Genomic DNA, 115,343 nt, shown 5'->3' with positions numbered 1-115,343 from the left:
CCAGGTAGCGCCACACGTCGTAGGCCAACGGGACGGCCCCGGGCGCCGGCCAGTGCTCGCCGTTCCGCGGGTGCGACGGCACCAGGACCAGCTCGGCGGTGACGGCGGGCAGTCCCGGTCCGGCCACCACGAGGGTCCGGGCCGGCGTACCCGGTGGCAGCAGTGTCAAGATCGAGCGGCGGAAGACGTCGGCGACCGGGCCTTCGGGCACCGCCACCGGCGTACCGTCGGATTTTGCGAGCAGGTGGGCCAGCGCGGCCGCGACCGCGGCCGCCCAGATCGGGTTCCACCAGCCGGCCAGGTCGATCGGCGGCAGCACCGGCCGCTGCGCGGGCAGCGCCTCCCAGCTGGTCACCGGACGCGGGTCGTCGTCGCCGGCGATGCTGCGCACGGCCGGCGGGTGCAGCCACACCGCCTGCCAGTACGAGCAGTCGTCGATCCGCGTCGCCACCTCCCGCCCGCACCGCTCACAGGCCAGGTTGGGCCCGTCCCGGCCGTCGAGCCCGTAGCAGTAACCCTCGCTGCGCCCCGGGATGAAGACGGTCCCGCGCACGTCACCGGGCGCGATGACCACAGCCCCGCGGGGACTGCCGGGCAGCAGCCCGGAGGGCTCGGGATTCACCGCGTAGGTGCCGGGCTCCATGAGCGGGCCCAGCAGGTCGTGGCCGTACTGCTGCTCGGCGTGCACCGGCAGCGCCACCCGCGACACCGGCACGGTCAGCACGGCACCGCAGCCTGCACACGCGAACACCGTCACAACCTAGCGGTCGGGCAGCTCGACGGTGATGGCCAGGCCGCCGCCGGGGCGCGGCTCGGCGGTGATCGTGCCGCCGTGGGCGGTCACGATCGACCGCACGATGGACAGGCCCAGGCCGCTGCCCTCGGTCGAGCCGATCCGGTCCGTCAGCCGGCGGAACGGTTCGAACAGGCCCGGGATCTCGTACGCGGCGATGACCGGCCCCGGATTGGTGACGGTGAGCCGCTGACCGGCGCAGGTGACGCGTACCTCGCCGTCGGGCTCGTTGTAGGTCATCGCGTTGCGCAGCAGGTTCTGCACCAGGCGTTCCAGCAGGATCGGATCGCCGTGCACCGGTGCCGGTGCCAGCGACGCGTGCAGGGTGATGCCGGCGGCCGCCGCTTCGGGCCGGGCCACGCTCACCAGCCGCTCGGTGACCGCGGCCAGGTCGACCGGTTCGCGGGTCGTCAGGTGCTGTTCGGAGCCCGCCAGCACCAGCAGACCCTCGATGAGCCGCTCGTGGCGGGCGTTGACGCTGAGCAGGGTCTCGCCCAGCCGGCGGGTCTCGGCGGGCGCGCCGGGCCGGCTCATGGCCACCTCGATGAGCGTCCGGTTGATGGTCAGCGGGGTGCGCAGCTCATGCGAGGCGTTGGCGACGAAGCGGCGCTGCGAGCCGAAAGCCGCGTCCAGGCGGGCCAGCATGTCGTCGAAGGTGTCGGCCAGCTGCCGCAGCTCGTCCTTGGGGCCGCTCAGGCCGATGCGTTCGTGCAGGTTGCGGTCCGCGACCCGGCGGGCGGTCGCGGTGATCTGCTGCAGCGGGCGCAGGGTCCGCCCGGCCATCAGCCAGCCCAGCCAGATGCCGATGACCGCCACCCCGGCCAGCGCGATGGCGCCGCGCTGCAGCAGCGAGGTCAGCGTCTGCCGGCGGAACTGCGTCTGCAGCTCCCCGGCGAGCTTCACCAGCTGCACGCTCTCCAGCTCCTGCGCCGGGGTCGTCTTCCGCGGGTAGGTCTCGGCCGGCACAGAAGGTGCGGCGGCGATCCGCATCCCCGGTACGGCGAGCACGGCGTCCTGGCTGAAGGAGCTGTTGTTCAGCGCCTGCGCGAGCAGCAGGTAGGTGATGGCCAGCAGCGCGGTGCCGGCCAGCAGGAACACCCCGCCGTAGAGGGCGGTCAGCCGGGCCCGGACGGTCAGTCGGTGGGTCGTCACGGGATCTGGTACCCCACTCCGGTCACGGTGGTGACCACTTGCGGCGGTCCGAGTTTGCGGCGCAGGTTCAGGATCGTCACCCGGACCACGCCGGTGAACGGGTCGGTGTGCTCGTCCCAGGCCTTCTCCAGCAGCTGCTCACTGCTGACCACCGCCCCGTCGGCGCGCAGCAGCTCCTCCAGCACGGCGAACTCCTTGCGGGACAGGGCGACGTGGTGCCCGTCGCGGTAGACCTGGCGGCGGGAGGTGTCCAGGCGTACGCCCGCGCGTTCCAGCACCGGTGGTGCCGCCGGGCGGGCCCGCCGGCCCAGGGCCCGGACCCGGGCGATCAGCTCGACGAAGGCGAACGGTTTGGGCAGGTAGTCGTCGGCGCCCAGGCCCAGACCGGCCACCCGGTCGGCCAGACCGCCCGAGGCGGTGAGCATCAGCACCCGTACGGGTGAGCCCGAGCTGACCACCGCCCGGCACACGTCGTCGCCGTGCACCACCGGCAGGTCCCGGTCCAGCACGAGCACGTCGTAGCTGTTCACCGCGAGCCGTTGCAGTGCGGCATCCCCGTCGTACGCGGTGTCCACGGCCAGCGACTGCAACCGCAGACCCTCCGTGATCGCGTCGGCCAGCACGACCTCGTCCTCTGCCACCAGTATCCGCACCGGCACATGGTGCCTGGCCAACCCGTTAGAACCCTGTTAGCGCCGGCGCTAATGACCGGTTAACCGGCGTTCTGGTGTCGTGGCTCCGACCCGAGAAGGAGCTGTGATGACACACCGATACCGGATGCGGCTGATCGCCGTACCCCTGCTGCTCGTGGCCGCGCTGAGCGGATGCGCCGCCGACAAGAAGGAGCAGCAGGTGGCCTCGGCCGGCGGCAAGCCGAGCGCGGGCGCGTCGGCCCCGGCCGACGACGCGGCCCTGGGCCGCAAGTTCGCCCAGTGCATGCGCACGGCGGGGATCGAGATGCCCGACCCCGGCCCCGACGGGATGGTCGGGATGCCCGCCACCGCCGTCGGCGACGAGGCCTCGGGCAAGAAGATGGATGCCGCGATGGAGAAGTGCCGGGAGTTCCTGCCCAACGGCGGCGAGCCGCCGAAAGCCACGGCCGAGGACCTGGCCAAGGCCCGCGACTACGCCAAGTGCGTGCGGGAGAACGGCGTGCCCAGCTTCCCGGACCCGGACCCGGAGACCGGCGGCTTCAAGATGGATGCGGACAACAACGCCGACCTGGAGAAGTTGTCGAAGATCGGCGACAAGTGCCCGCAGTTCGGCACCGGAGTGATGCCGGGCATCGAGGTGCGCCGGTGACCCGCCGCACCGCGCTGGTCGTGATCGCCGCGGTGGCCACCCTGGGCGCGACGGGCGCGGCCGCGGTCGTCCTCGACGACGAGCCGGACACTGCGCCGGCGGCTGCGGGACCGGCGGCCACCACCACGGTACGGCGTCAGACGCTGGCCAAATCGGTCACCGTCGACGGCGAGCTCGGCTACGGCGAACCGGTCCCGATGAAGTCCGCGGCCGGCGGCACCGTGACGTGGCTGCCGAAGCAGGGCCGCACGATCGAACGCGGCGGCACCGTGCTGCGCGCCGACAACCGCCGAGTGGTGCTGCTCACCGGCGTCCTGCCGCTCTACCGGCCGCTGTCGCCGGGCGTCGAGGGCCCCGACGTCCTGCAGTTCGAGCGCAACCTGCGCGACCTGGGCTACGGCGGCTTCACCGTCGACGACGAGTACAGCGCCGCGACCGCACGCGCGGTCCGCACCTGGCAGAAGAAGCTCGCGCTGCCGCGCACCGGCACCGTCACCTCGGCGTGGGTGGTCGTGGCCACCGGCACGATCCGCGTCGCCGAGCACAAGGTCCGCGTCGGTGATCCCGCCTCGGGCGAGGTGCTCACCTACACCGGCGCCGCCGCGGTCGTCACGGTCGACGCCGAGGCCGACGCCGCCGACTGGGCCCGGCCCGGCGCCAAGGTGTCGGTCACCCTGCCCGACGGCAGCAAGACCCCCGGCACGGTGACCCACGTGGGCGCCAAGGCAACCGCCGAGCAGGGCAAGGACCCGACGGTCCCGGTCACGATCAAGCTGCGCGACCCGACGGCCGGCGGCGGGCTGCGCGAGGCCCCGGTCGAGGTCACCTACACCGGCGACCAGCGCAAGAACGTGCTGAGCGTGCCGGTCGCGGCGCTGGTCGCATTGGCCGAGGGCGGGTACGGCCTGCAGGTCGTCGAGGGCGGCGCCACCCGCTACCTGCCGGTCCGGGTCGGCATGTTCGCCGACGGCCGCGCCGAGGTCAGCGGGGACGGGCTCGCCGACGGCATGACCGTGGGGATGCCGGCATGATCCGGATGAGCGAGGTCGGCAAGACCTACCCCGGCGGCGTCGCGGCCCTGAACGCGGTGTCGATGCACGTGGACGCCGGCGAGCTGGTCGGCATCGTCGGCCCGTCGGGCTCCGGCAAGTCGACGATGCTGCACCTGCTCGGCGCCCTCGACCGCCCGTCGACCGGCACCGTGAGCATCGACGGCCACGACGTGGCGAGCCTGCCCGACCGGGTCCTGTCGGCGTTGCGCGCCCGCACGATCGGCTTCGTCTTCCAGCAGTTCCACCTGGCGCCGGGCGTGTCCGCCCTCGACAACGTCGCCGACGGCCTGCTCTACACCGGCGTACGCCGCCGCGAGCGCCGCCGCCGGGCCGCGAGCACTCTGCAACGCGTGGGCCTGGAGCACCGGGCCCACCACCGCCCGCACGAACTCTCCGGCGGGGAACGCCAGCGCGTGGCGATCGCCCGGGCGGTCGTCGGTGACCCGGCGGTGCTGCTGGCCGACGAGCCGACCGGCAACCTCGACTCCGTGGCCAGCGCGGGCGTGCTGGAGCTGCTGAGGTCGCTGCACGCCACCGGCACCACGGTCGTGCTGATCACCCACGACCGGGAGATCGCCGGGGGACTGCCGCGATGCCTGCACATGCGCGACGGCCGGCTGGCGGAGTCATGACCGCCCGCCTGCGTCCCGCCCGTCTCGCCCCCGGCGACGTGCTGCGGGTCGGGGCGGCCGGGCTGCGGACCCGGCCGCTGCGGATCGTGCTGTCCGCGCTGGGGATCGCCATCGGCATCGCCGCGATGCTGGCCGTGGTCGGCATCTCGGCGTCCAGCCGCGCCGACCTCAACCGCACCCTGGACCAGCTCGGCACCAACCTGCTGACGGTCGCGCCGGGGCAGACGATGGCCGGCGAGGACGCGAAGCTGCCCGCCGAGTCACCGGCGATGGTCCGGCGCATCGCCCCGGTCGAGTCGGCCACCGCCACCGGCCGGCTGGCGGCGAAGGTCTACCGCAACGAGTACATCCCGGTGGGGGAGAGCGGCAGCATCGCCGTCCTCGCGGCCCGGCCGGACCTGCTCGGCACGGTCGGCGCCCGGCTGTCCGCGGGCCGCTGGCTCAGCGACGCCGCCGACGGCCCGGCGGTCGTGCTCGGCGCGGCGGCCGCCCGGCGCCTCGGCATCCAAGCGCCCGGCCCGCGGGTGTGGCTGGGCGGGCTGTGGTTCAGCGTGGTCGGCGTCCTGGCGCCGGTGCCGCTGGCCCCCGAACTGGACTCGGGCGCCCTGGTCGGTTGGGCAGCCGCCCAGAAGTTGCTCGCCTTCGACGGCTCACCGACCACGGTCTACACCCGCTCGGCGGAGGAGTCGGTGGAACAGGTCCGCCGGGTGCTGGCGGCGACGGCCAACCCCGAGGCCCCGAACGAGGTGAAGGTGTCGCGGCCCTCTGACGCGCTCGCGGCGGCCCGGGCGGCCGACAGCGCCCTCAACGGCCTGTTGCTGGGCCTGGGCGCGGTGGCCCTGACCGTGGGCGGGGTGGGGGTGGCGAACACCATGGTCATCTCGGTGCTGGAGCGGCGGGCGGAGATCGGCCTGCGCCGGGCGCTCGGGGCGACCCGGGGGCAGATCCGGCTGCAGTTCCTGTGCGAGTCGCTGCTGCTGGCCACGCTCGGTGGTGTCGCGGGGGTGCTGATCGGTGCCGCGGTCACCGCGGGCTACGCCGGGTACCGGTCGTGGTCGCCGGTCGTGCCCGGTTGGGCCCTCGCCGGTGGGGTCGCGGCGACGATGCTGGTCGGGATGGTGGCCGGTCTGTATCCGGCGGCCCGCGCGGCGCGGCTGCCCCCGAGCCAGGCGCTGTCGCACTGAACCGGCCACCCGCTGCCGGTGCGGCGGGTGGCCGTGCGGTCAGCTGCGGCCGGTCCAGGCCTCGAGCTCGGTGAACGCGCTGGTGAACGACGGCAGCATGGGCCGCAGGACGCCCGGGGCGATCGGCACCAGGCCGTCGGTGTGGGTGCCACCGGGCACGAGGCTGTAGCGGTGCAGGCCGCCGCGGCCGGCCTCGGTGACCATCCGGTGGTAGGCGTCGCCGTAGGTCGCGGGCGGCGTCAGGACGTCCAGGGTGCCCTGGATGCTGACCAGCGGCCGGTTGATCCGCCCGGTGAGCGCGACCCGGGCGACGGCCCGGTGCACCGCGCCGGGCCGGGCGGCGAGGTCGTAGTCGGTGTCGCATCCGGCCCCGGTGCCCTCGGCGCAGAACGGGGTGCCGGCCTCGGTGGCACCGTCGTAGTCCGGGTCGAGCTCTTCGCGGACCAGTCGCTGCAGGAGGTCCCACTGGTTCTTGTGGTGGTAACCCCACAGCGCCTCGGACCCCGCGGGATAGCCGGCCGCGATCATCTCGGCGTGGGCCGTGGCGTCACCGGCGGCGTAGCGGGGATAGGCGCGCAGGGCCGGCGGCAGCGTCGTGAGCAGGCTGGTGTCCCGGGTGAAGATCAGGGCGTTCCAGTCCAGGCCGCCGGTGTAGAGCTCCGGGCGGTTCTCCAGCTGCCAGCGCACCAGGTAGCCGCCGGCGGACAGCCCGGCCGCGTACGTGGTGCGCGGGGCCCGGCCGTAGTGCCGCGCGGCGACCTTCTGGGCGGCCACGGTGAGCTGCGTGAAGCGTCGGTGCCATTCCAGGATCGCGTCGCCGGGGCGGCGGCCGTCGCGGTAGATCTGGGCGCCGGTGTTGCCCTTGTCCGTGGCGGCGTAGGCGTAGCCCCGGGCCAGGACCTGATCACCGATGATCCGGTCGTTGGCGAACTGTTCACGGGTCGAGGGTGGTCCGGCCACCACGAGCCCGCCGTTCCAGCGGGCCGGCAGCCGCAGGACGAACTGGCTGTCGTGGTGCCAGCCGTGGTTGGTGTTGGTCGCGGAGGTGTCGGGGAAGTAGCCGTCCACCTGGACGCCCGGCACCCCGGAGGGCGTGACCGTGCCGGGTGCTTCCAGGCCGGCCCAGTCCGCCGGATCGGTGTGCCCGGACGGGACCGTGCCGGCGGTGGTCAGATCGGCCAGGCAGGAGGTGACGGCGTGCTCGGCGCCCGGCACCCGTACGCCCGGGCAGTGCGCCGGATGCGCGGCGGCGGGCACCGGTATCAGGACGGCCGATATCGCGGCGGTCAGAAGGAGTGGTGCGACGGCGAGGCAGCGGCGCATGCGGACCTGCTTTCCGAGACGGAGACGACGCCGGGAAATCTAGGAGCCGCAGGTCACCCGGGATAAGTGCGAAACGACCCGCACCGCCGCCGCCATCGGGCACATGACCTTCGGCCAGACCTTGCTCGCGGTCCGCCGCAGCCGGCGGTGCGCGCATATGCTGCGCCGGTGAGGCAGCCGGTTTCCTGGATCCCGCCCGTGCTCTACAGCGCGGTGCTGGCCGGCGGCGTCTACTACAGCGCGGTCGGCCCGGGCGTCACCGGGCGGACCGCCGGCTTCGCGGGCCTGCTCGCCGTGCTCATCGTCCTGGACGCCCGGGACCGGCCGATCCCGCCGGTTCTCCTGTTGGCGGTGCGGATCCTGCTGCTGGCCGGGGTGACAGCGCTGGACACGTCCGGGCTGTCGCGGGTGCTGTTCGTCCTGGTGCCGTTCCTGGCCTACTTCGCCTTCGGCCGCACCGCCGCCCTCGTGCTCGGCGCCGGCTGTGTCGCGGCGGTGACGGGCGCTTTCACGCTGTGGGTGCCCGACTGGTATGTCTCCGCCGAATACATCTCGGACCTGCTGATGTTCACCCTGGGCATCGTGCTGGCGATCGCGATGGCCGCGGTCGCCACCGGCGAACAACGCGCCCGCCGGCAGCTGGCGGGCACCCTCGAGCAGGTCGCCGACCTGTCGGCGGCCCGCGAACGCAACCGGCTCGCCCGCGAGATCCACGACAGCCTCGGGCACCACCTGACCGCCATCGGGATCCAGCTGGAGAAGGCCGAGGCGTTCGCGGCGCTCGACCCCGCGACGTCGGCCCAGGCCGTGTCGAGCGCGCGCTGGTCGGCCGACCGGGCGCTGACGGAAGTCCGAGCCTCGGTACGCACCCTGGGCTCGCAGACCGGCCCGGTCGAGCTGTCGCACGCGCTGCCCGAGCTCGTCCGGCACCTCGACGGCGCGGCCGGCCGGGTGACATTGACCGTCACCGGCCAGGAACGGCGGCCGCTGCTGGTGCTCTACCGGGCAGCCCAGGAGGGACTGACCAACGCCTGCCGGCACTCCGGCGCCGCCAGGATCGGCCTCACCGTCGCCTACGAGGAGCGGGGCGCCCGCCTGACCGTCAGCGACGACGGCCGGGGATTCGACCCGGGCGACGAGGGTTTCGGGTTGTCCGGGCTGCGCGAACGGGTCCGGCTGGCCGGCGGCACCGTGGCCGTGGCCAGCTCCCCGGCGGGCACCGAGCTCACCGTGGAGGTCCCCTGGTGACCGTCAGCGTCTTCGTCGTCGACGACCAGGAGCTCGTCCGCGAGGGCATCACGGCCCTGCTGGGCCTGCAGCCCGGCATCGAGGTGGCCGGCAGCGCCAGAGACGGCGCGGAGGCCGTCGCGGCGGTGCCCGCCTGCCGGCCCGACGTGGTGCTGATGGACGTCCGGATGCCCGAGCTGGACGGCGTCGCGGCCACCGCCGCCCTGCGCCGGCTGCTGCCCACCTGCAAGATTGTGATGCTGACGACCTTCGACGACGACGAGTACGTGACCCGGGCGCTGCGGGCCGGCGCGATCGGATACCTGCTCAAGAACCTGCCCGCGGCGGAACTCGCTCAGGCCGTCCGCCTGGCGCACGCGGGCGTCGCCCCGTTCGACGCCTCGGTCGTCGGCCGGCTGGCTGCGGCCCCACCGGCCGCCGAGGTCCTCACCCCGCGCGAGGTCGAGGTGCTGCGGCTGATCTCGGCCGGCGCCAGCAACAAGGAGATCGCGTCCCGGCTGTATCTGAGCGAGGGCACCGTCAAGAATCACATCTCGCGCATCCTGAGCCGGCTGAACCTGCGCGACCGGACCCAGGCGGCTCTGTACGCCAAGGACAACGACCTGCTCTGAGGGACTCTCCGTGGCCGGGGCCTTCCCATGAGCAACAGCCCCATGACCTGCCGAACCCGGTCAGCTACGGGCCGTGCCGCCGCGGCCCGGGAGTCGCACATCCCGGTAAATCCGGTTTGAACCGGAGTGGTCATCGCCGGCCGGGGGTACTCACGCGGCTCGCATCCGAGCCCCATCCGGTCCACCCCGGACCGGTTCCCCGAAACAGGAACGAGACGCGATGACCGAGCCGTCCCCGGAGAGACAGGCTCCGCAGGAGCCGCAGTTGTCTCCGGAGCAGATCGAAGCCGGCGACAAGTACGCCGGCCTGCACGATCCAGGACCTGGCGAACAGTACGCGGGCGAATCCGTCCCCGACCCGTGGGAGGAGGCGTCGAATGGCGAGCTGGACCCTGGTGCCGTGCCTGGTGACACTCAGGACTGAGTTCAACACGCTGTCACCCGGCCGGGACAAGTCGAGCGACGGGTCCATCGGCGACACCGCGCACTCGCAGAGTTCGTCGGATCACAACCCGGACGAGACGGGCAGCACCCCGTACGAGGACGCCGACTCGATCAACGAGGTCCACGCCATCGACGTGGACAAGGACCTGCGCAAAGCCGGCTGGAGCATGCAGAAGGCGGTGGAGATCATCGTCATGCGGCACCGCGATGGTCGCGACAACCGCCTGCAGAACGTGATCTACAACCGCCGGATCTGGTCCCGCTCGTGGGGATGGACGACCCGCACCTACACCGGGGCCAACGCCCACACCCAGCACGCGCACTTCTCCGCCCGCTACACGACAGCCCAGGAACGCGACACCCGGCCCTGGGGCCTACTGGAAGCCGAGGACGACGACATGGCCACGATCACCCAGTCCGACTTCAACGCCCGCATGGACGCGTGGTGGACCGCCCGGATGAGCCCGAACGCCCGCGACAACCCGCAGCGTGCCGCCCTGCGGGTGGCGCCGTGGCAGCAGAACGTGGGCCGCACCGGGCGCAGCGCGCACGAGGTGGTGTTCACCGACATGCTGCAGTTGCTGCAGCAGGCCGCCGGGCAGGACCCGCAGCAGGTGGGGGAGCTGATGGTGGCCGGGATGGAGGACGAGGCCGTCGCGGACGCGGTGATCGGCGCGCTGGCCGATCCGAAGCGCTCCGACGAGGAGATCGCGGCCTCGCTGCGCACGGCTCTGGGCGACCGCGCCGGGGAGGTCGGCCGGCTGCTCTCAGCCTGAGCCGGCGCGGGTCGCGGCGCTCGGCCGGCTGCTTTTTGCTCAAGCAGGCGCGTCGCGGGTCTCGGCGGGCTGCTCGCCGCGTGAGCGGTCCAGGTCGCGGGGCACGGCCGGCTGTTCGCTGCCCGAGCAGGCGCAGGTCACGACCCCGACCGGCCCTTCGCTGCCCGGGCCGGCACGGTCATGGGGCTCGGCGTGCCGAGATGCCCGCCAGCACCGTCCCCACGCAGAGGGCGGCGGCGCTGAGCCCCAGCGACCAATGAATCCCGACGACCGCGCCGAACAATCCGACCGTGACCCCGCTGCCGAACCGCAGCCCGTTGGCCGACATCCCGTAGACGCCGATGACCCGCCCGCGGTCGGCGGGCGGCGCGAGCAGCTGCACGAGGGTCTGCCCGATCGACATCGAGGCCAGATTGGCCACCCCGCCCACGACCAGCAGAAGAACCGAAAGCGGATAGCTGGTCGAGACGGCGAACAGCACGGTGCTCAGCCCGTAGACGCCCGTACTGAAAACGGCCGCGGCCACGGTCGGGCGCAGCCGCCCGGTGGCCTCGAGCAGAATGCCGCCGATCACCCCACCGGCGCCATTGGCAAAAAGCAGGATCCCGTACGCCGTCCCGGCGCTGCCCGCCCCCAGATCCTGCGCGAAGATCGGCATCGACGACTGCATCGAGGCCCCGACGAAGAACGACCCCAGCCCACCCAGAATGATCATGCTGACCAACGTCCGGTTGGCGCTGACCGCCCGCAGCACCCGCACCGAATCGACGATCCCCATCCGTCGGCGCGGCGCCCCGTCGTCGCGCGTGTGCCCGGTGAACTTCGTCCGGAAGAGAAACAACGTCAGCGGCAGATAGAACGCCACATTGACGAAGATCCCGGCCGTCGGCCCGAGCCCGAGCAGCAACGCCGACCCGATGACCGGCCCGAACAGCACACCCAGGCTCTTGAAGGTGGCATTGAGCCGTACGGCGCTGGGCACCTCGTCGTCGCCGACGAAATCATGCAGCATCAACTGCTCGGCCGGGCCCCACAACGATCCGGCCAGCCCGTGCAGCACCAACAGCACACACGCCGACCACACCTGCAGCGAATCGGTCAGGAACAGCACACCCCAGGCCACCGAGACCAGCGCGAACAGCGTCTGCGCGACCTGGATCACCTTGCGGCAGTCGAACCGGTCGGCCAGCCCGCCGAAGTACACGGAGAAGAACAGAAAAGGCAGCCAATGGCTGATGACCTGAAAGCCGGCCAGGGCGGGGGAGTGGAACTTCTCCCAGAGCACCCAGTACGTGATGACGTGCTCGATGTTGTCGGCCATCATCGCGAGCGCCGCCCCGAAAAGATAAGGACGACAGTCCTTGTTCCGAAGAGCAGCAAACTTCCGGGGTACGACGGCAGCCGCCGGCGCGTGCGCGGGTACTCCGCAGGCGGCACACATGACAGTCAGACCTCCCAGCGGGCAGCCTCCCCGACCGCGTCGGCGACCGCACCGCCGGTACCTCACCAGGTGACGTGAATTACCCGTTGGTGCTGCGTCGCGCCGCTGTCTAGGGTCTGGTGATGCACCTGCTCGCCGTGACCATGGAAGCACCCGACCCGGCCCGGGCGGCCCACTTCTGGGCTGGTCTGTTGCGCCGAGACGTCATCGAGGACGCCGGCGGTCTGCTGCTACCCGGCGAGGACGCCCAGCTCGGCCTCCGCTTCGTCCCGGGCCGCGCGGGCCTGCTCGGAGCGAGCCGCATGCACCTGCACCTGACCAGCGCCGACCTCGAGGAGCAGCACACGGTGGCGACGGCGCTGAAGCTCGGCGGCCGGCACCTCGACGTCGGGCAGCAGCCGGAGGAGGAACACGTCGTCCTGGCCGACCCCGCGGGCCACCCGTTCTGCGTGATCGAGCCCGGCAACGCTTACCTGGAGGGGTGCGGCCCGCTCGGCGAGCTCACGTGTGAGGGCAGCCGCGAGGTGGGCCTGTTCTGGAGCGAAGCGCTGGGCTGGCCGCTGGTGTGGGACCAGAACGAGGAGACCGCGATCCAGTCCCCACAAGGCGGCACCAAGATCGCCTGGGCCGGCCCGCCCGTGTCGCCAAAAACCGAACCGAACCGCCAACGCTTCGAACTCACCGCCGCGGCACCCGACGAGCTGATTGCCCTCGGCGCCACTCGCCTGGAGACCGGTGCACTGGCCGATCCGGACGGCAACGAATTCCACCTCAGGTAGGCCTCCGATAGTGCGGGGGGAGGTCTTGCTGGTGTTGCCATCAGTAGTGTCCGACGCATGCTCGTGCACCAGTACGTCTACTTCGCGCTCTCTTCGAACGAGGTGTCGGCGGCTGAGATCACCGCGCGGTTGCTGGTTGATCCTGATGAGGTCGTGATCCGAGGTAGCCGTCATGTGAAACCAGCGCGACCCGCTTCCCACAGCTGGAAGATCGTTTGCCGTAAGCCAGGGCTGACGGTGGAGGAGCAGATCACCAGCATCGTTGATCGGCTGTTCGCATACGCTCAGACGATCGGCGACTTGGCGGCCGAGCTCGACCGGATTGATGGCATGCCGGGCGCAGCGGTCATGCAGGTCGTTCGCGTATTTGAACATCCGGCAGAGAAGGCGGAGGAACTCGGCCACCCTGTTGAAGCCGCTGCAGAGCCGCTGGAACAGCCCTCCGTGCTGGGCTGGCATCTGAATGCCCGCGCCTTGACGTTCCTCCAGCTGACCCACGCTGAGCTGGACGTCGACGAGTACGCCTATTGACCTCGACGTCCCGCAGAAGTGCAGCGACCGACAGCTGTTCAGCCTCGATCGCGGCGGGGGCCGAGCAGCCGTTCCAGCAGTCGTGGTTCGCCGGGCCAGGCGGCCATCAGCACCTCCCGGGGCACCTGCCGCCCCGCGTACCGCAAGGCCAGCGCCACCACGACGATGTCATCCAGCGGCCCGATCACCGGAATGAACTCGGGAATCAGATCGATCGGACTGGCAACCCAGATCCCGGCAACAAGGATGGCGATCCGAGCCCGCCGCGGAACCCGAGGATCCTTCCGCAGCCGCCGCACAGTGGTGACACAGTCCGGAATGAACGCAGCGAGATCCCGCAGAATCCCCGGCGGCAACCGCCGAGCAAGGACCAGCAGCAACGCCCAGCTGAACACCAGACAGGCCACGGCGACACCGAGCCCGATAAGCCAGTCCCGCAGGTTTGTCACCCACCGAACCCTACGGCTCCGCAGCCGCCCCCGAACCCCAGTCCGGCCGCGTCAGTCGCGGTGCCAGCGCAACGGACCCGGGTGCAGGCTCCACCAGAGCCGCCGCCACCACGACCTCTTGGCCCGCAGCGCCTCGGCATACGCGACCGCCTGCTGCCCCGCCCGCTCAGCCTGCTGCCCATCAGCCGCCCCGGGTGCGAACCCCACCGTGTTGACCGCGGCCACAAGCTCATCCAACGGCGGCATCTCATAGCCCGCAGGTGGCGCAGCCGCCCGCACAGCACCGAGCCCGTCACGATCCGGCGCATCCTCCGGTCGCCACCCAGCAGACGCGGCATCGACCGCGACAGTGCCGCCCGCTGTCTCCGACGCGGACCCCGCAGCGGCGCCTCGCTCTCGACCGGCATCGTTGCCCGGTCCGGACCCATCGGTCACGCCGCCCTGCCCCGTTTCGCTCCCGCCCCGACCGGCGACGGCGTCCCGCCGAGCTGACCCGCTCAGGCCCAACCCGCTCAGACCCGTATCCGATTCGCTCCAGCCCGTGCCTGACGTGCGCGAATCCGCGCCCGATCCATCCAAGTCCACCCCGGACCCACTCAGACCCGTGCCCGGCCTGCCCGAACCCGACCCGCTCGAACCCGACCCGCTCGAACCCGACCCGCCCGGCCCTGAGCCGCCCGACTCCGCCGCGGCGCGCGACCGGCCCAACCGCCGAGCCTTCCGTTCTCGCGGCACCGGCGGCAACGCCGCAAAAGCCGCCGCCTCAGTAGCCGCCAAATGCCCCGGAACCGGCCGCCCCGCCAACCGCAAAGCGTCCGTGAACTCCAACCAGGCCCCAGTGATCCGCTCATCCGGCGCCCCCACCCCGAGCCGCCGCTGCCGCAACCCCCGCCGCATCACCACGACAGTCGCCGCCGCCGCGATCAACACCAGCAACACCGACCCCGAAGCCCCGGTAGCCACCAGCACCCGGGACGCCCCACCACCCCGAACCGCCGGAGCCTGAGCAACCACCGGCGGCGCCGAAGCACTCGGCGCCTCCGAAGCCGGCGGCGGGTCAGAAGTAGGCGGCGGCGACGGCTTCGGCGTGAAGTCCTCCTCAACCGGCCGCGGCTGATCACTCTTGGGCGACGGATCAAACGCCACCCACCCGAGCTCGTCGAACAACACCTCCGGCCACGCCACAGCATCACCACCGGTGACCGTGCCCCCGCCCGCGGGCACGTCGAAGCCGACCACCACCCGCGCCGGCAACCCGGTCAGCCGCGCCAGCAACGCGAACGACGCCGCGAACTGCTCCGACGTACCGCGCTGCCCGCCCTGGTTCCGCGGCCCGAACAGGAAGAACTGCAGATTCGGGTACGCATGCCCGCTCGGCGAGTCCGCCACCTTGCGGTAGTGCTCGGCCAGGAACTCCTCGATGGCCGCCGCCCGGTCGAACGATCCGGCGTTGCCGTCGGACAGCTGCTCGGCCAGCCGCGTGATCGAATCGGGCACTCCCGCACCGACGGTCAGGAAACGCGCCACCGCATCACCGGTGGGGGAGTCCGCCGCGGGCAGCAGGTTGAAATCAGGTTCCTGCGCCTGGGACGTCACCGTGTACCGCAGCCCCGGCTTCAGTCCCTCCGGGCTGATCAAGGTGCCACTCGCCGGGTCGTACGCGACGCGTACCCCGTCCACGCCGGTCGGCGTCGGGACCACCGGCAGGAGCCGCCCGGTCAGCTCATCCACCGTGATGTCCTGCGTGACCTGCCGCGACGGCACGTCGGGCAGCACGGTCGCGGCCGGCAGCACCCGCCCGGCGTTGCGGTAGGTGGCGCCGACCCGCCACGTCACCCCGTCGTAGTCGGGCAGCACCGCGAGCCGCAACCGCGTCCGCCCCTTGTCCGCAACGCCCGGGGCGACTTCGAGCAGCTTCTGTTCCGGGGTCAGCGCCCAGCCGGAGATCCGGTTCAACGGACTCTCGTCCAGGCTGTCCACCTGCGGCGGTTCGACGTACCGCCGGGGGTCGACCGGGGTCGCGGAGACCCGGCCGCCGACCCACGGCCCGACCACGACGATCAGCCCGATGAGGACCACCAGCCCGGCGGCCGCTCCGGCCAGCGCCCGGCCGCGCACGGCCGCGCGGGTGTTCGCCGGTACGTCGGACAGCGCCGGCCCGCTCGCCGGCCGGGCACTGACCGCCAGCGCGACGGCGACCAGCCCGGCGAACAGCACCGTCGGCCACCCGGCCGTCCCCGCATTGGGCCCGACGACGTAAAGCGCGCCCCCGTAGAGCGCGGCCGCCGGCACACACCCGAGCAGCACCCGCCCGGACCGCACCGCCACCTCGGCCCCGGCCAGCCCGGCCAGCCAGGCCGCCACCACCGGCACGACCACGGTGTCCGGCGTCGACTCCACCGGAATCATGGCGGTGAGCAGCCGCGGAATCCCGTTGACCAGCGCATCGGTGACAATGCCGCCGAGCGCCCCGGTCATCTCGGCCCGGTTCGCGGCCACCCGCAACGCCCCGAGCGTGTACCCGGCGAGCAGCAGCACCGACATCGGCGCGATAGTCCACGACGGCAGCCGCCGCGCCGCCACACTGACCCCGACGGACCCGAGCGCCGCGCCCGCGACGAGCTGCACCAGCAACGCGTCGGCATAGATCCGCCCGAGCACCACCCCGGAAAGCCCGATCAAAATCACCAAGGCCACGGGTACGACCGCAGCCCGCAACAACCGCACCATTAACGCCCCCGGCCCGAGTGGTCGGCGGCCGTTCGCGGCCTCGTGCGCAGCGCGCGAGAATCGCGCCATCCGCGCGCTCCGCCCGAGTGGTCCGCGGTCGATCGGAGCCTCATCGCGTGTCGCGCAGCGGCATCTTCCGCCGCCGTCACCATCCCCGCACCCCGTCCCAGGCGCCGGCGAACTGGACCCCGTCCTCGGCCTCGATGACGATGAGCCCACCACCGGCCGACACCGGCGCAGCGTCCCGGTCACCGAACAGCCCGGCGATGACGACGGGATAGGCCCCTCGCAACGCGGTCACCGCGCCCAGATCGACCCGCCCGCCCGGCCCGGTCAGGTAGACAAGCGTGTCCCCGAGCCGGTTCTGCCGCAGACTGCGCAAGGTCTGGCTGAGATCGCCGGCCCGCAGCTCAGCCTCGGTGAGCACATCCAGGAACGGCCCCTCGGCGATCCCCGACACCAGATGCAACGCAACCGGAAGGTCCTCCCGCACGGCAGCCGCCACAATCGAGGCCGCAGCCTCGCAGCAGGACTCGAACGAGTCAGCAGTCCCGTCACGAACGTCCGGATGCGCCCCGGCCCGATCGTCAAGCAACACAATGATCGTCGGCTCACTGGTGTCGAGCTGCTCACGAACCATGAGCTCACCGACCTTGGCCGAACTCCGCCAGTGCACCCGCCGCAGTTCGTCGCCGATGACGTACTCCCGCAACGAGTCGAACGTGATGCTGCCCTGCGGCACCTTGTCGATCCGCCCGTCCAAACTGCGTGCCATCCCGGCCGGAACGGCCCGCAGCAGATGAATCCGCGGATGCACCCACACGCTGGTGACCCCGCCGTAGGTCCGCGACAACGTCATGAGCCCGAGCGGATCGGTCCGGGTCACCCGCAGAGGCCCCACCGGAACCACACCTCGCCGCTGCGTAGGAACGGGATACTGCACGGTGGTGTCGCGCCCGGGCCGCAACCGCAGCAGGGGAACGGGCACACTCGCAGAACCGCACCGATCCGCGGCCACTAGATTCGCGGCGCGCAGCTTGCTGGTGTTGTGCACGGTCAGGGTCATGGTGGCCGGCTCGCCCCGAGCCACCCGGTCGGGGCTGGCAATCCGATCGACTCCGAGCCCCGGGCGCCACACAGCGAAGACAACCCCGCAGAGCACCGCGACGGCAGCAGCGGTTCCCAGCAGCGCCAGGTCCGGATACCCGAACCTGAACCCGGCACCAAGCAGAGCCAGTGCGGCAACAAGAACACCGGCCCCGCGCGCGGTGACACCGCCGAGCCGCCTCACGCCGACACCGCCACTACCGCCGGGCCCCGATGTCCCGAAATCGCCGGCTCCTGAATCGCCGAAGCCTCCATCCACCCAGGCGTGCCAAAGCCGGCTAGGTCCCGGTAGCCGTCACGCTGCCGGTTGCGGTCTGCTGGCCGCCGGTGGACGTCGCCGCTCCGCCGGCCCAGGCCCTCCGCGCACCGGCAGACGCCACCGCCACGCCGACATGACCTGCGCGCAGTGCAGACGCTCATGCACCCACGCGCTGGTTGTCCGGCAGCGGCACCGGCACCGACCGCACCGCGTCCTCCAACACCTCAACCGCCGTCACCCCGCGCAACTGAGCATCCGGCGACAACAGCACCCGGTGCGCGAACACCGGCCCGATCAACGCCTTGAAATCCTCCGGCAGCACATACCCCCGCCCGTTGATCAGCGCGTAAGCCGACGCCGCCCGGGTCAGCGCGATAACCCCACGCGGACTCACCCCCACCCGAACCTGCGGATGATCACGGGTCGCGGCGGCCAGACGCACCGCGTACGTATACAGCGGGTCAGCGATGTGCACCCGCAACGCCATCCGCACCATCTCCCCGACGGTGGCCGTGTCGGTGACCGGCTCCAACGCGTCGGGGGAGCGCATCGCGGCCCCGCGCAGCACCTCCACCTCGACGTCCTCAGCGGGATACCCGACCGACAGCTTCACCAGGAACCGGTCGAGCTGAGCCTCCGGCAGCCGGTAGGTGCCGTCCATCTCGACCGGGTTCTGCGTGGCCACCACCAGGAACGGCTGCGGCACCGGGTGCGGCACGCCGTCAACGGTGACCCGGCGCTCCTCCATGACCTCCAGCAGCGCCGACTGGGTCTTCGGCGACGCACGGTTGATCTCGTCGGCGATGACGATGTTGGCGAACACCGGACCGGGGTGGAACTCGAACCCGCGGCTGGCCTGGTTGAAGATCGTCACGCCGGAGACGTCGGAGGGCAGCAGGTCAGGCGTGAACTGGATGCGCCGCCACTGACCGCGTACGGCCGCCGCGATCGCCCGGGCCAGCGTGGTCTTGCCGACGCCGGGGACATCCTCGAGCAGCACGTGCCCCTGGGCGAAGAACGCCGTGAGTGCGAGCCGGACGACCTCGGGCTTGCCCAGCACCACCGTGCCGATGCGGTCGGCGAGCTGCGCCGCGACGGCGGCGAAGCCCTGGATGTGCTGGGGCGGCAGGGGTACGTTGCTCACAGGGGTTCCTCAGCAGGTGGGCAGGTCGTTGATGTCGTCGCCGCCGTCGAGGTTGAGCCAGGCGAACGGGATGTAGTTCTTACCCTCGTACTTGACCTGGACCCACCAGTTCGACTCCTTGTGGTTGTTGTAGATGTAGGAGTCGATGCTGGTGCCCTTCTTCTTGCAGTACGCCTCCAGCCGGGTGCCGGGCTTGGCCCAGCCGACCTGCGTGCTCTGCTGGGACGTGCTGGCGAAGATCTCGTTGCCGTTCCGGCCGTCGCGGTCCTTGTCGCAGTAGGTCGCGGTGTCGCCGTTCTCGCCGTTGTTGCAGGTGGCGGTGCCGAACAAGGCGTCGGTCGCCTGGTTGCGGGTGCGGGCGTCGCTGGTGCCGGCAGCGGTCTTGGCGGTCACCGTGAGCGTGTAGCTCGTGCTCGGCTTCAGGCCGGTGACCTTGAGGCTCGAGCAGCCGCCGGAGGCTGAGCCGCCGCCGTTGGACGACTTGACCGTGCAGGTCGCCTGCGCGCCGCCGGCGTTCACGCTGAACGTGACAGTCGCCGTGTTGAACGTCGCCGACGAGCCGGTGATCGTGACAACAGGCTTGGGCAGCGTCTTCGCGGTGGCGGTCGCCGCTTCGCTCTCGCCGGCCTCGTTCACCGCGCGGACCTCGACCGAGACGTTCTCACCCGTGCCGAAGCCGTTGAGCGTCACGCCGGTGCCGTCGGTGACCTCGGTGGTCTTCCCGCCGGCGGCGACCACGTACTTGGTGATCGGGCGGCCGTTCTCGGCTGGTGCGGTCCAGGTGACCTGAATGGTGCCGGCCTTGTCGCTGACGGTGGCCGCGTCGATGTTCTCCGGCCGGTTCGGCTTGCCGAACGGCACGACACTGTTGCTGATCGGTGACGCCTTGGACCCGGCGCCGCGCTCGTTGATGGCGACGACCGTGAACGCGTACTGCTTGCCGTACTCCAGCTCGCCGTCCTTGATGGTCATGGACGTCTCGCCCTTGACCTCGCCGAGCGGGGCGGAGGTGCCGTCGCTGACGGCGGTCACCGCGTACCGCTCGATCTCCAGGCCCTGGCCGTTGGCGGCCGGCCAGCTGACCGCGACCGTGCCGTCGGGTTTGGCCTCGGCGGTCGCGGCCGTGGGCGCGTCGGGAACCTCGGCGGTCGGGCGCACCGGGTTGCTGGTGCGGGCCGGGCCGTCGCCCTTCTTGTTGACCGCGTGCACGGCAAACCGGTAGGTCTCGCCGTTGGTCAGGCCGGTGACGTCGATCGAGCGCTGGTTGGCCCCGACCTGGAAGGTCTTGTCGGCGCCCTCGACGACGTACTTGGTGATCTCGGCGCCGTTGGCCGGTGCGGCCTGCCAGGACACGCGGGCCTCGGCGTTGCCGGCGGCGGCGCGCACGTTACGGGGCGCGCCCGGCTTGGCGACCGGGGGCTTCTTCGGCTTCTGCGGGGGCGGCGGCGGGTCCGGCGGGGTGGGCGGCGGGTCGCCACCGAGGACGTCGTCGGCGTACTTGTCGACGACGCGGACCTGGTGGGCGTTGTCGACGACGCGCGCGGTGGAGGAACCGGGAGCGTTGATGAACAGGTAGTTCTCGCGGACCTCGAGCTCCAGTGGGCCACCGGCCTGCTTGAACGCGATGCTCTTCTGCTCACGGCCGGCGGTGTCGAACACGTGCACGGTGCCGGTGGACTCGTCGGCGACGTAGAAGAAGCCCTCCCAGGCGACGGCCGGCTGGAGCTCACCGCCGTCACCGGGCACCACGAAGTCGGCGACGCCACCGGTCGACGGCACCGCGTACACGTGGCGGGCGTCGGGGACGGTGACCGGCACGACCAGGCCGTCGGTGTGCTCGGGCAGCGTGCCCGGGCCGCTGAGCGGTAGGACCTGCTGGGTGCGGGTGTCGCCGCGGAAGGTCGTGAGGGTGTTGGTGGTGCGGTCGAGGACCGCGACGCCGGTCTCCAGGGTGGAGAGGGCAAGGTCGTGGCTGGGCGTGGCGACGTTCTCGGTGCGGATCTGCACCGGGCCGGCCTGGCCGCCCGCGCCGCCGGTGGCGCCGCCGTCGGGCAGGGGAGCGGCGGTGATGGCGGACACGGTGCCCTCGCTGGGCACGGCGATCCACAGGCGGCCCTCGCCGTCGAAGACGCCGCCGGTGATGCCGGGCGGGTAGCGCAGGGACTCGCCGATGGGGGTGAGCGAGCGCGGGTCGAGCTGGCGCACCTCACCCTGGACGGCGTCGATCACGAACGCGGAGTCCTCGTGCAGGGCGACGCTGACGCCGATGCCGGCGGTCATGGCCGGCCCGACGAAGATCTGCAGGGAGGTGAGATCCATCGAGCTGATGACACCGGTCTGCATGTCGCGCAGCAGGACGAAGCGGTCGTTCTGCGAGATCTGCACCTGGTGGCCGCGGGCCTTGGGCACGTTGACGCGGGTGTCGACCCGGGCGGTGACACCGTTGATCCGGGCGGCCTCGCTCTTGGTCTTGCTCCACACCCAGGAAGCGGCGTCGTAGCTGGCGACGGCCTGATCGGCGGCGCCCAGGCCGAGGACGGTGAGTCCCAGGCCGGCGACAAGGCTCAGGACAGTGCCCATGGTGACGAGCCCACCACGACTGCGCCACCGGCGCTTACGCTGGCCGATCACGACATCTGCACTGGCCACAGCCTGCCTACCTCCCCGTTTGCCGGCGGCGCCCGTTCAGGACGCAGGCCATCATAGGGGGATGGCGGGTGGTGTGGACACCCGGCGAGTCACGGTTGTGGATAGTGATGATCGCCGAGAGTGATCATCATTTGCCGGGCGAGGGTTTGGCCGAGCGAGGGGTGCGGCTGGTGCAGACCTGCGGCGAGGTCGAGAACTGGCTGGTGGTGTAAACAGCCACGACAGCGAAGCAATAGTCCAGGTCAGCGTTCAGTCCATTGAGATCGAACGTGGTCGTGGTCGGGCCGACCTGACCCATCGGCCGAAGCTGTTCCCCGGGCTTGCCCCCGGTGACAACGAACGAGGCCCGCCCGTTGGCCGGGTCAGCCCAGAACAGCTTGACCGACGATCCGTAGTCACGCATGCGCACATCGCTAGGAGCGGGGCCGAAGAGAGTTGGCACATCAGAGGCCGGATCGTCACCCCGGTTGGCCAGAACGACAACTAGCGCGACCACCGCGATGATCACCCCGAAGACCGCGGCAATCGCCGCGAAAAGGGCCGGGGCCTTCCGGGAGTACGACGAATCGCCGCTGCTCGCCGCTGGGGCGGCTGAGGTGATCGGTGGCGCGGAGACGATGTGCGGCATGGGCTGCTGGTCGTAGCGGCTCTGCTGAAAGTAGCCGGGCTCGGGCTGATAACCCGGGAATTCTGTCGCGGCCGGCGGTGGTCCAGGCGGCGCAAAAGCCGGGGGTACGCCGTGAGCGCGGCTCGGCGGGACGGGAGGCGGCACCGGCTGCCCGTAGACGGGCGGAGCCGACGATGATGCGGCAGGCTGGCCGTAGCTGAGCGGCGCCGACTGTGACGTGGCTGTCTGGTCGTAGCCCGGCGGAGCCGGGTCATAGCTGTGCGGGTGGAGGCCGGTGGTCGCTGAATCGCCGGCGGGAGGCTGCTCGTAGCTGGGCAGTGCGGGCTGCCCGTAGGTGTGAGCCATCGGTGGCGGGCTTGGCTCGGGTTCGGGGAAGTAGCGGGTCTGGGGCTCCACCACGGGCTGCTGTGCCACGGCGCTCTGCTGGGGGCGTACCAGTGCCTGCTGGTCCTGGGGTGCCTGCCGCTGCGGCGGGACCTGGAAGCGTTGCAGCTGGTCGGCCGGAAGTTCCATGCGTACCGTCGGCGGGTCTTCCCCCAGGTAGGAGCGTGCGCGGATGACGGCCCAGTGGTCCGCGCCGAGCACGGCGGGGCCGTGCGCGGCCACCCGGCCGAACGCGCGCCTGGCCTCGTGCCGGTTCTCCATCTCCTCAGCAACGACGCCCAGATCGAAGGAGATCCCCAGCATGACCGGGTCGGTGTCCCCGAGCCGCCACTGCCCGGCCGCGTACGCCTCCTCCAGCACCCGCCGCGCACCGGAGGGATCATCGGCCCGCTGATGCACGGTGGCGAGCTGCTGAGCGGTCAGCAGGACGTCAGGGTCGTCCTCACCGAGATTGGCCCGCCCCAGATCAACGGCATGCTCGAGCACAGCGCGCGCCTGGCCAAGATCGCCGGAATCGGCGAGGGCCTGCGCACGCTGCCGGGCGGCGAAGAGCGGGGACGGCTGAGACACGCAGGCCATGCTGCCCTTTGCCGTCCGGCGACGCCAGTACGAGCGGGCCCGCTGTCCCGATATGTCCGGTCCGGGGGTGGCCTGTGAGGGTGCCGGAGGGGCGTGTATATTTCTCTCCTGTGCAGCCCGCCGGGCGGCCACTTGCGGATGCGAATCGCAGGTCGAACCGGTTACGCTGTGCTCACCTTGTCCGGGTGGCGGAATGGCAGACGCGCTAGCTTGAGGTGCTAGTGTCCTTTATCGGACGTGGGGGTTCAAGTCCCCCCTCGGACACAGAAATCTCTCTTTGCATTGGGCCGCTGACCAGCGATTATACGGTCGGCGGCCTCAATCGTTTCCGGAGCTGTGTCCCTGTGGGAACGCGGTCGGAACGCCGCCTTCCATTGGGCACTCTTCCGCCAGCGGCATGGGGTTGCCGCGTCGGGTGGGAGACAGCGCAATGGCCTCCATCGAGGCCCGGAAGACCAAAGGCAAGATCACTGGCTGCCGGGTGAAGTGGCGCACCGGCGGCAACCCGTGACGGCGCCTGGGATGGACCAATTAGGCTCGGCGCCGAGGCGGGTGACGGCCCAATCGGGGGCGACCATGCCTTCGTCGAGCCTGCCGGTCACCTCGCACAGGATCGTGCCTTCGGCGGCCGGATACAGGTCGACGCTGGCGCGGCTGATCTGGGCGGTCTGGTCGGAGTTGACTGGCATCGGTGACTCCTCCGGCGGCTCGGCGTCGTCCTCGTCGTCGGGTGGCGGGTTGTTGCCGGTCAGGCCGCCCACCGTGATGGCCGGATCGGCGGTGGCGCCGTTGCTGAGGTCGGCCTTGATCCGTGCGCCCTCCTCCTTGACCTGGATGTCGTCCCAGTCGGGGGTGGACCATCCGGCGCAGCACGCCGGACTGCAAGGCCGGCGCAACCTTCGCAGCCGGGGCCCGCACCCAGGTCAACCTGGCCATGAGCTGGCTGCACCGCGACCCCATGCCGCCGCTGCGCCGTCGTCGGCCTGCTCGGTCGCGCCCGGGGCTACCCAACCTCAGAGGGCCGGGTCAACTTCGGACTCACACCGCTGACGCGTTCGGTCAGCTCGCACGGGACTTTGCGAGCTGGATTGGGATGCGTCTGCCGCCACGCCGGCCGGCGTGGCGGCAGACGTCGGACCGTGACGATTTCCAGCGGCGGCTGCGCCGCGGCGACGGTCCCATGTCCGCACGAGAGCCAGACGATGGCTAACTTTGGCGAAGAGCACCTCGCCATGACCAGACTGCTCTAGCAGCGCGGGCCCGGCGCAATGCGCCAGCAACAGCAACAATGCGCCGTCCCGACGCACTGTCATGGCACCCCTCTATGTCAAGCGTTGATCATGGGGGTTGTTCTAGGCTGGGATGTGGCGGGTCCGGGAAGTGACTTTTCCGAAGTGTCGACCTCGGGGTATTGGTCGTCCGCGCTGGATTGCAGAGTCGCCCCCGTTTGTCCTCCCGAGCCCGTCGCTGCCGTTTTGGCGTCGGCGACCATGCGCTTGTAGACGATGTCGGACAGGCGTCGTTTCAGCGCGCGCAGCGCTTCCATGGGTGTCTTTGCCGGCGGCGAGTTTGCGCCGGTAGTAGGCGCGGCCTTCGGTGTCGCGGCGGAGCTGGACGATGGCCATGATGTGCAGCGCCCGGTTAATGCGCCGGTTCCCGGCCCGCGATAGGCGGTGCCGGTTCTGGTCGCCGGATGAGGCGTCGATGGGTGCGGTGCCGTTCCAGGACGCGAAGTGCGCTCGGCTGGCGAAGCGGTTGATGTCACCGATGTCGCCGAGCAGCCGGGCGGCGCCGGACGGTCCGATGCCGGTGAGGTCCCGCAGCCGGCTGCCGGTCGTGTCGACCAGTTCGGTCAGTTCCGCGTTGGCGATCTTGATCTTCTTGTCGATCACGACGAGTTCGTGGATCAGCTCGGAGGCCAACCAGCGACGGGTCTTGCCGACGACGTCACGCGGGCGGACGGTGTTGAGCAGAGTGCGGGCCTGGGTCGCGGACAGGAACTTCTTCGCCCCGCCCGGCACCAGCTCGAGCAGCAGGTGATGCAGACGGCTGACCACTTCGGTGCGGGTCCGGCCGAGTTGGTCACGGCGGTCGACCAGCAGCCGCAACGCCACCGTGGTGTCATCCACGACAACCTGGCGCAGGCCGGTGGTGCGCAGGGCGACCACGGCGACGCTGCGGGCGTCAACCGGGTCCGTCTTGCGGCCCTGGCCGGTGGCGAAGACCCGGGCGCGGGCGGACAGCTTCGCCGGGACGTCCAGCACGGTCTCGCCGTCGGCGACCAGGCGTTGGGCGACGTGCCAGCCGATGCCGTTGCAGCCCTCGACTGCCCATACCCGGTCGTTGTGTTTGCGGCCGGCGGCGAACATGGCCTGGTAGCCGTCGCGGTCGGTGCCGAAGCGGCCTTGCCCGACGGCTTGCTCTCGCTCGTTGATGATCTCGATGGTGGCGGAACGCTTGTGCGGATCCACTCCGATGATGACCTGAGCCATCCTGACTCCTGTTCCTCGCTGCGACAGTGGTTGTCGGCGGGGAGGGCATCGCTACTTTGAGCTGGGCATACCCCTCTGGAGCCTGTCCGCACCGCGGTGACCGGCAGGCCGCACGCCAAATGAGAGCCACACCAACGGGTGGGCAGCCGAAATGAGAGCGAGTCCGCCGGTCACCTCGGCCATGCCTGGCCGGGCGCGGCCGTGCCACCAGTCAACAAGTAGCCGATGTGAGTGCGCCAGCAAGCGGGCTCAGGTAGAGGACACGCGTTTCGCCGGCTGACCAATTGATCCCGAGGCGTATGTCAATCAATTGAACCCCTGGAATCGGCAGCCCCCCTGCAACTATCCGCACGCGCGGAGCTGACGCCTCTGCTCAGAGCCTGGACTCGCGGCGAGCTTTTGGTTTGCATCAGGCGACTATCATGGACGCTACCCGCATCGGAGGTTAATCGTGCCCACTGACTGGGGTAATGTCCCTGACTGGGTTGCAGCTATAGGGACTTCGGCTGCATTCGCGGCTGCGGTGGCTGTGCTAGCGCGGGAGAAGAATCAAAAAGTCCACGCCCGAGCATCGCAGATCGAGTGTGAGCTTGAAACTGATGGCGCTGAGGCGAGAGTCTTGGTCATCAACCGCTCCAGTCAAGCTATACGCAATGTGCGTATAGCTGTGCAGGATCCGGCGAGATCCAAGAGGCAGTCTTTGATGCTGTACGAGTCGCCAACCACCTCCAGATTACGTCCCCGACATAAGCTCGTCGCACCAGTTCCGAGTGTGCCTCTGGACTACGAGCTTCCGACCTATGCTGTTCGATTCGTTGACGCGGAAAGCCGCGAATGGCTGACTCATGTAGAGACCGGCGAAGTCTTTCGGGTTTTCAGTGGATGGCATGTTTTGAGCATTTTACGCAAAGGCCAGAGAGGCGTTCGACTGGCTTGGCGCTGGGTATGCAAGAGGCTTGGCTTGCCGCCGAGGTTTTACGGTGAACGTTTGCGGTGGCAAAAATTACACCACACCGAACTTGGAAATGGCCCTTGGCATGACTTGAGGGACAGAGGAGAGTGGGGGCGTCCGAGAGTGGAACGTGATGCTGATCGTTTGCATGGATCTTAAGCACAAGCGGCCGCGTACTCATCTGCCGCCGATAAGGCGCGGTGTTTCGGCGGCGGCCGACACGACGGCCAGCGGCGATCGGCTCGACCCGCACTTCGGCGCGGCTCGGGCCGAGGATCATTACAACACCGGCCTGGTCTATGCCGCCGGACGACGATCCACCTTTGCCAGCGCGCCCTACCGTTTAGGGTCGCCCAACTGGTTCGCCGTGTGCGCGTCCCTCTGACGAGGGAGCCCGAACCGCCAGCGAATCCGGGCGAACAGCGCGGGAGACCGGAATACGTCTGAGAAGTTGGTAACCGGGCGTAGGTGCTGGAAGGGCTGTAAACATCCATAGCCTGCAGAGAACCCATTCTCTGGAGTGATCCCTCGATGAAGAAACTGTTCCTTCTCCTGCTCGGCTCGGTGTTACTCTCTCCCATCACACCGGCACGGGCCGTCGCCGACGTCACCGAGCTGGTGGTGATGGGCGACTCCTTCTCCGCCGGCAACGGCGCCGCCGACTACTACGGCGCGAAAGACTGCTGGCGTAGCCGCAAGAACTGGGCCGAGAAGTACGCGATCTGGTTACGGGAGAAAGGCCACCCGACGACGGTGACCAACACCGCCTGCAACGGCGCGACCACGCGACACATCACCGAATCCAAAGGCGCCGGTCTCCCGCCTCAGCAGGACGCCCTCACCAAGAGCACCGACCTGGTCGTCCTCACGCTCGGCGGCAACGATATCGGCTTCGGGACGATCGTCCACAAATGTTTCGTCCCGGTCGAGCGCAAGGCGACCCTCTGCCGGGAGGCGGCCGACCGCGCCGACGCCAGCGTGCGAAACCTCGGCACGGACGGCATGTTCAACCGGCTGCGGGAAGCTCTGGTCACCATCCGCCGGGCCGCACCCAACGCCAGGATCGCCCTGGTGAGTTACCCGCATCTGGTCGGTGACGAATACAGCTACGTCCTCACCGACAGCAAGCCACACTTCAACGCCCGTGACGCCATCCGGAAGCTCAACGAGGACGGCACCAAGGTGCAGCAGGCCGCGGTCGACGCCGCGAACCTCGACCCGGGCGGCGGTGGCCGAATCACCTTCATCTCTACCATCGCCGAACGGTTCGACGGCCACGAGCCGGACCCGCGGGGGCTCAAGAGCAACAAACAGCGGTGGCTTCTCGAGGTCGGCGACGCCAAGGCGGCCGTTCCGACGACCTATCACCCCAACCCTAAGGGCCATGATGCGTACGCCGCCGAAGTCGAACGCTATCTCGGTCGCCCCGGCGACGCGGTGCCCACACCGCGTCCCATCCCCAATGCCAAGCCTGTCGCCGCCTTCACGTTCAGCCGCCCACCGCAGACCGCCGACATGGTCGCGCTCGACGGCAGCCGCTCCTCCGACCCGGACGGCCGCATTACCACCTGGACGTGGACGGACGCCGGAAAGATGATTGCCACCGGCGCCAAACTCAAGGTCAAACTTGCCGCCGGCGCGACTCGGCAGATCACCCTCACCGTGACCGACGAGTTCGGCGCTACCGGCACCGTCACTCGCGCGGTCGGTCTGCCCAACCGGGCGCCGTCGATCACTCGCGCCGACCCCGACCGTATGATCGTGGGCTCCAATACGCCGACCTTGACCGCCGCCGCCACCGATCCCGACGGTGACGTTGTGACCTTCACGCACCGGGTCACCGGCCCGGCCGTCGATGTTTCCTCCGGCCTGGTCGGCGCCCGATGGCAGGTGCCTGCCCACCGGCTCGACCCTGGAGTCTCCTACAAGTGGGAGATCATCGCGAAGGACCCGCACGGTGCCACCGACCGGCGGGAGTCGACGTTCACCGTGGCGATGCTGCCCACCGCCGCCGATGTGATCCCGACCTCGACTGGCAAGGGGTACTGGCAAGCCGACACGCACGGTGGTGTCTTCTCCTACGGCGACGCCCCGTTCCACGGCGCCCTGCCGGGCAAGGTGAAGGTCGACAATGTGATCGGGATGGCCCGCACCCCCGACGACGGCGGATATTGGCTGGTGGGCCGGGACGGCGGGGTGTTTGCCTTCGGCAACGCGCCGTTCGCCGGATCCTTGCCCGGCCTCAACATCCGGGTCGGCAACATCGTCGGTATGGCCCCCACTCGGACGGGCAAGGGCTACTGGCTGGTCGGCAGCGACGGTGGCGTGTTCGCCTTCGGGGACGCGCCGTTCCACGGCTCGATGGGAGGCAAGCCGCTGAATGCGCCCGTAGTCGACATGGACGCCACCCCGGACGGCAAGGGCTACTGGATGACCGCGGAGGACGGCGGGGTGTTCGCGTTCGGTAACGCCACCTTCTACGGATCGATGGCCGGGCGCCCCGTCAACGGCCACATCACCGGAATGGCCGCCACCCCACCGGGCGACGGCTACTGGCTTACCGGCTGCGACGGCGGCGTCTTCGCCTTCGGCGCGGCGGTCTTCCACGGCTCCCACCCCGACTACCAGTGCCGGGGCAACTCCTAGGGTAGGCATGCGCCCGCCCGGATATCGCCTCTGACGAGGCCCGTCCGGGCGGGCCGCCCGGTACGCGGTGGCCTGCGCTCGCTGGTCGGCCAGCATCGTTCAGAGCACCCGCATGCACGCGGTCGTCGCCGATACACACCCCGGCGGCGACGGCGGCCCGCCGGGGGTACTGGATCTATCTTTCCCCCGACGTGGACCACGCCACCACCGGCAGCGACCACAACCTGTTCTGGCATCCGGACGCCAGCGCCACCGGGCAGCATTTCCTGCGCGGGTACCGCAACCCGAACGGCACCCCGGCGACCGAGTCGCTGGACCTGGCCACCTGGCGGCTGCGCACCGGCGTCCGGCGGCGCCGGTGGCTGCACGGATCGACGCCTCGTGGTCCCGACGGAGCCCGGCCATTGTGTACGTTCGGAGTTCCACCAAGTCTCCATTACGGTTCGGCGTCAGGCGTCTTCCAACCGCGTGCGCGCCCCGGATCATCAACCAGAATCCATCAGACGATCTTGTAGGAACTGGTGTCGGAACTGGTACGTCGCGCCGTTCTGTCGCAGGATGCCCCGGCGGTGCGCCGTGTCGAGGAATGTCATCAACCGCCACGGCAGCTGCCGGCGTGTCGCATAGATCAAGCGCCATAACAGGAAAGTGCCGTAGCGTGCCTGAGCCGTGGCGATCAACAACCCCGCGGTCAGCCCGTACGTCAGAAACGTGCTTACTGCCGCAAGAACGCCGATCGATGCGCTACTGCCGGCCGCTACTGCCCGGGTACTGGTTGCCAGGCTGTGTGCCACGGCGACGATGGCGAGGACAACGACGAATGTCACGCGATCCAGCCGCAGCAACCGCGCCGGCGACATCACCACGTCGTCGGGCACAGTGATGCCCTGGGCGCCGAAGGTAATCGCCGTGGCGGCTCCGGTGGTCAGCCCAATCGGTACCAGCCAAGCGACGGTGATGCCGCTGAACCCGGCCGCCACCGCGGCCAAGGTGCCCAGTACAGCGCCGCCGATCGCGCCCGGCCAGGACACGCGAGGACCGCGGGATGGGAAATGACGGCCTGAGACGTCCCGTGCCACCTGGACGGCCAGTCCGAAGATGATGCCGACCAGAAGCCCGTAGGCAAATCCTGCGGCAAGCCCATAGACGGCGGTCACCAGAACGCCGGCGTCGAGTGGTCTGGTGAGCCAGTTGCGCATCGCAGCGTCCGGGTCGCCGGCTTGAATCTTGAGCCGCGCGTACAGCAGGATGAGTCCGATACTGAGACCGGTAATGACGCCGCGGCTCCAGCCCGCCGACATGGCGTCGAGGTATCCACTGGCACCTCCAACGACCACGGCCGAGACTACGAGGCTGATTCGGCCGGTTGTGCGGCTGCCCATTGCTGCAGATCGGTTGCGATGGGCTACGAACCAGGCGATGACACCGACGCCGAGCGCTTCTGCTGCGGCTCGGTGCCAAGGGTGATGCCAGTCTGTTCGTGCGGTATAGCTCACCCCGTGTAGCACGAGTGCGGCAGCTCCAAGAAGCACCGCCGTATGCAGGGCGTTCGGTCGCCAGCGACGAGGGCGGCCCGGATACGCCGTAGAGACAGGATGACCAGGTTGCGCCCGGGAAAGCAACGTGGCCAGACACCACACGGAGACGCCGACCGCGAATCCGTCGGCCGGACCGGTCATCCAGCCGTGGGTGACGTCGGGACGAACGCCATTGGTCAAGCTGTCGATAGCCGCAACGACAACGCCCACGACCAGCCCGTATCCGGCCGGCCTGAACCTGCGGATACGTGACGTCGCGGGCCCACGATCATCAGCTGCCCGCGGAGCCGAGAAGGCCGCACCCCACAGCAGCGCGCCTGCCAGAATCGCCGACAGCAGCCAACCATTGACGACCTCGTCCGCCCTGGTGGCCCAGCCGTCGGAGAACCCGGACCCGAATCCCTGGGTCCAGGATGGTGATCCAGGCGGGTGGTTGGACGGTGGGTCGTTACCCTGGATCAGGGCGCTGGCCGTGGCGACCACACCGCCGAATACCAGGCAGTGCCACCTTCGAAGCCGTTTTACGACGAGTGGGCGCCACGCGAACCCGCCGGCGATCGCTGCGGCAATGGCCAGGTCGTAGCTGGCGGTGACCGTGCCAGCGATGTACGCGCCAAGAGCGGCGAGCAGGCCTGCCAGGTTACTCCTCGTCAGGATCAGCACGATCACGTAGCAGATCGCCGCGGCTGCCGCGACCCGGGCGCCTGCGACGGCACCATATCCAAGGTCCTGATAGAACCAGCCATTGAAGATGGTCCCGGACACCGCCGTCCAGGCGATGATCGCAGCGAACATCGCGGGGCCGGCCCAGGCGCGGCGGCTGCCCGGCTTGCTGGTGATCGCGGGTCGCAGGTTCCACCAGATGAGGTCGATCGGGTTCGCCCGGGAGTTGAGCGTCGACGCAAGAAAGCCCAGCCAGCGTTTGACGTCGGCGAGGTCCCAACGGCGTTCGTCATGGAAGCGTGCCTCGACGAAGTTGTCGAGCAAGTGCTGCTCCACCTTCTTGGCGTCGAACGACAGCAGCTGGGTAGGGGCCGGCTTGGGGTCTGCGGCCGAGTTGTACACCGTGTCAGCCAGCATGGCCATCAACGGGGTCTCCAGCACTCCAGCGAGCAGGCCCCCCTTTTCCACGGAAGCCGCGACCTCGTTCCACCGGCCTTCGGTCACTGACCGGCGCTTCAGGTACTCGATGACATGGTCAGCACGCTGCGGGAGCAGCTTGACTCCAGTAGCACAGCCAAGGCGGGGTACGTCGCTGGCAAAAGCGACCGCGGAGTACTCCACCGGCCGGCTCGTCAGTAGCACCGCCCACTCCGGATGTACCTCAAGCTCCAGGCTCAGCTTTGAGACGAACGCCTCGCGCCGGCTTGGCGGCAGTTCGTCGAGGCCGTCGAGCATCAAAGCGATCTTGTTGGCATGCAACAGTTCACGGGCGTAGGAGTAGTCATTTTGCCTGTGGGCGGAGGCGAGAAACCGATAGTTTGTCACCAGCCAGTCCACCAGCCAGGCACCCACCGAGCCGGAGTTCCAGGACGCTGCCGGGATCAGCACCGGGACCAAGCCGTCGAACTCCTCACGGCGCGCGACCAGCGCGATGAGCGTTCGAATCATCAGCTCCGATTTGCCTGAGCCGCCCTCGCCCAGCACTACCAGTCGGCGCGTGGGCGACCTGGTCATCCACACGTCGACCAAGTCAAGATCGACACCGGCGAGATCGGCGTCGGACGTGGCCCACCGCGCTTCGCGCGCCTCAAACAGGATGGGGACTCGCTGCGCCATCCACTGTCGCGCCTCAACGACGCCAGCGCACAGACTGGCTCGTGCCGGTGCCCATCGGACCGGAAGCCGATGTTCGCCGCTCACCTGAAGGTGGATGGCTTCGTCTGACCACTGCTTGTGAACCTCGGCCTCGAGGTGTCTGGCTGCCTCGTCCAGCGATGGACGGACGCGGCGGCCGAACAGCGGGAACTGCCGGACTTCTTGCGTGACGTTAGTGGTGATGGGGGCCTCATTGGCGCCGCCGATCACGACCGAGCCGGGGCCCTGGGCGATGTGCGAGCCGCTCGATGGCGGCAGTCGAGCCTTGGCCGATTCCGTGTCGTCGTCGAGGGTCACGGACGCTCGTCCGGGTTCGTTCGAGTGACTTCGGTACGGATGTCGGCGTGGTTGTCCCTGCCTACCGCCACAGCGCCATCGCCATTTGCCGCGACTTCGCCAGGCGCGGGCGCCGACGAGGCCTGGTGTGGATGGGGACCAGACACCTGAGTGACGATCCTGCCGCGATTGTTCCCGCCGATCGCGGCCGACCCCGCTCCTGACGCGCGAACCCTGACGGACTGCCCGGCCGGCCGGGACTGACGCCAAGTCAGCCAGCCGAGGGATAGTCCTGCGACGCCGAGGGCGGTTGAGATACAAACACCCGAGACCGATACCCACTTCTCCGCGTGGTCGAGACCCTGCCCGGTGAGGAACCAGATGAAGCCAGCAAGGCCCGCGACGGCCAGAGCCACCGCGAAGATCACGTTCCGTCGATTACCCATGTACGCATAATGACCCCCGTCCGCCATCCGTTCACCCGTTGGAGGGGCCGAGAGATCGACAGATTCGACCTGCGCCACCTGTACATAGTGCACGGGTATACGACCCAGCACGGAGACGAACTTGCGTTTAGGCCCCACGGTCTGAGTCCCGCCTAGACGCTCCGTACCCGTGTCGGCTGCACCCGGTATTGCCATTGCGCACAGATCGAATCTGCAGACCTTGCGACGCCACCCGTGAGCCTCGGTTGTATGGGATTGTCCGATTTCTTGTTCTCGCGGGACTTCTCGCCGTAGCGGCGTGCTCCTCGCTGACATCGGACGCACCCTCGTTGTCGTGCAGCTCGATACGTCATACGCCGAGCGGTGCCGAGAGGATGAAGGTCAACTACAACAAGTGCACATTGGCACGCTAGCGGTGATCTTGTTGTTCGGGTGCGGCAGTGGGCTCGCTGGGAAAGTGAGGTGCCGACGGCGTATGAAGCGAGCAGCCAGCGACGAGCCGTCGCCCCCGCCAGTCTGCCTGCTTGGCCGCCAGCGCCCTGAACTGGCACCCTTCTGAAATACGGGGCACTCACGCCGCGATAAATTTCGTACCGAGTGTTCCGTCCAGATGCTTTGCTGCCGAACGCATGCGGATTTCCGCTTCACCTTGATCCCGGGATGCCACGATAAGAATCATCCCGTTCGACTCGCTTACCACCGCGAACGACTCAAGCCCGCCTCCGCTTGTACGGAAAACCGCGGATTTACTCCCGTAGTTGACCGAGGAAAGGAGCGCCTCCACGCGCAGCTTCACCGAAGCCTCACCGGGACTATAGTGAAGCGAGAAGGTATAGCCATCCCCTAGCTCGGTCGACGGCCAAGAGGGCACGCCGCCGTAATAGCGATAGAGCAATACGGAAGTGCCGGCGATGTCGACAGTTGCCCCTAGCGCGACATTCATTGCTGGATCAAGAGTCAAATCGTTCGGGGCGCCGCAGCGGCGTGGGTAAGACTGGATCAGCCGTCTGACCTCTAGTGCGACCCGGGCGAGCTCAGAAGTGAGCAAGCCGCCACTGAGGACTTTGGATACAGCGGCTCGGTACGGCGGAGAACGCCTTCGAGTCGGTTTGGGGGCACCGCGCCAGGCGCGGCGCCCCCAAACCGAAGATTCTGCCGGGCCGGGCGTTCTGTCGTCCTGTCGGGTGAGTACGCGGTAGGTGGGAGGTGGTTAAGCTATAAGCAGTTCAAGGTCGACGATCTGCCCCAATGGGGTATTGGTTTGTGTCGATCCCGACACACACCACATTCCCATACCGAGGTCAGAGGCAGGTAGAGGCCTCGACTCGGTCTTCGATTTGAACCCCCATGCGCGGTGCTGCGTCTTCTCTTACAGCGCACGAACGGTGCGAACGAGATCCATGGGTCGCACCTTCCCGATTGTCTGGGGAACGCCGTGAGGGGCAGATGCGGTCCGGCCCAAGGTGGCCAACCGGTCGCGGTGATGTCGGCTGATGGTGGTCGTGGTGTTGGTGATGCGGACGCAGAGGCGTACAACGTCGTTGACGTATGCCACTTACCGGCCGTCGGCGGAGACTAGGGGCGATGGGGAGGCGGTGGCTCTCAAGGCACCGTCGGCGGTGCGGCTAATCAGGTTGACGGCACTGGTGGTCATGCCGCGAACAAAGATGTCGGCTGCGGTTGCGTGTCGTCCGAGACCAGGTTGGTGGCGTCCGCATGAAGGCTACGTAGCGGCCGTCGCCAGAGATGCTGGGCTGGCGGCCGCTGGCGGTGAAAGAGCCGTCCGGTCACATAGCATCCAGCAGATCTAAGCGAAGACTGCCGACGTCACCGACCGTGCGGCCAGCGTCGCCTGCCGCGTGGCAGGCTGGCCCAAGGGTCCGCATCCCCTTTCGGGTGATTTGCCTCGGACGGAGCGGCCGGGTCGCACGGGGATCGTCCGCTCGGCGGCTAGGAAGGTCCGGTGACGCGATCCGATCGGGCCGATGTCGACGAGGCCGGCAAAGCCCGGATGCGGGCGGCGGTGGCAGAAGCTGTCAGCACCTGCGCTGCCCGTTTGCGTACGGCGTCAGCTCCGGCACTGATCGGAATTCTGGCCGTCTCGGCGCTCGCGCCGCTGGCCGTCGCACCGGGCGGTGCGATGTTCGCGGCAGGTCTCGCCGTCCTCGGGTCCGTCGGCGCGAACGTGCTGACCGATGTCGTCACCGCCGCGGTCGCCAAGCTGCGTCCCGATGAGATCGGCGCCCCGCAGGCTGTGGCCGCGGTTCGGCAGGCGTTCCTCGACCGTGTTGCAGCGGCTTTCGCATCCTCCAGCTCCACCGACCAGCAGGTACGCGACGAGGTCATCGCCCTATTCGCGACCTATGACATCGCCGGTACCGCGCTGGAGGCCGCGGCCGGGCTCGACGACGCCGAGCTGTTGCCGCGCATGGTCGGCGCGTTCGCCGATCTGACGGCGACCGTCAGGGGCTTCGGGTCCGTCCTGGTGAACACGCGGCTCGACGTGCACGCTCTGCACGAGGAACTGCGGCGTGAGATCGCCCGGCAGAGCGCGGACCGGGAACGCTCCCGCCAGGCCGGGGCGGACCTGCGGCGGCTGCTGGACGCGGTCCGAGCGCTGCGCATCCCGCAGCCCCGAACAGCGGATGTCCCCGCTCGGTGGGACGGCTCGCCGTTCCTCGGGCTGATGCCGTTCGAGGAGGAGCACTTCGCCGTCTTCTACGGCCGGCACCGGCTGACCCAGGAGCTGACGAATCGGCTCGGCGAGCGGCTCAGCACCGGCGAGATCCTGCTGGTCATCGGAGCTTCGGGCGCCGGTAAGTCGTCGCTGTTGCGGGCTGGGCTGCTCGCTGCCGTCGCCGACGACCGCCTCGTACCGGGAAGCAGTCGATGGCCTCGGTGGGCACTGAGCCCATCGGGCTCGCCCGTTCAGCACTTGGCGGCTAATCTCGCCAACCTCGGTGCCGGGGACGCCGCGAGTGTCTACGAGGCCCTGCTCATCCATCCGGAACGGGCGCACCTGCTGGCCGCTCAGATTGTGGCCTCGGCTTCGCCTAACTCCGATCCGCCGCGGCTGGTGCTGGTCGTCGACCAGCTCGAGGAACTGTTCACGCTGGGTATCGAGCCCGCCGAGCAGCAGGCGTTCCTCATCGCCCTGCATGCCATGGCCACCACCCCGACCGGCCCGGCCGGAGTCCCGGCCGCCCTGGTCGTGGTCGGGATCCGGGGTGACTTCCTCGATCAGGCGACCGCCGTGCCGGCACTGGAAAGGGCGGCGCAGAACGGGGTGTTCACGGTCGGTCCGATGACCGAGGCGGAGTTGACCCAGGCCATCACCGGCCCCGCAGCAGAGGCGGGTGTGGCGGTACCGGCGGAGCTGACCGCCGCCATCCTGAACGACCTGCGCGACCGGACTCCGGTTGTGGGTTTCGACTGCGGCGCTCTGCCGTTGTTGTCGCAGGTCATGTTCGTCATGTGGCAGGCCGGCGACGCCGAGCGCCTGACGGTGGCGGGCTATCACCGGACCGGCGGGATCGCGGGCATCGTGCAGACCAGTGCGGAGAGCGCCTACCTTGACCTGACCGAGAGTCACCGCGATCTGGCCCGGCGGGTGCTTGTCCACCTCACCCGCGTCACCGACGGGCGGCTTACCCGCAACCTCTCGACGTACGGCGCACTGCGCATGGCGACCGGCTGCACGGACAGTGACCTCGACGCTGTTCTCGACGCCTTCATCGCCCAACGCCTGATCACGCGCGCGGAAGGTGACAGTGTCTCGATCGCGCACGAGGAACTGCTGCGGTCGTGGACCCGCCTGCACGGCTGGCTTCAGCCCGGCATCGCTGACCAGGCGCTGCACCGAGCGCTGATCGATGACGTGCAAGGTTGGCGTGCCCACGGTGATGACGCCTCGTACCTGTACCGCGGCGGGCAACTGCACGCCGTCCAGGAGGCCGTCAACCGGTGGACCGCCGACCCGGCCAGGTCACTGATCGTAGACGCCGACGTTCGCGAGTTCCTCGCGGTGAGCACCCGTCGCAACCGGCGCCGGCGACGCGTCTACCAGAGCATCGCCGCGGCGATGGCCGTCCTGATCGTCGCCACCACCGGCGCCGCGGTACTCGCGAATCGCAACGCCACGCTGGCCGCCCGCAACGCCCAGCAAGTTGAGCAGCAGCACGCGGTCGCACTGTCCCGCCAGCTCGCCGCGCAGAGCCAGGCCGTAAGCCCGACACAGTGGGGCCTGGGGCAACGTCTCGCCGCGGCGGCGCTGCACACATCATTCACCCGCGAGGCAGCCGATGCGGCGAGCGCCCGCCTCACCCATTACGGCGACATCCTCCAGTACCCCGGTCAGGCGATGGCGCTGGCCTTCAGCCCCGACGGAAAGACCCTGGCGGTCGCCGGTAACGCGCAGATCTGGCTGTGGCACCTGGCGAACGGCCTGCCCATCGGCGCACCGTTGGGCAGTATTGCGCCTGCTACCGATCCAACGGACGTTGTGAATGCTGTGGCTTTCAGCTCGGACGGGGCGACGCTGGCCTCCGGTACTGGTGGCGGAGTGGTGCAGCTGTGGAGTGTCGCCACCGGGCGGCAGATCGGCGCTGCTCTGATCGAGAAGGCGCACCCACTTCCGGGCTGCGGCGGGTGTACGACAAGCTCGGAGGTGCAGTCGGTGGCATTCAGCCCCGACGGAAGCATGTTGCTGATCGCGAGCCGTTCGTCCGTGCGACTCTGGCATCTGGGAGCCGCGCGATCCGTTAGAAAGCTGCGCGATGGCGGTGCAGAGGCGGGCGCTTTTAGTCCAGACGGAACGCGGCTGGCAGTGAGCCGCGGATCGATCGAACTGTGGAATCCGGCAACGGGCCGCCGCGTCAAGAGCATCCCGGCATCCCAAGGGCTCGTGGAGGCAGTGGCGTTCAGCCCCAATGGGAAGCTGCTCGCCACTGGTGGGGGCCACGACCGCGCCGTCCGGGTGTGAACTTGGCGACGGGCCGGCCGACCGCAGCTCCGATGACCGGTCACACTCGCGCGGTGGAAAGTGTGGCCTTCAGCCGTGATGGCAAGCTGTTGGCCTCCGGCGGCGACGACAATGAGGTGCGCCTGTGGAATCCGGCCACCGGAAAGCAGATCGGCGCACCCCTGACCGGCCATACCTATGTCGTGTCGACGGTGATGTTCAGCCCGGACGGGCGATCGCTGGCCAGCGCCGGCTGGGACGGGACCGTGCGGCTCTGGAACCCTTCGACCGGCTTGGCGCTCGACGGTCCCCTGGTTCTTGAAGGGGGCGGCAAGGCGGTGGCATACAGCCCGGACGGCAAGCTGCTGGCGTACGGCACTGACGACGATCGTGCGTATCTATGGAAACTTGCCGACGGAAGCAGCATCGGAGGGAGGTTGGACAGGCAGAGTAACCGCGCGGATGCGATGGCGTTCAGCCCGGACGGACGCTTGCTCGCGACCACCAGCTTCGACCAGGTCCTGACGTGGGATTCGCAAGCCGGTCTGCCCGTCGGTAAGCCGATGATCTCGCCGCCTACCAAGGCGATCGAGGACGCGCAATCGGTGAACGTGGTGAACGCGATCTCGTTCAGCCCGGACGGCACGATGCTCGCGTCCGGATCCGATGATGGCTTAGTGCGCTTGTGGAATGTAGCCACTCGCCAACAGATCGGCCGGCCGCTGGCCGGGCACTCTGGCCTGGTGTCCGCACTGGCTTTCAGCAGCAACGGAAAGATGCTCGCCAGTGCGGGCCAGGACAAGACCATCCGGCTATGGGATCCGGTGACCCGGCGGCAGATCAGCCGCCCATTGCCAGGCGGTGCAGAAGTCAACGCCGTGGCCTTCAACCAGGACGGCAGCCTGCTCGCCTCCGGCGAGAACGACGACGCCGTGCGGCTGTGGAACCCTGCGACGGGTCGCGCAGTCGGACCTGTGCTGACCGGCCACAACGACGCAGTGACTGCGGTCGCGTTCAGCCCGGATGGCACGATGCTGGCCAGCGCGAGCGTGGACGCGACGGCGCGGCTTTGGAATCCGGGAACCGGCGAGCAGCTTGGTGTCCCGTTGACCGGGCACAGTTCCACGGTCTGGTCGGTCGCCTTCAGCCCGGATGGCTCAACGCTGGCGACCTCAAGCTATGACGAGACTGTCCGGCAATGGCATCTGGCCAGCTTCACCGATCCGATTCGCAGATTGTGTCAGCAAGCCGGTGAGCTGACCACCGAGGAATGGACCACCTACGCCTCCGACGAGCAGTTCAGCAAAGCCTGCGGCTAAGCGATGTCTCGTAACCCGGTGACGGTCTGCCTCGTCGGTGGATGATCATCGATGGGTGCAGGTGTTCTCAGCCTCCCGCCCGGCAACGGTTGCCCGTGCTGCGCGGGATTCCAGCTGTCGGTCACCAACGCGCTCGGCATCCGATTTCCCGACGTTGCCGCCCAGTTCGACCGAGAGCGCAACAACGGCCTCGCGACCCGAACGAGATCGTCTCCGGCAGCAACACGCCGCGATGGTGGATGTGCCCGCATGGGCCTGACCACCGGTGGAAACCCAAGGTCAACGAACGTACCTACGGCGCGGGGATGCCCTTTCTGTGCCGCGGGCGATGGCCACACCGGGCGGCTCGGACGAGTCACTGGCTTGAACCGATGTGCGAGCTGGTCCTCGACCATCGCGGCGATGGAACGGGAGCGCCCGGCGCCCTCGGCGTCCTTCAGCTCGTCGTCGACGTTCGCCCAGTGCTCCAACGCCCCCACATCTCGACACGCCGACCCGCGTGGTCGCAGCTCCGTCGGGTGTGCGAAGCACGTTGATCTCGGTAGGCAGGAACCGCGTGTCCGCCTGAGGCCGGATCCGTTGCGACATACGCTGTGAGCGTGACGATGAGTGCCAAGACGATCGCTATCGCCGTGTCGGGCTGGCTCGTCGCTGCGGTTATCACAGCACTGGCATTTGCCAACATTGGCCCGTCGGGCCCGGATGGCCCTCAGGGACCGCAGGGCGTTCCTGGACTGACTGGTCCCTCTGGGCCTGTCGGCTCGCCGGGACCGGGTGGACCGGCAGGACCACGAGGGCCAGCCGGTCCGAAAGGTGACCGCGGCCCGCGTGGTCCCCAGCAGGGCGTTGGTAACGCATGAGACCGATGGCATTCCTCCTGATCACCGCGGTGGGTTGGGGCGTTGCTACCGGTGCCGGTTTGGCATTTGCAACAGGCGCCCGTCCCACGGGTAAGACTGGCGAGCAGGGCAGGTCAGGGGTCATTGGTAGTGCCGGACCAGCAGGTCCTCAAGGCAAGCCGGGACCGCGGGGTTCACAGGGACCCGTAGGCCCGAAAGGTCAACGTGGTGACCGCGGTCCATCCGGAAACAGACCACCGCCGAACCCCGGCACTCTCAGCCGGTCCGAATGCGAAGCCCTTGGAGGCCTCTGGCTAGACAGCTGCATCTTCGACTGACACTCAGCCGGGGCCAGGCACTCTCTGATTCTGTCGGGGGAGTACAAGGGTAGGTGTGAAACGTTTAGGCTATGAGCAGTTCGAGGTCGACGACATGCCCTAATGGGGTATTGGTTTGTGTCGATCCCGACACACACCAAATTCTCATACCGAGGTCAGAGCCATGCCGACTCCTGAACTCGACCCACGGTCACAACCCCCATGCTCTGTCGACCGGCGATGCTGAGCGACGGGGTCTAGGGAGCGTCTCTCGGATTTTGATCCTTCGTTGATGGGGTGTGCCGGTTCGTCGATGGATCTCTGATGACATGTGGGCTCGGATCGAGCCGTATCTGCCGGACCGGTCGCCGCGGCGCGGCGGCCGGTGGGCCGATCACCGGGAAGTGATTGAGGCGATCGCCTGGAAATACCGCACCGGTTCACCGTGGCGGGACCTGCCCGACGAGCTCGGCTCGTGGAAGGGCGCCTATTCGCGGTTCCGGCGATGGACCCTTGATGGCACCTGGCAGAACCTGTTAACCGCGGTGCAGGCCGACGCTGATGCCGCCGGTGAGCTGGACTGGCTGCTCACCGCGGTCGATTCCACGGTGGTGCGGGCCCACCAGCATGCCGTCGGGCTCCGGCCGGGAAAAGACCACGACGCCACGAGCCGGCCGACCACAGCCTCGGCCGGTCCCGAGGCGGCCTGAGCACCAAGGTCCACCTGGCCGCGGAGTCACGCTGCCGGCCGATGAGCTTGCTCGTCACCGCCGGCCAAGCCGGTGCCGCACCTCAGTTCGAAGCGGTCATGAACGCTATCGCCGTGCCGCGACGTGGACCCGGACGTCCTCGCCAACGCCCACACCGGGTACTGGCCGACAAGGCGTACTCGTCACGCGCGATCCGTTCCTGGCTACGCCGACACGGCATCCGCGCGACCATCCCGCAGCCCATTGGCCAGCAAGCCCACCGCCGGCGGCGAGGCCGCCACGGCGGCCGACCGCCGGCCTCCGACACACAGCACTACCGACAGCGCAACGTCGCTGAACGCTGCTTCAACCGGCTCAAACAATGGCGCGGCTTGGCCATGCGCACCGACAAACTCGCCGTCATTACCAGGCCGCACTCACCCTCGCCGGCATCCTGCTCTGGACCAAACCATGATCCGAGAGACGCTTCCTAGCGCTGCCGGGTCAGCCAGGTGGCCAGGGCGGTCCGCGAGCGCAGGTCAAGCTTGCGCAAGATGTTGCCGACGTGGCTCTCCACGGTCCGCTCGGACAGCGACAGGGCGGCGGCCACCTCCCGGTTGCTCGCGCCTTCGCCGACCAGCCCGGCGATCTCGCGCTCCCGGGGGGTCAGCATCACGACGCCGACCTTCAACTCGGCCCGGACGGTCCGGGTGAAGACGGGCGCGTGCATGGCGACCGCCCGGCGTTCCGCGTCCGCGAAGTGGGTCCGGGCCGCCCGCTCGTCGCCGAGCAGCCGGGCCAGCCGGCCGAGGTGCAGCGACACCGGACCCTCGGAGGGCGTCATCGCCCCGCCGGTCACGAAGAGGTGGCCCAGCGGTGCCAGGGTCCGGTAGAGCCCCTCCGCCGCGGTCAGGTCGCGGGCCAGCACGCACAGCGTCACGTGGCCGGCGGTCGCCACCAGCCATTCCGGGGAGTCCCGGGGCAGGTCGTCGACGTGCGGCGCGAGCGCCTGCCAGATGTCGAGGGCCTCTCCGGTACGCCCGGACGCCGCCAGCAGCAGCGCGTACCAGCCGTGGGCCGGGAACGGCAGACCGGCGATTACCCGGCGCACCTCGTCGGCGACCTCCGTGACGCCGTGCCCGGACTGCAGAGCGAGGCTGGATCGCAGCACGAGGGCCAGGAACGGCGCCTCCTCCAGCCCGCAGGCCTCGCCGCGGCGCTGCGCCTCGTCGATCAGGCCGGGCACGTCGGTGAACCTGCCGTCCAGCAACGCCAGCGACGCCTGGATCGACGCCAGCCGCCAGTCCCAGACCGGATCGTCGGCCTGCCGGACCGCCGCGGCCAGGCTCATCAGGTCGGCGTTGAACTCGACCCGGCGGCCGAGCTGAGCGAGCGCGTCGAGCCGCCACAGCAGGCCCCACTGCCGGTGTCCCGGCAGGATCAGCGCCTGATCGGCCAGCTCCAGCCGACTGCCGGCATGTACCGCGTTGACCAGCGTGCGGTGCCGGGCGCGCAGCTCGAGGAACCGGTCGTCGGCGTCCGGCCGGGACACCGTCCGGAGTTCCCGCGTCCACGGGTTGCTGGTGGCGGCGAGCTGGGCCTGGACCCGGGCCCGGATCCGCGGGTCGGCACCGTCACCCAGCATGCTCAGCGCCTCCCGGCAGAGGGCGTGCTGCTCGGCGGTCCAAGTCCAGGTGCCGACCCCGCCGCCGCGGATCACCGTGGCGGCCTCGGCGACGACCGTCGCGTCCCCGGTCGTGCGGCCGATGCGGGCTGCGGCACGGCAGGATTGCCAGGCCCGGTCAACGTGCCCGGCGCGCAGATCCGCCCGAGCCTGGTCCAGCAGGCGGGCCGCGTCAGTACTCATCTACGGCCCCGGCTCGGCTCGGTGTTTCCACGGATGTGCAGCTGCTGTGCCGACCCTAGCGTTGCCGGACGACGAAGTTCAACGACCCGAAGGACTGGTTCATGGACGTCATGCAGCGGCAACAGGCGCCGGTACGCAGCGGCAGCATCGCCCTGATCGCCGGCGGGGTGCTCGGGGTGGTGTCCGCGGTCCTGCTCAGCGTGGTGCCCCCGGCAGTGCCGGTCGAGCGGTACAGCTATCCGCTGGATGCGACCGGCCACACCGTCGTGCAGACCTTCTTTTTCTTCCATCACCTGCTGCTGGTCTGGGGCCTGTGGGCGGTGTGGCGCAGCGGCGCGGCCGGTCACGGGCGGCTGGCCACGATCGGCGGGGTCTCGACGGTTGGGGCGATGACCCTGCTCTCGATCCAGGAACTGGTCACCATCTCGCTGCGCGACGATCTGGTCACGTCGCCCGCCGCGAACACCGTCAACGCCCTGTACGGCATCGTGTCGATCCTGAACGGCATCGCGCTGATCGTGTTCGGGGTGGCGGTGCTGCGGGCCCGGCGATGGACCGGCTGGACCCGCCGGCTCCCGCTCGCCCTGGGCATCTACGTCTTCGTGCCGCTGACCCCGGCCATCTTCGGGCCGTTTGTGGTCGGCCGGGCCGCCATCGGTCTCTGGCTGGCGCTTTTCGGGCTGCTGGGCTGGGTCCTGGGCCGCCGGTCATAGGTAGCTGACCCCGGTCAGGTCCTGGGCGACCTGCCACAGGACGCCCGATCGCCGGAGTCCTGGAGATCGATCGCCTACCTTTCGCCCAGGCGGCGCTCATTGTCGGCGGCGAATGATTGCATCGTGCAAGAGCGTATGTCACGGTCGGAGGCTGCTGATGGCCTGCTGGAGCGGGCTGTCTTTAGGCAGGCGAGCGCAGGGCGGCTAGCACGGCCAGTACCCGGCGGTGGTCGTCGGGGGCATCGTGCAGCTGTAACTTGCTGAAGATGTTCGCGATGTGGCTCTCGACGGTCTTGCCGGAAACGACGAGCCGGGCGGCAATTGCGGCATTGGATCTCCCTTCGGCCATCAGGCCCAGGACCTCGCGCTCGCGATCGGACAGCGCACGCAACGGGTTCTTCCGGGAATGGGCCCGAACGAGGCTGCGCGTGATCTGGGGGTCGAGGACGGTGCCGCCGGCGGCGATCGTCCGCAGCGCCTGCAGCAGCGTGGCCACGTCGATCACCCGGTCCTTCAGCAAGTAGCCGAACCGCTCTGCGTGCCGGTCCAGCAGCTTCGCCGCGAAGTGCGTTTCCACCGCCTGCGACAGCAGCAAGACGCCGAGCCCGGGGTCGTGCTCCCTCAGCTCGACGGCCGCCGCGGCCCCCTCGTGCGTGAAGGTCGGTGGCATCCGGATGTCGATCAGGGCCACGTCGGGCCGATGTTCGCGCACCGCCGCGGCGAGTTCGGTGGCGTCCGCTACCTTCGCGCACACCTCGACGCCCGCTTCGGTCATCAGTCGCGTAAGCCCTTCCCGTAGCAGAGCCGAGTCATCGGCGATCACCACACGCACGGGAATACCACCTCTACCGCCGTGCCGTGCGGCGTGACCTCGCGTACCCGCAGCGACCCGCCGACCGCACTGACGCGGTCGGCCAGGCCTTGGAGTCCGCGCCCGGACGGGTCTGCCCCGCCGCTGCCCTCGTCCCGGACCTCCACGCGGAGCGACCGCGCGGAACGGCGCACCTCCACCACCACATCGCCGGCGCCGGAGTGCTTCACGGCGTTGGTGACCGCCTCAGCGATGACAAACCAGGCGGTGCTCTCGATGTCGGCGCCGACGCGGACGTCCACCACGTCGTAGGACACCGTGACCGGGGCCCGGGCCGCCATATCCGCCACGGCAGCGACCAGCCCCCCGGCGGCGAGCGCCGCAGGCTGCAGCCCGGCGGCGAGGTCGCGCAGCTCCTGCACCGTGTCCTGCAGGTCCCAGATTGCCCGGTCGGCTTCGGCGGCGAGTACGGCAGCATCTCCGTTGAGCCGGGCCGATTGCAGCTGCAGTGCGACGGCGAGCAGGCGCTGCTGTGCGCCGTCGTGCAGATCTCGCTCGATCCGCCGGCGTTCCTCCTCGTGCGCGTTGGCCAGCCGGGCCCGGGACGCGCGGATGAGTTCGATCTGCCTAGCGAGTTCGGCGCGCAGCGCCACGTTGTCCAGCTCCGTCGTCGCCTCACGGGCGACCGCCTCGACGAGATCGCGCCGCGTCTGGCGCGGGTCGAACTCGAGCCGCGCGACGAGGTGGGTGTGACGGCGCACGTCCACGGCATCCGTCGCCGGCTCGACCTCGATGCCGCCGGACGTGACCCACGTGCCCTCGGCCGTGGGATAGAGCACCCGGCCCCCGCCCAACACCTCGGTCAGGAGCCCGTCGATATCGGCCGGCGACTCGGCGAGACCGGCACGTACCGCTTCCACGGCACCGAACCGCGCCGGGTTCACTTGGCGGCCCACCGCCCGGCGCCCCCACCCGTAGAAGACGCGCGCGACGACGACGCCCGCCAACGTCGCCGCGACGGTCACCGGCGGAGATCCGGAATCGAACGGGCCGCTGCGGCTGACCACCACGACAACGGCGACGTAGGCAATGAGTACAGCGACCGAGGCGACGGCGTAGGCGGCCGACTCGGTGACGACCCGCTCAACGTCGTACAAGCGGTACCGCAGCACCGACAGGCCGGCGCCGACGACCAGTGCGACTGTCGCGGCGGCGAGAACCGCGCCGGCGTACACGTCGCGTCCGGTCCCCGAGAGAACGAAGGCGGCGACCACGGCAGGTGCGAGCGGAAGGGCGCCGACCACAAGCCACAACAGCTGTCGTCGCGACTCCTCCTCGGGTCGGCGCCATGCCAGGACCAGCGGGACGAGCGACACGACGAGGCATCCGGCAAGCGCGTAGACAGCCACAGCGGCGAGGATCCTCGCCGGCCGATCGAGCGCAGCCACGGCTAGCGGGCTCGACAGGCGTTGATACGGCGCGGCCAGTGGGGTCGAGCGCAGCAGCGCCATCGCCTGGAACAGGCCACCGGCGACGACGGTGACAGTGGGCAGCGCGCGGACCGCACCCCGACGCGGTCCGGGTGGCGTGTACTGCAACACCAGCGCGAGGAAGACGAACCACCAGACGAAACTGGTATCGCCCAGTGTCGCGACTAGTTTCCCGGCCGGGACCTCCTCCACCTGGCCCAGCAGAACGTACTCGTCGCAGAACGCACTCCAGGCGAGAGCTGTGCCGAGCCCGACGAATGCCCAGCCCGCCCGCTGCCTCGGCGCATGCCAGGTCACCACCACGCCCATCAACCAGCACGCGACCAACGCGATCACGACCGGCAAGTCGGACGCGGTAAACAGCGCCCGGCTGCCGACGACGGCGTCGGCGACCGCCGCACCTATCACCAGCACGGGCGCGAGCGGCCAGACGACCACCCGGCCCAGGACGCGCCGCGACCGCTGCATACGGCCATCCTCGCAGCCCAAGGCGCCGTTGACCTCAGGGCTGGCCCTGATTGCAGGACCAGGGGCCGCCCCGTCGCGCCGTACACCGCAGCGGCCGAGGCTGAATGCCGTGAACCGAGAACCGATCAAGGAGTCCGCCATGACCGTCACCCAGCCGTCGGCCCCCGACCGCATCGTCCGTGGCCGAACCACCGCGACTGCTGTCGCCACCGTCGCCGCCGCCCTGCTCGCACTCTCCCTGTTCATGACAGTGGCGGTGATCAACGTGCCCCGGCACGTGTCCGACGCCGATCTGCTGACCTGGTGGCAGGAACCCAGCAACCGGACGGCCAGCGTTGTCTCCGGGATGTGCGCGCTCGTCGTCGCCGTGACGATCGCGATCGTGGCGAACCACCTGCAACGTCTTGACACGGCCGGCCGCGCACCGGCCTGGCTCGCGTTCGGCCGTTCGATGGCCGGCGCCGTGACCGCCCTGTGGCTGGTCACCGGCGCCGTGCGTGGCCTCGTCGGTGCCCTCGTCGACACCCAGGGCGAGCCGCTGCCCGGAGTCGAAGCCCTCCGATACACCACCGGCCTGAACTACGCCCTCCTGGGTCAGTCAGGCATGGCAGTTCTCGCGCTGTTCATCCTGGCGATCTCCGTGGTGGTACTCCGCACTGCCGCCCTCGGCCGCTGGATCGCCTACCTCGGCATCGCCTGCGCCGCCGTGATGCTCGCCGCCGTGGTAGCCCAATACGGTGCCTTCGCGACACCCCTCGCGATCCTGTGGTTCCTTTGCCTCGCCATCGCCTTCTGGCGCGCCCCCGCAGCCGTAGCAACCAAGAGCTGACCACACACGCGAGCGCCTGATGTCTCGGTCTCAAGCGCCGGGCCGGCCGCCGCCAAACCCGCTCGAATTCGCTCGTTCCAGAAGGACAATTTCGCTCGTTCCAGAAGGACAATGCAGAGCCGACTCGCTGTAGAGGGCCAGCGAAGGTGCACTCTCATCGGCAGATCCGGACGGCAGCAAGGGTCTGGAGGAACTACCCGGGATTGCGGCGTACGGAGACGGCGAAACTCGACCTGGTCGACTGGGCGCGAAACCCGCATGCCCCGGCGTTCGGCCGATACGGGTCGCTAAGTGTGCGCTACGGCAAGGCCGAACGCGGTCAGCCGCCACGGCGGCGCACGGTGCTGTCGGTGATGGACTGGGCTGTCGACGCGGTGGACGACTACATCGAGAACGTGCGGCCTCGATTCGGTCTGTCGGACCACCCGGCGCTGTGGGTGACCGAACGCGGCGGCCGGATCCAACCGGTAGAGATCAACGCACGATTCGTGGCCTACCGGGACGCACTGCGGCTGCCACCGGCGCTGACGTTGCACAGCCTGCGCCACTCCTATGTGACGCACCTGACCGAGGACGGCATCGACCGCCGCTTCGTCCAGGTGCAGGTCGGCCATGAATGCGACAGCTCCACGGCGATCTACACCCACGTCAGCGACGACTTCATGAACTCGGCGTTGCGGGCCGCTCTCGCGCCGGCGTTCGAGCCCGCACCATCTGATCGGCTGGAGGCCCGATGACCGGAAGACTGGACTACCGATGGCATCTGCGGCAGGTAATGGCCTCCCGCAGCATGTTCACCACCACCGACTTGATCGAGCCGCTCACGGCCCGAGGCATCACCTTGTCGTCGAGCCAGGTGTACCGGCTTGTCGTGGAACGACCAGAACGGCTCAGCCTGCGGATCCTGATGGCGCTGCTCGACATCCTGGACTGCCGCATGGAGGAGCTGATCGAACCGGTCGCCGTCGCCGAGCCCATACGGCTCCGGAAGGCAGCAGGCGCGGAAAGCCACCTCGGCGATCTGCGTCCCAAACGGGCGCGCATCAGCGACAACGACGCGTAATGACCACCTCCGAAGGGCGGCCGGCTGGATCAGACTTCGACACGATTGTGGAGCTCGTCGCCGCAGCGGATCCACACGCGGCCATTGAGGCGGTCCAGGACGTTGTGGGCTCGGTCGCGACGACGCGCTTGCTGCAACGGAGGATGGCTGAGGCACTGGCCAGTCGGCCGGAGGTGTTGTCCGACGGAGTTCCGCCGGCGCCGCAGGCGGTGGGCGAACTGCTTCTGGCCCTTCGCCGCACCGGCGTGGCCGACGTCGCCTCACCGATCTGCGGCATGTGCACCCGGGACTTGCCGTCGGTCCGCGGGTCGGCATGGTGCTGCGCCACCTGCTGCCAGCCACGCCGGCACTGCGCGAGCTGCGGGCAGTCGCGCAGGCCCGCGGTCCGTGACGAACACGGTCGGTGGCAGTGCAGGAGCTGCAGCCCCGCCACCGAACCCGACTGGAACTCCTTCATCGACGCTGTCCACGCCGTCGCCCCAGAGGTCAGCCGCGAAGTGGTGTTGCAGGCGGCGCACGGGGCGGCGCCGCAGTTGGCGCAGCGTCGGGCCTTGGCCTCCGCCGTTACCGCCAATCCAGCTCTTCTGGCGGGTCGTGGTGCCGAGTCGCCGACGCGGGCGGTGTTCTGCTTCATCGATCTGCTGCTCGAGGGCGGCGTAACCGGGGTGGTCCGACCGGCCTGTCCCCGCTGTGGCCGCGTGGTCGCGCTCGTGAAGTTTGCCGACGGGATACGGATCTGCGGCCGCTGCGACCACCAGGCCCGGGCGACGGCGTGCGCGCGGTGCGGTCGCGTCCGTCAGGTGGGCGCACGCGATCGGCAGGGCCGGCCCGTGTGCAGCTCGTGCCGGAGCAAGGAGCCTGCGAACACCGAAGACTGCATCAGATGCGGCCACCGCCGACCGGTGAACACGCGCACCCCCGAGGGGCCCGTGTGTGTCTCCTGCCGAGTTCCTTTCACAGATGTATGCACGTTGTGCGGGCAGACGGCGCCGTGCCAGCGGTCGCTGCTGACCGGTCAGCAGCGATGCCGAAGCTGCATAGGTCAACGGGTCAGGTGCGGGGGATGCGGTCGGCTGGAGGTGCCGCACAGCGGCACCTTGACCGACCCGCGTTGTGCGTTGTGCACCCCGTCGGAGCCTGGCACTTTGCCGAGGCGCCGCTACCAATGCCCTACGTGTGGACGGCCGCGGCCGTCGAACGGTGACTGTCCCGGCTGCCGCCTGGTGGCCTCGGTGCAGCCGCTATTGACCTGCGGCGACGGCATCAGGTCGGAGCTAGTCCCGCTGCTTGCCTGGTGGGAAGGCGCCGAGCGGCCCGCAAGCATCCGCGCCTGGCTGACCCGGCGTTCGGCCGCTCGTGATCTGCTGCGCCAGCTCGCTGACGGCACCGTCCCGATCAGCCACGACGGGCTCGACCAGCTCGACGACACGAAACCCGTCCGCTACCTGCGCAGGGTCCTCGTGGCATCCGGGGTGCTCCCGGCCCATGACGAGCACCTGGACCGCCTCCAGCAATGGCTGCGCCGCGCCTTGGCTGCCATCGACGATGCACAACAGCGCCGCATCGTCTCCCGTTACGCCCACTGGTTTCACCTGCGCCGGCTACGAACCCGCGTCGGCCCGAACACCCCTGTCACCGATGCTCAGGCCACCGCCGTGCGGAATCGTGTGAACGCGGCGACCGCGATCCTGGCCGAGCTCACTTCCCACCGCCGGGTCTTGGCCGACCTTCAGCAGGCAGACGTCGATCAGTGGCTTGCCGAAGGGCGAGTTGCCCGCAGAGCCGAACTCGGTGCGTTCCTGCGCTGGGCATGCAGCGAACGGCTGACCACCGGCGCAATCGGTGTCCCACAATGGGACGGGCCTGCGGACGGTGTTGACCACGATCGACGATGGCAGCAGGTACGCCGCCTGCTGCACGACGACACCCTGCCCACCGATGTCCGCATCGCCGGCCTGCTGATCACCCTGTACGCCCAGGCCGCCACCCGCATCAACACCCTGCGCTTCGACCAGATCCAGACTACCTCGAGCGGCGCCAGGATCACCTTTGGCTCCACACCGATCGACCTCCCACCCACTCTGGCGGCCTTGATCACCAGCCTGTCGGCCGAACGCGAAGACAACGACCGCGCCGGCACACCGTGGCTGTTTCCCGGCCGGCCGTGGAGCCATCCCATCAGCGCCGCCATGCTGCGTAAGCGGCTCGCGGCGGCCGGCCTGACCGCTCGCGCCGCCCGCACCGCCGCGCTCATCCAACTCGCTGTCGAGCTGCCCGCCGCCGTCCTCGCCCGCTGTCTCGGCATCGACATCAGCAGCGCCGTGGCATGGCAGAGAGCGGCTGCCGGGGACTGGCACCCGTATGCGGCCGGCGCAGCCCACCGTATGAACGGTTCTCCGACGCCGTAGCGCCTGTCGGCAAGCCGGAACTACCCCGGTCGAGTGCCGGCGCCCGGGTCCACAGCCACCTGCTCGCCGCGCTGCCACCGGGCACCTTCCCGGGCGTCGACGCCCAGGACGTCTACGAGTTCCTCCAGCGCCGCGCCGGCTGAAATCCAGTTGCCGGGGGTCCTATCGTGAGCCTGTGCTGACTCCGCCCGATGACCTGCCCGAGCCGGTGGTGCGCGACGCTCTCGCCGCCGGCTGGTCGCTGACCGCCGCGACGCTGGACTATCGGGCGGTCGGCTTCGGGGCGCATCACTGGGCGGTCGTCGACGCCGGCGGCAGGCGGTGGTTCGTCTCGGTGGTCGATCTGCGCAAGGGTGGCTTCGACCAGTTGCTGGCCTCGCTCACCGCGGCTACTGCCCTGCGGGACTCCGGATGCGACTTTGTCGTGGCGCCGGTCGGGGCGCCTGTCGTGCGCGTCGGGGAGTTCTATGCGGTGACGCTCTACCCGCATGTCGAGGGTGAGAGCTTCGGGTGGGACGACTACTCGGATTCCCATCGCGCGGCGATGCTCGACCTCCTGGTGGCCGTTCACGCGGCGCCGGCCTCCGTCCGGGACCTGGCCTGTGCGGATGACTATGCGATTCCGGCCGGTGGTCCGGTGCGTCCGGAAGCCGGGCCTTACGGGCCCCGGGTGGCCAAGCTTGACCTGAGCCCGGTTTCCGCGGCCACGGCCCGGTACGGCTCGCTGGTCGACGGTGTCCGCTCGTCGCCGCCGGAGATGGTGCTCACGCACGGGGAGCTGCACCCGGGCAATACGATGCGGGCCGGTGGGCGGTGGCTGCTCATCGACTGGGAGACGGCCATGGTCGCGCCGCCCGAGCGGGACGTCTGGCAGCTGGACGGGATGCAGGAGGCCTACACGGCCGCCACTGGGGTGGTGTTGCGGGCCGATGCGCTCGAGCTCTATCGGCTGCGGTGGGACCTCAGCGAGATCGCGGAAGGGCTGGCGTGGTTCGCGGCACCGCACGGGGACACCGAGGACGACCGGGAGACCTGGGACAACCTCGTCGAGTCGCTGGGCAACCTCAGCGCTTCGTGAGGAAGTCGGCCAGCAGGACCTCGACGCGGGACCGGATCGGCCCACGACTACGCCCGCGACCTTGCCCGTCACCTCATCCGCGACCTCGACCCCGACCTCGACGTCGACCGGAAACTTGAGCGAGACATCGCCTTCTCCCTTCACCGCGACCGCGACGTCGCTAGCGACATCGCCCGAATCCGCAACCTCACCCGAAACCTCGACATCGCCAGGCATGACTTCACGGAAGCCGATCTCCGCGGCGTCAACCGGCAGAGAGAGTCGCTTCTCGGAGTCCGTTGGTCGATGACTACCAAGTGGCCCTCCGATGAATGGCGCGATCAGGACGCTCAGCGACGAAGAAGCGGCCGCGCTCGAGGCCACCTACACCCCGCGCGAACCGACGTACTTTTAGCCAATCAGCCCGGCATTCCGACACTTCCAATACCCGATGTCACCAGCAGATGTGGTCGCGGCGGTGCGCGAGGCGCTGCCGCCGGGCACCGTGGTCGACGGTGAGCTGGTGGTGTGGGACACCGAGTCCGGCCGCACCGTGTTCCCGGCTCTGTTGGGCCGTGTTACCGCCGGGCGTCGTCTGTCGCGGGAGGCGGCGGCTCGGCCGGCGAGTCTGGTGTTGTTCGACGTGCTCGCCGATGCCGGGCTCGACCTCACGGGCCGGCCGTTGCGCCAGCGCCGGGCCCGCCTCGAGGACCTGCTCGCGGGCGCGCCGGCCGCGTTGGCAGTGTGCCCGCAGACACCCGACGTGGATCAGGCGCGGGTCTGGTTCGACGAGCTCGCGGTGACCGGCGTCGAAGGGCTGGTCGTGAAAGACCTTGACAGCCTGTACCGGCCGGGCCGGCCGGATGGTGGAAGCTCAAGCGGCGCGTCACCACCGAGGCAATCATCGGCGGGATCATCGGTGCCGTCGACGACCCGCGCACGCTGCTGCTCGGCCGCCTCGACAACCGGCGCCGGCTGCGCTACGTCGCCCGGACCGTGCCGCTCACGCTGAGCCAACAACAGGAGATCGGCCCGATGCTCACTGCGGCCGACGATGCTCACCCGTGGCCACAACCACTGCCCGCGGCCTGGAGCGGCCAACTCGACCGGCCGGATCCGCAGCCCTACGTGCAGGTGACCCCGCTGTTGGTGGTCGAGATGGTGGTCGACCAGGCGTATGAGCGAGGGCGGTACCGCCATCCTGTGCGGCATCTTCGCCTCCGCCCGGATTTGGCGCCTGACGACGTCGAGCCCTGGTGGCCCGCGGGACCGCGATAGCCGTGGACTTGTGTGGGCCGCGGTCAGTGCCGCGCCTAAAGGGCACATCCCGGTTGCCCTCCCGGTCGTAGGGTAGGCCGTTCGGTGACCGCTGACCGCTCGCCACCGTGCGGTCAGTACAAGGTGAGGATCAAGCCCAACTCTTTGGCGGCAACCGCACGACAATGCTCCGCGAACTCGCGCAGCTGTGTCAGCACGCGGGCGAACGCAGCATCGTCGTCCTCGCCGGCATGCGCCTTGTACAGCCCCAGGCCGTCCATTTCGGCGATGGAGAACTCCTGTCGGACAGCGTCGACGTCCAGGCTGTCGATGCGCTGCACCGCGGCGACCAGAAACGCGCTCGTTGAGCACCGCCACGGGAATCCTTGCCCGGTCCTGGCGTGGTCGGCGAAGACGTCGTCGCCGGTCACGATGCGATAGGCCACCGTGCGTTCCCGTTCGCGCCAGGTCCGGGCCTGCGTGCGGTACGCCACCGGATCCAGCAGGTATTCGGCCTGCTGGAAACACCGGCCATCGAAGTGATCAACCCAGCCCGTCCCGGCCGGCACCACCGCCAGAAGGTCCCGGCTGATCTCTGGCAGCGCTTCATCGCCGCGCCGCCGACTGAACGGCGGCCACGTGCTGGCTTGCTCCCACAGCGCGGCATCGGCTCGGATCGCCCGTATCGGTTCGGCGCGCAGCGGCACCGCGATGCTTCTGAGATCTATGCCCACGCCTCCGAGCACAACACGTCCACACCACCGTCAGCCAGTTCACCGCGGCGCGGTGGACGATCAGGCGGGTCACCGCACACCGACTCGCCCCTCACGGCGGCCCGCTCTGGCTACGGTGCCGATGGCCAGCCATGGTCAGCCCCGTGTCAGCCCTTGACCATCATCGAGCGGGCGCTCGTCAGCCGGGACCCCCAGCACGCGCCAGTATCGATGTCGCCAACGATCAAGATTCGCACCCTTCGCGCATCAGTGCCCCGACCGACGTGCCAGCGCAGGCATCCTCGACGTAGTAGGACGGCTACGGGATGTTCAAACCACACCGGTCGCGCCACACACTGAACTCCATCGATATTCGGGGGAGACGTCGGCTACCTGCCGGCGGCACGTCCTCGCGATCGGAGCGGTATGAAGCGAGCGCTGCACTGGGCCATCACCTTTGCCGTGGCCACCGTGACCGGCAGCCTGCTCAGCGGCCCGGCGCTGGCCACCCCGACCGGCGTCCCGTCCAAAGCCACCGCCCAATCGCAGCTGAACGGACTTCACGTCGCCACGCAGGGCTCCACGAGCGGCTACTCCCGGGACCTGTTCCCGCACTGGATCACCATCAGCGGCAGCTGCAACACCCGCGAGACCGTCCTGAAGCGCGACGGCTCATCCGTGGTCACCGACAGCGCCTGCGCCGCGACCTCAGGCCGCTGGTACTCGCCGTATGACGGCGCCACCTGGACCGCCGCCTCGGACGTCGACATCGACCACGTCGTGCCGCTGGCTGAGGCGTGGCGCTCCGGAGCCAATTCCTGGACCACTAGCCGGCGGCAGAGCTTCGCCAACGATCTGACCCGGCCGCAGCTGATCGCCGTCACCGACAACGTGAACCAGGCCAAGGGCGACCAGGACCCCTCGACCTGGCAACCGTCGATCACCTCCTACCGGTGCACCTACGCCAAAATGTGGATCGCCGTGAAGTCGTACTGGGCGCTCACGCTGCAGGCATCAGAGAAGACGGCCTTGCAGACCATGCTCAACACCTGCGCGTCCTGAGCCGGTAGCAGCGCGATCTGGGGGCACTAGCCGGCTCTCTCACGGGTGCCCCCGCTCGACGCGGCGCGTTCATTAACCGCTGCGCTTGCCGCACCAGGTCGGCCGTTTGCTCTCCGCCTGATCAGCCGTTCGCTCGGCGCGGTCTCCGACCTGGGGTCAAGTGTTCGAGGTTATCTGTGGCCAGCTGTAGTCGAAGTTTAGTGAGAAGGTGCGGTGCACCCATGCCGCGCGGGCCTCGTCCGGCCCAGGCCGCAGGCCGTCCGCGCCCAGACGGTGGCGCACCATCGCGATAGGTGCCGAACGGTTCCGGGTGGAGGTGAGGCGTCCTGCGGTGAAGCGCAGCTCATGGACCCGCTCGTACACCCACGCCGGGGTGAATCCCATCGCGAGCCGGCCGACGTCCACGTATCCGTTCCCGATGAGCAGTCGGCCGGTGAACGGCATCGCACGGTCGAGTCGGCGGTAGTGCCACGCGCCCGCATAGATGTCGGTTGCCGGGCTCACCCAGGGTCTGACACCGAACAGTCTGCTCGCCGGGGCATTCGAGCGGCCGAGCTGCACGGAGGTGAGAAGCAGCCGGCCGCGACGCACCGCGTAGCGGCACCAGACACCGCGCCAGCAGGCGGTGCTGAGCATGCCCGGCTTCAGCCCATGCTCTCGAGCATCAAACAGACCGTGGCCGTCCACGGCGGTGATGGCGTAGAGCCTGCCGCGGTAGCGGAGTTCATCGGGGAACTGTCCGGTCATGCAGCCTCCGGATCCGCGACGTCGAGTGGTCGAGAGCACGCCGGCTCTGTTCGTCTCCGCGGGTTGTTGTTGTGCGCCGGGGTGATGGTCTCGCTGTGGCGTGGGCGGCGCGGATCGCGGTGAGCAGGGCTGCCACGCGTGGATCATCGCCGGCGTTGCGGCGGTGTACGGCATGGTAGGTCACCGGCGGTAGGTCGGTGACCGGTCGCGGGACGAGTCCGGGTGCTGGTGTGACGCAGCCGGTGACCACGGCCAGGCCCACCCCCAGCGCCGCGTAGTGCACGGTCAGGGGCCAGCCTTCGATCTCCGCCGCGACCGTCCAGGCACGTCGGCGGCGCGCATCGCGCGTTCCAGGCTGATGCGGTGCGGACGGTTCTCCGGCGGCACCACCAGCTCTCCCCGGCCAGGTCCTTCAGTTTCACGGTCCGGCGGCGCGCCAACCGGTGGCCTTGCGGGACGAGCACCACCTGCGGATACGTCGCGACCGGCAGCGACACGACATCGGTGGGGATGGCGTCGAGCACGGACACGCCCAGGTGGGCGCGGCCGGCGCGGACCGCGTCGAGCATCTCCCCGCGATGAGTGTGCAGCAGCCGCAGGCTCCCAGGCCGTTCGGCGAGGGTGGTGCGGATGACCTCGCCCAGCACGTGCAGATAGGCTGCATGACCGGCCGCCAGCACGATCGGCCGCGTCGACGGCGTCACCCGCAGATCGTCCAGCAGCCGGCTGATCCGGTCGCTCTGCTCACGGGCGAACCGGGCGACCTGCTCCCCGTCCGGCGTCAGCACCAGCCGGCGGCCGACCTTCTCGTACAGCGGCCGACCCAGCTCCCGCGACAACGTCTAGATCTTGGCGTGCAGGGCAGGCTGCGACAGGTGCAGCGTCGCGGCTGCCCGGATACCTAGAACGGCGCCGCGCCGAGGAACTCGCCATCGAACTGGCCCGCACCAAGGACGAGTTCCTGGCCATGGTCACCCATGAACTACGCAACCCGCTGGCGGTGATCACCACCGCCACCGCGATGTTCACCGAGGAACTGTCCGAACTGACCATCGACGAGCAACGCCACTACCTGCACATCATCACCCGCAACGCCGAACGTCTGGCGATCATGACCGACGACCTGCTCGACCTGGCGCGCCTGGAAGCCGGACATCTGGCCATCGACCCAGCCCCGACCGACCTGTGCACCATCATCGCCCAAGCAGTGCAGGCCACCGCCACAACGGCCGACGACAAACAGCTCACCCTCGTCGTGGATCTCCCCGAACGGCTCGACCTGTACGCCGACCCGCACCGGCTGCGCCAGGTCGCCGACAACCTCATCGGCAACGCCGTCAAATACACCCCCGTCGGCGGCACCATCACCATCAGCGCCTCCACCGACGCCTCCGCAGAACAGGTCACCTGGACCGTCGCCGACACCGGCATCGGCATCCCCGCCGCCGAACGGCCCCGGCTTTCCGCCGCTTCTACCGCGCCTCCGAAGACGGATAAGCCGGACCTCAATGCTGCCTCCGGCGACCTCATATGCCCCTCGGCAGCAGCCCGCTCAGCCCCGTTCGTGGTGCGCCGTTTCCTCGGCCGTCGTCGCGATGTGCGACCGGGAAGGCCGACAGGCAGCTGCGCCGGCACGCGGGTGAGGGCGTCCGGTGCAAGCGGACCAGCGTGACGGCCGGTTCGCCGTGCACGCCGGCGTCGCGTTCGAGACCGAGTACACCGTCTGCCGGGACCACGAACAGCTCCGCCTGTATCGGCGCCTTGCCGCGGAACGCGTGACAGGTTGATGTCAGCGGCGGCGCCAGCGGACTTGCGCAATTGCGTAGCCCTGACGCGAACCGTGCCTGAGTAACCCGGCTCCTTGCTGGTGGTGCCGCTCGGGTCACCCCTCCTTGCTGGGGCGGGTCAGCGGTTGAGGTAGGCGGCCAGGCCTCCGAGTTCTTCGCTGGCGATGTACACCGATGTCACGTTGATGATGGCTTCCTCGACATGGGCGGTGCAGCCCCACGCGGAGTCGCCCCAGGAGTCGGCCACCTTGATCTCGGCCGGTGCGGTGCAACCGCGGGTGCCGCCGAGCTCGCAGCGCTCGGGGTGGGGCATGGCCGCCTGCTTCGCCGCGGCGGTGCGCATCTGGGCGGCGAGTTCCGCGGCCGCGGCGGCTCGCTGCTCGGCGTCGTCGCGCAACTGCCGCTCTGCGCGTACCGCTTTGAGGGTGGCCAGGCGCAGCTCCAGATGCTGGGCGACCTGGTCGGCGAGGTGGGACAGCACGGTGGTCTGTGCCTCGGTCAACTCCCGAGGGGTGGCGTCGATCGCGGTCACCGTACCGAGGTGGTGCCCGTCGGTGGTGACGATCGGGGCGGCGGCGTAGAACCGTAGCCCCAGCTCGCCGCGGACGAGGGGATGATGCAGAGTGCTCGGGTCGGTGGCGGCGTCGTTGACCACGTAGGGGCCATCAGCGCAGAACGCCGAGGCGCACAGTCCGGGTTCGGTACCGACCTGGGTGACACCCTCCAAACCTTTGGTGGCGGCGAACCAGACCCGGTCGGCGTCGACGATGCTGACTGTGGCGATCGGGGTGCCGCACACCGCCGCGGCGGCCGCCGCAATGGTGTCGAACTGGCCGTCGGTGGGGGCGTCGAGGATCTCGTAGCGGTGCACCGCGGCGAGCCGGGCCGGATCGGTGAGGACGGTGCTGTCGGTGATCGACACAGTGTGGTACTCGCCTTCAAAGGGGGTGTTCAGGCTGGCGGGGTGGAATACGCGGTTGCGGCGGTCATGCCGCATCTGCTGTGGCTGTCGTGGCGCTGGCGCGTTCGAGGACCCGGTACACCGTCGGGCGTGACACCTCGAACAGCTCCGCGAGCTCGACGATGGTGTGCTCGCCGGCGGCGTGCAGTTTGAGCAGGTGCGCCTGCCGGGCGGGGGACAGCTTCGGCGCTCGGCCTTTGAGTTTGCCCTTGGCCCGGGCGATCGCCATGCCCTCGCGCGTACGCATCCGCAGCAGGTCGACCTCGAACTCGGCGAAGGTGGCCAGGATGTTGAAGAACATCTTGCCCATCGGGTCGCTCGGGTCGTAGATCATCGAGCCGAGCTGCAGCCGGACGTGGCGGGCGGTGAGGGTGTCGCCGATGTGCCGGGCATCGGGCACCGAGCGGGCGAGCCGGTCGAGTTTCGGCACCACCAGGGTGTCACCCGCCCGGACCGCGGCCAGGGCCTGGTCGAGGCCGGGTCGGTCGCGGTTGGTCCCGGAGTAGGCCCGGTCGAGGTAGAGCTGGTCGGCCGGCACGCCGAGCTCGAGCAGGATCTGCCTGTTGGCTTCGAGGTCCTGCTTGTCGGTGGAGCAGCGCGCGTATCCGATCTTGATCGCCGTCACGTCGGGAGTGTAACGGATAGCCCCCGCTCACCGGTCAAATCATCGGACACCTTATGTGAGAGGTTTCGCGGTGCTGGTCGGCGTCGTCGCCGGACCGGCCGGGTGGGTGTCCGTTGAGGGTTCGTCGCCGCGGTGGCGCGGGCGGCCGTGGTTGCGGGGTTGGGCCGGGTGGCCGGGGCACCGGTGTCGGAATTCCTCGTCGCCGGGTGGGCCGGTGCGCGGGCGGTGACGGTGCGGACGTTGCAGCGGGCGTTTGAGCGGGAGTTGACCCCGGCGGAGCTGGCGGTGTGGCGCACCGGTGAGCAGGGCCGGCGACCGGCCGCGACGTGCGCCGGCCGTGGTGGTGATGCGTTGCCACGGCAGTCTCGTTTGGTGGTCGTGAGCAATTTGCCAAAGCCGCTGCCGCTGCCGCTGCTCGCGGTCGCTTCGCCTGATCGTGGGAATCTGGCGAAGTCGCGTGCCACTCACCCGGCAGCGCCAAGATCAACCTCGGCACGGCACACGCTGGCCGTGGAGCAGGACCCGTACCCGCGTCACCGGCCGTCCACGTGCCAGTTCAGCTTGAACTCATCGCCTCGTGTCTCATCCCGACCGCAACGAAGAAGGCGGTTCGGCGCTGCTGAGGCATCGTCGCGTGGCGTCCTCATTTAGCGCCGACAACGGGTCCGTCGACACGACAGTGCGTTGTCTCCCGTGTGGTACGTGCCTCCTCGGACGTTGCGCGGAGTCACGGGAGTGATGACGATGTCAACGGTCCTCGTGAGCTCGCCGTTGCGGCCGTTAAACGTGGGGTGTCGCTAGCCTGCGGGTGCGCCTGCCTTCGAGTCGATCGGGCCACGCGCCTGGCGCCGTGACCCGACCGACGGGTTTGCCATGGCTACGCCCTCTGTCGTTCTGTCGTTCTGTCGGCGGCGTGTGGGATAGTTACGGAGCGGTTAGGCTATAAGCAATTGCAGGTCGACGATCTGCCCTGTGGGGTATTGGTGTGTGTCGATCTCGACACAGACCAAATTCCCATGCCGAGCTCAGAGGCAGATAGAGGCCTCCACTCGGTCCAGGATTCGAACCCCCACGCAGCAGCGCCGGTCTCGGCCGCAGTCCGGTGGGCCAAGGCGGACCGCGAGTTCCCCATTAAGCGCTGAGCAGCGAGGAGATCCAGGCCACCGGCACAACGAGTTCGATGGTCCGCAGGAACGACGGTCGCAGGGCGCTCCAGGCCTTGGCCCATGACTCGGTGGTCCAGTGTTCAGGCATGTCCACTGTCCGGAGACGCCGATCTCGGAGCCCGACTTTAGCTGGTGACGATCAGCACGTAGACCAGCATGAGCGCGACGAGCAGGAAGAGCAGCACGAGCGTGTACTTCACGGCGGCCCCGGCCACGGAGGCCGGCGTGCGCCGCGCCGCGGAACGGGGCCGCGGAACGCGCGTCGCCGGCAAGCGGCGACCTCGCTGGTGGTGGTCATGCTCGGTTCTCCTGGCGGTCGGTGTAGACGAGGTACGGCACCACGACGCCGCGCAGGCCGAGCTGGCGCATGAGCCGTTCGACGACTGCAGTGATCGCGGCCCGGTCGGACTTGTGGTTCGGTCGCACCTCGGCGATTATCCGCACCGCCCGCTGACGTAGTCCGGCGGGGTACGGGAAGGGCGTCGCATGACCCGATCTTCCAAAGACCAGGTCGACAGCAAACCCGGGCGGCTCACTGTCCTTTCGCTGCGTCGCCATGCCGGCGCCGTGGACCGGCCGAACTTAGAAGCGGAAGCGGCCGACCAGGGCTTGTAGATCCTGTGATACCTCGGCGAGGTCGTCCGCGGCGTCGCGAATCGCGGTCACGCCCATGGTGGTGGTCTCCGCGGTGGTGGCGACGGCGGTGACGTCGGCGCTGATGTCGGTGGAGCCGGTGGCGACGTCGCCGATGTTGCGGCTCATCTCGCTGGTCGTGGCGGTCTGTTCCTCGATGGCCGAGGCGATGGTGGTCTGGACGCCGTTGATGCGGTCGATGACCTGGCTGATCTGCGTAATGGCCTGTACGGCTTCGGCGGTGTCGGTCTGGATGGCAGCGATGCGGGTGTCGATGTCGGCGGTGGCGCGGGCTGTCTCGGACGCCAGGTCCTTGACTTCACCGGCGACGACGGCGAACCCCTTGCCCTGTTCGCCGGCGCGGGCGGCTTCGATGGTGGCGTTGAGGGCGAGCAGATTGGTCTGTTCGGCGATGGCACTGATGACTTTGGCGATGTCGCCGATCTGGCGGCTCGAGTCACCGAGCTTGCCGACGGTGTCGGTGACGGCAGAGGAGATGTTTGCGGCGTCTGCAGCGACCCGGGCGGCCTCGCCGGCGCTGCGGGCGATCTCGCCGATGGAGGCGCCCATCTCCTCGGCGCCGGCGGCGACGGTGTGCACGCTGGCAGAAATCTGTTCGGCCGCGCTACTGGCTGCGACAGCGCGCCGGCTGGTCTCGTCGGCCGAGGCGGCCAGGTTGCCGGAGACCATGGTCAACTGTTGGGACTTGCCGGCGAGGTGGTGTGCGCGTTCGTCGACCGATTTCATCGCTTCGGCGATGCTGGCCACGAATCGGTTGAAAGAGCGGGCGACCGCGGTGAGTTCATCGCCGCCGGACTCGGTCAGCCGCGCCCGCAGGTCTCCGTCGCCGTCGGCGATGTCAGTGAGCCGCAGTTGCAGGGCGCGCAGCGGACTAGAGATGCTGCGGATCACCACCCAAGCGATGAGGACCGACAGCAGCAGGCCCACGACACCAGCGAGAATCATCGTCTGCTTACCGCGTTGCGCCGATGCGGCCGCCGAAACGGCGGTTTGCATGCCCCGGGCACTCACCTTGGCGGCGAGTTCGCTGGTCGCGGTAGCGGCTTCGCTGAAAGCATCGAGCGACTCGCTGGAGGCCAGGTCGTTACCGGCTCGGATCGATGCAGGGGTGCCGGTACGGTAGGCCTGCACGATGCGTTGGTCGATCTGCAGGAACAAGTCGAAGGATTGGCTGGCTTGCTGAAGCAGCGCGCGCTGATCGCCGTCGAGATCGCCGTTGCCGATGGTGGCGTAGCCGGCGCGTAGAGCTGCGGCCGAGTCGAGGAACTGCTTACGCTGCCCTGCGGTGTCTGACAGAGCATCCGCGATTCCGCGGTTGAAGTCGAACGCGTACCCGGTCTGCCAGCCGGCTACGTCGGCGGTGCGGAACTTGGCCTCCATGACCTGCCCGGTGAGTTGCATCGCCTCGCGAGCCTGCTCACTCGCCGCGCGCTGACCCTGAAAGCCCGTCACTGCAACAGCCACCAGGAGCGCCGACACGGCAACACCCAAGCCGGCGAGCACAACGACCCGGGTGGCGATCCGCCAGCGACGCATTGTTTCGATCACGTTTCGGATCTTAACGAGGCCGGAAGTCGGAAAAGCCGGATCGGCACATCAAGTTCCGCATTCTCGTGCGCGCTCGGCTGGGATACTCAGTTCGGTGTACGACCAGCGACCCAGGCAGGACGCGCCTTGTCGCCGGTGCTGCCGTCTCGTTGTCCACGTCGCTTAACGGGTCCGGATCTCGCAGCCGTGAGGGTAAGGGGAAGAACATCGCGGCGGTCAGCAGTATGCCCAGCATTTCAGGGCGGCGGTCGTACCCACGTCGGCGCGAGCTCCGACGGTTGGGCCGCCGGGGCTATGAGCGCCGATGCGGGGTTGTACGGCTTGTTGTTCAATACGGTCTGCACCGCCCGACTGTTCGACGATCTGCCGCCACTGCAGCGCCCAGTAACCAGGCCGTCCGGAACTCCCGTGTAAGTCCGCGCGCATACGCGGACGAGGCTTAATGTGGTCATGCTGGTGCGCGAATTATGGGGGCACCGACAGCGGGGCCGTCGCTCCGCTCGACAAGCGTGATCCTCTGCTAGCGCATTTCGCCGCCGATGATCCTTCGGCGGTGTGCGGGGCGCTCGTCTGCTCCGAGTTCCGGGGGTGGCTATGGTGCGGTGGATACGTTCCGGCGGGGTTGTGGGGCGACTCGCGGTCGGGTTCGGCGCGGTACTGGCGATGATGGTCGGCCTTGGCGTACTGAACCTGGCTCAGCAGCACCGGCTCAACGACAACGCGCAGGCCATGGCTACCCGTGACCTTGCTCCGCTCGCTGCCCTGTGAGGCGGAGCGGCTCGAGGATGCATACGTCCGTTACGGTGTGCTCGTCGAAGCGGTGCCCGATCCATCGGCAAGCAGCGGTTCGCGACGTTGGCCGATGACGCACGGCCGCAGATCGTCCCGGCGTTACAGAAGTTGCAGGGGTCTGCGCCGGCGGAAATGCGCGCTGACATCGCGACGATGATCGCCGATTGGCATGACTCACGAAGCACGCCAGGCTGCCAGTGCTGCTGGTGATCCCAAGGCTGCCGAGTTGGACAAGCAGGCCGGAGCGCAGTCGCGGCTACCGGGCAGATTGTCCAGATCGTCGACCGGATGACCTCCTATCAGACCACCATCGCTTCGGCGGTCGAGGAGCAGGCAGCCACTGCCAGCGAGACGAGCCGCAGCGTCGGGCAAGCAGCTGACGGCAGTCGCGAAATCGCCCAGGCCATCGGCGGCGTGGCCGCCGCGGCAGCCACGACCACCGACGGCATCGCCGAGACAGAGCGCGCCGCCGAGGCGATGGCCGGGCTCAGCCGACAGCTACAGGACCTCGTGGGAGCTTTCCGCTACTGACGCAGACGACTCCCGGACCTCATGCAGAAGCGTCTATGGATGCGAAGGCACGCCCACCCTGTCGACGGCATGGTTGGCGCCGCCTACGGCTGCGCCAACATGGGCTACTACGACGGTGGCCAGAACACAAAGGTGGGACCGACCCCGTTTGCATGGTCCTGACGCGTCACCGGCCGCGCATCGGGTGCTGAGCCGTGATGGCCGATAGGCCGAACCGCGGCCCGGCCGTGCCATGCGCCCGCCGGGCCGCCGGGCCGCCGGTCAAGCTGAAGGCTCAGTGGTTGTGCGAGTCGGTGCGCGCGTCGTTGTCGCTGCTGCGGCTGCCCGCCTTGGCCAGACCGCGGCTGACCATGTAGCCGATGGTGAGTCACGGGCGGCTTTACGGTGCTGGATGGCCATGCCAACGGCGTCGAGGATCAGCTCGGTGCGCAGGTGATCGGCCATGGCCCAGCCCGGCCACCCGGCAGGAGAACGCGTCAAGGAACACGGCGAGGTAGAGGAACCCTTCCCAGGTGCGTAGATACGAGATATCTGCGACCACAACCGGTTCGGTGCCGGCGCGGTGACTGCTGCTTGACCAGATCCGGAGCCGTCGCCGTGGACAACGCGGGCCGGCGTGGCCTACCGCGAAGGCGCCGATCGGCGCCTTCGATGCCGGCCAGGCGCATCAGCCGGGCCACCTTCCTGCGGTTCCAGTGTGACCGCGTTCATGCAGTTCGACTGGTCAGTCGGCGACCGCCATACACGTGGCGGTGCTCGGCCCAGGTCTGTCAGGCGATGTCGGCAAGCGCTTGGTCATGTCGCTGCTGATCAGTGGCACGCTGCCGTCCGGTGCGCAGCCACTCATAGAAAGCGCTGTGTCCGACGCCGAGCAGCCGGCACAGCAGACCGATTGGGTAGGTGGTCTTCTCCGCGGCGATGAACTCATACAGGTGCGTGCGTTTCACCGCTCCGTCTCGCGTGCGAAGAAGACCGCGGCTTTTTTCAGGATCTCCTTTTCCAGCTCCAGCTGAGCGACCTGTCGGCGCAGGCTGACCAGCTCGCGCGCTCGTCACTGCTCAGGTCACCGGGCTGCCCGCCGGCGCGTTCCTGGCGCAGCTTGTCGACCCAGTTCCGCAGCGCCTCGTGATTGACGCCCAGCTCACGGGCCACGTCACGGATACTGCGGCCGGAGTTGAGAGCCGGTCATCACCGATGGAGTTGGTGCAGCTCCGGCAGCCATCGGATGAAGCTGGTCAGGTGGGGCCGGCGTGTTCTTCGCTGTGTGGTGCCGGCGGCACGGCGATTTCGGCCCAGACGATTTTGCCGTCGGGGGTGGGGCGGGTGCCCCATCGGTGAGCGAGGGCTTCGACGAGGACCAGGCCGCGGTGGCCGGGGGCGTCCGGGGCGGGTTCCATGCGCCGGGGTGTGCGGCTGTCGCGGTCGCTGACGTCGATGACGAGCCGGTCGTAGGAGTGGTGCAGGCGTAGTTGCAGCGGGGCCTGGGTGTGTCGCACGGCGTTGCTGATCAGTTCAGTGGCGACGGTGATCGCCTGGTCGCTGGCGCGCTCGAGGCCCCAGGCCGCGAGGGTGTTACGGATGAAGCGGCGCGCTTCCGCGGCGGCTGTGGGGTCGGCGGTCAGGGGTTGGATGGACAGGAGGCTGTGGGGATGGGTGTTGCGCGCGTAGAGCAGCGCGACGTCGTCGTCGTAGTGTCCGCCGGTGAGTTGGTGGATGAGCTTGTCGCAGGCGACGTCGACTTCGACGTCGGGTCGGCCGGCGAGCTCTTGCAGGGCGAGGCCGAGTTCTTCGATGCCGTCGTCGACGGGTCGGTCACGACGTTCGATGAGGCCGTCGGTGTAAAGAGTGAGACCGAAGCCGGGCGGGAAGTCGACCTGACGCTGTTTGAACCGGGTGCCGATGCGTAGTGGCAATCCCAGCCGCTCGGCCAGGAACGTCACTGTGCCGTCGGGGGCGACGATGGCCGGTGGGAGGTGACCTGCGTTGGCGTAGGTGAGGGTGCTGCTCACCGGGTCGTACACCGCGTACACGCAGGTGATGAACTGGTGACCGGGCATGGTGTGGGCCAGGTCGGAGACGTGTCGCAAAACTTCGTCGGGTGGCAGGTCCAAGGCGGCGTAGGCACGTACGGCGGTGCGGATCTGCCCCATGACGGCTGCCGCTGTCACGCCGCGGCCCATGACGTCACCCATGACGAACGCGGTGCGCCGGCCCGGTAGGCCGATGACGTCGAGCCAGTCGCCGCCGACCTCGGAGCCGGTGGCGGCTGGCAGATACTTCGACGCGATCTCGAAGCCCGGCACCGCATCAATCACCGGCAACATGCTGCGCTGCAGTTCGACGGCGGTGTTGCGTTGCAGGGCGAACAGACGCGCGTTGTCCAGAGCGATGGCCGCGTAGCCGGCGATGCCGACGGCGAGTTGTTCGTGGCGGTCGGTGAACAGTGCGGGCTCGGGATGGCCGAAGAAGAACCCGCCGAGCACCTCGCGCGAGGTGGAGGAGATCACCGGCACGGCGAGGTAGCTGCGCAGCGGCAAATGTCCGGCCGGCATGCCGTGGTGCGGGGCGTTGAGCCCGTAGCGGCGGTCCGCGGTGATGTCGTCGGAGCGCACCACCCCTTCGCCGGCGAACGTCGGCCCGAACACCGCCGTCTTGCGCGGCATGGGAAACGCCGAGAATGCCTCACGAGGCACGCCGGACAGCGTGTAAAGGGTGTAGGCCTCACCGTGGTCGTTGACCACGTTGTAGAAGAACGCACCGAACGCTGCACCGGTGGCCTGCGTGGCAGCATCGGTGGCGTCCTGGACCAGCGCGTCCAGGTCCAGCTGCGAGGTCAGCCGCTGTCCGACGCTCTGCAGCCGGTCGACGAGGTCGCGCTCAGCACTGAGCCGGGCGTCGGCTCGGGCCAACGCTGCCGCTTGCGCGTCGACTCTTGCCTGCAGCGTCCGGAGCTGCTCGCGTAGCGCGTCGTCTCGGCCGGCCTCGCCGGAGGTCCTCACTGCGTGGCCTCGACGCGGACCTCGCGTATGCCTGACCGATGGGCGGTGTTCACGCTGATCCGATCTTGTGCAGGGCGGCGTCGACGTCGGCGCACATGATGAAAAGCTCGTCCAGGCTGGTCACTGTCAGCGCGGAGGCGACCTGCCGCTGTGCTCCGGCCAGGAACGTCTGGCCGCCGGCGACGTCGGTGGCCCGCCGCACGGCGATCAGTGCACCCAGAGCGCTGGAGTCGCAGAACCCGACCTTGGTGAGGTCGACGATGACCGACGCGCCGGCGGGCGGCTCACCTTCGATCGTGTGCAAGACCTTCGGTGTGGTGCCGAAGTCGAGTTCTCCGCTGATCTGGACGATCAATGCCTTTGGCAGATGACTCCGATCCACCTGAACATCTATCAACGCATCCTGGTCCACGTGCCTCCTCCCGAACGACTTTCCTCGGCTGTTCATACCCCGGCACGCTCCGCAGTATGTGTGAGCCGACGGTTCCACCGACTCGTGGGCCGGTCAGGGATAGATCTGACTGGCGACCGTACCGGCCTTCGTCGGCCTCACACGGTGCGGTCGTCGAGGTTGTATAGCTGCCAGCCGCCGATATGCGAGACACACACAGCCTCGAGTCAGCAACCATCCGGTCAGCTTGGCCGCAGCCGTCCGCGCCGATACTGGCCTCGCCGTACGCCTTGCTACCGCAAATTTCCACCAGGTCTCGAGCGCTGGTCGCGGCTGTATGATCTTGTCGCGCAGCTCTGCGGATGGAGACCGGTTCCAGCAGTCACATGACTCGACGGGAGCGTCCATGGACATCGATAGCACGGTCGGTGACGGTGGGGTTGCCTATCTCAGCGTTGCCGGCGAGCTCGATATGGTGACGGCGGACGAGTTCGCAGCTACAGTTCGACAGACGCTGGCGCGCGGGGATGCCCGCAAGGTGGTGCTGGACTTCGCCAGCGTTTCTTTCTGCGATTCCTCAGGCATCCGTGCCCTCGACCAGGTTTACGGACAGGCCGCCGAGATGGACGTCGTCTTGCGGATAGCGAATGTGCAGCCAATTGTCCGCCGGGTGTTGGAAATTACCGGAGTTCTTGACGCGCTCACAGAGCCGTAGCCTCCACCGCACGCCGCTCACATCGTCGCCTACCATCATGTCGACGGCACGCCCCTGACCGGGCGTGCGCGCACGGTGATCCCACCGGGGGCGTGCGGACGCGACGGCGGCTTCAAAGGCTGGTGGCTCGATCGCCGACCACTCGGGCGTGCCCGGCCAGGCGAAGCCCGGTGTCGCCGGTGACAACCAGTCAAGTCCACCGGTCCGCGCCATGCGGGTCACGCGGTAGCCGACTGCTCCCGGCGGAGCTCAGTCCGCCATCGGTCGATCCGTCTCCGCAGCGACGCGTCGAGTTGGGTTTCGTCGACAGCCGAGGCCCCGTCGTGGCGGCCGCACAGCGCGCCGGACTCGGCCTCGACGATGGCGTGGGCCAGGGCGGCGCAGGAGGCGACGTCCGATGCGTGGGTCAGGTCGACGGGCCTGGTGTGGTTCGCCACCGCCTCGATCACCAGGTACGGCAGCCCCCATAGGCCCAGCAGGTACGCGCCGATGGCCTCGTGGTCCACCCCGAAGGTCATCGTCTCGATGGGGCTCAGCGCTCCGCCGGACTCGGCCCAGGCGGACTGGTGGCCCTCGAAGGCGTCGGGCCGGCACGACGCCAGCACGAGCTGGCCGACGTCAAGGAGCAGGCCGGCGGCGAACGCGTCGTCGGCCCAGGGCGCGTCACCGGCGAGATGACGGGCGAGCCGGGAGCTCTGCACCGAGCCGACGGTGAGCCGCTGCATCCATTCCGCCGGCACGGGGCCTGTCATCTCGAAGCCGCGAACCAGGTCGTGCATCAACACGAGCGCCCGCACGTTGCGCAGCCCGAGCAGGGCGACCGCCTGACCCACATCGCCGATCCTGCGGCCCGCCGCCATGGAGGACGAGTTCACCACCTGGAGTACCTTGGCCGCGACGGCCGGATCCTGCTCGAGCACCGAGGCCACCGAACGAGCCGATGCGTCCTCGGACTCCAGAGCGGCGAACAGCAGGCGCAGGGTACTCGGCGGGCTGGGCAGCGAGTCGATGCCGGTGATCTCCCGCCGGACATCCTCGTTCGACACTGTTCCGCGCAGCCGGAGCACCCGCTCGATAGCGCTGACGAGTTCGCCTTCCGGGCAGGGCTTGTGGACGAACTGGTGAGCCAGCAGGACAGTCTTGAGCAGGTCGGCTTCGTCGGTGTGGCCGGAGAGGATCAGCCGGGCGGCGCGTGGGTAGCGGTCGCGTACGGCCTGCAGCAGGAGCCGGCCGTCCATGCCGGGCATCCGGAAGTCCGAGACGACGACGTCGCAGGGCGAGGACTCCAAGATCCGCAACGCCTCGTCGCCGCCGCCCGCGAACGACATCTGCCAGCTGTCCCGCTTGCCGCGCAGCATCCGCCGCAGGCCCGCGAGCACGGCCGCGTCATCGTCGACGAACAGGATGTGCGGCTTCTCCGCCACCAAGATCATCATCTCCGCGTGCGCTGCGTGCATCCGGAACCGGACGGTGCAGAGGCAGCCGCCTGGACCCGAACCGCGCTCAGGTTTCCACCTTAAATGCCGATGGCGTCGGAGGGGCACGATTGAGCGAGTGATGGGGGTTTGCAAGCAAGCTCGGGCAGAAGTCGGTCCTCCCGCAGCGCCATCCTGTTCCCCGCCGAAGCAGCCGAGATACCCGGACAGGCGCAGCGCCAACTCAGGCGGGAGGCTGCAAGATCACCGCTGCCCGCCGTCGGCGTGACCGCCCCAAGTAGCAGGCTGCACCGGCTGCGGCTGTCGGGTAGGACCGACCCAAATTGCAGGCAGTCCTCCGAGAAGCTTCGACAGCGGCCTCACCCATTTCCAGTACGCCGTCGGGAGCCGCCCGCCTGCTCGGCGACATCGCCGGTTCGTCGACCGAGCGCAGTTCGCGCCCTGGAACGACACCGCCCCGAACGACGTCTCTTCTGGTGAATCAGCACCGGTGCGGGCGCCTACAGACGTAAAGCATCTCAGTGATCGCGTTGCGAACGGTCTCGTCCGAGGTGTTTGATCGCCCGGCGATGGCGAACAGGGTAGCTACAGCGGTCGCGAAGCCTCCGAACCCGAGGGTTGCCTTGACTACGATGAGGCCGCACCCCTATCGGCTGGCGACGTCACCCGACGATAATGCGAGCCGAGCCCCGTTTACACGCCGGAGGCATCGACACGGATGCCGTCCGCGACCTTGCTGAGGGCGACGCCCACTAGCGCGGTCGCGACCAGGAGCGCGATGGTCATATATGGCTGATCGGTGCGATGCACGGAAAGCTCGGCGTTGCCGAAATGGATTACCTTTCCGCCAGACGGATCCGGGAAGGTCATCCACGCCTTCGAGACATTCACCAGCTGCACCTCGAGGTCCTGGACACGGGCCTTTCTACCCTTCACGACGCAGTGCAGGCTGCCGTCGACGTCGATCCTCAGAACGTCGGCGGCGTTGCGACCCTGGCTGTTTACAGGCACCTTCCCGGCCAGATTCGGGCACTCCTTCTCGATGTCGGCCGCGACGTAGTCGGGTGAGAACCACGCCCAGTCGCCGAGAATCGTCTTGCCTGCATAGGTAGGAGCGAGATTGGTCCGACGGTCGGTAGCGACCCACACTTTCTCCGCATTGAACTGCTGCGGGTACTTGACGATCAGCAATCCACAGATCGCGATGAAGATCAGCGAAAGCGACGTCCATAGGAGCAGACCTCGTTTCGCCGGCCGACTCTCAAACGCATCTTTGCTAGCCACACCTGCGACAGTACGAGAAGTCTGCAACTGACGTCACTCGTTTGAGGGTGCCTATTCGTGAATATGATCAATGAGCCGCCACCGCGTTGCGCTACGTCCAGGAAGATCATTCTGCTCAGCGCGGCCAGCAAAAGATCTGAAGGTGGTCAACCGTGCGCACGCGGAAGATCCGCGAGCGCAACGACCGGGCCATCGCCACGCTCAAACTTGGATAACCCTGGTCAACCTGTGCTGCTGCCCCCGCCGCGCCACCGCAATGGTGCATGCCATCGGCGTCCTGCACCACGTCCACCCCAACCACTACGTAGGATTAAAAGGGCCTCACTGGCAGCTCTTCCGGGGCTCGATGCTGGCTGTCATGCCGCCGACAAGGCGCGCCCGCGCCGCGACGTAGGTGAGGCGTCTGGGTCCGAGGCCGTTGACGGCCGGCTGCAGTGCGATGCACTAGATTCGGTGAGTACGCCGCTCGGGATCTCGATCGCCGATACCAGGGATGATCAGGCTTGGGTCGGATCTCGGCCAGTCACCGCGTGGGGCCGCGGCGACTGGCCGGCTGATCTCGTTGGTACGTTCTGTCGTGGTGGCGGGCGACTGCGGACAGCAATCGAGCGGTCAGGCTACGATCACGTCGAGGTCAATGATTGACATTGATGGGGTATTGGTTTGTGTCGATCCCGACACACACCAAATTCCCATGTCGAGGTCAGCGCCTTGCCGAGTCTCGAACTAAGCCCATGGTTGGAACCCCATGCCTCTGTCGACCGGCGATGCTGTGCGAAGGGTGTGTACCCCGCTGTTGCATCGGCGACGTCGTGGCGGTGTGGGCGGCTTGGCGCGCCAAGTCCGCCGGCTTGCGCTCTCTGGCTTATCGTCGGGCGACGTAAGACCGCTTCGTTCTTAGATCGGCGCGCTGCCCGACGAGTGCGTCAAGGACAGCCGAGGTGATGTGCACCGTGGGACTCGCTCGCGGAGCGCGCGGCAGGTGTCCGGTGGCTGCTGGCGAAGCGAAAGCCGCGGTGTCGGCCGTCGCGGTGTGGAAACCCGGGCATTAGTTGACGGTCAGCGGCGGCACGACGGACTCAGTCTTCTGCCCCTACGGAATTTCTTGCTCGCCTGCCGACAGGGCTGACGCTTTCTGTCGCCAGTGGTCGAGGTTGTCGCGGCTGGCGAGCGTATTGGGATGGTCTGGCCCGAGGACCCTCGTGTGGTCAGCGAGCACCTTCTCGTAGGCGGTGACGGCGCGAACCGGATCGCCGCTTCGTCCCCACCAGTCAGCGAGGTTGTGCCGGGTGATGAGCGTGTTCGGGTGATCTGGGCCCAGCACCCGGATCTGGTCGGTGACTAACTGCTGCAAGGCGTCGGCGGCACCTGCCGAGTCACCGGCCTCGCCGCGCCAGTGGGCGAGGTTTCCTCTGGCGATGAGGTGGTCGAGGTGGTCTGGGTCAAGAATGTGCGCTTGGTCGGCGAGGAGTTGTTCGAGTATGGCGGCGGCGCCACTTGGGTCGCCGGCTTTGCCCTGCCAGAGGGCGAGGTTTGCACGGGTGCTGAGGGTGTCTGGATGTCGGGGGCCGAGGATTCGTGCCTGATCCGTGAGCAGTTCTGCGAGCTCGGCCGCAGCGCCGCTTGGATCCCCGGCTCTTCCGCGCCAAGCCGCCAGGTTGCTGCGAGCGTTGATGGTGGTGGGATGGTCGGGGCCGAGCACGCGGACCTGGTCGATGAGTAATTCTTCGAGGTCGGTGACAGCACCGGTTGGATCGCCGGCCTCCGCCCGCCAATTTGCGAGGTTGTGGCGGGTTTGGAGAGTGTCTGGATGATATTGGCCGATGAGCCATAGCCGGTCGGTGAGGACCCGTTCGTAGTCGATCACCGCGCCGGCGGGATCTCCTGCTCGTCCGCGCCAGTGAGCCAGGTTGTGCCGGGTTGTGAGCGTGTCCGGGTGGTCGGGGCCGAGGAGTCGGCGCTGATCGGCGAGGAGCTGCTGGGCGGTGGCGATGGCGCCGACGAAGTCATCGGTTGCCGCTCGCATATGGGCGAGGTCGTTGCGGATGGCAAGGGTGTCGAAGTGGTCTGGGTCAGTGCCCGAGTTGACGTGGGTGAGTACCTGCTCGTAGGTGTCGGTCGCACCGGCCGGATCGCCAGCTTCGAGACGCCAGTGCGCGAGCGTACGACCGAGCGTAAGAACGTCAGGAAACGTTTGATCAGGCAGCCGCAGCCGTTCAGCGAAGAGCACTTCGAGCGCTGCTACAGTGCCAGCCACGTCGCGTGCTTCAGCCCGGCACATGGCGAGATTGTTCCGGGTGGTGAAGGTGTCGGGATGATCGGGTCCTAGACTTCCCAACTGCTGGCTGAGCACCTGTTCATAGACAGTGGCCGCACCGATGGGGTCATCAGCCTTTCTTAAGACGTGAGCCAGGTTCTGGCGGACGGTGAGTGTGTCGCGATGATCGGGGCCGACGACTCGCAACATGTCGCTGAGCAGTTCGGTACCGACTACGGCCGCCTCGTTGATTTCACCCGCCTTCTCCAGCGCTGAAAGCAGATCGTTGCGTATCTTGAGGGTGTCGGCATGGTCCGAGCCGAGTGCCTGCTGGTGGGTGGCGAGCAGTTCTTCGTAGAGGCGGGCCACTTCAGCCGGTGTCTCGGTCATGGCCCGAAAGCTGGCGAGCGTTCGGCTGACCTCGAGCGTTTCGATATGGTTAGGCCCCAGAATTCGTCGGTACTCGTCGAGCAGCTCATTGAGGGCTGCGATTGCTCCGGCGACGTCCCCGGTCTCGCCACACAAGGCAGCGAGGTTGGCCCGGGTGGTAAGAGCAAGGCGATGATCCGAGCCCAGCACTCGGACCTGCTCGATGCTCAGTTGTTTGTATGTCGCGATGGCACCGACCAGGTCTCCGGTCTTGGCCTGCCAATACGCCAGATTCGCTCGGGTGGTCAATGTGCCGGGGTCGTCCGGACCGAGATCTCGCAGTTCATCGGTAAGTACCTGTTCGTAGGCGGCCACGGCGGCGGCCGGGTCGCCGGACATCCCCGCCCACCCAGCAAGGTTGCTTCGAGTCGCCAGGATGGCTCGGTCGTCGCGGCCGAGCACAGGCGTAAAGACACTGAGGAGTTCCTCAGTGACCGCCGCGGCTCCTGCCGGGTCTCCGGCCTCTGCCTGCCATCGCGCGACGTTGCAACCAAGGATGAAGACACCGCGGTGGTGAGGGTCGAGATGCGGAACGGTTTCCGAGTGGAGGACCTGGTAGAAGTCGAAGGCAGCTGCGGCCAGACCGATTCCGCCGAGACTTTCAGCGGTGCGCAACAGTACGGGGTGGCAGCCATCGGGGGTTACGAGGTGTGATGCGGCGTGGTGGTGCAGGATGGTGGTATTCGCACGCAGCGGTTGTGCGGTGCGAGCGTCGCGTTCGAGAGCGGGCCACAATTCTTCGAGCGCGTCGGCGGCGGCGACGGCTAGGCCGCGTTGGTCTCGAGTAGAAGTGTGCTCCCGTACGACGCGCTGCAACAGCGTGTGCGACCGGACCGAAATGTCGACGTCTACATCCACATCGTCCGTCGGCACGGTGTCTACTACTGATGTGGTGATGAGGCCCAGATGGTGCAGCATCCGCAGCGCGTCGTGATTGTCCTCCGCGATGGTCGGCTGCCCAGTGCGGGTGGTGCAGTAGTCCGCGACGGCCGCGGTGGTGAACAGCCGGGACGGGATGCCGTTCGGATCGAGCAATGCGACGAGTTGCAACAGAATCTCGGCGATGCCGGCGGTGGCGGCGTTCGCCAGGATTATGGACAGCCCCCACGTATCGGCGACGGCGACTTGCTGATCGTCGGGCAAAGTCGAGGGTTGCAGGTTGTTCAGGCGGCGCCGTTGCAGTCGCCGTCGGTAGCCGGCACAGGTCAGATCCTGGTCGAGAATGTAAGCGGCAGCTTGAGCCAGCGCGAGCGGCAGCCGGCCCAGATCATCGGCGAGTTCTGCGGCTTGGTCGAGTCGGTGATCGTGCTGACCGAGTTTGCCTTGTAAGTAGTCGGCAGCTTCGGCGGAGGTGAAGGGGTCGATGGAGATCAGGGTCCGACCCGCGAGCAGCGCGGAGTCGCGGCGGCGGGTGGTGACGATCGTGCGGCCGCTGGTTGTGGTGGGTGGCCATAACTGTTGTAAATCGGCAGGGTTGGTGAGGTCGTCGAACACGATGAGCCACCGTCGGCGGGTGCTGGCGAGCCAGGCCAGCAGCCGGTGTGCGCCTTCGAACGGATCTGCGTGCTCCACGCCGGTGACTTCGGCGGCAGCCTGTACGTACCGGGCGAGCACTGTCGATCGCGACGTTGCGGTCACCCATATCAGTAGATCGATCCGCTGCTCGTTCCACCATCGATGCGCCAGACTCGCTGCCGCTTGTGTCTTGCCGGTGCCGCTGAGACCGATCAGCAGGCAGGTCCCGCTTTCGCCAGGCGTTGCCGCCGTAGCCTGCACGACCGAATCCACCGGCCGATCCAGCCGACCGACGGCGAGGGGTGGCAGCACCCCGACCTGCAGGGGCCATGACACCGCAGCTCGGCCCGTGATGGTCACCGGGCCATTGAAGATCCCGGCGGCGCCGTAGACATCGCGTGTGCTGACAGTGGCCTGGTCGAAGGTATCGCCGGGAGAGGCTGACCGGTTTACACCCCCGGCGGCGAAGGGCGGTGCGGGACATCCCCGTACGAGATGTGCACCGGCCCGTTCATCGTCCCCGCCGTGGCGCCGTAGTTGGTATCGACGTGCACCGTGCGGTCGCCGACCTGGGCACCGGCCGTATCAGAGACGGTGATGGTGTACTTTCCTGCGGCCGCTCCGACCGGATCCGCAGCTGAGAGGACTGCCTGCGCAAATGCAAGAACCTCACCATCGCGGTCCACTCCAGCGTCGATCAGGGTGTTGCCGACCTCGGTCTGCCACGCACCCGTCTCGCCTTCAACTGCATCGAGCACCGAGGGCGACACGCCCCGACGGCTTAGCACACGGCTCAGAAGGCTGCGAAGACCGCCATATGCGTCCACCACCGCTGATTGCGCGGCAGCGGTCGTGCCAGCAGCGGCACCAGTCATCAACGCTGTCAGGATGAGTGCAACCTCAGACAAAAGATCACCTTCCGTCGACCGTTCTTACCAATTGTGTCACTACCGAACCGCGAGATGGCAAGGCACCACGCACCGTTCGGCTGGGTTGGCTGGCGTTTTCCGCCGCGTTTGCGCAGAGAGGCCACAGCCGGCGGGAGGCGCGGCCTCGTCCCGGCCCGATCGGGGTACGTCGACGCGGGGTGGCCGAGCGGAACCTCGCGCAGGCGGCGGTGAACCTGTCGCTCACTGAGGACCTGATGGCCGACTGCGCCGCGCGGAAAACCTGTTCTTCTACGACTGCTGCGCCGTCTCGCCGGATATCGTCCCGGGACACCAGACCGGGGCGATGACGGTTGCCGACTTTCCCGCGGACGTGGCGCGCGGTAGGCGAGTGGACCTGATCTGCGTTAACGCCGCACGCGTCGGCAAGGAGGCGTACGCCATCGACGTGGACGGGACGCTGTTGTCCCGCGGCCTTCTCGGTGACTTCCGTGACCGGACCGGCGACGACGCTCTGCTGCGGACGGCCGGCGAACTTGTCCCGTCCGTCGGCTTCGGGATCACGCCGGCCCGGCTCTTGCAGAAGCTGCCGTCCTGCCTGGAGCGCATCGCACGCCGCCGTCATGTGCCTGGCGGCTACGAGCCGACGCTGACTGCCGGCTCTGAGTCCCTCCCCATCACGGGGAAGTTCGGTCCCGACGTCATCACCGTGCCCAAGCCGACGCCCACGTTCGGGGTCGTCCTCCGCGGGCTGCACGACGGCCGAACGCCGCCCGTCTCAGTCGAACTTCTCCACCTCGACGGCTCGGCCACCTTGCTCACCGCGGACGCCGCGGATGTGGAGGTTCACTCCGTTCCTCCCGGCGACTACACCCTTCAGGTGAGCGGCAGCGCCGAGGCACCGAGGTTTCAGAAACTTCAGGTGATCGAGCCTGTCGACCGAGTGGTGCCCCGATGAGCGGTCCGTCCGACGAGATACCGGTGCGATTCCGGTGGCCGGACAGGGATTCGGTGCTCGCCCGGGCGCTGCCGGTGCTCGTCCGCGTCGGTGACACCGAGCGGGTCCTCGTGCCCTGGGAGAGTGCACTTCTGCCGCCCGGCCAAATCACCGCTATCGCCGAGGTCCCGGGGGCGGCGCCGCTTGTCGCTGATGTCGAGCGCGACCGCGGCGGCTTCCTCGTGCTGCCGTTCTCGACCGAGGAGGTGCTCGATGCCAGTGTGTCGGGGGCGTTCGGCGTGCTCGGAAGCGTCGCTTTCGGGCTCGACGTCTGGCCTCTCGAGCCGCCCATCCCGGCTGTCGCATCTGAGCTGACCGTCGCTTTCCGGCCCGCCGGGCTTCGTGTCGCGCCCGCGCCGGACCAGGCCTTGTCGTCCGTTGCGGCCCGCCTGGTCGTGGCGGGGCGGACCACCCCGACGCGGGTCGTAGCCGTACCGGGCCTGGGCCCTGGTGAGGCGGCCGTCGTGGAATTCGCGGCTGCGCGTCCGTTCGGTCGGCGTCCGGCTCTCGTGCCGGCCGACCTGCGCAGCCGGATGTTGCTCACGTACCTCGGCGGCGGCCACTACCGGATCGCTCGGCCGATGGCCGCCAGGCTCGCGACCGAGCTCGCCGAGGAACGCGCCGTCGCCTGGTCGGAACCGTCGCTCGCCCAGCTGCTCGTCGGCTACGCGCTGGCCGCGGGCGGAGATACGACGGGACTCGCCGCCTGGTGCTGTCGCACGAGGGCCGCCCGGTTGCTCGGCGCGGACGGCATCATCCTTGCCGCGACCGCCTCGTGGCGAAGGGGACGCCCAGCGAGGCGGCCCAGTTGCTAGCACGGGCTGAACGGGCCGGGCCACCGGTGATGTCCCTCGGGCTGGAACGGGCGGTTCGCCTTGCCTTCCATCTGCTTGCCCGCGGGCACGAGCCGGAGGCGCTGGACCGGCTGATTACCGCCTACAGCGTGGTCTCATCGACTAGCGACCCGCTTGCTAACACCGTCACCACCCCGGCATCCGTACGCCGGCCCGTCAGCCTGGAGGGCCGCGAACGGCTGACGCGGGCTCGGTGGGCGCTGGCCTACCGGGCCGCCCGGGCCAGGCTGCCACACACAGTTCGGTCCACGGCGGAGGCGGCGCGCCTGGTTCTGATCCGATCTCACGGCCGCCAGATCCGGAGCGGAGGAGTCAACATGAGCTTTCGCCCTTTCCAGTCGTTGATAGCCGTTATTCTCCTTATCTGCACCACGGTCGCAGCGGCGGTTCTCATGGTCGAGAATTCGCCTCCCGACCAATGGGCCGGTCTCGTTCTGCCATTCACCCTTCTCGGGGCGGCCCTCTTCACCTTCCTAGGCGTTGCGATCACTACGGCCACCGGCGAAGAGCGGCGCGGTTGGGAACGCGAACTGCAGAGGCGGGTCGAATGGAGCGAGGAACGCGCACGGTCCGTCGAGGAGGAGGCCATGAAGGGTCGGGCCCTGGCCGCCGCTTTGCAGTCGGAGGCCGACTCGGAGGCTGGCCCCCGATGTCCTCCGGCACGCGCGATTCAGCCGAACCTTGTTCGGCGACCTCATCGGCACGGATCCAGAAGCTAGCTAGCCGGTCAGGCCCTTGGGGCGCTCATCGTCGTTTTGGCGATCGACGTGCTACAACGGCTTGACGCGTACGCCTCATTCTGCGGAGCCACGCACTCTGTCGCTCTGTCGGGGGAGCGCGGGGTAGGTGCAGGCGGCTAGGCTATGAGCAGTTCGAGGTCGATGATCTGCCCTAATGGGGTATTGGTTTGTGTCGATCCTCGGACACGAACTATCCCCATATGAGTCCGCGTCAGGCTGAGCCTGTACGCGGACTTTTTGTTGTTCTGGGTGGTAGGTGAGTTTGAGCCCGAGTTGTCTGATCGGCGACCCGTCGCCGATGGTGAGGTCGCTAGCCTTACGACTGACATCGAACTCGGCTGATGGGGTGAACGGTGTCGGGGGATCCGGTGGCCACGCAGGCAGAGGCGTTTGCGACGCTGCCCGATCCTGCGCAGGCCGGTAGCCTCGCCGATCTCGTCGAGCAGCTGCGCCGGTTGAAGGTCTGGGCCGGTAATCCCTCCTACGAGACGATCAAGGACCGAGTCAACGCCGCCTGGACCGCGGCGGGCCGGCCGACCGGTGAGCTGGCGTGCAAGTCCACCGTCGCGTATTGCTTCCGGCCCGACCGACGGCGGCTGGACACCGACCTGGTGCTCGCGGTGGTCCATACGCTGCACCCCGACACCGGATACGTGACTCTATGGCGTCAGGCGTTGCGGGTGATCGGCGGGGAGATCGAGGCGGTGTCGCAGGTCCGGGTGCAGGACGGCCTGCCGCAGGATCTGGTCGGGTTCACCGGCCGCAGCCTCGAACTGGACCAGCTCCGCCACGCCGCCCGCCAGGCCGCGCGGGCCGGGAATGCGGTGGTGATCTCCGCGATCGAGGGGATGGCCGGGGTCGGCAAGACGCAACTCGCCGTGCACGCCGGACACCTGCTCCATCAGGAGCGGCCGTTTGAGCGGGTGTTGTTCGTCAACCTGCGCGGCTTCGATCCCGACCCGGCGCAGCCGCCCGCCGACCCGGCCGCGGTCCTGGACGGGTTCCTGCGCCTGCTCGGGATGCCCGGCCAGCAGGTCCCCCACACCCTCGACGCGCGGGCTGCCGCCTACCGCGATCGCCTGGCTGGCACCCGCGCTCTGGTGATACTGGACAACGCCGCGACCATTGACCAGGTCCGCCCGCTGCTACCGGCCGTACCGGGCTGCTTCACGGTAGTGACCAGCCGGCGCCGCCTAGCCGACCTGCACCCCGCGACCCACCTGTCCGTGGACGCTTTCACCCCCGACGAGGCCCTGGCGTTCCTCTCCCGAGCCGCCCCCGACGTTCCCGTCGGCGCAGATCCGTACGCTGCCGCCCGCATCGCCCGGTGCTGTGGCTACCTGCCCTTGGCCCTGAGCCTGATTATCGGGCACATCCGCAGCACCTCGGGCTGGACGCTGACCGACCACGCCGACCGGCTCGACGAACGCCACCACCAGCGGCGCCTGGACACCGGCATCGAACTCGCCCTCCACCTGTCCTACCAGCACCTACCCGCCGACCAGCGGCGACTGTTGCGGCTGCTCGCCCTGCACCCCGGCCAGGACTTCGACGCGTACGCCGCCGCAGCCCTGGGCGACACCAACCTGGACACCGCACGGGCTCGCCTGCACCACTTGCGCGATGACCACCTGCTCGAGCAGGCCGCATCCGGCCGGTACGCCTTCCACGACCTCGCCCGTGCCTATGCCACCAACCGAGCCATCGACGAGGAACCCCCGCGCGCCCGCCGCGACGCGCTGACCCGGTTGTTCGATCTGTATCTCGCCGCGTCCGCCGCCGCGATGAACACCCTGTACCCCGCCGAAGCCACGATCCGGCCCCGAATTCTGCCGGCCGGCACGCCCGTCCCCGACCTCACCATCCCCGGCAGGGCGCGCTGGTGGCTGGACACCGAACGGTCCACCCTGATCGCGGTCGCCGTCCACGCCGCCACGCACGGCCGGCCGGCCCACACCGTCCTGTTGTCGCGTCTGCTGCAACGCCATCTGGCAACCGGTAGCCACAACGCCGACGCCCTGACGCTGCACGACCACGGCTACCACGCGGCCGTCCGGCTCGGCGACGTGACCGGGCAGGCCACCGCCCTGCTCGACATCGGCTTCACTTACGGGCGGCTCGGTGACCACGGGCGCGCCGCCGCATCCCTGCAGCGGGCCGCGTACCTGTTCCGGAGGGCGGGCAGCCCGACCGGGCGACGCCGCGCACCGGACGGGCCCGGCGACCCGACCGACCGTAGCGCGCAGGCCCTGACCCTGTTCCAGGAGAAGGACGACCGGCTCGGCGAAGCCTACGCACGGGAAGGTCTCGGCCTGGTCCACCTGGAGCTGGGCCGGACCGGGTCCGCCGCCGGACACCTCCGGCGGGCGCTGACCCTGTTCCGGCAGATCGGTGATCCAGCCGGCGAGACGTGGACGCTGGAAGGACTCGGCCTCCTGCACGCCCGCCTCGGCAACGACAGGCGGGCCACCGGGCATCAGGAGCAGGCCCTGGCCGTCTGCCGGGCGACCGGCGACCGGATCGGCGAAGCCCGGGTACTCAACAGCCTCGGCGAGACCGCCCGGACCTTCGGCCGCCCCGCCGACGCCCTGAACCACCACACCGCTGCCCACACCGTCGCCGCCGACACCGGCGATCGTTCGCAACAGGCCCGCGCCCTCACCGGCATCGGCCACGCCCACCGCGCACTCGGCAACCCGATCCTCGCCCGCGAGCACTACCACCAGGCCTTGGCCCTCTACACCGACCTCGGCCGGCCCGAGGCCTACCAGATCCGCGCCCACCTCACCACTGTGGACCTCACCGCAACCGGCTCCGAACGGTATTAGCGATGTTGCCGATTGCCTTCAGGAAAGGTCCCTTCTGCGAATGGAATCGGTAGGGTGTCGTCATGACCGCCCAGGTGGGGGACATCGAGCCCGGGCCGGATCGGCGCAGCTTGCCTTCACGAAAGGTTGTGCCGCTGCCGATCGGGGGCCTGACCGCCCCGGACGCGATCGAGGCGTGGGCCGGCCGCTACCTCGACGCCGCCGTCCGCGGCGTGCGCTCGGCCGAGGTCGCCGACAAGATCGCCCTGCACCTGGCGAGGTTCCGCGACTACTTCCACGCCGCCCACGGCCACGACCGGCTCTCCGCTGTCGTCCACCGCGAGGTCGTCGCCTGGCGCGACCATCTCGCCGACCGGGACGTCGGCGGGGTCGGCCTGGCGCCGGCGACGGTCAACACGCATCTCGCCTCGCTGTCCGGGTTCACCACCTAGGTGTGCGCCCACGACCCGGCCGGTCTGCCGCACGGCAACCCGTGTTCCAAGGTCGGCGACCTGCCGCTGCCCGCGCTTGAGCCCTGCGCGCTGACTCCCGGACAGGTCCGCACCTTGAGGACCTGCTCGACCGGCTGCCCCGTTTCCACCAGCACAAGGGCGGAACCACCGACACATCCACACGGCCCACACCTGCACCGACAACCTCACCGACCCGCCGCAGCGCCTTGATCAACCCGGTCACCGTCTGCTCGGCCGGCCGGCGCCGCAGGACCTCCAGCGCGGACTTGTTCGTCTTCGGGTCCACGTCCAGCAGCCGGTCACCAGAACCGCCAGCAGGGCCGCCGCAGCCGGGATGACCTGCACGAACAGGATCCAGCGGGTGACCGTGAAGGCGCCATGAATTCCTGCGACAATCAAGCATGGCAGGGGAACTGGTCGATCAGGCGTACAACCGGGGTCGGTACCGCCATCCCGTAATGCCCTGCGCATTCCGGACTGGACCTCGGCCCCGATGACGGGGAACGGTGGCGGCGATAGGCGCGCGAGGACTGGTGTGCGACCGCACCGTTGGGTGACGCGGCCTGGCGACTTATGGCTCGTTGTTTATGTCCGAGTGGATCATCGGTCGCAAGAGTGAGGGGTTCCCGTGGCGCGTCGCAAGCCGTACCGGGATCATCCCGTGCTTGTCATCGTGGTAGAAACTTCCGCGTGGGCCGCGGCCGCGTTGGAGAAATACGTCGGGCGCAGGGTTGCCGATCGTGCGTTCGATCGATCTCGGCGGTGTCGCGTGTAGTTTCGAGCGATGGGGACGCAGCCGCTTCGTGCGGCTGTCGGCCGGTCCGCGGCACTGAAGCGTGGACCGCGCAGCGGGGCGGACTAGACCACCGTTGAGCGCACCCGGCGTTGCCCCATGGAACCCGCCGGGCGTCCCCGTCCCAGGCGATCCGGTCCGCTGGGTCCACCACGCGGCCGACGCCGAATCCCGGCTGATCACCTGGGGGGACTCCAGCGGGGACCATCTCTGCTGGGATGCCTCCGATGGGGATCCGGAGAAGTGGCCGGTTCTGCTCTACAGCCGGGGCGACGACATGTGGTGGCGCCACGACGTCGGGATGGTCGGCTTCCTGGTCCGGATCCTGCGGGGCGACTTCCCGCACAATCCGCTCGGCGACGTCTGCCTGTTCGGCATCCAGGAGGCGACGTACCTGACCCGGAGCGAGTACATGCGCCGGCTCCGGGAGGGCACCGATCCGTGGACCGGCGAGCCCGACGAGTTCGCCGGAATGTTCGACTACTGACCGAGGTCAGGTCGTGAGCACCTCCTGCCCGGGCCCGGATCGGCCCTGGTCGAGAGGTGCTCACGCGTTCCACGGCATGTTCGCGTTCGCAAAGCCGATTGCCGCACGTTCCAATACGGTGCTTCCGTGTGTCGACGACTCTGGCGCTGCCTTTCCCGTCGAGCTCCCCACTACGGCAATCGGTCCGTGACCCATGATCTTCGGTAGCGGCCAGTGAGTACAGATATGGGTTCGTAACCTTCCCAGGTGTGGATCGTTTACCGACACTCGCTACGACGGCTGTGCCGGTCTCGTTAACCCAATTGGGTGAAACCGGCTCGCCGTAGCGAGCCGGTTCTGCGGAGCCATCGGCGGACTAACTAGCGTCTTTCGTTCCGCCCTAGATTGACGATCAACGCTGTTACACCCACGATGACCAGCATGCCTGCCACTGCGATGGCCACAGTCCACACTGCGACTGAAGTCGGATAGGCGGCCCCACCGAGGGAGATGGGCACCAACATGATGCAAAGAGTCTTGATGACCTTTTGTACTGGTTCGAGCAGTCTGACCACGTCGGTCGGCGCCTGCTCACCGTTAGGTTGATTGTCTCGGTCAACGCTACGGGTAGTGTTCCTGGACATGCGGCGACCTCCTTTCTTGGTTGCTAGAAGACACGGCATGCCTTGCGAGGTACGGGGTCATCGCAGTGAGAGCGATGTGAAAGCGCATCGAGCTCAAGGCGGGGGCGGCGCGACCGCAACGTGCCGTCCCCGCTGCTCAAGGCAGCCTTGTGCGGAAATCGCTGATAGGAAATAGCCGTCAGGCACCACCTTCGGTTGCTGGCACGGGGTCCGACTGGATATGCCGAGAACCGACCAACAACTCAGGTAACGACCACAAGCGAGCCTGGTTTCGAACCGTCGCAAGATTCTTTGCGGCGACCTGGGTTGCCGCTCGCGAACGGCAGCGTTCGCAGCACACCTCAACACAATTCAGACCGGCCGTATGCCATCGGCTCCCGACCTGGACCAAGGCATCGACACCCCACCCTCACCCAGGCGTCGGCACCCTCGTGCTACCTCCGTTGCAACGGCGCTGTCTCCTGTCATGGTCCGGTCAGTTTTCGGGGTTCAGGTGGTCGAGGAGCCAGCCGGTCAGACGCCGGTGGCGCTGGCGAAGACGCTGGTGATCACGGCGAGGACGATCCTGGTGGTCGCGCGACTTCTCGTTGTCGTATAGGAGGTCGCCGATCATCACGATGCACGCGAGGGGACACTCAATGGGCGCTGCAGCACAGATCGGCAGTGGCGGCAACGCCGTCGAGCCACGCTCGTGGGGGGACCGCGGTCGTCCTGGTGGCGGCCACGGCGGCCGTCGTCTGGGGTGTGCGGGCGGCAGGCAATGCGCGAGGCTGGTGTGGCGGGGCTGTCCGCGTCCGCCGCCACCACGCCGAGCAGAGCGCCGCGGTCACGTACGAAGTGTCTGGCGAGGGACGAGACCGCTGTCCGGAACATCTTCAGCCCGCTCCGGTGGCGGCGGTCGGGCACCAGCCCGGCCCTGCCCGGATGTTCAAAGTCCCGATGCCCAAGCTGAAACTGTCGTACCCCGATGCGATCGTGCGCCGGTGGTGAAGAGGAACATGCTGCGGGACGCGCACCCTGACCTGTACGCGCAGTTGCACCCGTCGCTGAACGACGACATTGTGGAGATCACGGCGGGCAGCGCGCGCAAGGTGTGGTGGTTCTGTGCGGTCGCGGCCGACCACGAATGGCAGGCGCCGGTCAACAGCCGCACGAACGGGTTGACCGGCTGCCCCTGCTGCGCACGGAAGAAAAATTCCGTGACGAATTCGCTCGCGACGCTGTCCCCAGCTCTCGCTGCTCAGCTCCACCCGGACCGCAACAACGGCCTGACCGCCGACCAGATCATCAACGGCAGCCATCAAAGGGTTTGGTGGCAGTGCCCTGAAGGTGCCGACCATGTCTGGCAGACCAAGGTCAACGGCCGGTCGATCAACGGCAACGGTTGCTCGTGCTGCGGGATTCCAGCTGTCGGTCACCAACGCGCTCGGCATCCGATTTCCCGACGTTGCGGCCCCGTTCGACCGAGAGCGCAACGACGGCCTCGATCCGAACGAGATCGTCTCTGGCAGCAACACACGGCGATGGAGGATGTGCCCGCATGGGCCTGACCACCGGTGGCGGGCCAAGGTCAACGAACGTACCTACGGCGAGCGGGGATGCCCGTTCTGTGCCGGTCAGAAGGCCTCGGTGACCAATTCGCTCGCCATGCCGAGCGCACTTGGTCCGAAGAGGCTCAGCGGGGCGCGCCGTCGTCGATGGATGGCTCAACGACGTGGACGGATGGTGGCGCTTGCCGAACCACCGCCTCTCATACTTCATCGAGGTGAGTCGGTCGTTGCCGCAATCCGAACCGCATCTGTCGGTGTAGAGCGGCGCGCCCAAAGCGACCGATGGCGGCCACCCGGTCAGCGCCGGAGCGGTGCACGCCCGAGACGTCTCGACGAGCGGACAGCCTACGCCGTCGACCGTGTCCGGCACCGCCGTGCGCGACGGGCCGGCGCCGGATCACAGCCCCACGTTCCGCAGACTCGATGTCCTCGAGTACCTCACCGAATCACAGCGGTTGCCCCACCCGTCCGCTTGCGGCTGTTTCCCCTGCCATGCGACCCGCTGCGCTTGCTTTCGCTTACCTCGAGAGCAGGCGGGACCTCGTCGCTGCTGGGCAGATCCGTCTGCGCGAAAATCAACTTCTTCGTCGTGGGCAGCTTTCCCGCCGCGAAAGCCAGCTTCTTCGCTGTAGACCGATCCATGGCAGCAGCCCGCAACTTCTTCGTCGTGGTGACGGAGGACGACTTTTTCGCCGACTTGGCCGTCACAGCGGACGTCGACTTCTTGGTCGCCGACCGGTTCGGCTTGGACCCGGCGGTCTCCAGCTTGATCAGCTTCTTGACCAACTCAGGCTTCTTCAGATCAGCGGTGCCCTTCACCCCACGACCTTGCAGCTCGCGGCGCAGTTCACCGACCTTCATCCGCGCGATGGCGCTCTCACTCACCTCAGGGGTGTTCGGAGTGTTGTTGCCGCCGGTCGACTTCTTCCGGCCGGACACCGACTTCTTGGTCGCCGACCGGTTCGGCTTGGACCCGGCGGTCTCCAGCTTGATCAGCTTCTTGACCAACTCAGGCTTCTTCAGATCAGCGGTGCCCTTCACTCCACGACCTTGCAGTTCGCGGCGTAGTTCACCGACCTTCATCCGCGCGATGGCGCTCTCACTCACCTCAGGGGTGTTCGGAGTGTTGTTGCCGCCGGTCGACTTCTTCCGGCCGGACACCGACTTCTTGGTCGCCGACCGGTTCGGCTTGGACCCGGCGGTCTCCAGCTTGATCAGCTTCTTGACCAACTCGGGCTTCTTCAGATCAGCGGTGCCCTTCACTCCACGACCTTGCAGCTCGCGGCGTAGTTCACCGACCTTCATCCGCGCGATGGCGCTCTCACTCACCTCAGGGGTGTTCGGAGTGTTGTTACCCCTGGTCGGGTTCTTGGCGCTCTTAGCAGCCACGCCGATACACCTCACATTCCCTCATTGTTCAGCTACCTCACCGGCCTTACCCAGCGATCCGCCGATCACACGGAGAACGCAGGGACAACGGCGCCCGCCACCTCAGCGGCAGTGGCTGAATGTCCGCGGAGAAGACCGCACGGTAACGGCAGGTCGGAATGGACTCCTGCGGAAGTACGCGGGGCGAGCGCGGCTCAGGGCGGTGACGCCGCGTGCGTTCACGGGCATCCAGCACCCGCCGGCATGCCGGATAGCCCCACCAAACGACGGCACTCGGTGCCTACCATCTCGCCGACTGTTGTCGCGGTGAGGCGAACCGGGGAGACGGATGAGCTACGACCTTGCGGTCTGGGAAGGGGAACGCCCGGCCGACGCTGACGGCGCGACGACCCTTGAAACGCTGTACAGGCAATACTTGGACACCTCGGCCGAGATGCGCCCGACGCCGGCAATTCGTGAGTATGTCGCAGCTCTGCTGGCCCGCTGGGTCGACATGACCGAGGACAAGGAAGACACCAGCCCTGGTCCGACGGGCCGCTCATCGACAACGCGCAGCATGGCTGAGGACGTTTCCGCGGCCGCGGATCGAATGACTGAGGAACGGAACTTGATCTGCTTCGACGTGCAGCGGAACTGCCTACGCCGCGGACGGCGAAGGTTAGCCGCTCGCATCTGCAGCTGCGCCCCTGAGCCGAAGCGTGGTAGTTGACACTGCGAGGTCTGGGTGACCTGCGCGATCAGAAGGGCAAGGCGCATTGGTTGTCATCGAATAGGCGTGCTACCTGTCACCACGGCAGGTAGCCCCGAAGGTGTCCGGATCGGCCGATGAGTCAGGGTGCGCGCCGCCGTGGAGCAAAGTCTTCCCGTGAGTGCCACTTCGGTTCCATCGTGGGCACGTATGCATTCGAAATACTGATCAATAACAGGGTCGCCCTCTTTGCGAGCACCGTGGCACGATGGCCGGCGATGACGATCGAGCCGGAGGGCCCGCGGCTGCGTATCAAAGCCCTCACCTGGGCGGACGTCGACCCCGATCGGCACCCGTTCGATCCGGGCACCGTGCTCGACGTCGTGCGAGCGGTGGCTCCCGCCGGCGGCGTGCCAGGGCCCTACCGGGACGACCTTGCCCATGTTTTCGATCGCGCCGAGGACGACGCGCGCTGGGACTGGCAGCGGGCGATGACATTTTCATGTCAGGTCACGTCAGCGGCGTCCGGTAGATCCGGTGCCCCAGGACGCTCGACGGCAACGTTCAGGTGAACGGGCAGGCGCGCCAGGTCCACCGGATGTTCACCGCGGGCCGTTACCGTCGTCCATTCGGGACACCGGGGGAAATTTGACCGACGCCATCTTCCTAGCGCTGCTGGGCATCGCGGGCGACGTGCTGCAGCGGATCGCCGGCGACGTGCTGACGGAGTTCGCTCAACGCCACCGAGCCGGTGGCCGCACCGAGGTGACCACGGGGCAGCTGCGGCGGGCAGTGGACCGCATGCGCTCCGGTCTGACCGAGCTGCGACAGAGCGACCTTCGCGATGTCGCACCGCACGAATGGGAAGCAGCGGTGTCGGTCGCGCGCAGCAGCCTCACCGGAGCCGGGATCGACCTCGCCCTGGTCTTCGACGCCGAGCTCGACCCGGCCCGCCTGGCCCGGATCGTCGAGGCCCGCGGTGCGGCGGATCTGGCGCGCGCGGGCCTCGACGCCGGCGGCACCGCGGTCTATCACCGGGTGGTCGGCCTGACCTGCGCGCAGCTGATCGCCTACTTCCGGTCGCAGCCGCAGTTCGAGGAGGTGGTGCAGACCCGTACCTTCTGGCGGGTCGGCGATGTCGCCCGCCAGCTCGACGCACTGCTGCAGCATCAGCGGTCGGCCGCCGGCATCGAGGATGCCGCCTTCGCCGCCCGGTACGCCGAAGCGGTCACCGACGCGCTCGGGCAGTTCGAACTGTTCGGGGTCACCCGTGGCCGGCGGCCGCGCCGGCACACGTTCGACAAGTACGTGACGCTCGCGGTCGCCCGCCGCACCCGCGGGGTGCCCGACGACGACGAGGATGGGCTCACCGGTGTCGGCATCGACGTGGCCAACGCCCTGATCGACAACCCCCGGGTGGTGATCCGGGCCGGTGCCGGAGCGGGCAAGACCACGCTGCTGCAATGGCTGGCCGCCAAGGTCGCCGACCGGATGGTCTGGACCCGGGACGGGTATCTGCCGTTCTTCGTGCCGTTGCGGCAGTTCGCCCAGGACTCCCACGAGCTGCCGTCGCCCGAGCAACTGCCGGCGATCGTCGCCCGGATGGTGGCGGGGGAGATGCCGGCGGGCTGGGCCAGCCGCCGGCTCGCGTCGGGCCGGGCGCTGCTGCTGGTCGACGGGGTGGACGAGCTGGCGCCCGAACGCCGGGAGGCGGCCCGCCGTTGGCTCGGTGAACTGGTCCGGGCGTACCCTCTGGCCCGTTTCGTGGTGACCAGCCGGCCCCCGGCGATCGAGGAGGACTGGCTGGCCGCCGAGGGGTTCGTGCCCTTCGACCTGCTGAGCCTGAGCGGGCAGGGGATCCAGGACTTCCTCGCCCGCTGGCACGAGGCCGCAGCCGAGGAATCCGGCGATGAGCCGGGAGCCGCCGACTGGCTCGAGACCTGCCGCCGGGAACTGACCGAGCTGATCGCCACCCGGCCCGAGCTGCGCCGCCTGGCCGCGAACCCGTTGCTGGCCGGGCTGATCTGCGCGCTGTACCAGGACCGGCACATGCACCTGCCGCGCGACCGCAAGAGTCTCTACGACGCCGCCCTCGAGTTGCTGTTGCTGCGGTGGGACGAGCGGCGCGGGGTCCGCACCGACCGGGCGCCGCAGCTGAGCATGGAGGAGCAGGTGGTGATCCTGCAGCGGCTGGCGTACTCGCTGGTCAAGAATCAGGACATCCTGCTGCCGCGGGCCGAGGCGATCCGACGGATCTCCCACGCGATGCGCGGGATCCGGCAGCACAGGGCCGAGCCGGAGTTCGTGCTGCAGCGCACGCTGGAGCGCACCGGCCTGCTGCGCGAGGTGTACGACGGCCAGATCCAGTTCGTCCACCGCACCTTCCGGGACTACCTGGCCGCCAAGGAGGTCGTCGACGCGGGCGACCTCGGCCTGCTGATCGACCACGCCCATCTGGACCAGTGGCACGACGTCGTGATCATGGCCGTCGCGCACGCCCGCCCGGCCGAGCGGGAACGGATCCTCACCGACCTGCTCCGCGGAAACGCCGCCGCCCGGGAGCGCGGCGTGCTGCACGACCGGCTGCGTCTGGTCGCCGCGGCGTGCCTGGCCCAGGCCGACGTGACGGACAGCGACGAGATCCGCGATCAGGTGCATCAGGCGGCTCGGCGGCTCATCCCGCCGGCCACGCTGGACGACGCGGAGCTGCTGGCCAAGGCCGGCCCGTTCGTGCTGGACCTGCTGCCGGGCCCGCAGGGACTCGACGACGAACAGGCCGCTCGGGTGATCCGCACCGCCGCGATGATCGGCGGCGAGGGCGCGCGCGACATCATCGCCCGGTTCACCGGCATCGACCAGTCCATGGTGATCGACGAGCTGCTACGCGCCTGGCGCCTGTCCGAGGACCCGGAGAGGTACGCCACCGCGGTGCTGGCAGATGTGGAGTTCGGCGACCGCCAGCTGGAGATCCAACGCTGGTCGCGGGTGCAGTACCTGCGGCACCTCAACAAGCTGACGATCGTCTCCTGCCGCGGCGATCTCACCCCACTGGACCCGTTGGCCGCCATCCCGGGCCTGCGCCGCCTGGAGCTGCTGCAGAACACGGTGCTGCGCGATCTCTCCCCGCTGACCGCCGCGCGCAACCTGCGAGAACTGCACCTGGCCAGCTGCCCGTTGCTGCGTGACCTGAGCCCGCTGGCCCGCACCCAGGTGTCGGAGCTGCACCTGCACCTGATGAACGCCCCGTTGGAGACGCTCGGGGCCGCGCAGATCACCCGTCTGGTGATCCGGGACCGCAGCCTGGCCGCCGGCCTGGACCCCCTACCGGCCGGCCTGCCGTTGACCGACCTGGTGCTGGACAACCGCCCACCGGACCGTAACCTGCGTGGCATCGAGCGGCTACCGGCGCTGACCCACGTCGAGTTCTTCGGCACGCCGGATCACGAGGAGTTCGCGGCGTTGAGCCGGCTCCCCGTCCTGACCAGCCTCACCGTCCACCAGCCCGACACGGTGGATGACCTCGTGCGGCTCCCGACTCTGCAGCACCTGGCTGTCGACGGGATACCGGACGCCCAGCAGTCAGCGGTCCTTGCCAAGCTCAAGCAATCCGACCAGCTGTCGATCACGCTCAACGGCGAGACCATCGCCTCCTGACGGGCTGGCCGGCCTGGAGAGGCTTCGGCCGGGGATAGAAAGGACCATCATGATCAGCAGGAAGCTGGCCGTCGCCGCCGCCGTACCGGTGATCATCGCTGCCGGTCTCGTGGCCGGCGTGCCGTCCGGGGCCGCCGCCCGTCCGAAGGACTCCGCGCTGGTCGCGGCGGTGACCAAGACGACGCGCGGCACACCCTGGACGATGACCCGGAAGATCAAACTGAACTTCCCGACGTACCACCCGCAAGGTCTGGCCCGGGTGGGTGACCGGCTGTTCCTGTCCAGTGTGGAGATCCTCGAGGCGCCGGTGCGTTATCCGGAGCCGGTCGGCGGATACGACCGCACGCCCGGCAAGGGACGCGGCCATGTCTTCGTGCTGGACCTGAACGGCAATCTCCAGCGCGACATCGTGCTCGGCGAGGGGGACATGTACCACCCGGGCGGCATCGATGTCGAAGGGCGTTCGCTGCTGGTGCCGGTGGCCGAATACCGGCCGAACAGCCGGGCCATCGTCTACCGCATCGATCTTGCGTCGTTGACGGTGCGGGCCGCCTTCCGGGTCAGCGATCACGTCGGCGGTGTCGTCGCGGACCCGGTGAGCCGCCAGATCTACGGAGTGTCCTGGGGGTCGCGGACGTTCTACAGCTGGACCGGCACGGGCCGTCAACTGGATCGCCGGACCAACCCCCACCACTTCATCGACTACCAGGATTGCGCATACACCGAACGCCGGATGATGGCCTGCACCGGCATCACCGAGTACGTCAACGCGGCCGGTGCCAAGTTCGAGCTCGGTGGCATCGCCCTGATCGATCTGCGGTCTCTGCAGGTACGTCATGAGGTGCCGTTCCAGCAGTATTCGTCGGCGGGGCACGTGGCCACGCGTAACCCGGTCCACCTGGAGGCCGAGGGGCGGACCCTGCGGGTGTGGGCGGCGCCCGACGACGGCGAAGAGACTGCGGGCACCGAGATCCTGGTCTACGAGACGCGCGTGCCGGCCTGAGCCTCCTCGAGGAACGCGACGACCTCAGTCCTGAACCGGTCCGGGGCAAGGCTGTGCACGCGATGCCCGACCGGGATCGTCGTGAGCCGGGCCGCCGGAATGCCCCGCCGCTACGTCGGCCAGTCGCCGTGGCGGGATCAAGCTGGACGGACCGACGGACAGGATCAGAGTGGGCTGCCGCAGCTCGCCCAGCCGCGCCCACCAGCCGGGGTCCGGACGCGACAGCTGGCGGAAGATCGACCGCATGGCGCGCAGTTCGTAGTCACGGCTCGAGATCGCGACAGTTACCGCTGCGGCGAGCAATGGAATCGGGCCGACGCCGTTCAACAGCGCGGTACGTCGTGGCGGGGCCGCCAGATCTTCCAGGACCAGCCGGGTGATCCGATCGGGCGAATGCAGCGCGGCGGCAAGGGCGGCATATCCACCGACCGAGTGCCCGACCAGGACGACGCCTCGCAGATCCAGAATGTCCAGCAGGCCGAGGACGTCATCTCGGATGCCGGTCAGAGAGTAGTCGGCAGTCCGGGCGCTGCTGGCGTGACCGCGCAGGTCAAGAGCGACCGTCCGATGACCCGCGGCGGTCAGGTGCGCGGCGAATCCGTCCCAGGTGCGCGCGTTGCTCCCGCTTCCGTGCAGCAGTGCCACGGGTACGCCGGCCGGATCGCCAGAATCCCGGCCGGCGGACGTGGACGATCGGGCCCGCCCACGGCACCGTTCTGCGGCTCCTGGTCGGCGAGCCCCCGGCCGAATTCTTGTGACCGGAGGCGGCGGAATCGGTCGGTCCCGATAGGGTGGGGCCCATGAAGAAGCCCCTTGGCGTCGCGGTCGTGGTCACCGGCCTGGCGGCTGCCGCGTCGCTCAACTCCATCGGGGTCGCTTCGGCGGGTCAGCAGCCCGTGCCGGCCGTGGTCGCCTCCACCTCGATGACGAGCGTGGCCGTGCCAGCACCTCCGGCGATCAAGGACAGCGACCCGTCGCTCACGTTCGTGCAGAACGGCCGCATCGTCACCGTCACCCGCAGGTCCACGCCGGTCGCCACCGTGACGCTCGCCTCGACCACCTGGTCGGCCCACTCCGCCACGGCCGTCCTCACGGTCACTGCCACCCGTCCGATCATCGTCGACCCGGGGATGTTCATCCTCTACGACGCCGAGGGCTGGGAGAATGAGGCGGAGCAGAGCAAGCCGGTACGGTTCGGGGCCGGCACCGCCGCGCTCACCCTGACGTTCACCGGCACCCCTGCACGGCCCGAGGCCTTGGGCTGGGTGGCGCAACCCGACGGGGATGCCGTCGCCGTGTGGGAACGCGGCTGAACACGCCCGCTGTCGGACCAGTCAACTGGAGCGACGATCTCGTCGATGTGGTCGAGCACGTCGTCGGATAGCACGACGTTGCCGCCTTGAGCCGGGCCGATGATCGCGTTGGTGATGCCCGGGCGTTGAAGCACGAACGCGACGATGTCCGGCCGGAGGATGCGCTGGAGTAGACGCGCGCCTGGACGATGCCGTCTCAGGTGGGCGACAGGCAGAAGCCCTTGGCCTGGCGTTCGGGGAGCAACTCGTGGGTGACGTAGTAGCAGCCCACGGGATCGTCGGCCGAAGTGGTCAGCTCCCATGTCCCGAAGCCGGTGTTGTCCACTCGCACCGGGTGCGAGGTCAAATACCGCATCGGGGCGCCCGGGGCCAGGGGGTACGGCCCGCTGTAGATGCGCAGCGGCACCTCCGAGTCCGGCGGGAACCCGCCGACGGCCAGGCGGAAAGTGGTGCCACGGGGGCTGTGCAGCGGAAAGGCGTTGCCCTCGTTGTCGACTAGGGGCAGCAACTGAGGGGACTCGGCCCGCCGCAGCTCGACGACCTTTGTGGTGGAGCGTGTTCCCTGGACCGCTCGGATGACGTGGTTCCCCACCTCGCCGGAGAGGCTGCGCATCGAGAATGCGGTCAGACTGTCGCCCTCCCCGGGCAGCATCGTCCACGACCGCACGACGCGCCCCGACGGCGCGGTCACCGATACATCCAGCCGTACGCCGGGCGTCACCCCGTTGATACACAACACATTGACGTCGGGCATGGTCATGAAGGCGCGGCTGAGCGAGCCGGAGGCGCTGACCTCGAACTTGCCCGTCACCTGGCACGGGTTGTTGCCACCCTGGAAAAAGCGCAGCTGAGCGCGTACACCGCCGGGAACCGGGTCATGGCGGGCAATCACGCTCACGGAAGTTGGCCGACCCGGATCCGGGTCACCGCCGGAGCTACGTGCCGGGGTGGGGTCCGGGTCTGCAGGCGGTGAAGCCGTGCTGTGCGCGGCCGGCAGCGGTGCGGGCTCGCGATGTGGACGAGCCGGCGGAGGCTGCCAGGCGAAGGGGCGGTCAGACGGCGCCAGCTGGGTCATACCGTCCCGCTGATTCTGCAGGTCCTCAACGGGCTGTCCCGGCGCCGTCGAGGGCAGCGGCGGCACCTGCGGGGTGGTGAGCGGCGTGGCGGGCGCCGAAGCCGCTTGCGGGGCGACAGGCACCGGAGTGGCGGTCCGCTCTTCGTCGAGCACTGAGCAGGAAGACACCGCCAGCAGGGCTGTCACCCCGGCCGTCAGCCAGGCTGGTCTGCTGCTGCGCATCTTTGGTTCCTCAGCTCGCCGACGGGTCCGGGCAGCCTGGAAGCGGCCGTCCCTGAGGGCATAACGATTGTGGGGCGTCCCAGTTGGGCATGGAGTGGAAAGTGGTGGGAGTTTCGACCGTTCGGGGGAAGGTCCCGGCGTGGGAGAAGCGGTGCCCGGGTCTCGGCGCCGTCGCAGCGCTCTTCTCGGGCGTTTCCGAACGAAACATGCCATGACGCTGGCGGCGGGGGCCTGCGTACTGGCGGCCATCGGGCTCACCAGCGACCTGAACAGTCTGCTGCCCGAACGCCCGTGCTGGATGCGGACGGAGTCCCGCCTCGGCGCGGCCTACAACGTCGCCGTAGGCGATCCCGTCGTGGTCCGTCCCACCGGCGATGAGGCCGGCGGTTCACGGGCTCGCGAGGTGGCACGCCAGATCGCCGACAGCCTGGAGAAGCAGCTGACCGCCGAACTGAACGACGGCGCGCTGGTGCAGGTAGGGGGATTGTGCGGCGACGGCGTCTCGGACGACGACGGCGACAGCCGCGCCGCCCTGGAGGAGGTCCGCCGGACCCTCAACGGCGACATCGCAGTCTCACTCGTGCTGCATCCACGCCGCCACCACACCCGGGTGCGCCTCCAGCTGGCCATCGGCGGCGACCGTCTGGGTGAGGCCGCTGAGCTTGCCGGGTTCTCGGAGCTCGACGAGCTGGACCTCGGCGACTTCCCTGGCGCCGGCCCGACCGGCCCCCTGCTGACCGCCGCAGCCGAGCAGCTCGAGACGTACGTGCAGCTGTTGCGCGCCGTCCACCAGTACTCGACGCGGCAGTACCCGACCGCGGAAAAGACCCTGAAAGGGCTGCTTGACGGGCATCTTGAGCCGCGGGCCCACCGCCTCGCTCTGGTGCTGCTCGGCAACACGTACGGCCGGCTCGGCTCCGGCCGCAATCTCACCCTTGCGGGGCAGGCGTACAAAGCGGCTCTTCGTCTTGACGCGAGTTATCCCCGGGCCCGGCTCGGGCTCGCCGAGATGGCCTACCAGCGGGGCGCGGTCCGTTGCTTCGCTCTGCGTCCCGCTGAGCGTCGCGCGTTGGCGGCCGCGTACGCGCAGTACAGCGCGGTTGCCGGGTATCCCGGCGCAGCGGACGTCCCGGATGTGGACGCCCGGGCCCGGGCCGGCATGGGCCGTGTGGAAACCTGCCGCCTGCTGGCCGGCGAGGCGTTCCGGCGCCCCGCGGCCGTCGAGCACCACAGATTTGTCATCGATCGCTACGTTGCCGACCCTCGCCGTACCTGGCTGCGCACTCCCGCGGCCGAGGCGTACGGGCTGCTGGGCGCCATCGACGTTGGCTTGCCGGGCGATCCGGCGCACGCAGAGGCGTGTTACCGCAGAGCCGCCGACCTGGCTCTCGCCGAGCGGGCTGCTCTCTTTGCCGCTGCCGCCGACGCGCTGCGGGATCAACGCAGCCGGGATGACGTCGCTGGAGCCGGCCCTTCCTGCTGAACCGGCTGGGGGCGTACGGCGCGGTAACCGCGTCGGCGACGTCAGCGCTCGTCGGTGCGGTGGACCCATGACCGGTCGCTTCACTCCCGCAGGCAGACCGCGGTCGAACGGACGGTCGCAGGGCCGTGGCGGCATCGATAGCAGGCCCGGCCGTAATTCCAGTGTGTGCATCCATGGCCCGGCCACCGATGTTGCAGTAGATGAGGCCTGTCAGCACGTAGCGGCGAAGGGATCCGTCGGCCGGGGTCGGGGCGGTGTGAACCCGTGAACCGCGACGAAGTCGGCTTCACTGACCAGTCCTGGGTGACTGGGTGCGGCCGAGATGACCCAGTGCGGGACGGTGGTTCGCCGCAATGGTGGCCAACTCGGTTTTTGCGCTGGCCCGGCCGGGGTGGATCGGCGCGCCCGCGTCTTGTGCTGCTGATGGGCCCAAGCGGTGAGCGGGCTGACGGTGGTGTGGATCGGATCGTTGCTGCTGATGGCGACTCCGCTGCTGGCGGCTGCCCCGTCTGCCCAGGTTGAACGGGTTGTGCTCCAGCCCAATGCCATGTCAATCGATGGGCTGTCTCGGGATGGCCGCATCGTGCGATCGCTCCGAAACGCGGGGCCTCTTCAGAGCAGGATCCTAGGACGCTTTGCTGGTGGTGCCGTTCTGCACGCCGGCGTGGAGTCTGCATCGCGGGGGGAGCGAGGCTCGGCGATCCGGGAACCGATGTCACGAAGCAGCTATGACGCCTTGTCCTCTGTGTCGACGACACGTGGACGAAAGGTTGGTCGCCATGAGCACCACAGTCTCTCGCGGCACGCCGCCGCGGTCGCCGGAAGGATCGGTACCGGACCAGCCGGCCGGAAGGCGCCTCGGTCTGCCCGCCGCCACCGCGCTGGTGGTCGGGTCGGTGATCGGCACCGGCGTCTTCGCGCTGCCGTCGGCGCTGGCCGGCTACGGCCCGATCGCGTTGGTCGCATTCGCGCTGGTGACGCTCGGTGCGATCGCGCTGGCGCTGACGTTCAGCTCGCTGAACGGGCGGAACCCGGGATCCGGCGGTCCCTATCTGTACGCCCGGGAAGCGTTCGGTGACTTCGCCGGTTTCCTCAACGCCTGGAGCTACTGGATCACCGCGTGGGCCGGCAACGCCGCCATCGTGGTGGCCTGGGTCGGCTACGTCGAGGTCTTCTGGAACACCTCGCACAACACCGGCTGGTCGATCGGGACAGCGCTCGCCGGGTTGTGGTTGCCGGTCTGGGTCAACCTGGCCGGAATCCGCAGTCTCGCGGTGGTGCAGGTGCTCGGCACGGTACTCAAGTTCGTGCCGCTGTTGTTCATGGCGACGGTCGGTCTGCTGTTCATCGACTCCGCCAACTTCGGCGAGTTCAACGCGAGTGGCGGCTCCGCGCTGGGTGCGATCAGCGCAGCGGCGGCGATCGCGCTCTTCGCGTACATCGGGATCGAGACCGCCTCGGTGGCCGCCGGCCGGGTGGCGGATCCGCGGCGCAACGTCGGCCGCGCGACGGTGATCGGCACTCTTGCTTGCGCGCTGGTGTACATCCTCGGCACGGTGGCCGTCTTCGGCACCGTCAGCCGCGACGTGCTGGTCTCGTCGACGGCGCCGTTCGCCGACTCGGCCAACGCGATGTTCGGCGGCCGGTGGGCCGGGGACGTGGTCGCGGTGGCAGCGATCGTTTCCGGCCTCGGTGCGTTGGTCGGCTGGACCCTGGTTGTCGGCGAGATGCCACAGGCGGCGGCCCGGCACCGGCTGTTCCCGGCCCGGTTCGCCCACGACAGCCGGCGGGGTGTGCCGGCCTACGGCATCGTCACCGGGAGTCTGCTGGCGTCGGCGTTGACGGTGGTGAGCTATACCAGTTTCGGCAAGGTGTTCACCACCGTGGTGCTGCTGTCGGTGCTGACAGCCGTCATCCCGTATCTGTTCTCGGCCGCGGCCCAGCTCTACTGGTTGCTGACCGAGGGCCGCCGGGTTCGTGCCCGCCACCTGGTGCGTGACCTGGTCGTGGCCGTCGCCGCTCTGGTGTTCAGTTTCTGGGCCTTGGCCGGCAGCGGCTACCAGGCCGCCTACTACGGGCTGTTCTGCCTGCTGCTCGGATTGCCCGTCTATCTGTGGCTCAAAGCTGAAGGAGTACGACGATGACCCTCACCAACACAACCACCAACACCAACGCCGGCAGCGGCCTGACCGTCGGCGTGGACTCCGAGATCGGCGCGCTGAGTGAGGTCATCGTGCACCGTCCCGGTCTCGAGCTCGACCGGCTCACCCCCGCCAACATCGCCGGCCTGCTCTTCGACGATGTGCTGTGGGGCAGCCGCGCCCGCGCCGAGCACGACGCGTTCGTCGAGGCGCTGCGCGACTACGACGTGACGGTTCACCTGTTCGGCGACCTGCTCGCCCAGGCGTTGTCCACCACCGACGGCAGGGCGTTCGCCCTCGACCGCACGATCACCGCGGAACGCCTCGGAGCCGGTCTGGCCCGAGAGGTCCGCGCGCTGTTCGACGACGCTGACCCGTCCGCGCTGGCCGACTATCTCATCGGCGGGGTCACCAAGGCCGACCTGTCACCGCTGAGCCGTCCCAGCCTGCGCTGGCAGGCCCTGGACATCGACGACTTCGTCCTGGCCCCCTTGCCCAATACGATCTTCCAGCGTGACAACGCGGCCTGGATCGGCGCCGGTGTCACCGTCAACCCGATGGCCAAGGCGGCGCGCCGTCGCGAATCCGTCAACACCCGCACCGTCTACCGCCACCATCCGCTGTTCCGCGACGCGAACTTCACCTTCCACTACGGCGACGACGACGCCGATCTGGCGCCGGCGACGCTGGAAGGCGGCGACATCCACGTCATCGCCCCGGGCGTCGTTGTCGTCGGCATGGGTGAACGCACCACCCCGATGGGTGTCGAGGCGCTCGTCCGCCGGCTGTTCGCCGCCGGCCAGGCACACCTCGTGCTCGTGGTCGAGTTACCGAAGACCCGCTCCGCGATGCACCTGGACACGCTGCTGACCATGATCGACTTCGCTACCTTCGTCGCGTATCCGTACCTTGCGTGGGACGAGGTCCGATGTTGGCGCCTCACCCCCGGTGCCGGCGAGGCCGAACTCGAGATCGAGGAGAGCCGCGGCGTGCCGGCCGCGCTCGCGCAGGCGCTCGCCGTGGATGCGGTCACCGTGCTGATGCCCGAGGCCGATCGCAGCAACGCGCAGCGGGAGCAGTGGGACGACGCGGACAACTATCTGGCCATCGCACCCGGCGTGGTCCTGGGTTATGACCGCAACGTCGTCACCAACACGACATTGCGCCGCCACGGTATCGACGTCATCACCCTCGCCGGCAGCGAGCTCGGCCGCGGCCGGGGCGGCGCCCGCTGCATGAGCTGCCCGATTCGCCGCCGTCCGCTGGTGAGCAAGGGAGACCTGTCATGACTTCGCAACTTCGTTCAGGCTCGTTGTTGCAGGACCTGGACCTGGACAAACAACAGTTCCTCGACGTGCTGGCCCTGGCCGGGCAGCTCAAACGCGACAAGCAGCACGGCGACGAGATTCCCCGGCTGCGCGGCCGGACGATCGCGCTGGTGTTCCAGAAGAACTCCACGCGCACCCGCTGCTCGTTCGAGGTGGCCGCGTACGACCAGGGCGGACAGGTCACCTACCTCGGTCCCGAGGGCTCGCACCTGGGTCGCGAGGAGTCCGTCGCAGACACCGCCCGCGTGCTGGGGCGCATCTTCGACGGCATCGCTTTCCGGGGGTACGCCCACGAGACCGTCGAGCAGTTCGCCGAGCACGCCGGCGTACCGGTCTGGAACGCTCTGTCCGATTCCTGGCACCCGACCCAGAGCCTCGCCGACGTCATGACCATGACCGAGCACGACGGCGGCGATGTCGAGGACATCGCGTTCTGCTTCACCGGCGACGGCCGCGGCAACGTCGCCCGGTCGCTGCTGGTCACCGCGGCGGTGCTGGGCATGGATGTCCGCATCGCGGCGCCGGCCGGCCTGCAGCCGCCGCCGGAGGTCGTGGCGGCGGCCGAGGACGCCGCGCGCACCAGCGGCGCACGGCTGCTGGTCACCGACGACCTGCATACGGCGGTACGCGGCGCCGGTTTCATCTGTACCGACGTGTGGGTCAGCATGGGCGAGCCCGACGACGTGTGGGCGGACAGAGTGCGCTCGCTGTTGCCGTACCGCGTCACCGACGACGTCCTGGACTGGAGCAACCGGTCCGAGGTGCGGTTCATGCACTGCCTGCCGGCGATCCACAACCGCGACACCGTCATCGGCGCCCGGCTGCACCGGCAGTTCGGTATCGACGGCGCCGAGGTGACCGAAGAGGTGTTCGCATCCAAACGGTCGATCGTCTTCGACCAGGCCGAGAACCGGATGCACACCATCAAGGCGCTGCTCGTCCGGGCCCTGGCGGACTGAGCCGTGCGTATCGTCATCGCGCTCGGCGGCAACGCCCTGATGCAGCGCCGTGAACGGCCCGACGCCGATGTCCAGCAGGTGCACGTACGGCAGGCCGCGCAGGCCCTCGCGCCGCTGGCGGCAGAGCACCAGCTGATCGTGTGCCATGGCAACGGGCCCCAGATCGGCCTGCTCGCCCACGAGAGCGAGACCGATTCGGCGCTCAGCCGGCCGTACCCGCTGGACGTGCTCGGCGCACAGACCCAAGGCATGATCGGTTACCTGCTCGTGCAGGAACTGGCCAACGCCGGCGTGCAGAAACCGGTGGTGGCGCTGGTGAATCAGACCGTCGTCGACCCCGATGATCCGGCCTTCGCCGCGCCGGCCAAGTTCATCGGCGCAGGCTACTCCCGCGCGGAGGCCGAGCGGGCCGCGACCCGGTTCGGCTGGGTGGTGGCGGTCGACGGCGACCGCTGGCGCCGGGTCGTGCCGTCACCCGAGCCGCTGCGGGTCGTCGAGGAGGAGACGATCCGCGCTCTGGTCGACCGCGACGTCGTCGTCGTGTGCGGCGGCGGCGGCGGAGCCCCGGTGGCTGAGGACCGCATCGGCCGGCTGAACGGGGTCGAGGCCGTGGTGGACAAGGACATGACCGCTGCGCGGCTCGCCCTGACCCTGCGGGCGGATCGGCTGCTGGTGCTCACCGACGTGCCGGCGGTCATGCGGGACTTCGGGACTCCCAGGGCCGCGCCGATCCGAGCCGCTGACGCCGAGGCGCTGTCCGTTCTGCCGTTCCCGGACGGCTCGATGGGCCCGAAGGTCGACGCCTGCGTGTGGTTCGCCCGTGCCTCCGGGCAGCCGGCGGCCATCGGCGCACTCAGCGACGCGGCCGAGGTGCTCGCCGGCCGTGCCGGTACGACGATCGCACCGGCGCGGCAGCAGGCGCAGGTACGGTCATGAGCACCCCGGGTCGCGCGTCACGAACCGGCCGCCACTGCGGTCCTAGTGGCATGACGACAAAGCCGCGATGGTCACCGCCCCGCGCCACCCGCATCGACCTGGCCGTCCAACTCCGCGACGTCCTCGACGACCTGCCCCGCTTCCTGGTCGCGCCGTTGCGGCGGCGATGGCATATGACCTGGGGCGCCACCCCGGCGGAGGTGACCGCGCCGATGCCGGGTGACGGCCTGCTGCCCACGGCGCAGTACCGCGCCACCCGGGCCATCACCATCGGGGCCCCGCCGGAGCGGGTGTGGCCGTGGCTGGTGCAAGTCGGGGTCGGCCGCGGCGGTTGGTACGCCGACGACCTGCTGGACAACCTCGCACGGCCCAGCGTCCGGTGCATCGTGCCTGAGCTGCAAGATCTGCGGGTGGGTCAGCGGCTACCGATGATCCCGCACTCCGGCGAACGCACGGCCTTCACCGTCGACAGCTTCGACCGGCCGTCCTGGCTGCTGTGGCGTACCCCGAACCGCACCTTCGCCTGGCGCCTGACGCCGCTGAGCGGCGGACAGACCCGCTTGATCAGCCGCATGCACACCCGCTACGAATGGCGGCGGCCGTTGACGCTGTTCACCGTGCTGCTGATGGAACTGGCCGACTACCCGATGATGCGGCGCATGCTGCGCGGAATCCGGGAGCGCGCCGAGACTGTGCGCTGACCATGATCGACCTCCTGGTTGCTCTCAGCCTCCAGCGCGCGGACAAGGAGACGTTGTCGAGGCGGACCGCCGTCACGTTTCGCACAGCTGCTCGGTCTCAGAGGCAGAACGGAGGACCGACATGACGGAGCCAAGAAGGTTTCAGGTGCTGCTCGGGAACCCCCAGATGCAGGCATTGCTCCGCGGGGCGGCGCACGCGTCCCATCCGGCAGCCAAGCGTCGACACTGAGGTGGCCGGACCGTGACCAGCGGAGCTGCGGCGCGAAGGCTGCATGGACGGGCCAAGGAGTGCGCGGTCCTGGAGGCAATGGTTGCTGACGTCCGCTCCGGTCTGGGGCGGGCCTTGCTGATCCGTGGTGACGCGGGTGTCGGGAAGTCGGCTCTGCTCGACTACGTCGAGGGGCGTTCGACCGGATGCACGGTCGCCCGCGCCACCGGGGTCGAATCGAAGATCGAACTTCCCTACGCGGGTCTGCATCAGTTGTGCACGCCGATGCTGGGCGTTCGTGATCGCTTGCCGACTCCGCAGCGGCAGGCCCTCACTGTGGCGTTCGGCGACAGCGTCGGAAGTCCGCCGGACAGGTTCCTGGTCGGATTGGCGGTGCTGAGCCTGCTGGCGATGGTGTCGCAGAACAGGCCGCTGCTGTGTTTGATCGACGATGCGCAATGGCTGGACCAGGTTTCGGCGCACACACTGACGTTCATCTCCCGGCGCCTGCTGGCCGAGCCGATCGGTGTGGTCTTCGCCGTCCGCGAACCGGCTCACGGGTCGACCTGGCGGGGTTTGCCGGAGCTGAGCGTCCGCGGCCTGGCCGACGAGGACGCCCGCACGCTGTTGGACTCGGTCGTGCCCGGACGCCTCGACGAGAATGTGCGGGATCGGATTGTCGCTGAGACGCGCGGCAACCCCCTGGCCCTGCTGGAGCTGCCACGCGGATTGAGCGTGGCGGAGATAGCGGGCGGCTTCATGCGCCCCGACGCGCGACCGTTGTCGAGCCGGATCGAGCGGAGCTTCGTCCTGCGGGTCAGGTCACTGCCGCCGGCGACACGGAAGGTGTTGCTGACGGCGGCGGCCGAGCCGATCGGCGACGTGACGTTGTTGCTGCGCGCCACCAAGATCCTGGATCTTCCGCTGTGCGCGGTCGTGCCGGCCGAGGCCGCGGGGTTGATCGAGCTGGGAATCCGGGTACGGTTCCGGCACCCACTGGTGCGGTCGGCGGTCTACCGTGCGGCTGCGCCTGCGGACCGACGAGAGGTGCACCGGGCCCTTGCCGAGGCGACCGATCCGGCTGTCGACCCTGACCGGCGCGCGTGGCACCGGGCCTACGGGGCGGTCGCCGCCGATGAGCGAATCGCCGCCGAGTTGGTCAGCTCCGCCGACCGGGCCCGGCGTCGAGGTGGTGCCGCGGCCGCGGCCGAGCTGCTGCGGCACGCGACACGGCTGACTCCGCACTCGGCGACGCGCGCCACCCGCGCATTGGCCGCGGCCGAGGCGGAGATGCAGGCCGGCGCCTTCGACGCCGCGCTGACGCTGCTGGGCGAAGCCGGGGACTGCTGGGTCGATGAGCTGCACCTGGCGCGGCTGAAGCTGCTGCGGGCACAGCTCGCCTTCGCCTCCGGTCACGACATGACCGCACCGCGCCGGCTCCTCGAGGCCGCCCGCTGGCTCGCACCGCTCGACGGTGATCTCGCCCGCACGACGTACCGCGATGCGATGGCGGCCGCCATCCTCGCCGGCCGGTTCGCCGACGACGCCGGTTTTCTCGACATGGTGCGTGCCGTGCGGGCAGCGCCGAGACCGGTGCGGGCGCGCGCCGGGGATCTCCTGCTCGACTGCCGCGCAGCGTTGTTGACCGACGGCTACGAGGCCGCCGTGCCCCTGGCGAGGGCGGCACTGTCCGCGTTTCGCCGCGAGGACACATCCGAGGCGGGCGAGTTGTCCTGGTTGTGGCTTGCGGCGATGACCGCCGCCGAGACGTGGGACGACGAGAGCTGGTCGATACTGACCGCTCGGCACGTTCAGGCCGCGCGGGATGTGGGTGCCGTCGCGGAGCTCCCGCTGGCCTTGCATTCGCTGGTCGTCGTGCACCTGTTCGCCGGTGAACGCACGGCGGCCGCGTCTGCGGTCGCGGAGATCCAGGCGATCGGCGAGGCGACCGGGCGCGGGCTCGCCCCGTACGGTGAACTCGCGCTGGCGGCCTGGCGCGGGAACGAAGCCGAGGCTGTCCCGCTGATCGCGGCGAGCATGGCCGACGCCACGGTCCGCGGAGAAGGCGCTGGTGTGATGGTCACGCACTGGGCGCGGTCGTTGTTGCTGAACGGGCTCACCCGCTACGCCGAGGCCATCCCCGCGGCTCGTGCGGCGGCTGAGCATCCGCTCGAGTCCGCGGTCGTCTATTGGGCACTGGCGGAGCTGATCGAGTCGGCCGTCTACAGCGGCCGGCTGCAGCTGGCAGCGAGCGCCTACGAGCGCCTCGCGGCGACGACTCGAGCGTGCCGGACTGATTGGGCGCTCGGTGTGCAGACCCGGTCGGGCGCACTGCTGGCTCCGCACGATGCGGCGGAAACGTTGTACCGGCAGGCGATCGAGCACCTCGGCCGGACCGGACTGCGGATGGAGCTGGCCCGCGCCCACCTGGTGTACGGCGAATGGCTGCGGCGGCTGGACCGGAGCCTGGACGCCCGCGCCCACCTGAGCAGCGCGTACGACATCTTCACCGCGGCCGGCGCTGACGCGTTTGCGGACCGCACCCGTAGGGAGCTGACCGCCGCCGGCAGGGCGTTGGCCGAACACCGCGCCCGGGCGAGTGACATCCTGTCGCCCCGCGAGGCGCACCTGCTCAGACTCGCCAGCAGCGGGCTGACCAGCACCGACATCGGTACTCTGCTCCTGCTCAGCCCGACCACCGTGGAGTGGTACTTGGGCAAGGTCTTCACCAAGCTCGGAAACGCCTCACGCCTGCAGCTCGGCCCGCCGGATACCTGAGCCCCCTTGCCGTAGAAGATCCACCGGCCCGGGTGTCACAGATCGAGCCGCCACGCGGTCCTCCTCGCAGAAGACCCAGCGCTGACAACTGTACGGATGGAGCTTGACCATGGCCGGTACCGGAAAGCTGTATACGTTGCTCGACGATCCGGAGGTGCGGGAGCTGATCCTCGGCCTGGCACACGTCAGTTCAGCCCTGCCGGCCGCCGAACCCGGTCCGGCGCGATTGCACGCCATGGTGCTCCACCTCGCCGACACGACCACGCCTGAGCAGTACCGCAGCTGGTTGTCCGACGAGGCAACCAACAAGCCCATGACGGTCGACCAGGTACGGACGACGATCGGTGACACCGCTATCGACGACCTCGCGCGCTACTCCGGTAGCAGCACCGGCGCTGTCGCCTGGCAGATCGCCGCGGTGCTGCCGGATGTCGTGGATGCGGTCAGTCCCGGTGGTGAGGTCATCGACGCGATGCAGCTCGCCCGGCAGATCGAGGAAGCGATCGCGTACGACGACCGGTCCGCCGGGGCCTTCGGACAGTGACGGCGGCCCGCTGTGGGAATGATCGATGGAGCGCCGTCATGAAACTGCCGGCCCGAAGCCTGCTCCGGCCGATGAGAGCTCGCGCCGCCGATGAGCCGCACCGGGTCGTCACCCCGTTGGAACTGTTCTTCGATCTGTGTTTCGTGGTCGCCGTGGCTCAGGCCGCCGCGCCGCTGCATCACAGCATCGCCGCGCATCATGTGGCCCACGGTCTGCGCGGCTACCTGATGGTGTTCTTCGCCATCTGGTGGGCGTGGATGAACTTCACCTGGTTCGCCTCAGCGTACGACACCGACGACGACGCGTACCGGCTCACGACCCTGGTGCAGATGGCCGGGGCGCTGGTGATCGCGGCGGGTGTCGGCCCGGCGTTCGCCGGAGACGACTATCGGGTGATGACCGCGGGTTACGTGGTGATGCGCCTGGCCCTGGTGACCCAGTGGTTGCGGGCCGCTCGAGCCGACGCTGCTCGCCGGCGCACGGCGATGCGATACGCGACCGGCGTCACGGCCCTGCAGGTGCTCTGGCTGCTGCGCCTACTGCTGCCAGGCCAATGGCAGTTCGTCGCTTTCCTGGTGCTGGCCATGGCCGAACTGGCCGTGCCGGTCTGGGCGGAACGGGCACCGGGCGGCCCTACCACCTACCATCCGCACCACATCACTGAGCGGTACGGCCTGTTCACGATCATCGTGCTCGGTGAGGCGATCGCGGCCGCCACCGTCGCGTTCCGGGACGGGCTCGACGGCGCGGGCGAGCACACCGTCGCGCTGCTGCGGCTGGCGATCACGGGCCTGGTCATCGTGTTCGCGCTCTGGTGGATCTACTTCGATCGGCCCGCCCATCACCGGTTCCCCTCGCTCCGGGCGTCCATGATCTGGGGCTACGGGCACTACTTCATCCTCACGTCCGCCGCCGCGCTCGGAGCCGGCCTGGCGGTAGCGGTTGACCACGTCACCGGCCACGCGCCGATTCCCGCGACGCTGGTCGGATACGCGATCGCCGTACCGGTGGCGATCTACCTGGTCGCCGTGTGGTCGCTGCATCTGCGCCCGCACCGGGGCGGTCCGGCGCTGCTGGCGTTTCCCGTGGTGGCGGTCCTCGCGCTGTTCACCCCGTTGCTGCCAGGCTCGATCGAGCTGCTGGCGGTCCTCCTTGTCGCCTTGGTCGCGGTTGGAGTGGCCGGCCGCGCGCGTCCAGACGACACGCGAGGTGAGCTCACGGTCCGCTGAGGGACTCCGCGCTGCGGATTCCGAAATAGTGGATCGCGTGTCCACCATGGCGGTGCAGCAACTGCGCGAGCGTCATCCTGTCGTCCTGCGTCGAGGGAATCACCAAGACCGACTCGCCGTTGCGCAGGCCCTCGTCGTACAGATTCAGGACGGCGTCGTCGTAGCCCCAGTTCTGGAAGAACCGGACGAACTTCGCCCGCCACCCGTGCTCCTTGCCGTCGGTATCCAGGATGTGCACACCCTGCGGACCGTGCAGCAGCACCACGCCGGACACGTCTGTGCCGCGTGACCGCAGGTCCTCGAGGACCTCGTCCACGCGCTGCCGATCAGGCACCAGACCGGACACGGCATTGACCGGGCGGTCGAGGAACTGGTCGACGTTGTCCTGGGGCAAGCCCGCGGAACTGTCGCCCACACCGTCGAACAAATCGATCGCGTCGGGCACGGACAAAGTTTCGCGCACGACGGCGACCGGGCAGGCGGAGTGGTGCAGCACCGCCTGGCTGACCGAGCCGAGCACCAGTCCCTTGAAGGTGTCGCGACCGTGGGTTCCCAGCACCACCAGTTGGGCCGTGCGCGACCACTCGACCAGAGCGTGTCGCGGGTGTCCACGCACCGGCACCGGCCGGACCACCACGTCGGGATATTGCTGATGCCAGCCGGCCAGGGACTCGCTGAGGGTCCGCCGCGCCTGCTGCTCGATGAGGCCGTCGGCGAAACCACGCTCACGCCACGCGGACGAGCCATCAGCAACCGTGCCGTTCCACGCATGCACCGCGACCAGTTCGGCGCCACGTTGTGCGCTGGCGGCGAAAGCGAAGCCGACGGCGAGTTGCGAAGCCTCGGAGCCGTCGACGCCCACCACCACGGGCCCGGTGGCCGGTTCAGTTCCGCGGACGACCAGGACAGGACAGTGGGCGTGCGCGGCCGCGTGCACGGCGACCGAACCGATGATGAGGCCGCTGAGACCGCCCAGACCCCGATCACCGAGCACCAGCAGCGAGGACCGGCGCGATTCCTCGAGCAGCACGGTGGTCGCGGAACCGTCGACCAGCGCCGTGGTGACCGGCACTTGCGGTGCGGCTTTTCCGGCCTCCACCGCGGCCTCGGCGAGCAGGTCCTCGGCATGGTGACGCAGGCCCGTTCCGGGCAGGTCGGCGACGGGTCCGACATTGACGCGCAACGACTGCCAGATGAAGGCATGCACGATGCGCAGCGCCTCCCGGCGATGGAAAGCCTCCACGGCGGCGGCGCGCACCGCGGCGAGGGATTGTTCTGATCCGTCGATGCCCACGATCACTGTGGTCCGTGCGGTGGTCATGTCTGCCCCCTGGTTGTGGTTCGACGGCTTCGCCGTACCGGTCGTCAGCTAGGACCGGCCGGCGCGGCGAGCTGTGACAGCGCCGTGGGTCGACATGTCACGCGGGAGGCGGCTGCCCTGTCCTACCTACGAATCGATCCCAGCGCTTCCGGATCGCAGCCCTCACACGGACAGGACAGATCATGATCAGTAGCCGTACTCATGCAGCCCTTCGGGCCGGGAGGCCGCGCGCCGTCGCGGCGGTTCTCCTCGCCGTTGTCACCTTCGCCTCGGTGGGTCTCGGCCCGGCGCACAGCGCGCTCGCTCAGCAAGGTCGTGCGGGAACGGCAAAGCCCACGGTGGTGCTCGTGCACGGCGCTTGGGCGGATGCCTCGAACTGGAGCGGAGTCATCCCGAGACTGCAGAAAGACGGCTACACCGTCGCCGCGGTCGCCAATCCTCTGCGGTCGCTGTCCGGCGACGCCGCATATCTGAGAGCCTTTCTGGCAACGGTGAATGGGCCCGTCGTGCTCGTCGGTCATTCCTACGGCGGAGCAGTGATCACCAACGCGGCCACCGGGAATCCGAACATCAAGGCGTTGGTCTTTGTCAACGCCTTCGCGCCCGATGAGGGCGAATCCGCGACAGCACTCGCGGGGCCGGACTCCGCGCTCTCCGTGGACCCGACCACAGTGTTCGACTTCGTTCCCGCTGCTCTGCCGCCGACCGCGGACACTGACCTGTACCTCAAGCGCTCGACCGTCCTCACGTCGTTCGCGAACGGTCTGAGCGCCGAGGACAAGGCCGTCGTGGCCGCCTCCCAACGGCCGGCCACCGTCGGCGCGCTCAATGAGCCGTCCGGAACGCCCGCCTGGCGGACGATCGCGTCCTGGTACCTGATCGGCACCAAGGACAAGATCATCCCACCCGCTGCCGAACGGGCGATGGCCGAAAGAGCCGGCTCCACCATCACCGAGTACAACGCGGGGCACCTCGGTCTGATGTCGGATCCCAGGACCGTTGCTCAACTCATCGAGCGGGCCGCGAGGTCGAGCGTTCGATAGCGGCAGCGACCTTCGAAATTCGTCCGGGCGTCGGCCGGTACCGGCCGACGCCCGCGGCCGCGCGGCATGCGTTTCGCGGCCACAAACCGGGGCGGCTGCTCCGGTGGTGTCACGGATCGGGCGGCTGTCCGGTCCACCTGAGGGAAACGACCCCACTCGTGATGGAAGGTGGATCATGAGGGAGATTCCGCATGGAAGTCCTCAGCCGGCGGGTCTGCGAGCCCTTCCCCGTCCTGTGGCCGTGGCCGTGGGTGGCGGCGGTGTCCTCGGAGCAGCCCATGTCGGTGTCGGGTACGCGCTGGAGCAGCGCGGATTCGTCCCGGATCTCATCGTCGGCACCTCGGTGGGTGCGCTCACCGGGGCGATCGCAGCCGCCCACCCCGACAGCGCTGCGCCGTGGCTGGACCGGGTGTGGACCCGGTTGCGCCGCCGGGACGTGTTCCCGGTCGCCTCCTGGTCCTCTCGTACGAGTGTTTTCGCTGATCGGGGCCTGCGTCGCCTGATCGCCCGAGCGGCGCTGCCGTCGCGAATCGAGCAACTGGCGGTCCCGTTCACCGCTGTGGCCATGGACCTGGCCACCGGTGCGCAGGTGTCGCTCGATCATGGAGACCTGGAGTCGGCTCTGCTGGCCAGTGCCGCCATTCCGGGTGTCCTGCCCCCGGTGGTCCGGGACGGTCGGACGCTGGTGGACGGCGGTGTGGTCGCCTACGTTCCGGTACGGGCGGCACTGCAGGCGGGGGCGGCCAGCGTGCTCGTCCTGTCAGTGGGCCCGGAGACCTGGCCGTTGCGTCCGGACATCCCACGGCGTCGTGCCGGTGCGGTCGCCGCCCGGGCCGGGATGCTGATGTTCCACCACCAGATCGAGCGGGATCTGCGTGAGGTGTCCCGCAGCATCCCGACCGTTGTCCTGCCGACCGGCATCCAGGCCTGGCCAGCCCCGTGGGACTTCCGTCATTCGCAGCGTCTGATCAGCACGTCGTTCGCCACGACGGGACGCTTTCTCGACCAGCTGCACATCAACGGAGCCGGCCTCTACCGGATCGGCGACCAGCCGGAGACCTGGACCGGGCCGGCCGAGACATCCACTGCAACCCGTTCGGAGGTCATCCGATGAGCAACGTCGCCTTTTTCAACATCGCCATGCACGGACGCGTCAACCCGACTCTGCCGGTCGTGGCCGAGCTGGTACGCCGGGGACACTCCGTGTCCTACCACACCTCGCCGGCGTTCAGCGCGGAGATCGCGGCCGCCGGCGCAACCGTGCACCTGTACCCGGGTGGTGAGCAGCCGCTGCCGGATCCACCGACGCCGGTCACGTTGGTCGACGGGCTCGCTCGCACCACCGTCGAGGTGCTGCCCGCGGTGCTCACGGACCTGCGTGTGTCCCGGCCGGATCTAGTCGTCCACGATTCCGCCTGTCCGTGGGGCGCGGTCGCTGCCCAGAAGCTTGGGGTACCGGCAGCGTCGTCGTTCACCACGTTCGCGTTCAACCGGCAGGTACCCAGCCCCACCCGTGGTTCGTGGGAGCTGTTCGCCGCGGCGGCCGCTCGGCCCGGCAACGTTCTCAGCTACCTGCGGTCGCGCCGGGACCTGCGCCACCGCTTCCGCGCACGCGGCCTGCCCCTGACCGACCTCGGCAATCTTCGCCAGCCGCTGAACTTGGTCTACACCTCGCGAGCGTTCCAGCTCGGTGCCGAGGACTTCGACAGCTCGTACCGTTTTGTCGGCCCCAGCCTCGGCGCCCGGCCCGCCGATCTGTCCTTCCCGATAGATCGACTGCGGGATCCGGTGCTGTACGCCTCGCTGGGTACGGTCTTCAACGCCAACCCCACGTTGCTCCGCGCCTTCGCCACCGCGCTCGCCCCGTTGGGCGGCACCGTGGTCGTCTCCACCGGCCACACCGATCCCGCCGCACTCGGACCGTTGCCGGCCAACGTGCTCGCCCGCCACTCGGTACCGCAGCCGGAAGTGCTGGCCCGCGCGGCGCTGTTCATTACCCATGGCGGGATGAACAGTGTCAACGAAGCCCTGTACGCCGGCGTCCCCACGCTCGTTGTGCCTCAGGGTGCGGACCAGCCGTTGGTAGCTGCTCGCGTGGTCGAGCTCGGCGCCGGACTGTCGATCCGCACCGCGCACGTCGGCGTCGAGGCTGTGCGTGCCCTCGCCCGGCGACTACTCGAAGAGCCCCGGTTTCGCGTTGCCGCGAGCTCCCTGCAAGCCGCTCAGCGGGAGGCAGGCGGCTTTCGGCGTGCCGCCGACGAGCTCGAGCGGTACCTGCATACGGGTCGCGTCACCCAGACCGCCCCCGCCGGACTGCCACCGCAGGGATGACCGATGTCACTGATGGTCGTTGTCCTGCTGCTGCTCGCCGGACTGTCCGAGTCCGCGGGCCGGCTCCTGCCCGTGGTGGCTCGCCAGTCCGGCGTGTCGCAGACCAGGGCGGTCGGGTTGATGCTGGCCGGCGCCGTGGTGGAAGCCGCGATCTTCGCACTGTGGCCGCTGACCGCGTGGGCCTTCGCCGAGCTGGCGCTCACCGCAGCGCCGTCCGACGAAGAGGCGCTGGTTTGGACACCGGGCCTGCTCGCCCCGCTGCTGCTGGCCGCGATCCTGGCGTTCCCGCTGCTCGGGCCGCTACTGCATCTGATCCTCATGGTGGGGGTCGGCGCCGGCCTCGCGGATGTGCTCGCCTCGACAACCGGGCTCGGCTGGTGGGCCGCCGGCGGCTGCGTCGCCGTGGCCGGAATCGGACTCGGCGTCACCGTTGAGGCCGTCCGCCGCCTGGTCGCGCGGTTGAGTGCGACAAGAGCACGGGAGTCAATGACATGATCGAGTTCGCGTTCCTGCTCCTGCTCGGCGGGCTCGGACCGATCCTTCTCGCGGAGGCTCTGCTGGCCCGCTACGAGGTACTGGCCTACGCCGCGGGCTGGCGGACGCCCACCACCGCGCTCCCGACCGGCATGGCCTACGCCCGGGGCGCGGAGCCGCAGCGCCCACCGGACGCCTATCTGGTGTATCTGGACGGCATCGGCAAACGCCGTTTCCGCGACACCCGCGACGGCGGCCGGCTGGTCCAGAGCGTGATCGACGGCGCGCCGGAGCTGCGGGTGCTGGGGCAGGTGCTGCCGTATTCCCCGCTGGCGGATCCACTCGCCGACCGGCGGGTGTGGAACTGGCTGCGCCACCACATCGGGCTGCTGCTGTTTCTGCACAACGTGATGCAGATCTTCATCGCCGCCGACCGCCGGTACCGTCCCCTGTACAACCGCGCCGTCGGCTCGCAGATCGCCAGCCAGCTGCGGCTCGCCGGTTATCAGCCGGACAGTGGCATCCCCGTGGTGCTGCTCAGTTACAGCGGTGGTGCCCAAGTGGCTACCGGTGCGGTGGAGCAACTGTGGTCCGAGCTGAGCTGCCCACTTTGGCTGATCACTCTCGGCGGATTCCACAACGGTGCCAACGACATCACCCACGCTCAATGTCTGGACCAGCTCACCAGCTCCGGCGACTGGATCGAGCGCCTCGGCACGTGGATCTTTCCGCCACGGTGGCGGCTCCTGCGCTGGAGCGCGTGGAACCGGGCGGTCCGCGACGGGAAGGTCACCGTGCACGGACTCGACCCGGCTCTGCACATCGGTCCTCGCAGCTACATCAGCCCGGACGCCCGGTTGCCGGATGGCCGCACTTACCTCGGCCGCACCGCGGACACCGTGATCGCGCTGATCCGTGCGCGCCACAGCGCGCTGCAGGCCATCGATGACTCTGTCACAAACGAAGGGTTCGACTTGTCCTAGTCACTGACCGACGTTCCGGACCAGCCGGGACGCAGACGAAGGGCGAACCTCATGAAGATCGTTGTCATCGGTGGCACCGGTTTGATCGGCTCGAAGCTCGTCAGCAAACTGCGCGAGCACGGCCACGAAGCCGTCGCTGCATCACCCGACTCGGGGGTCAACACGCTGACCGGCGCTGGTCTGGCCGAGGTACTGACCGGCGCCCAGGTGGTGGTCGACGTATCGAACTCACCGTCGTTCGCGGACGACGCGGTGATGACCTTCTTCCGCACGTCCACCGAGAACCTGCTCGCCGCCGGCGACAAGGCGGGTGTGGGCCACCACGTGGCGTTGTCGGTGGTCGGCACCGACCGGCTGGCCGCAAACGGCTACTTCCGCGCGAAGTTGGCCCAGGAGAACCTCATCAAGGACTCGGGCCGCCCGTACTCGATCGTGCACGCGACACAGTTCTTCGAGTTCGTGGGGGCCATCGCCCAGGCGGCCACCGACGGCGACACCGTGCGCCTGTCGGATGCCCTCATCCAGCCCATGGCGGCCGATGACGTGGCTGCCGCCGTCGGCCGTACGGCCGTGGGCGCACCACTCAACGGCATCGTCGAGGTGGCCGGCCCGGAACAGTTCGGTCTCGACGAGCTGATCCGCACGGGGCTGGCGTTCCGGGGCGACCCCCGCGAGGTGGTGACCGATGCGAATGCCCGTTACTTCGGTGCACTGCTGGACAAGGAATCGCTGCTGCCGGGCCCGGGAGCACAGCTGTCCACCACTCGGTTCGAGCAGTGGCTGCCGTTGAACCCGCCGCCGGCGCGATAGGGCACTGACCCAGGGGAGGAGAGCAGCATGAGCACGGCGCCTACGGCAGTGGAGGCCCGACCGTGGCACGCCGTGGCCGCGGCCGACGCCTTCGATCGGCTGTCGAGCTCACCCGAGGGGCTGAGCGCTGAGGAGGCGGCGCGCCGGCTCGGCCGATACGGACCCAATGACCTGACCCGGCGACGAGGCCGGTCGGTCGGGACGGTGCTGGCCGGGCAGTTCACCAGCCCACTGATCTACGCGCTGCTCGCCTCCGCGGCCGTCGCCTACGTCCTCGGGGAGGTGGCGGACGGCTCGGTCGTCCTGGGCGTGGTTGTGCTCAACGCGGCGATCGGTTTCGTTCAGGAGTTCCGTGCCGGGCGGGCCATCGAGGGGCTCGCCCGGCTGGTTCCGGAGGCTGCGGTGGTGCAACGCGACGGCCGTTGGGTCTCATGTCCGGCCGCCGAGCTCGTCGTCGGAGACGTGATCACCGTCGAGGCCGGTGATCTCGTGCCCGCCGACCTGCGGATTCTGGACGCTCACAGGCTGCGCGCCGACGAGTCCGCGCTGACGGGGGAGTCGCTGCCGGTCGACAAGGCCGCCGCGCCGGTCGACCCCGACGCGCTGCTCGCCGACCGCATATCGTTGCTGCATGCCGGCAGCCTGGTCGTCGCCGGTTCGGCCCGGGCCCTGGTCGTGCGGACCGGGGACACGACCGAGCTGGGCCGGATCTCCGCCCTGATCGACGCGGTGGACCAGACGCAGACGCCGCTGACCCGCGACCTGCGCCGGCTCGGCTCGACGATCACCCGGGCCGTCGCGGTGGTCGCCGTCGCGCTGCTCGGCATCGCGCTGGTACGCGGCTACCCGGTGGCCGACGCCGCCCTGGCCGCGATCACGCTCGCGGTGGCGGCGATTCCCGAGGGTCTGCCCGCCATCGTGACGATCGCCCTCGCCGCCGGCGTGCAGCGGATGGCCCGGCATCGTGCGGTGATCCGCAGGCTGCCTGCCGTGGAGACGCTGGGAGCCACCTCGGTGGTCTGCACGGACAAGACCGGGACACTGACCCTGAACGAGATGATGCTGCGCCGAGCGTGGTGCCCGGACGGCACCGAGGCGGAATTCGAGGGCACGGGATACGCCCGCGGCGGGCGCATGGTCGCGGCCGGCGGTGGCACCCTCGGGCCGGTCGCGCGGTATTCGCTGCGGCGGCTACTGACCGCGGGTGTGATCGCCAACGAGGCCCGTCTCACCGGGAGCGGACCGGAGCGGACCGTGCTGGGTGATCCGACCGACGGCGCTCTGCTGGTCGGCGCTGAGCGCGGTGGGCTGGCGCCGTCGGCGCCCGAACCACCCCGGGCGTTGCTGCCGTTCGACGCGCAGCGCCGGTACATGGCCGTCGTTCCGGCCGCCGATCCGACCACCACGGTGTTCAAAGGGGCCCCCGAGGTCCTGCTGGCTCACGTGGCGCGCGCC

Annotated in this window: 92 protein-coding genes, 1 tRNA gene and 3 pseudogenes (2 of these 96 cut by a window edge); 56 read left to right on the top strand and 40 right to left on the bottom strand. The window is 68.9% G+C overall.

The window, feature by feature from the left end:
- The 3 genes in view from ACZ6S4_RS02335 to ACZ6S4_RS02325 are tightly spaced (at most 9 nt apart) and all read right to left on the bottom strand, a layout consistent with a single transcriptional unit that may run on beyond the window.
- Positions 1-751 carry the 5' portion of a hypothetical protein gene (locus ACZ6S4_RS02335; RefSeq protein ID WP_465473140.1) on the bottom strand. The gene continues 215 nt to the left of window position 1, outside the view, so the window shows 751 of its 966 coding nt (coding positions 1-751); the start codon lies at positions 749-751; its stop codon lies off the left edge, out of view.
- 9 nt (positions 752-760) lie between these two features.
- Positions 761-1,945: a sensor histidine kinase gene (locus ACZ6S4_RS02330; protein ID WP_465473139.1), complete on the bottom strand. Its 1,185-nt coding sequence runs from the start codon at positions 1,943-1,945 to the stop codon at positions 761-763.
- On the bottom strand, positions 1,942-2,598 hold the full coding sequence (locus ACZ6S4_RS02325; RefSeq protein WP_465473138.1) for a response regulator transcription factor: 657 nt from the start codon (positions 2,596-2,598) through the stop codon (positions 1,942-1,944). The genes ACZ6S4_RS02330 and ACZ6S4_RS02325 overlap by 4 nt, the downstream gene beginning before the upstream one ends.
- 106 nt (positions 2,599-2,704) lie before the next feature.
- On the opposite strand from ACZ6S4_RS02325, the gene ACZ6S4_RS02320 reads away from it, so the two are divergent.
- Genes ACZ6S4_RS02320 through ACZ6S4_RS02305 form a run of 4 tightly spaced genes read left to right on the top strand, consistent with a single transcriptional unit; the run spans position 2,705 to position 6,115 of the window.
- On the top strand, positions 2,705-3,247 hold the full coding sequence (locus ACZ6S4_RS02320; RefSeq protein WP_465473137.1) for a hypothetical protein: 543 nt from the start codon (positions 2,705-2,707) through the stop codon (positions 3,245-3,247).
- A complete protein-coding gene (locus ACZ6S4_RS02315; RefSeq protein WP_465473136.1) occupies positions 3,244-4,278 on the top strand; it encodes a peptidoglycan-binding protein in 1,035 nt (344 codons plus the stop codon). Before ACZ6S4_RS02320 ends, ACZ6S4_RS02315 begins: the two co-directional genes overlap by 4 nt.
- Positions 4,275-4,931, top strand: a complete 657-nt coding sequence (locus ACZ6S4_RS02310; RefSeq protein WP_465473135.1) for an ABC transporter ATP-binding protein — start codon at positions 4,275-4,277, stop codon at positions 4,929-4,931. The genes ACZ6S4_RS02315 and ACZ6S4_RS02310 overlap by 4 nt, the downstream gene beginning before the upstream one ends.
- On the top strand, positions 4,928-6,115 hold the full coding sequence (locus ACZ6S4_RS02305; RefSeq protein WP_465473134.1) for an ABC transporter permease: 1,188 nt from the start codon (positions 4,928-4,930) through the stop codon (positions 6,113-6,115). Before ACZ6S4_RS02310 ends, ACZ6S4_RS02305 begins: the two co-directional genes overlap by 4 nt.
- 39 nt (positions 6,116-6,154) lie before the next feature.
- Here ACZ6S4_RS02305 and ACZ6S4_RS02300 read toward each other — a convergent pair whose 3' ends face one another.
- On the bottom strand, positions 6,155-7,438 hold the full coding sequence (locus ACZ6S4_RS02300; RefSeq protein WP_465473133.1) for a tannase/feruloyl esterase family alpha/beta hydrolase: 1,284 nt from the start codon (positions 7,436-7,438) through the stop codon (positions 6,155-6,157).
- Positions 7,439-7,606: 168 nt separating this feature from the next.
- On the opposite strand from ACZ6S4_RS02300, the gene ACZ6S4_RS02295 reads away from it, so the two are divergent.
- The 4 genes from ACZ6S4_RS02295 (at position 7,607) to ACZ6S4_RS02280 (ending at position 10,517) form a co-directional block, all read left to right on the top strand.
- Complete coding sequence (locus tag ACZ6S4_RS02295; RefSeq protein WP_465473132.1) at positions 7,607-8,686, top strand: sensor histidine kinase; 1,080 nt, start codon at positions 7,607-7,609, stop codon at positions 8,684-8,686.
- Positions 8,683-9,297 carry a response regulator transcription factor gene (locus tag ACZ6S4_RS02290; protein ID WP_465473131.1) on the top strand — a complete coding sequence of 205 codons (615 nt, stop codon included), beginning with the start codon at positions 8,683-8,685 and terminating at the stop codon, positions 9,295-9,297. The genes ACZ6S4_RS02295 and ACZ6S4_RS02290 overlap by 4 nt, the downstream gene beginning before the upstream one ends.
- A gap of 220 nt (positions 9,298-9,517) precedes the next feature.
- Positions 9,518-9,721, top strand: a complete 204-nt coding sequence (locus ACZ6S4_RS02285) for a hypothetical protein (protein ID WP_465473130.1) — start codon at positions 9,518-9,520, stop codon at positions 9,719-9,721.
- The gene (locus ACZ6S4_RS02280; protein ID WP_465473129.1) at positions 9,675-10,517 is read left to right on the top strand and encodes a hypothetical protein; all 843 of its coding nucleotides are present in this window, start codon (positions 9,675-9,677) and stop codon (positions 10,515-10,517) included. The genes ACZ6S4_RS02285 and ACZ6S4_RS02280 overlap by 47 nt, the downstream gene beginning before the upstream one ends.
- A 178-nt stretch (positions 10,518-10,695) precedes the next feature.
- Here the strand turns inward: ACZ6S4_RS02280 and ACZ6S4_RS02275 are convergent, their stop codons facing one another.
- On the bottom strand, positions 10,696-12,024 hold the full coding sequence (locus ACZ6S4_RS02275) for an MFS transporter (RefSeq protein WP_465473128.1): 1,329 nt from the start codon (positions 12,022-12,024) through the stop codon (positions 10,696-10,698).
- A gap of 56 nt (positions 12,025-12,080) precedes the next feature.
- Between ACZ6S4_RS02275 and ACZ6S4_RS02270 the strand changes: the two genes are divergently transcribed.
- Both ACZ6S4_RS02270 and ACZ6S4_RS02265 read left to right on the top strand, forming a co-directional pair.
- Positions 12,081-12,737 (top strand): VOC family protein, encoded by a 657-nt coding sequence (locus ACZ6S4_RS02270; protein WP_465473127.1) that lies wholly within the window; start codon positions 12,081-12,083, stop codon positions 12,735-12,737.
- 57 nt (positions 12,738-12,794) lie between these two features.
- Complete coding sequence (locus tag ACZ6S4_RS02265; protein ID WP_465473126.1) at positions 12,795-13,268, top strand: DUF4279 domain-containing protein; 474 nt, start codon at positions 12,795-12,797, stop codon at positions 13,266-13,268.
- Between the two features lie 38 nt (positions 13,269-13,306).
- On the opposite strand, the gene ACZ6S4_RS02260 is transcribed toward ACZ6S4_RS02265, so the two are convergent.
- From ACZ6S4_RS02260 to ACZ6S4_RS02235, 6 genes are all read right to left on the bottom strand, one after another.
- On the bottom strand, positions 13,307-13,708 hold the full coding sequence (locus ACZ6S4_RS02260; RefSeq protein ID WP_465473486.1) for a YkvA family protein: 402 nt from the start codon (positions 13,706-13,708) through the stop codon (positions 13,307-13,309).
- A gap of 60 nt (positions 13,709-13,768) precedes the next feature.
- Positions 13,769-16,516, bottom strand: a complete 2,748-nt coding sequence (locus ACZ6S4_RS02255) for a transglutaminase TgpA family protein (protein WP_465473125.1) — start codon at positions 16,514-16,516, stop codon at positions 13,769-13,771.
- A gap of 76 nt (positions 16,517-16,592) precedes the next feature.
- The gene (locus ACZ6S4_RS02250; protein WP_465473124.1) at positions 16,593-17,738 is read right to left on the bottom strand and encodes a DUF58 domain-containing protein; all 1,146 of its coding nucleotides are present in this window, start codon (positions 17,736-17,738) and stop codon (positions 16,593-16,595) included.
- 232 nt (positions 17,739-17,970) lie between these two features.
- Positions 17,971-18,957, bottom strand: a complete 987-nt coding sequence (locus tag ACZ6S4_RS02245) for an AAA family ATPase (RefSeq protein ID WP_465473123.1) — start codon at positions 18,955-18,957, stop codon at positions 17,971-17,973.
- Positions 18,958-18,966: 9 nt separating this feature from the next.
- Positions 18,967-21,537: a fibronectin type III domain-containing protein gene (locus tag ACZ6S4_RS02240; protein WP_465473122.1), complete on the bottom strand. Its 2,571-nt coding sequence runs from the start codon at positions 21,535-21,537 to the stop codon at positions 18,967-18,969.
- A 196-nt stretch (positions 21,538-21,733) separates the two neighbouring features.
- Positions 21,734-23,188: a fibronectin type III domain-containing protein gene (locus tag ACZ6S4_RS02235; RefSeq protein WP_465473121.1), complete on the bottom strand. Its 1,455-nt coding sequence runs from the start codon at positions 23,186-23,188 to the stop codon at positions 21,734-21,736.
- Positions 23,189-23,376: 188 nt separating this feature from the next.
- On the opposite strand from ACZ6S4_RS02235, the gene ACZ6S4_RS02230 reads away from it, so the two are divergent.
- Positions 23,377-23,461 (top strand) — tRNA-Leu (locus ACZ6S4_RS02230).
- 203 nt (positions 23,462-23,664) lie between these two features.
- Here ACZ6S4_RS02230 and ACZ6S4_RS02225 read toward each other — a convergent pair.
- On the bottom strand, positions 23,665-24,093 hold the full coding sequence (locus ACZ6S4_RS02225) for a hypothetical protein (RefSeq protein WP_465473120.1): 429 nt from the start codon (positions 24,091-24,093) through the stop codon (positions 23,665-23,667).
- 456 nt (positions 24,094-24,549) lie between these two features.
- Complete coding sequence (locus ACZ6S4_RS02220) at positions 24,550-25,689, bottom strand: IS110 family RNA-guided transposase (RefSeq protein ID WP_465473119.1); 1,140 nt, start codon at positions 25,687-25,689, stop codon at positions 24,550-24,552.
- Between the two features lie 1,082 nt (positions 25,690-26,771).
- On the opposite strand from ACZ6S4_RS02220, the gene ACZ6S4_RS02215 reads away from it, so the two are divergent.
- On the top strand, positions 26,772-27,026 hold the full coding sequence (locus tag ACZ6S4_RS02215) for a hypothetical protein (RefSeq protein WP_465473118.1): 255 nt from the start codon (positions 26,772-26,774) through the stop codon (positions 27,024-27,026).
- 146 nt (positions 27,027-27,172) lie between these two features.
- A complete protein-coding gene (locus tag ACZ6S4_RS02210) occupies positions 27,173-29,287 on the top strand; it encodes an SGNH/GDSL hydrolase family protein (RefSeq protein WP_465473117.1) in 2,115 nt (704 codons plus the stop codon).
- Positions 29,288-29,772: 485 nt separating this feature from the next.
- Here the strand turns inward: ACZ6S4_RS02210 and ACZ6S4_RS02205 are convergent, their stop codons facing one another.
- The 3 genes from ACZ6S4_RS02205 to ACZ6S4_RS02195 all read right to left on the bottom strand — a co-directional run bounded on the left by ACZ6S4_RS02205 (position 29,773) and on the right by ACZ6S4_RS02195 (position 34,413).
- Entirely contained in the window at positions 29,773-32,940 is a 3,168-nt protein-coding gene (locus tag ACZ6S4_RS02205; RefSeq protein WP_465473116.1) for an NACHT domain-containing protein, read from the bottom strand.
- Positions 32,937-33,443: a hypothetical protein gene (locus ACZ6S4_RS02200; protein WP_465473115.1), complete on the bottom strand. Its 507-nt coding sequence runs from the start codon at positions 33,441-33,443 to the stop codon at positions 32,937-32,939. Before ACZ6S4_RS02200 ends, ACZ6S4_RS02205 begins: the two co-directional genes overlap by 4 nt.
- 493 nt (positions 33,444-33,936) lie before the next feature.
- Complete coding sequence (locus ACZ6S4_RS02195; RefSeq protein ID WP_465473114.1) at positions 33,937-34,413, bottom strand: hypothetical protein; 477 nt, start codon at positions 34,411-34,413, stop codon at positions 33,937-33,939.
- A 963-nt stretch (positions 34,414-35,376) separates the two neighbouring features.
- Between ACZ6S4_RS02195 and ACZ6S4_RS02190 the strand changes: the two genes are divergently transcribed.
- From ACZ6S4_RS02190 to ACZ6S4_RS02175, 4 genes and pseudogenes are all read left to right on the top strand, one after another.
- Positions 35,377-38,346, top strand: a complete 2,970-nt coding sequence (locus ACZ6S4_RS02190; RefSeq protein WP_465473113.1) for an nSTAND1 domain-containing NTPase — start codon at positions 35,377-35,379, stop codon at positions 38,344-38,346.
- Positions 38,347-38,378: 32 nt separating this feature from the next.
- The gene (locus ACZ6S4_RS02185; protein WP_465473112.1) at positions 38,379-39,644 is read left to right on the top strand and encodes a WD40 repeat domain-containing protein; all 1,266 of its coding nucleotides are present in this window, start codon (positions 38,379-38,381) and stop codon (positions 39,642-39,644) included.
- A gap of 41 nt (positions 39,645-39,685) precedes the next feature.
- Positions 39,686-40,180 carry a zinc-ribbon domain-containing protein gene (locus ACZ6S4_RS02180; protein WP_465473111.1) on the top strand — a complete coding sequence of 165 codons (495 nt, stop codon included), beginning with the start codon at positions 39,686-39,688 and terminating at the stop codon, positions 40,178-40,180.
- Positions 40,181-41,129: 949 nt separating this feature from the next.
- Positions 41,130-41,964: pseudogene (locus ACZ6S4_RS02175) on the top strand (IS5 family transposase).
- A 15-nt stretch (positions 41,965-41,979) separates the two neighbouring features.
- Here ACZ6S4_RS02175 and ACZ6S4_RS02170 read toward each other — a convergent pair.
- Complete coding sequence (locus ACZ6S4_RS02170; protein WP_465473110.1) at positions 41,980-43,356, bottom strand: helix-turn-helix transcriptional regulator; 1,377 nt, start codon at positions 43,354-43,356, stop codon at positions 41,980-41,982.
- 101 nt (positions 43,357-43,457) lie between these two features.
- Here ACZ6S4_RS02170 and ACZ6S4_RS02165 point away from each other — a divergent pair, with 101 nt between their 5' ends.
- The gene (locus tag ACZ6S4_RS02165; RefSeq protein WP_465473109.1) at positions 43,458-44,069 is read left to right on the top strand and encodes a hypothetical protein; all 612 of its coding nucleotides are present in this window, start codon (positions 43,458-43,460) and stop codon (positions 44,067-44,069) included.
- 181 nt (positions 44,070-44,250) lie between these two features.
- Here the strand turns inward: ACZ6S4_RS02165 and ACZ6S4_RS02160 are convergent, their stop codons facing one another.
- Both ACZ6S4_RS02160 and ACZ6S4_RS02155 read right to left on the bottom strand, forming a co-directional pair.
- Positions 44,251-44,901, bottom strand: coding sequence for a LuxR C-terminal-related transcriptional regulator (locus ACZ6S4_RS02160; RefSeq protein ID WP_465473108.1), 651 nt, complete (start codon positions 44,899-44,901; stop codon positions 44,251-44,253).
- Positions 44,889-46,838 carry a sensor histidine kinase gene (locus ACZ6S4_RS02155; protein ID WP_465473107.1) on the bottom strand — a complete coding sequence of 650 codons (1,950 nt, stop codon included), beginning with the start codon at positions 46,836-46,838 and terminating at the stop codon, positions 44,889-44,891. Before ACZ6S4_RS02155 ends, ACZ6S4_RS02160 begins: the two co-directional genes overlap by 13 nt.
- 139 nt (positions 46,839-46,977) lie before the next feature.
- On the opposite strand from ACZ6S4_RS02155, the gene ACZ6S4_RS02150 reads away from it, so the two are divergent.
- The 6 genes from ACZ6S4_RS02150 to ACZ6S4_RS02125 all read left to right on the top strand — a co-directional run bounded on the left by ACZ6S4_RS02150 (position 46,978) and on the right by ACZ6S4_RS02125 (position 53,207).
- Positions 46,978-47,667 carry a hypothetical protein gene (locus ACZ6S4_RS02150; protein WP_465473106.1) on the top strand — a complete coding sequence of 230 codons (690 nt, stop codon included), beginning with the start codon at positions 46,978-46,980 and terminating at the stop codon, positions 47,665-47,667.
- A gap of 203 nt (positions 47,668-47,870) precedes the next feature.
- Positions 47,871-48,404 (top strand): tyrosine-type recombinase/integrase, encoded by a 534-nt coding sequence (locus tag ACZ6S4_RS02145; protein ID WP_465473105.1) that lies wholly within the window; start codon positions 47,871-47,873, stop codon positions 48,402-48,404.
- Positions 48,401-48,730 (top strand): helix-turn-helix domain-containing protein, encoded by a 330-nt coding sequence (locus ACZ6S4_RS02140; RefSeq protein ID WP_465473104.1) that lies wholly within the window; start codon positions 48,401-48,403, stop codon positions 48,728-48,730. Before ACZ6S4_RS02145 ends, ACZ6S4_RS02140 begins: the two co-directional genes overlap by 4 nt.
- A 1,223-nt stretch (positions 48,731-49,953) precedes the next feature.
- Positions 49,954-51,138, top strand: a complete 1,185-nt coding sequence (locus ACZ6S4_RS02135) for a hypothetical protein (RefSeq protein WP_465473103.1) — start codon at positions 49,954-49,956, stop codon at positions 51,136-51,138.
- A 175-nt stretch (positions 51,139-51,313) separates the two neighbouring features.
- Complete coding sequence (locus tag ACZ6S4_RS02130; protein ID WP_465473102.1) at positions 51,314-52,216, top strand: phosphotransferase; 903 nt, start codon at positions 51,314-51,316, stop codon at positions 52,214-52,216.
- 430 nt (positions 52,217-52,646) lie between these two features.
- Positions 52,647-53,207 carry an ATP-dependent DNA ligase gene (locus ACZ6S4_RS02125; protein WP_465473101.1) on the top strand — a complete coding sequence of 187 codons (561 nt, stop codon included), beginning with the start codon at positions 52,647-52,649 and terminating at the stop codon, positions 53,205-53,207.
- Positions 53,208-53,586: 379 nt separating this feature from the next.
- Here ACZ6S4_RS02125 and ACZ6S4_RS02120 read toward each other — a convergent pair whose 3' ends face one another.
- Positions 53,587-54,186 (bottom strand): hypothetical protein, encoded by a 600-nt coding sequence (locus ACZ6S4_RS02120; protein WP_465473100.1) that lies wholly within the window; start codon positions 54,184-54,186, stop codon positions 53,587-53,589.
- Between the two features lie 405 nt (positions 54,187-54,591).
- On the opposite strand from ACZ6S4_RS02120, the gene ACZ6S4_RS02115 reads away from it, so the two are divergent.
- Complete coding sequence (locus ACZ6S4_RS02115; RefSeq protein ID WP_465473099.1) at positions 54,592-55,227, top strand: HNH endonuclease family protein; 636 nt, start codon at positions 54,592-54,594, stop codon at positions 55,225-55,227.
- Positions 55,228-55,383: 156 nt separating this feature from the next.
- Here ACZ6S4_RS02115 and ACZ6S4_RS02110 read toward each other — a convergent pair whose 3' ends face one another.
- Together ACZ6S4_RS02110 and ACZ6S4_RS02105 are read right to left on the bottom strand one after the other, a co-directional pair.
- Entirely contained in the window at positions 55,384-55,974 is a 591-nt protein-coding gene (locus ACZ6S4_RS02110) for a hypothetical protein (protein WP_465473098.1), read from the bottom strand.
- Positions 55,952-56,621, bottom strand: a pseudogene (locus ACZ6S4_RS02105) (substrate-binding domain-containing protein). The gene ACZ6S4_RS02110 and the pseudogene ACZ6S4_RS02105 overlap by 23 nt, the downstream one beginning before the upstream one ends.
- 242 nt (positions 56,622-56,863) lie before the next feature.
- Here ACZ6S4_RS02105 and ACZ6S4_RS02100 point away from each other — a divergent pair.
- Positions 56,864-57,646 (top strand): sensor histidine kinase, encoded by a 783-nt coding sequence (locus ACZ6S4_RS02100; protein WP_465473485.1) that lies wholly within the window; start codon positions 56,864-56,866, stop codon positions 57,644-57,646.
- A gap of 233 nt (positions 57,647-57,879) precedes the next feature.
- Here ACZ6S4_RS02100 and ACZ6S4_RS02095 read toward each other — a convergent pair whose 3' ends face one another.
- From ACZ6S4_RS02095 to ACZ6S4_RS02070, 6 genes are all read right to left on the bottom strand, one after another.
- Positions 57,880-58,683: a GAF domain-containing protein gene (locus ACZ6S4_RS02095; protein ID WP_465473097.1), complete on the bottom strand. Its 804-nt coding sequence runs from the start codon at positions 58,681-58,683 to the stop codon at positions 57,880-57,882.
- A gap of 64 nt (positions 58,684-58,747) precedes the next feature.
- On the bottom strand, positions 58,748-59,347 hold the full coding sequence (locus ACZ6S4_RS02090; RefSeq protein WP_465473096.1) for a recombinase family protein: 600 nt from the start codon (positions 59,345-59,347) through the stop codon (positions 58,748-58,750).
- Positions 59,348-60,478: 1,131 nt separating this feature from the next.
- Positions 60,479-60,601, bottom strand: coding sequence for a hypothetical protein (locus ACZ6S4_RS02085; RefSeq protein WP_465473095.1), 123 nt, complete (start codon positions 60,599-60,601; stop codon positions 60,479-60,481).
- 37 nt (positions 60,602-60,638) lie between these two features.
- A complete protein-coding gene (locus tag ACZ6S4_RS02080) occupies positions 60,639-60,785 on the bottom strand; it encodes a hypothetical protein (protein WP_465473094.1) in 147 nt (48 codons plus the stop codon).
- Between the two features lie 22 nt (positions 60,786-60,807).
- Complete coding sequence (locus tag ACZ6S4_RS02075) at positions 60,808-60,939, bottom strand: hypothetical protein (protein ID WP_465473093.1); 132 nt, start codon at positions 60,937-60,939, stop codon at positions 60,808-60,810.
- Positions 60,940-61,095: 156 nt separating this feature from the next.
- Complete coding sequence (locus ACZ6S4_RS02070; protein WP_465473092.1) at positions 61,096-62,715, bottom strand: methyl-accepting chemotaxis protein; 1,620 nt, start codon at positions 62,713-62,715, stop codon at positions 61,096-61,098.
- Between the two features lie 1,080 nt (positions 62,716-63,795).
- On the opposite strand from ACZ6S4_RS02070, the gene ACZ6S4_RS02065 reads away from it, so the two are divergent.
- The gene (locus ACZ6S4_RS02065) at positions 63,796-64,038 is read left to right on the top strand and encodes a hypothetical protein (protein ID WP_465473091.1); all 243 of its coding nucleotides are present in this window, start codon (positions 63,796-63,798) and stop codon (positions 64,036-64,038) included.
- Between the two features lie 770 nt (positions 64,039-64,808).
- Here the strand turns inward: ACZ6S4_RS02065 and ACZ6S4_RS02060 are convergent.
- From ACZ6S4_RS02060 to ACZ6S4_RS02045, 4 genes and pseudogenes are all read right to left on the bottom strand, one after another.
- A complete protein-coding gene (locus ACZ6S4_RS02060; protein WP_465473090.1) occupies positions 64,809-64,985 on the bottom strand; it encodes a hypothetical protein in 177 nt (58 codons plus the stop codon).
- A gap of 37 nt (positions 64,986-65,022) precedes the next feature.
- Positions 65,023-65,205, bottom strand: a pseudogene (locus ACZ6S4_RS02055) (transposase); the annotation flags it as partial.
- 68 nt (positions 65,206-65,273) lie between these two features.
- Positions 65,274-67,037, bottom strand: a complete 1,764-nt coding sequence (locus ACZ6S4_RS02050) for an ATP-binding SpoIIE family protein phosphatase (protein WP_465473089.1) — start codon at positions 67,035-67,037, stop codon at positions 65,274-65,276.
- A gap of 49 nt (positions 67,038-67,086) precedes the next feature.
- Positions 67,087-67,449 carry an STAS domain-containing protein gene (locus ACZ6S4_RS02045; RefSeq protein WP_465473088.1) on the bottom strand — a complete coding sequence of 121 codons (363 nt, stop codon included), beginning with the start codon at positions 67,447-67,449 and terminating at the stop codon, positions 67,087-67,089.
- A gap of 385 nt (positions 67,450-67,834) precedes the next feature.
- On the opposite strand from ACZ6S4_RS02045, the gene ACZ6S4_RS02040 reads away from it, so the two are divergent.
- Positions 67,835-68,143, top strand: coding sequence for an STAS domain-containing protein (locus ACZ6S4_RS02040; protein WP_465473087.1), 309 nt, complete (start codon positions 67,835-67,837; stop codon positions 68,141-68,143).
- Between the two features lie 218 nt (positions 68,144-68,361).
- Here ACZ6S4_RS02040 and ACZ6S4_RS02035 read toward each other — a convergent pair whose 3' ends face one another.
- From ACZ6S4_RS02035 to ACZ6S4_RS02015, 5 genes are all read right to left on the bottom strand, one after another.
- Positions 68,362-69,600, bottom strand: a complete 1,239-nt coding sequence (locus tag ACZ6S4_RS02035) for an HDOD domain-containing protein (RefSeq protein ID WP_465473086.1) — start codon at positions 69,598-69,600, stop codon at positions 68,362-68,364.
- A 672-nt stretch (positions 69,601-70,272) separates the two neighbouring features.
- A complete protein-coding gene (locus ACZ6S4_RS02030; RefSeq protein WP_465473085.1) occupies positions 70,273-70,863 on the bottom strand; it encodes a hypothetical protein in 591 nt (196 codons plus the stop codon).
- Between the two features lie 115 nt (positions 70,864-70,978).
- Positions 70,979-71,155 carry a hypothetical protein gene (locus ACZ6S4_RS02025; protein WP_465473084.1) on the bottom strand — a complete coding sequence of 59 codons (177 nt, stop codon included), beginning with the start codon at positions 71,153-71,155 and terminating at the stop codon, positions 70,979-70,981.
- Positions 71,156-71,956: 801 nt separating this feature from the next.
- On the bottom strand, positions 71,957-75,424 hold the full coding sequence (gene fxsT / locus ACZ6S4_RS02020) for an FxSxx-COOH system tetratricopeptide repeat protein (protein ID WP_465473083.1): 3,468 nt from the start codon (positions 75,422-75,424) through the stop codon (positions 71,957-71,959).
- Positions 75,425-75,513: 89 nt separating this feature from the next.
- Positions 75,514-75,972 carry a hypothetical protein gene (locus tag ACZ6S4_RS02015; RefSeq protein ID WP_465473082.1) on the bottom strand — a complete coding sequence of 153 codons (459 nt, stop codon included), beginning with the start codon at positions 75,970-75,972 and terminating at the stop codon, positions 75,514-75,516.
- A gap of 325 nt (positions 75,973-76,297) precedes the next feature.
- Here ACZ6S4_RS02015 and ACZ6S4_RS02010 point away from each other — a divergent pair, with 325 nt between their 5' ends.
- The 11 genes from ACZ6S4_RS02010 (at position 76,298) to ACZ6S4_RS01960 (ending at position 92,009) form a co-directional block, all read left to right on the top strand.
- Positions 76,298-76,909, top strand: coding sequence for a hypothetical protein (locus ACZ6S4_RS02010; RefSeq protein WP_465473081.1), 612 nt, complete (start codon positions 76,298-76,300; stop codon positions 76,907-76,909).
- A gap of 53 nt (positions 76,910-76,962) precedes the next feature.
- Entirely contained in the window at positions 76,963-77,763 is an 801-nt protein-coding gene (locus ACZ6S4_RS02005; RefSeq protein ID WP_465473080.1) for a hypothetical protein, read from the top strand.
- Between the two features lie 1,147 nt (positions 77,764-78,910).
- Positions 78,911-81,370 (top strand): tetratricopeptide repeat protein, encoded by a 2,460-nt coding sequence (locus tag ACZ6S4_RS02000; RefSeq protein WP_465473079.1) that lies wholly within the window; start codon positions 78,911-78,913, stop codon positions 81,368-81,370.
- A gap of 62 nt (positions 81,371-81,432) precedes the next feature.
- Positions 81,433-81,801: a hypothetical protein gene (locus ACZ6S4_RS01995; protein ID WP_465473078.1), complete on the top strand. Its 369-nt coding sequence runs from the start codon at positions 81,433-81,435 to the stop codon at positions 81,799-81,801.
- An 890-nt stretch (positions 81,802-82,691) separates the two neighbouring features.
- Positions 82,692-83,102 carry a hypothetical protein gene (locus tag ACZ6S4_RS01990; RefSeq protein WP_465473077.1) on the top strand — a complete coding sequence of 137 codons (411 nt, stop codon included), beginning with the start codon at positions 82,692-82,694 and terminating at the stop codon, positions 83,100-83,102.
- A 1,606-nt stretch (positions 83,103-84,708) separates the two neighbouring features.
- Positions 84,709-85,275 carry a zinc-ribbon domain-containing protein gene (locus ACZ6S4_RS01985; protein ID WP_465473076.1) on the top strand — a complete coding sequence of 189 codons (567 nt, stop codon included), beginning with the start codon at positions 84,709-84,711 and terminating at the stop codon, positions 85,273-85,275.
- Positions 85,157-86,974 (top strand): zinc-ribbon domain-containing protein, encoded by a 1,818-nt coding sequence (locus tag ACZ6S4_RS01980; protein ID WP_465473484.1) that lies wholly within the window; start codon positions 85,157-85,159, stop codon positions 86,972-86,974. Before ACZ6S4_RS01985 ends, ACZ6S4_RS01980 begins: the two co-directional genes overlap by 119 nt.
- Positions 86,975-86,992: 18 nt before the next feature.
- Positions 86,993-87,373, top strand: coding sequence for a hypothetical protein (locus tag ACZ6S4_RS01975; protein ID WP_465473075.1), 381 nt, complete (start codon positions 86,993-86,995; stop codon positions 87,371-87,373).
- A gap of 257 nt (positions 87,374-87,630) precedes the next feature.
- Positions 87,631-87,924, top strand: coding sequence for a hypothetical protein (locus tag ACZ6S4_RS01970; protein ID WP_465473074.1), 294 nt, complete (start codon positions 87,631-87,633; stop codon positions 87,922-87,924).
- A gap of 76 nt (positions 87,925-88,000) precedes the next feature.
- Positions 88,001-91,006: an NACHT domain-containing protein gene (locus tag ACZ6S4_RS01965; protein ID WP_465473073.1), complete on the top strand. Its 3,006-nt coding sequence runs from the start codon at positions 88,001-88,003 to the stop codon at positions 91,004-91,006.
- 49 nt (positions 91,007-91,055) lie between these two features.
- Positions 91,056-92,009, top strand: a complete 954-nt coding sequence (locus ACZ6S4_RS01960) for a DUF6454 family protein (protein WP_465473072.1) — start codon at positions 91,056-91,058, stop codon at positions 92,007-92,009.
- A 24-nt stretch (positions 92,010-92,033) separates the two neighbouring features.
- On the opposite strand, the gene ACZ6S4_RS01955 is transcribed toward ACZ6S4_RS01960, so the two are convergent.
- Positions 92,034-92,654 (bottom strand): alpha/beta fold hydrolase, encoded by a 621-nt coding sequence (locus ACZ6S4_RS01955; RefSeq protein WP_465473071.1) that lies wholly within the window; start codon positions 92,652-92,654, stop codon positions 92,034-92,036.
- A gap of 155 nt (positions 92,655-92,809) precedes the next feature.
- On the opposite strand from ACZ6S4_RS01955, the gene ACZ6S4_RS01950 reads away from it, so the two are divergent.
- Positions 92,810-93,322, top strand: a complete 513-nt coding sequence (locus ACZ6S4_RS01950) for a hypothetical protein (RefSeq protein WP_465473070.1) — start codon at positions 92,810-92,812, stop codon at positions 93,320-93,322.
- A gap of 196 nt (positions 93,323-93,518) precedes the next feature.
- Here the strand turns inward: ACZ6S4_RS01950 and ACZ6S4_RS01945 are convergent, their stop codons facing one another.
- On the bottom strand, positions 93,519-94,619 hold the full coding sequence (locus tag ACZ6S4_RS01945) for a hypothetical protein (RefSeq protein WP_465473069.1): 1,101 nt from the start codon (positions 94,617-94,619) through the stop codon (positions 93,519-93,521).
- A gap of 211 nt (positions 94,620-94,830) precedes the next feature.
- Between ACZ6S4_RS01945 and ACZ6S4_RS01940 the strand changes: the two genes are divergently transcribed.
- From ACZ6S4_RS01940 to ACZ6S4_RS01900, 9 genes are all read left to right on the top strand, one after another.
- The gene (locus tag ACZ6S4_RS01940) at positions 94,831-96,102 is read left to right on the top strand and encodes a hypothetical protein (RefSeq protein WP_465473068.1); all 1,272 of its coding nucleotides are present in this window, start codon (positions 94,831-94,833) and stop codon (positions 96,100-96,102) included.
- A gap of 779 nt (positions 96,103-96,881) precedes the next feature.
- Positions 96,882-98,246, top strand: a complete 1,365-nt coding sequence (locus ACZ6S4_RS01935; RefSeq protein WP_465473067.1) for an amino acid permease — start codon at positions 96,882-96,884, stop codon at positions 98,244-98,246.
- Positions 98,243-99,532, top strand: coding sequence for an arginine deiminase (locus ACZ6S4_RS01930; protein ID WP_465473066.1), 1,290 nt, complete (start codon positions 98,243-98,245; stop codon positions 99,530-99,532). The genes ACZ6S4_RS01935 and ACZ6S4_RS01930 overlap by 4 nt, the downstream gene beginning before the upstream one ends.
- Positions 99,529-100,530, top strand: coding sequence for an ornithine carbamoyltransferase (gene argF, locus ACZ6S4_RS01925; RefSeq protein ID WP_465473065.1), 1,002 nt, complete (start codon positions 99,529-99,531; stop codon positions 100,528-100,530). The genes ACZ6S4_RS01930 and argF overlap by 4 nt, the downstream gene beginning before the upstream one ends.
- 3 nt (positions 100,531-100,533) lie before the next feature.
- Positions 100,534-101,466, top strand: a complete 933-nt coding sequence (locus tag ACZ6S4_RS01920; RefSeq protein ID WP_465473064.1) for a carbamate kinase — start codon at positions 100,534-100,536, stop codon at positions 101,464-101,466.
- Between the two features lie 50 nt (positions 101,467-101,516).
- Complete coding sequence (locus ACZ6S4_RS01915) at positions 101,517-102,167, top strand: SRPBCC family protein (protein ID WP_465473063.1); 651 nt, start codon at positions 101,517-101,519, stop codon at positions 102,165-102,167.
- Between the two features lie 241 nt (positions 102,168-102,408).
- Positions 102,409-105,153 carry an ATP-binding protein gene (locus ACZ6S4_RS01910; protein WP_465473062.1) on the top strand — a complete coding sequence of 915 codons (2,745 nt, stop codon included), beginning with the start codon at positions 102,409-102,411 and terminating at the stop codon, positions 105,151-105,153.
- A 109-nt stretch (positions 105,154-105,262) separates the two neighbouring features.
- Positions 105,263-105,697 carry a YidB family protein gene (locus ACZ6S4_RS01905; protein WP_465473061.1) on the top strand — a complete coding sequence of 145 codons (435 nt, stop codon included), beginning with the start codon at positions 105,263-105,265 and terminating at the stop codon, positions 105,695-105,697.
- Positions 105,698-105,768: 71 nt separating this feature from the next.
- Positions 105,769-106,926, top strand: coding sequence for a low temperature requirement protein A (locus tag ACZ6S4_RS01900; RefSeq protein ID WP_465473060.1), 1,158 nt, complete (start codon positions 105,769-105,771; stop codon positions 106,924-106,926).
- Here ACZ6S4_RS01900 and ACZ6S4_RS01895 read toward each other — a convergent pair.
- Positions 106,913-108,226, bottom strand: coding sequence for a universal stress protein (locus ACZ6S4_RS01895; RefSeq protein ID WP_465473059.1), 1,314 nt, complete (start codon positions 108,224-108,226; stop codon positions 106,913-106,915). The genes ACZ6S4_RS01900 and ACZ6S4_RS01895 overlap by 14 nt on opposite strands.
- Positions 108,227-108,429: 203 nt before the next feature.
- On the opposite strand from ACZ6S4_RS01895, the gene ACZ6S4_RS01890 reads away from it, so the two are divergent.
- The 7 genes from ACZ6S4_RS01890 to ACZ6S4_RS01860 all read left to right on the top strand — a co-directional run.
- Positions 108,430-109,290 (top strand): alpha/beta fold hydrolase, encoded by an 861-nt coding sequence (locus ACZ6S4_RS01890; protein ID WP_465473058.1) that lies wholly within the window; start codon positions 108,430-108,432, stop codon positions 109,288-109,290.
- Between the two features lie 241 nt (positions 109,291-109,531).
- Complete coding sequence (locus ACZ6S4_RS01885; protein WP_465473057.1) at positions 109,532-110,404, top strand: patatin-like phospholipase family protein; 873 nt, start codon at positions 109,532-109,534, stop codon at positions 110,402-110,404.
- Positions 110,401-111,621, top strand: coding sequence for a macrolide family glycosyltransferase (locus ACZ6S4_RS01880; RefSeq protein WP_465473056.1), 1,221 nt, complete (start codon positions 110,401-110,403; stop codon positions 111,619-111,621). Before ACZ6S4_RS01885 ends, ACZ6S4_RS01880 begins: the two co-directional genes overlap by 4 nt.
- Positions 111,622-111,624: 3 nt before the next feature.
- Positions 111,625-112,116: a hypothetical protein gene (locus ACZ6S4_RS01875; protein ID WP_465473055.1), complete on the top strand. Its 492-nt coding sequence runs from the start codon at positions 111,625-111,627 to the stop codon at positions 112,114-112,116.
- Positions 112,113-113,078: a hypothetical protein gene (locus tag ACZ6S4_RS01870; protein ID WP_465473054.1), complete on the top strand. Its 966-nt coding sequence runs from the start codon at positions 112,113-112,115 to the stop codon at positions 113,076-113,078. Before ACZ6S4_RS01875 ends, ACZ6S4_RS01870 begins: the two co-directional genes overlap by 4 nt.
- A gap of 51 nt (positions 113,079-113,129) precedes the next feature.
- Positions 113,130-113,888: an SDR family oxidoreductase gene (locus ACZ6S4_RS01865; RefSeq protein ID WP_465473053.1), complete on the top strand. Its 759-nt coding sequence runs from the start codon at positions 113,130-113,132 to the stop codon at positions 113,886-113,888.
- Positions 113,889-113,915: 27 nt separating this feature from the next.
- A protein-coding gene (locus ACZ6S4_RS01860; protein WP_465473052.1) for a cation-translocating P-type ATPase crosses the window boundary here: on the top strand, positions 113,916-115,343 show its 5' portion. 1,269 nt of this gene lie beyond the right edge of the window; the window shows 1,428 of its 2,697 coding nt (coding positions 1-1,428); the start codon lies at positions 113,916-113,918; its stop codon lies beyond the right edge, outside the window.

It is taken from the genome of Actinoplanes sp. NPDC051405, assembly GCF_055586185.1.
Note: the sequence above shows the minus strand (reverse complement) of the source record. Positions and strands in the feature narration are given on the sequence as shown.

Bases quoted from the DNA above. Each gene is read 5' to 3' on its own strand.
- ACZ6S4_RS02140 (WP_465473104.1), top strand. From the start codon at position 48,401: ATGACCGGAAGACTGGACTACCGATGGCATCTGCGGCAGGTAATGGCC.
- ACZ6S4_RS01935 (WP_465473067.1), top strand. From the start codon at position 96,882: ATGAGCACCACAGTCTCTCGCGGCACGCCGCCGCGGTCGCCGGAAGGA.
- ACZ6S4_RS02190 (WP_465473113.1), top strand. From the start codon at position 35,377: ATGCGGGCGGCGGTGGCAGAAGCTGTCAGCACCTGCGCTGCCCGTTTG.
- ACZ6S4_RS02040 (WP_465473087.1), top strand. From the start codon at position 67,835: ATGGACATCGATAGCACGGTCGGTGACGGTGGGGTTGCCTATCTCAGC.
- ACZ6S4_RS01905 (WP_465473061.1), top strand. From the start codon at position 105,263: ATGGCCGGTACCGGAAAGCTGTATACGTTGCTCGACGATCCGGAGGTG.
- ACZ6S4_RS02010 (WP_465473081.1), top strand. From the start codon at position 76,298: ATGACGGTTGCCGACTTTCCCGCGGACGTGGCGCGCGGTAGGCGAGTG.
- ACZ6S4_RS02185 (WP_465473112.1), top strand. From the start codon at position 38,379: ATGACCGGTCACACTCGCGCGGTGGAAAGTGTGGCCTTCAGCCGTGAT.
- ACZ6S4_RS01870 (WP_465473054.1), top strand. From the start codon at position 112,113: ATGATCGAGTTCGCGTTCCTGCTCCTGCTCGGCGGGCTCGGACCGATC.
- ACZ6S4_RS02155 (WP_465473107.1), bottom strand. From the start codon at position 46,838: ATGCAGCGGTCGCGGCGCGTCCTGGGCCGGGTGGTCGTCTGGCCGCTC.
- ACZ6S4_RS02255 (WP_465473125.1), bottom strand. From the start codon at position 16,516: ATGGCGCGATTCTCGCGCGCTGCGCACGAGGCCGCGAACGGCCGCCGA.
- ACZ6S4_RS01875 (WP_465473055.1), top strand. From the start codon at position 111,625: ATGTCACTGATGGTCGTTGTCCTGCTGCTGCTCGCCGGACTGTCCGAG.
- ACZ6S4_RS01880 (WP_465473056.1), top strand. From the start codon at position 110,401: ATGAGCAACGTCGCCTTTTTCAACATCGCCATGCACGGACGCGTCAAC.
- ACZ6S4_RS01930 (WP_465473066.1), top strand. From the start codon at position 98,243: ATGACCCTCACCAACACAACCACCAACACCAACGCCGGCAGCGGCCTG.
- ACZ6S4_RS02270 (WP_465473127.1), top strand. From the start codon at position 12,081: ATGCACCTGCTCGCCGTGACCATGGAAGCACCCGACCCGGCCCGGGCG.
- argF (WP_465473065.1), top strand. From the start codon at position 99,529: ATGACTTCGCAACTTCGTTCAGGCTCGTTGTTGCAGGACCTGGACCTG.
- ACZ6S4_RS02115 (WP_465473099.1), top strand. From the start codon at position 54,592: ATGAAGCGAGCGCTGCACTGGGCCATCACCTTTGCCGTGGCCACCGTG.
- ACZ6S4_RS01975 (WP_465473075.1), top strand. From the start codon at position 86,993: ATGAGCTACGACCTTGCGGTCTGGGAAGGGGAACGCCCGGCCGACGCT.
- ACZ6S4_RS01890 (WP_465473058.1), top strand. From the start codon at position 108,430: ATGATCAGTAGCCGTACTCATGCAGCCCTTCGGGCCGGGAGGCCGCGC.
- ACZ6S4_RS02310 (WP_465473135.1), top strand. From the start codon at position 4,275: ATGATCCGGATGAGCGAGGTCGGCAAGACCTACCCCGGCGGCGTCGCG.
- ACZ6S4_RS02065 (WP_465473091.1), top strand. From the start codon at position 63,796: ATGACCTCCTATCAGACCACCATCGCTTCGGCGGTCGAGGAGCAGGCA.
- ACZ6S4_RS01865 (WP_465473053.1), top strand. From the start codon at position 113,130: ATGAAGATCGTTGTCATCGGTGGCACCGGTTTGATCGGCTCGAAGCTC.
- ACZ6S4_RS02170 (WP_465473110.1), bottom strand. From the start codon at position 43,356: ATGAGTACTGACGCGGCCCGCCTGCTGGACCAGGCTCGGGCGGATCTG.
- ACZ6S4_RS02085 (WP_465473095.1), bottom strand. From the start codon at position 60,601: ATGCCTGAACACTGGACCACCGAGTCATGGGCCAAGGCCTGGAGCGCC.
- ACZ6S4_RS02265 (WP_465473126.1), top strand. From the start codon at position 12,795: ATGCTCGTGCACCAGTACGTCTACTTCGCGCTCTCTTCGAACGAGGTG.
- ACZ6S4_RS02125 (WP_465473101.1), top strand. From the start codon at position 52,647: ATGTCACCAGCAGATGTGGTCGCGGCGGTGCGCGAGGCGCTGCCGCCG.
- ACZ6S4_RS02110 (WP_465473098.1), bottom strand. From the start codon at position 55,974: ATGACCGGACAGTTCCCCGATGAACTCCGCTACCGCGGCAGGCTCTAC.
- ACZ6S4_RS01960 (WP_465473072.1), top strand. From the start codon at position 91,056: ATGATCAGCAGGAAGCTGGCCGTCGCCGCCGCCGTACCGGTGATCATC.
- ACZ6S4_RS02285 (WP_465473130.1), top strand. From the start codon at position 9,518: ATGACCGAGCCGTCCCCGGAGAGACAGGCTCCGCAGGAGCCGCAGTTG.
- ACZ6S4_RS01915 (WP_465473063.1), top strand. From the start codon at position 101,517: ATGACGACAAAGCCGCGATGGTCACCGCCCCGCGCCACCCGCATCGAC.
- ACZ6S4_RS02035 (WP_465473086.1), bottom strand. From the start codon at position 69,600: ATGCACGCAGCGCACGCGGAGATGATGATCTTGGTGGCGGAGAAGCCG.
- ACZ6S4_RS01900 (WP_465473060.1), top strand. From the start codon at position 105,769: ATGAGAGCTCGCGCCGCCGATGAGCCGCACCGGGTCGTCACCCCGTTG.
- ACZ6S4_RS01945 (WP_465473069.1), bottom strand. From the start codon at position 94,619: ATGCGCAGCAGCAGACCAGCCTGGCTGACGGCCGGGGTGACAGCCCTG.
- ACZ6S4_RS02180 (WP_465473111.1), top strand. From the start codon at position 39,686: ATGATCATCGATGGGTGCAGGTGTTCTCAGCCTCCCGCCCGGCAACGG.
- ACZ6S4_RS02300 (WP_465473133.1), bottom strand. From the start codon at position 7,438: ATGCGCCGCTGCCTCGCCGTCGCACCACTCCTTCTGACCGCCGCGATA.
- ACZ6S4_RS01995 (WP_465473078.1), top strand. From the start codon at position 81,433: ATGACCGCCCAGGTGGGGGACATCGAGCCCGGGCCGGATCGGCGCAGC.
- ACZ6S4_RS02165 (WP_465473109.1), top strand. From the start codon at position 43,458: ATGGACGTCATGCAGCGGCAACAGGCGCCGGTACGCAGCGGCAGCATC.
- ACZ6S4_RS01950 (WP_465473070.1), top strand. From the start codon at position 92,810: ATGAAGAAGCCCCTTGGCGTCGCGGTCGTGGTCACCGGCCTGGCGGCT.
- ACZ6S4_RS02240 (WP_465473122.1), bottom strand. From the start codon at position 21,537: ATGGGCACTGTCCTGAGCCTTGTCGCCGGCCTGGGACTCACCGTCCTC.
- ACZ6S4_RS02150 (WP_465473106.1), top strand. From the start codon at position 46,978: ATGACCGTCACCCAGCCGTCGGCCCCCGACCGCATCGTCCGTGGCCGA.
- ACZ6S4_RS01970 (WP_465473074.1), top strand. From the start codon at position 87,631: ATGACGATCGAGCCGGAGGGCCCGCGGCTGCGTATCAAAGCCCTCACC.
- ACZ6S4_RS02210 (WP_465473117.1), top strand. From the start codon at position 27,173: ATGAAGAAACTGTTCCTTCTCCTGCTCGGCTCGGTGTTACTCTCTCCC.
- ACZ6S4_RS02320 (WP_465473137.1), top strand. From the start codon at position 2,705: ATGACACACCGATACCGGATGCGGCTGATCGCCGTACCCCTGCTGCTC.
- ACZ6S4_RS02305 (WP_465473134.1), top strand. From the start codon at position 4,928: ATGACCGCCCGCCTGCGTCCCGCCCGTCTCGCCCCCGGCGACGTGCTG.
- ACZ6S4_RS02220 (WP_465473119.1), bottom strand. From the start codon at position 25,689: ATGGCTCAGGTCATCATCGGAGTGGATCCGCACAAGCGTTCCGCCACC.
- ACZ6S4_RS01940 (WP_465473068.1), top strand. From the start codon at position 94,831: ATGACGCTGGCGGCGGGGGCCTGCGTACTGGCGGCCATCGGGCTCACC.
- ACZ6S4_RS02280 (WP_465473129.1), top strand. From the start codon at position 9,675: ATGGCGAGCTGGACCCTGGTGCCGTGCCTGGTGACACTCAGGACTGAG.